Genomic DNA, 115343 nt, shown 5'->3' on the forward strand with positions numbered 1-115343 from the left:
GCCGACAACCCCGACGGCCACCTGGTCGAGATGTCCCGAACCCAGACCGCCATCGACAAGACCGCCGACGACGTCACCGTGACCGGCCTGACCATCGAGCACTTCGCCAGCCGCCCGCAGGCCGGCGCACTGCAGGTCGGGCCCGGCTGGAAGGTGACCGCGAACGAGGTCCGCTGGACCCACGCCGTCGGCATCATGGTCATCGAGGGCGACAACGCCGAGCTCAGCCGCAACACCGTCGCCGACAACGGCCAGCTCGGCATCGGCCAGTACAAGTCGGCCGGCGTGAAGATCACCGCGAACCTGGTCACCCGCAACAACACCGACGGCTTCTGGATCGCGGACTGGGAGTCCGGCGGGATCAAGTCCACCCGGTCGTCCGGCGAGGTCAGCGGGAACGACGTGGTCGCGAACCGCGGGATCGGCATCTGGAGCGACATCGCGGAGTACGACCGCCGGATCAGCGGCAACCGGATCCGGGACAACGCGGCGGACGGGATCCGGTACGAGATCAGCTACTCGGCCGTCATCGACCAGAACGTTGTCGAGCACAACGGGTTCGGTACCGGCCGCGGTTCCGGCGGCACGCTGTGGGACGGCGGTGGGATCAACGTCAACACGTCCGCCGACGTCCAGGTCCGCGGCAACCTGATCAAGGACAACCGCAACGCGCTGTCGATCCAGTCACGCACCCGCGGAGACGGCCCCCGCGGCACGTACGTCCTCCGCAACGTACTTGTCGAAGGCAACCTGGTCGTGATGACGGACGCAAGCGCGTCCCTCGGCGTCGTGGAGAACAAGCGCTCCCCCACTCAACCCGGCGCTATCACGTTCCGCCGCAACAGCTACCAAGGCGCCGATCACTTCGCCTACCACGGCAAGACGATGACCTGGTCCGAGTGGCAGCAGTCCGGCTTCGACCAGGACTCAGTGAGTAGCTAACGCCCGTCTTCGTTGTCGGAGGCGGTCGGCGTCGCAGATGGCGGCCGCCACCAGTAGGTGCACCGTCATCGACGACAGGTCGGACAGGCCGCTCTCGTTGAGCGAAGCAACGGTGACGTAGCCGAGCAGCAGGGCTCCACAGGCCCGGATGTACGGCGTGGGCGCGCGAAGGACCGAGATCCACGCGACGATCAGCGCGACCGCGACAATCGCGACGGCGAGCAGTCCGGTCTCCCAGTAGAGGCCGAGCCAACTGTTGTCGATCGCCATCACGTCGACATCGCCTTCGCCGCGGGTGAGCAGCACGCGCTTGTTGCCGAGTCCGTGGCCGATGATCGCGGTCTGGGTGGACACCTTCTCGTCGATGACCGCTTGCCAACTCGTCGTACGGCCACTCAGCGAGCTGATCTGCTTCGTGCCCTGGCCGCGCAGCAGCCAGGTGTGCAGCGACCCGATGGTCAGGAACGCCAGCCCGAGCAGCCCGGGAGCCGCGAGGCTCATGATCCGGCCGGCCCAGGTCTTCCGGGTGATGATCAACGCCAGCACCAGCCCGAACGCGACCGCCGCGGCCGAGGTCCGGGTCCGGCTCGCCGCGATCAGGACGCCACCCAGGCCGATCAACGCCACCGCAGGCAGCGCCGACAACTTCCGGCAGAGCAGCCCGATCAGCGCCAGGCCGAGCAGGATCGCCCCGACCTCACCGACCCGCGGCGGCAGCATCGGGATGATCACGCCCTGCAGCCGCGACCCGGTCCCAAGTGAGCTCAACGGCCGCCACGCCTGCGACGGCGCATAAGCAAGACTCAGTACGACGGTTGCCGCGAGCAACAGGTGGGCCCACAAATGCGCCCGTACCAACCGCTCCGGCACCTGCACCAACGGCCGCCAGAGCAGGAAGACGAACACCAGCCCGATCAGGAACCGGGCCAGCCGGGTCAACGGCCCCATCGGCTGCGCCAGCAGGAACGCGGTCGCGCAGGCGAACAGCACGTACATCACGTACAGCCAGCTGGCCGGATTCACCCGGGTCCGGAACCCCGGCTTGGTCGCGGCGAGCGCGATCAAGAAGACCGCGCCGAGCAGCACGCCCTTCGCGATGCTGTTGGTGGACCCGGTCGTGCCCTGCGGCGCCGCGACCCGCGACGACCACGGCTGGACGCCGAGCACGAACAGGCACCACAGCATCAGCCAGAACCAGGCCGGCCGTTCGATCTCGCCCTCGACCGTCCCCGGCACCGCCGGGGCCAGCCGTGTCCGATCACTGGTGAGCATCAGCGCATCGGCGGCGCAGCCGAGTCCAGCGACTTGTAGTTCAGCGGGATCCCGAGCGTCTCGTCCTGCGGTGAGGACCCGATCAGTACGACGCCCAGCACCGGCGCACCGGCGAAGTGCAGCGCACCCGTCAGCCGCGCGACGTCCATCTCCTTGTCGAGACCGACCTGGACCACCAGCACCGACGCGTCCACCGCGGCGGCCAGCGGGGTGATCCCGTGCCGCCCGACCGACGCCGGGCCGTGGATCACCACGGAGTACCCAGGCGGCAGGTCCGCGACGATGCCCGGCACGAGCGACGGGCCGACCGCCTCGGCCGTCTCCTCGTGGTTCAGCCCGGGCGGGAGCACGTACAGGTCCGCGACCGTCCCCGGACGGAACAGCTTCCGGGCCCGGATCGCCCGGGTCGCAGCCGGCTCATTGACCAGGTCGGTGAGCCCTTCGTGCCCGGTGAGATGCGGCAACACCGGCGTACCCTCGATGTCGGCCAGGACCAGCAGCGTCTCGCGGCCGTCACGGGCATTCGCCTCGGCCATGGCGAGCGCGATGCCGGCCGAGTTCGGCGTCGGCGAGGCCGACACCACCAGCAAGGCGCCCGGACTGCCGGCCGCGAACGCACGCGGGTTCAGCTCGCGGCGCGCCAGCGCACCACTCGCCTCGGCGCCCAGCGCGGTGATCTCGTACCGCGGAAGCTCCGGGGCACCCCGGCGCCAGAACCGCCGCCGATGCCCCTCGGAGGCCGCGATCACCGGCGAGCTCGCCGCTCGGGCGGCCTGGTCGCGAGTCAGGATGTACGGCGTCAGGTGGGACCGGAGGAGCGCGAGACCGAAGCCCAGCACCAGACCGAGGATCCCGCCGACCAGGATGTCCCGGGCAACGATCGGCGACGAGCTGGCGGTGTCGGTCGTTGCCGGTGTCACCAATTGGCTACCGGAGCCGACCGTGGAGAGCGCCTTCAGCATCGCGGCCGCGTCGTCCGCGGCCTGCCGGGCCTCGGTCGCCAGACCGACCCGCTGGTCTCGCAGCGCCGCCGCGGTCTGGTTGTCGCCGCGGCCGACCGCCTCGTCGATCTGGCTGACCAGGCTGCGGGACTGCGTGGTCGCCGTCTTCGAGCGGGCCTGCGCCTGCTCGGCCAGGTTGGTGAGCAGCGCCTTGGCCTCGTCGTTGCGCTGCTTCAGGTAGATCGTCGAGATCGCGTTGGCCCGGTCGACCGCCTTCTGCGCGGTCGGGCCGTCGGTGGTGACCAGGTAGGCGTTGTCGGTGACCGCCTTCACCCGGGTCACGGTGGCCAGATCCTGGATGGTCTTGTCGTCGGTCGGCATGCCGAGCTGCTTCACCACCGCGGCCAGCAGCGTCGGGCTGGCCATCACCCGGGCCTGCGTCTCGGCCGGCAGGTCCATGCCCAGCGGCCCGGTCTTGTCCGCGCCGTCCGACAGCTTCCCGACCAGGGCCGGCGGCACGGCCGGGCCGATCACCAGCTGGCTCGAGGCGGTCCAGCGAGTGGTCTGGGAGAGCGCGAACACCGAGGCGCCGGCCAATCCGAGCAGGATGCAGCCCAGGATCAGCCACTTCTGCCGCAGCAGTGACTGAGCGGTTTCCCGCCAGACCACGGTGCCCGGTTCCATCCGCTACCTCACTCCCTAGCTGCCAGCGCCTCAGGATATAGGCACCGGAATGTGATCACAGCATCTTGTCCGGTGCCCTACTCTCTTCTCGGGGGAATCTGGGGTTTTCGCTTTCATGTCCAAGGGGGGACATCTACGCATGACGAAGAGACGACTGTTCACGCGGCTGGGGATCGTGGGCACTCTGCTCGCGGGCGCTTTGGTCGTGACGCTCGCGCCGGCGGCGCAGGGTACCGAGGCCTCGCTCGCAGCGACCAACAGCTCTAGTTGGCAGACCAATGCCAGCGTCCAGGGCATCGCGGTCGCCGCCGGGAAGGCGTACGCCGGAGGCCGCTTCACCAGCGTCCGTCCGCCGGGCGCCGCGGCCGGGACCGGTGAGGTCGGCCAGGCGTATCTGGCCGCGTTCGACGCGAGCACCGGCGCGCTGGTCACCGCGTTCAACCCGGTGTTGAACGGCCAGGTCTACGCGGTGGCCGCCTCCGCGGATGGCTCGCGGATCTTCGTCGGCGGTGACTTCACCACCGTCAACGGCCAGACCCGGAACCGGATCGCCGCCTTCGACACCGCCACCGGTGCCCTGGTCGCGAACTGGAAGCCGTCCGTGTCCTTCCGGGTCAAGACGATCGCGGTCTCCGGGACGACGGTCTACTTCGGCGGCTCCTTCGGCCTGGTGAACAATCTCACCCGCAACCGGCTCGCCGCGGTGACCACCGACACCGGCACGCTGCTGCCGTGGGCTCCGTCCGTGAACGGCGACGTGTACGCCGTCGACGCGGCCGATGACGCCTCGAAGGTGTACGCCGGTGGCCAGTTCAGCACCGTCAACGGCACCAACCAGAACACCGCGACCAGCCTCGACCCGGTGACCGGCGCCGTACTGCCGTTCCCCGGAGCGTCCGCCGTACCGCCGCCGAACGGGTCCTGCACGACCCGGGTGAAGTCGATCGACGCCAGCGGCGGCACCGTGTACTTCGGGAACGGCGGTGACGGCGGCGGCTGCTTCGACGGCACCTGGGCGGTCGACATCGCGACCAACACGCTGAAGTGGAAGAACCAGTGCCTCGGCGCGACCGAGGCGGTCAAGGTCGTCAACGGCTGGCTGTACAAGGGCTCGCACGCCCACGACTGCGCCAACCAGGGCGCCGGCGGCTTCCCGCAGGGCTTCGACTACCGCTTCCTGCTGAGCGAGAAGCTGACCGACGGGTCGCTCGGCCCGTGGTTCCCGAACACCGACGCCGACCCGAACAGCGCGACGAACGTCGGCCCGCTGGCCTTCGCGACCGGCGGCAACGACCTGTGGGTCGGCGGCGACTTCCTGCACGTCAACGATGTCGCCCAGCAGGGCCTGACCCACTTCACCAACGCGGCCCCGGGGGCGGCTCCGGCCAAGCCGGCCAAGCTGCTGCCGTACAGCGTCCAGCCGGGCGTCGTGCAGATCCACTTCCCGACCGTGGTCGACAACGACGACAGCACGCTGACCTACCGGCTGCTGAAGGGCTTCACCAACACCACGATCGCGACCTGGACGGCCACGTCCAAGCCGTGGGACAAGCCGTGGCTCTCCTACACCGACACGTCCTCGCCCCCGGGTGAAGTCACCAACTACCGGGTCGAGGTCACCGACGGCAGTACGACGATCCGCGGCAACTACTCGGACCCGATCACGGTCGCCTCGACGGCATCGACGGCGTACGACCAGCTGATCAACGCCGACGGACCGCAGGCCTACTGGCGGCTGGGTGAAGCCGTCGGTACGACGACCTCGGTTGACTCCTCCGGGCAGAGCAACAACGGCACGTTCACCGGGGTGACGCTGGGCGGCGCTGGTGCGATCGCCGGCAACACGTCGATGACGACCAGTACGACCACCGGCCGGATGGTCGGCGAGAAGGCGTACAGCATGCCGCAGCAGTTCACGGTCGAGGCCTGGGTGAAGCAGAGCGGCGTCGGTCGCGGCGGCCGGATCATCGGCTTCGGCAACTCGAAGACCGGGAACAGCGGCAGCGGCGGCGACCGGATGCTGTACATGCGGACCAATGGCTCGATCGTCTTCGGTGTGAACGACGGCGCCCAGCAAACGCTGACCAGCCCGTCCGGCAAGAACGACGGCCTGTGGCACCACGTGGTCGGCACCTACGACAACGGGATGATGAAGGAGTACGTCGACGGCGTACTCACCGGGAGTGCTCTGGTCGGCGCAGCGTCGACGTACTACGGCTGGTGGCGGGTCGGCTATGACCTGACCAACTCGTGGCCCGGCGGCGGAGCGACCCAGACCGGAATGGGCATCGACGAGGCGGCCGTCTACCCGTACGCGCTCACCCCCTTGCAGGTCCAAAGTCACTACGCAGCAAAGTGAAAAGACTGGTTTCTGCAAGGTTTGGCACAAACTCATAACGCGGTTGGGAGGCCCGCTTCCGGTGGGCCTCCCACAGCGGTAATGTCCGCCGCTGGTGCGTGATGAGGCACGCGCTGTACGGCCCCCGCCTGTCGAAGGACATAAATGAAGAAGTTAGTGCTGGCCCTTGTCACCGCAGCGGCTGTTCTGGCCGCGGCGCTGATACCCTCCGGACCGCCGGTGCAGGCGGCGACTCCGGGTTTCGCCTCCGCGGTATCCGCGATCAAGCAGACCTCGTGGCAGACCAACAACAGCGTCAACGCGATCGCGATCGCCGGGAACACCGTGTTCGCCGGTGGTCTGTTCACCAGGCTCCGGCAGCCGGGGAAGTTGTCGGGCCAGGCGCCGGAGACGGTCCGTACGTACGTCGCGGCGTTCAACCGCAGCACCGGCGCACCGACCTCGTGGGCGCCGACCGTGAACGGTCCCGTCTACAGCATCGCGGTCAGCCCGGACGGCAAGTGGGTGGTGATCGGCGGTGACTTCACCGTGGTGAACGGATTGCGGCGCGCCAAGATCGCCATGTTCAGCGTGGCCACCGGCAAGATCGTGCAGGCCTGGGACCCGGTCTTCACCGCCCGCGTCAAGGCGCTGGCGATCTACGGCAACAGCGTGTTCATCGGCGGCGCGTTCCGCTCGATCGACGGCGTGACCCGCAACCGGCTCGGCGCGGTCCGGCTGCTCCAGGGCGACATCCTGCCGTGGAACCCGAACGCCAACAACGACGTGTACGCCGTGGACGTGGCCGACAACGGCACCCGGGTGTTCGTCGGTGGTCCGTTCAGCACGATCAACGGCAAGGACCACTACTCGCTGGCGATGCTGAACAACACCACGGGCGCGGCGTTCGCCTTCCCAGCCGCGGCAGCGATCCCGAAGCCGACAGCCACCTGCACCACCCGGGTGAAGGACATCGACACGCTCGGCGACAAGGTGTTCGTCTCCAACGGCGGTGACGGCGGCGGCTGCTACGACGGCGTACTGGCCGCGCAGGTATCGACCGGCAAGCTGCTGTGGCAGAACAAGTGCCTGGGCGCGACCGAGGCGATCAAGGCGATCGGCAACTGGGTCTACAAGGGTTCGCACGCGCACGACTGCACGTCGACGCCGAACGGCTTCGCCAACGGGAGCGGTACGCACTACCTGCTGGTCGAGAGCGCGATCGACGGCAACCTCGGGCCTTGGTACCCGAACACCGACGCGAACCTGAAGAGCACCACCAAGGTCGGTCCGCTGGCGATGGCCGGCACCGACACCGACCTGTGGGTCGGCGGCGACTTCCTGAACGTGAACGGCAAGCCGCAGGTCGGGATCACCCGCTTCACGAACGCGCCGGGCGGCGCGGCTCCCGGCGTACCGAAGGCACCGACGCTGTCCGCGACGACGTCCGGTCGGGTGTACGTGACCTACTCGGACACGTACGACCTGGACAACCTTTCGCTGACGTACAACGTGTTCCGGGGCTCGCTGAGCGTCGGCTCGACCAAGTACACGTCGTACTTCTGGCAGGCACGCAAGAGCTACCAGGTAGTCGACCGCGGCCTCAAGCGCGGCTCGACGTACTCGTACCACATCGAGGTCCACGACGGCCGAAACATCATGAAGGGCGCCACCGCAACGGTGAAGATCCCCTAGCTCGCAGGGCGCCGCAGGCTTTGCACGTTTCAGGGGTCAACCCCGCGGATGGTCGGTTGCGGAGGCAGAATTCAGCCGCGCAACCGACAATCTGCGGGGTTGACCCCTGAAACGTTCGTGGGTGGGGTGGGACGAGTTGTCCACAGGTCTCGGGTTCGGGGATGCGGCGGACGGCTTCGGTGGCCGATCCTTGCGGGATGAATCCGATGCTCGCCGTGGTCGCCGATAGCCAAGGTGGCGTGTTCAGCCGGGCGCAGGCGCTCACGTGCGGTTACACGCCGCGCGGGATCCGGGACCGGGTCCGAAGTGGACGCTGGCTGCGGATTCGTCACGGGCAGTACGCCGAAGCGGTCGACCTGAGCCGCCTGGCACCGTGGGAGCTCGAGTTGGCTCGGTATCGGCGCCTGGTGTACGCCGTGATGAACGCGATGCGACCAGGATCCGTTGCCGTCAGCCACCAGTCGTCGCTTCTCCTGCACGGACTGCCGTTGTGGGGCGTCGACCTGTCGGAAGTGCACCTCAGTCGCCTGGACGAGCGCAGGCACAGCGGACCCGTTGCGGATGTGCGCTACCACCGTGGTGTCCTGACGTCCGACGACCTCACCACCATCGGAGGTCTGGCGTCGACTGCTCTGCCCAGGACAATTGTCGAATCCGCCTGTACGACGTCGTTCGAGGCTGCCGTGATCTTCCTTGATGCAGCCCTGCGCGATGGGGTCGACGAAGATGACCTGCGCCGGCTGCTTCGCCTCACCGAGTTCTGGCCGGGGAGCGCGACCGCCCGCGCCGCGCTCGGCTTCGCCGACGGCCGCTCGGAATCCGTCGGAGAATCTCGGATGCGGGTGCTGATGCACAATCAGGGGTTGCCTGTTCCGGAACTCCAGGTCGTCTATCGCGATCGGGACGGGATCATCGCCCGAGTCGATTTCGACTTCTCCGACTACAACACGGTCGTCGAGTTCGACGGCAAGCTGAAGTACGCCGGCGCTTCGAGCGACGTACTCGTCCAGGAGAAGATCCGCGAGGACCGGCTGCGCGCCATCGGGCTCGAGGTCGTGCGCACGATGTGGCCGGATCTGGACCGCCCGGCCCACACCGCCGGCGGTATCCGGGCCGCGTTCGCCCGAGCCCGCCGTACGGCTTGACCCGGCTCGGCGCCGTACGGCCGACCACGCCGCCTTACCGCACTGCTGTGCCGCCCGTGACACACAGCGCCGCGCCCCCGCCTCTCCCCCGCCGCGCCCCGTCGCGCCTCGGTCGGCTGCCGCGCGAGTCGTCCGTTTCAGGGGTCAACCCCCGAGCTGGTCGGTTTGGCCACCTGAATGCAAGGTGTCAACCGACCCTTTTGGGGGTTGACCCCTGAAACGGACGCGGGACGGACGTGGCCGGGCGCGGTGGGTGGGTGGTTAGTGGGTGCGGCGGTGGGATTTTATGGCTTGGTTTGCTTCGTTCCACCAGAGGAGGAGGGTGGTGAACGAGGCGCCGGCCAGGCCCCACGCCGCGCCCTTGGGGCCCCAGAGGTAGGCGCCGCCTACGCCGCAGGTGGTCAGGATGACCGAGGAGATCAGGCGGACGCGGAGGCCGCGGGTGGCGGCGGTGAGGGCGCGCATGATCGCGAAGGCGCCCGCGTTCGAGGCGCCGAGTGCCTGCAGCAGGATGACCGGGATGAGTACGGCGTGAGCCTGGGTCCAGACGCCCGGGCCGAGGAGCTCGCGGCCGACGACCGCTGGTAGGAGCAGGAAGATGGCGCCCCAGGCCAGTGCGCCGGCTCCGACGCCGAACGAGATGGCCAGGCCGACGAGCCACAGCCGGCGGTACGAATGCCGCAAAGCGCGAGCGGCCTCCGGTACGGAGATCATCCGGATGCCCTGGTTCAGTACGTTCACCGGGCCGAGCAGGACCTGGGCGCCGCGGATACCTGCCGTGGCGACCAGACCGGCGGCCGCGGTGATGCCGAGCATGTAGACCTGGATAGTGCCGGAGACCGCGAGCATCTCGCCGACGTACTTGGGACTCAGGTCCCAGTTCCGCTTGACCCATTCACGAATCAGCTGCCGGCGCGGCGCCACCCCGGCCTGGAAGCGACCGGCGATCGCAGCGATCACCGCGCCCATTCCCCAGCCGAAGGTCAGCGTGAACGCGGACGTCGTACCCGTCAGGTAGAGGCCGCCGAAGATCGCGAGCATCGCCAGCAGCCAGATCAAGTCGTTGACGAACGCCCGATGCCCTTCGCCGACGACGAAGAACGCCCAGCGCCACGCGTCCTGCAGCAAAAGGCCAGGCATCGTCACCGCGAAGGCGATCAGCACACCCCGAGACGGGACTCCGGGAAACGCCGCGATCGCCAATCCCACAAGCAACGCCAGGAAGCCCGCGAACAACGCGGTCGCCGTACTCGCCCGGACCGCACGCTGCCACTCGGGCGTCCGTTCACCGGAGTACCGGACGGCTAGCGGCTCGGTCGAGATCGCGCGGGACACGTTCAGCGCGATCGTGTAGCCGCCGAACGCGAGCGCGTAGACGCCGAAGTCCGCCACAGTGCTCGACCGCGCGACGACGACACCGACCGCGAGGTTGCTGAGACTCGACAGCGCCTGATCGGCCAGACCCCAACTGGCGCGACCGGCCGGCCCGGCCAGCCGACGCAGCTTCGGCCGCCGGAACTTCACCGGCTCACTCTAGAGCGGACGTGGCGGATGACGGAGGACGCCCAGGAGGAAACGCGGGATGCCCAGCACATAACGCTTCCAGAGCCGGCGAGGCTCCTTGTACAGCCGGTAGCTCCACTCCAGCCCGGCGCGCTGCATCCACAGCGGTGCGCGGTCCAGCCGGCCGGTGTGGAAGTCGAACGCCGCCCCGACACCGATCAGGATCGACGCGTTGAGCCGGTCGCGATGGTCGGCCATCCAGCGCTCCTGCTTCGGCGCGCCGAGCCCGACCCAGATGATGTCCGGCCGCGCCTCGTTCATCCGCGCGACCACGGCCGCGTCCTCGGCGTCGGTCAGCGGCCGGTACGGCGGGCATTCGCTACCGACGACCTTCAAGGCCGGATGACGCTCCTGGAAAACGTCCCGCAGCTCCTCGGCGACCCCCTCGGCGCCGCCGTAGAAGTACTGCGTCCAGCCGCGCTCGGCCGCCTCTGCCATCACCCGCTCGAGCAGATCCGGCCCGGCGACCCGGTCCATCTGCTCGAACCCGGCCTTGTGGCCGGCCCAGACCAGCGGCATGCCGTCCGGCACCGTTAGACCGGCGGTGTTGTAGACCTCGGTGAGCCGCTCGTCGGCGCGCGCGTGCAGCAGGGCGTTCATGTCCGTGACGCAGACCAGCTCGCGGGCGTGGTGATCGATCCACCGCGCGAACGTCGCGACGGTGTGGTCCGGATTGGTGACGCTGACATGGATGCCCAGGACATCGACCCGGTCGGCCGTGGTGGTGCCAGTCGCCGCGGTCTGCATATCGGTCATCAGTCAGTCCTCCGGGGTCAGCGCGGCGAGATCCGCGTCGACCATGATCTGAACCAGCTCCGGCACGTGCACCTGGGCCTTCCAGCCCAGCTCGGTCATGGCTTTGGACGCATCCCCGATCAACGAGTCGACTTCGGTCGGGCGGACGTACCGCGCGTCGTAGTCGACATACTCCTCCCAGTCCAGCCCCACATGGTCGAAGGCGCGCGAAACGAAATCCTTGACCGAGTACGACGTACCGGTCGCGATCACGTAGTCCGCGGGGGTGTCGTGCTGCAGCATCCGCCACATGCCCTCGACGTACTCCGGGGCGTATCCCCAGTCCCGGCAGGCGTCCAGGTTGCCCAGATACAAGCGATCCTGGCGACCGAGCTTGATCGCGGCGACCGCCCGAGTGATCTTCCGGGTCACGAACGTCTCACCACGCCGCGGCGACTCGTGGTTGAACAGGATCCCGTTCACCGCGAACATGTCGTAGGCCTCGCGGTAGTTCCGGGTCATCCAGTAGCTGTAGAGCTTCGCAGCGCCGTACGGCGAACGTGGGTAGAACGGACTGACCTCGTTCTGCGGCGGCGGGGTCGCGCCGAACATCTCCGACGAGGACGCCTGGTAGAACCGGCAGTCCAGCCCGATCATCCGGATCGCCTCGAGCAACCGCGTCGTACCCATCCCGGTCGTGTCGCCGGTGTACTCCGGCTCGTCGAAACTGACCCGCACATGCGACTGCGCGGCCAGGTGGTACACCTCGGCCGGCTGGATCGACGCCAGCAGCGTGACCAGTCGCGACCCGTCGGTCAGATCCCCGTAGTGCAGGAACAGCCGCTTGTCCTTCGCGTGCGGATCCTCGTACAGGTGGTCGATCCGGCGCGTGTTGAACGTCGACGCCCGCCGGATCAGGCCGTGGACTTCGTAGCCCTTGGCAAGCAACAGCTCAGCCAGGTACGAACCGTCCTGCCCGGTGATTCCGGTGACGAAGGCCTTTTTCATGAGTGGTTCTCCACATACCAGCGGTAGGTGGCGGCCACACCGTCTTCGAGATCGATGGACGGCTTCCAGCCCAGCGCCAGCAGCTTGCTCACGTCGAGCAGCTTGCGCGGAGTGCCGTCCGGCTTGGACAAATCGTTGCTCAAGGCACCGGTGTACCCGACCACGCGGGCGACCAGCTCGGCCAGCTCCCGGATCGTCACGTCCGCACCGACACCGACGTTGATCGGCTCCGGCGCGTCGTAGTGATCGAGCAGATGCAGGCACGCGTCGGCCAGGTCGTCCACGTGCAGGAACTCCCGTCGCGGCGTACCGCTCCCCCACAACACAACCTCGGGTGCGCCAGCAGCCTCAGCCTCGTCAAAGCGGCGGATCAACGCCGGCAACACATGCGAGCTCAACGGATCGAAGTTGTCGTGCGGCCCGTAGAGGTTCGTCGGCATCGCCGAGATCCACCGCAGCCCGTACTGCCGCCGCACCGCCTGCACCTGCATGATGCCCGCGATCTTGGCGATCGCATAAGCATCGTTGGTCGGCTCCAGCTCCCCGGTCAGCAGGCTCGACTCACGGATCGGCTGGTCGGCGTACTTCGGATAGATGCACGACGACCCGAGGAACAACAACCGCGGCGTCCGTACGTCGAGCGCCGCATCCATCAGGTTCACCTGGATCCGCAGGTTGTCGCTGAGGAACTCGGTCGGGTGATCCCGGTTCGCCAGGATGCCCCCGACCCGAGCTGCCGCATCGATGACCACGGCCGGCCGGTGCTCGTGCAGAAACGCGAAGGTGGCGTCACGGTCCCGCAGGTCCAGCTCTGCGGACGACGCGCCGATCAGGTTCGTGTGGCCGGCAGCCTCGAGCCGTCGCCAGATCGCGGAACCGACGAGGCCGCGGTGGCCTGCTACATATACCGAATCCATGTCAGTACGCCCCTGCGCCGTAGATCACCGCGCGCACCGTTTTCCAGAGGATCAGCAGATCCAGGGTCATCGACCAGTTGTCGACGTACCGCAGGTCGAGCCGGACCGACTCGTCCCAGGACAGATCGCTGCGGCCGCTGACCTGCCACAGGCCGGTCATCCCGGGCTTGACCAGCATCCGCCGCGAGTCGTCGGCGGCGTACAGCGCGACCTCCTCGGCCAGCGGCGGCCGCGGGCCGACCAGCGACATGTCGCCGCGCAGCACGTTGAACACCTGCGGGAGCTCGTCGAGCGAGAACCGCCGGATCCATCGGCCGAGCGGCGTCATCCGCGGGTCGTCCCGCATCTTGAAGATCACGCCGTTGCCGTCGCTCAACGCGAACAGGTCGCCGAGCCGCTGCTCGGCGTCGGAGTACATGCTGCGGAACTTCAGCATGGTGAACTCGACGCCCGCGCGGCCGACCCGCTGCTGCCGGAACAGCACCGGTCCCGGGCTGGACACCTTCACCGCGAGCGCCAGACCGACCAGCAGCGGCGACAGTACGGCGATGAAGCCGAGCGCGACGACCCGGTCGAAGACCGCCTTCATCAGGTGCGGCCCGCCGCTGACGGACGGCCGCTCCAGGTGCAGCAGGGACAGACCGGCGACCGGACGGACCGAGATCCGCGGACCGGCCACCTCGATGATGCCGGGCGAGACGATCAACTCGATGCCGCGCTGCTCCAGGGCCCAGGACAACCGCCGCAGCAAGTGACCGGCCAGCTCCGGATCGGTCGCGATCGCGACCACGTCGACCGCGTGCCGATCGGCGGCGGCCAGGATGTCCGGCTCGGCCAGCTCGTCGACCTGCAGCGGCCCATTCCCGTGTCCTTCGACGCGCGGACGGCAGGTCGCGACCACGCGGAACCCATCGGTCGGACGGCTCTCCAAGTGCTCACAAAGAGTCGCGGCCGGACCGCTGCGCCCGACCACGAGAACCCTGTGCATGCAGCGACCTCTGACCCGGTGCCGGTGCAGGTCCTTCCGCAACGCGTACCGCAGCAGCAGAGCGGACACGACCATCACCGGAATCGCCAGCACCACGAAGCCGCGGGCGATCTCGGTCTTGGTCACGTACGACGTCATGGCGACCGCGGCCGTCAGTCCGACACCGGACCGGAGCAGCGACCGGAACTCGTCCGGCCCGGCACCGAAGTACCGCGGGTCGTAGCCCTTCGACAGCGCGACCACGCCGACCCACGCCAACGGCAGCAGGCTGCTGACCACGAGATAGCTGGAGCCGACGTGGTATCCGAACCGGGTCAGCAGGGCGATCGAGACGCCGAGCATCGCGGCCATCAGGTCACCGCCGACGGCGGCCCACCGGTACACACCCACCCAGCGCGGCTCGGTCGAGCGCGACGGCAGCGGGACGATCGCCGGGACCTCGTGCGGCACGACCCAGAGCGATCCGTGCCCGTCCAGTCGGCCGGGCGCCTCAGCTCCGCTCACACCAGTCCTTCGGTCTCACGTTGCGGCCACTCGGACACGCTCCGTGCCCAGGGCTTCCCGCAGCTGGCCGTCCCCAGAATTCACCCGCGCGTCGGCGACGAGTCACCGAAGATTACTACGCACCATCGGCCTCGGCGACCACCAGGCCGCCTTCCTTGTGGAGAACTTGCATTGTGAGCCAAGAACTGGTTGACAGGTCACGAAATGATCAAGAAAAACAGGTCGTCCGGCCGACGTCGCGATGACGCCGGCCGGACGACTTTACAACTGGTCAGACGGTTGCGTGACTCGGTGTGTCGTAGGTGGCGACGACCTCCGCCGGGATGTGCTCGAGGTCGCTGACCCGCAGGTAGTCGCCCATCGTCGTACCGGTGCACTCGGAGTCGACGTTCGGCGCGGACCGCCCGTCGACGGCGTCGCCCAGGTGCACGGTGCGCAGGTCGATGCTGAACCGGGTCCGGCCCGAGGTGTTCGGCACGCTGGAGTGCAGCTGCTCCCCGGAGAACAGGATGATCCCGCCAGGCTTGCAGATCGGACGGATCTGCGGCACCAGCTCGACCTCTTCCTCCGGCACCGGCTGGACCCGGGTGTCGGTGCCGATCTGGGTCGCGGCGATCTTCCGGCTGGTCGCGTTCCACTCCGCATAGTTGTAGACCCGGGAGCTGTTCTTCACCGGTGTCTGCCAGTACCGCGGGTGGAACGCCAGCCCGTTGTCGTCGCTGATCGGGAAGATCGGCAGCCACCAGTTGAGCTGGGTGAACGGCGCGGAGTACCAGGTGTCACGGTGCGGGTGGAACGCGAACGCGATCCCGGTGGTCAGGTAGTCGTCCGACGTCGAGCTGCGCATCCGCGGCACGTCGAAGTACACCTGCTCGGGGTCGCAGCCGAAGTCGACCAGCATCTCCTGGATCAGCCGCTTCGACTCCGGGTGGTGGATGAACCGCGGCTTCAGCTCGGCCAGCAGCGCCGCGTAGTCCTCGACGGCCATGTCGAACTGCGCCGTCTCCGGATCCAGCGGGTGGAAGGCCTCGCGGGCCATCTCAGCGGCGAACTCGATCAGCGCCAGCGTCGACGGGCGCGGTGAGTAGACGAACAGGTCGCCGTCGTACAACTTCTGCCTACGTTCGTCGTCGCTGAACTCGGCATCGACATAAATGGAATGCATCGGAGTCCCCCTCCTTGTCGTACTGCGAAATTCCCCCAGACCGGACTCAGCCGGCCTGTACTCCGGCCCCCACCGGACGTAGGGCACGTGACGCGTCGACCAGCGGCACCAGGTCGACGTTGGGCAGGACCAGATCGCCACGCATGAGTTCCAGGTAACGCTGCCGGAGCTGTGCCAGCAGCCCGGACTGTTCGTACTCGACACCGTCCAGCTCGGAGACCAGCGTCAGCTCCGAGATGGTGCCCGCCAGGCCGCACTCGTCGGCGGCGAGCAGCTCGGTGCGTTCGATCGGCCGCCGCTCGAACGGCATCCCGAGGTCCTTGGCGACTTCCTCGAGGATGTCGACGGTGATGCTGTCCAGGCAGGACTCGCTGGTCGGCGGCGTGACGATCCGTCCGCGCTGGGCGATCAGGACGCACGCGCCGGTCGCCTCCGCGACCCGGCCGAAGTCGTTGAGCATGATCGCGTCGTCGTACCCGAGCCGGCGTACCTCGATCCGGGCCATCCGGGCGCCGACGTAGTTCGCGCTGCTCTTCACCCGCGTGGGCAGGACCAGGTCGGAGGCCCGGCGCCAGCTCGTCACGCCGAGCCGCATCGGGTCCGGGTCGAGCTTGCGCTGGCTGAACGCCGTGACCACCAGGTCGGCCTCGGTCGCCTCACCCCAGTGCCCGTGGGTCACGAACATGGTCGGCCGGAACCACAGGTCCTTGTCCGGCACGAGCAGTTCACCGGCAAGCGTCGACAGCCCGGCGAGGAACTCGTCGTAGCTGAACCGGACCGGGATGTGGAACAGCGAGGCCGACCGGCACAGGCGGTCGTAGTGACGGCGCGGCGTCCGGAGCGAGAAGACCTCGCCGGCGGAGTCCCAGTAACCCTTCACGCCTTCGAAGACGCTCAGTGCCCGGGTCAGCGCCTCGGCGCCGATGTGGATCTTCACGTCGGTGTACGGCACGAGCTCGCCGTTGACGAGCGCCCACGGCGGCGTCGTGAGCTGCGATATGGATGCGGTGTGAGCCATGAGGCGCCTTCCCGGAGATGGTGGTGATCAGTGAGCGGTCGGAACGCCCGGCCGGATGTGGTCTGCGAGCGATACCGCCCGCTGGTCGCGGGCCGACATCAGCGTGACCGGTAGCGGCCACGGGATGGCGAGATCGGCGTCGTCGTAGGCGATCACCACGTCCTCGGACGGATCGTGCGGCCGGTCGATCCGGTACGCGATGTCCGCGGGTTCGGTGAGCGCCTGGAAGCCGTGCCCGCACCCGGCCGGGATGTACACCGAGGCCTGGGTGTCCCCCGACAGCGTGAAGTGCGCCTGCTGCAGGTACGTCGGCGAGTCCGGCCGGAGGTCGACGACGACGTCGAACACCTCGCCGGCCGAGCAGCGGACCAGCTTCGACTCACCGCCGCCGGAGCGCAGATGCATCCCGCGCAGCACGCCCTTGCGGGAGCGCGACAGGCTGTCCTGCGCGAACCCGTCCGGGTCGATCCCCACCGACCGGGCGACCTCGGCGTCGAAGGTCCGGCTGAAGAAGCCACGCTCGTCGACGTGCGGGGTCGGCTCGAACAGATAGACCCCGGCGACCTCAGGTACCTGCGTCACCTTCATGAGCGTCCCTCCAGGGTTTCGGCCGACTTCGGGAAGAGCTGCGACGTCAGGACCTCGTACTGCTCATCGATCAGGCGGCGGTTGACGGCGTTCCGTTCGTCCATGGCCTGCCCGACGACGTCGCGGCGCGACTCGAGCGCGGTGTACTGGCTCATCAGCCGATCCACGTCCAGAGTGCGGATGTACTGGCAGAACTCGGCGAGACCCATGTCGGCCATCAGTACGTCGTTCTTCGCGGCGTACCCGATCGAGACGGTCGGTTTGGAGAGCATCAGGGCGCAGACCACGTTGTGGTACCGGGTGGCCACGATCGTGTCGACCGCTGCCATCTGCTCCATCAGCTCGTCCAGCGACCGCGGCGGCTCGTCGACCACCCAGGAGGGATCGAGGTCGGGCCGGCCGGCCCGCACCGCGGCGAGGATCGTGGCCGAGGCCAGCTCGTCCTCGTGATCTCCGGTGAGCAGCCGCACCCGGTGCCCGTGCTCGACCAGCCAGTCGACGAAGCGGGTCATCTTCGCGAGGTAGTCCGCGAACACCTCTTCGCCCTGGTCCCGGTCGTCCTCGGTGCCGCGGTACGTCATCACGCCGACGCCGACCGTCGTGGGCTCCCCCGGCGGGGTGGCCGAACGGACCTCCGGGATCGGCAGCGAGAACGCGAGGTCGGGATAGACCGGGTCGTCCGCGATGCCCAGGCCGGTGGCGCGCATCGCGTCCTTCGACAGCTGGTCGCGGAACGAGCGGTAGTACGCCAGCCGGGCCGCCAAGGTGAAGACGCGGCGGGTCATCCGGCGTCCCGACGAGTTGGCGCCGACGCTGACCAGGGCGACCTTGGTACCGACCACGCGACCGGCGGCGGTCAGCAGCAACAGTGAGTACGGGAATCCCCACCAGCGCAGCGGCAGACCGCCTTCCAGCACACCCATTCCCGGCACGACCACCACGTCGTGGCGCCGGACCCAGGACGCCGTCCAGAAGAAGTCGACGATCTTTCCGATACCTTTGAGTGCGACCGAACGCAGGCTGCTGGCGGTGTTGTACTCGTCGCGGTTCCAGTTCATCCGGGTCGCGCGCAGGCCGTAGCGTGCCTCGACGACCTCGGGACCGGAGCAGAGGAAGTCGATCTCCGCGTCCGGGTACGACTTGGCCAGGAAGGCGAGGAACGCCTCCAGTGACCCGTCGTTGCCGAGGTTCCCGTGGCCGAGGAGGCCGAAGAGCCCGATCCGCGGACCGCGCGCGGCCGCCGTGGTGAAGCTGTCACTGCTCATGCGACTCGCCCGTTCTGGCCCGCGACCACCATGGATACCGACACGACCTCACTGACCTGCTCGACCGGGGTGTCCTGCTGCCGCATCGACGGCGGCACCACCCGGCTCGTCATCCACCGCACCAGTTGCCAGAGGCAACGCATTCGCTGACCACCGGTCAGCGGCGCGCGGAACAGCGCCCGGACGTAGCCCAGCGGGTACTCGACCAGCAGCCGCACCGTCGGGTGCTTCAACCGGTTCCGCCGCCGCGGGTCGAGGTTGCCGCACCACGAGCGGACCGTCCGGTTCGATCGCAGCGCACTGTCCGGGTGGTCGCGGCGGAAGAACAACGACGCCGGCACGTGGTGGAACCGGCCGTGCAGCGCGATCTCGGCCACGATCGTCCGGTCGGCGTGGTAGAAGCTCTCGTTCAAGGCGGTACGACGCAGTACGTCGGACCGGACGACGCCGTAGTCGTCGTCCCCGCCGACGTCGAACAGCAGGCTCCGGAACCGCTCGACCGGATCCGGCGAGTCGGTGGTCAACGGGTAGCCGACCTTGGCGACGATGTCGCCGGCCTCGTCGATGATCGCGCTCCACGAGTGGCACAGCACGGCGTCCGGGTGCTCGTCGAGGGCCTGGATGCACCGGTCCAGCAGGTCCCGGGCGTACAGGTCGTCGTACGACGCCCACTTGAACAGCTCGCCTCTGGACTCGGTGAAGACGATGTTGTGGTTCGGCGAGGCGCCGAGGTTCACCGGCTGACGGATGTAGCGGACACGCGGGTCGCGAGCCACGTACTCCCGGCAGATCCGCTCCGTGCCGTCGGTCGAGGCGTTGTCGGAGATGATCAGCTCGAAGTCGGCGTACGTCTGCCCGAGCAGCGCGTCGAGCGCCTCCGCGAGGTACTTCTCTCCGTTGTAGACCGGCAGTCCGATGCTCAGCCGCGGTACTGCGTTCATCTTCTCCTCATCTCTGCGAGCCCTGCTGCGGCACGGTGTCCTCGATCCGGGCGGTCGATCGGTGCACCGCGCGGTTGGCCAGCCAACGAGTCAGGTGGGCGTAGCACTCCCGCCGGTCGGCCGATGACAGCGGCGCACGGCGGATGCCGCCGACGAAACCTTTGACGTACTCCGCGACCAGCCGGACGGTCGGGTTGAGCAGACGGCTCGCCCGCCGCGGCTCCATGTTGGCCGACCGGGCCCGGATCGTCGGCGTGGCCCGCTCGGCCCGGTCCGCGTGATCGCGGCGGAAGAACAGCTGCTCTGGCACCTGGCCGAACCGTCCGTAGAGCGCGAGCTCGGCCATGATCGTCCGGTCGGAGTGGTGGTAGCTGCCGTTGAGCGGCGTACGGCGAAGGATGTCTGAGCGCATCACACCGTAGAAGTCGTCACCACCGACGTCGAAGAGCAGGCTGCGGAACCGGTCCGGTGCGTGCGGATTGGCTGTGTCCAGTGGGTACTCGACTTCCAGCACGATCTCGCCGGCGGCGTCGATGATCGCCTCATACGCGTGCGCGAGAACCAGGTACGGGTCGTCGTCGAGCGCTTCGATGCAGCGCTTCAACAGGTCCTTGCCGTACAGGTCGTCGTACGACGCCCACTTGAACAGCTCGCTGTGCGACTGCTCGAAGACGTAGTTGTGATTCGGCGTGGCGCCGATGTTGACCGGCTGCCGGAGGTAGCTCAGCCGCGAGTCCTTGGCCAGGTACTGCCGGCAGATCTCCTCCGTGCTGTCAGTCGAGGCGTTGTCGGAGATGATCAGGTCGAACTCGCCGTACGACTGGCCCAGCAGCGCATCGAGGGAGTCGGCGAGATACTTCTCGCCGTTGTAGACCGGCAGCCCGACAGTCAGCCGCGGTACGGCGTTCATGTGCTTCTCACCTCGGGCCGGACCGGCTCGGAATCCACCGCGGACTCGAGCTGCTTGCGCTCCCGGATGCCGACCCGCAGCGTAAGCCACCAGACGAACGTCGCCGAGAACGTCGCGCACGCGGCCCCCCAGGCCGAACCGCGCGCACCGTCGAGTGCGCCACCGACCACGCCGCCGACCAGGTAGAAGGCGGAGGCACAGAGCTGCGCCTTCAGGCTGCGGCGGGCGATACCGAGTGCGCGCAGGCCGGCCGCGGCCCCGGTGTTGAAGCCCGCGCTGGCCACCGACAAAGTTGCCGGCAGCACCAATACCGACGCCGGCAGCCAGACCTCGCCGAGGAGCGCGTGACCCCACGAGTCCGGCAGCGCGAAGATCAGGAGCAGACCCCAGGCCAACGCGGCCACCGCCTGCGCGCCGCCGAGCAGCAGGCAGAACACCGGCAGTGCCCGGACCGAACGACGCAGTACCCGAGCTGCCTCCGGCACCGCGACCAGGCCGATGCCGGAGAGCACGATGAAGAACGGTCCCAGCAGCATCTCCGCGCCGCGCACCGTACCCACGGCCGCGACGCCGGCAAACGCACCCAGGCCGTACATGCGGAGCTGGTACGCGCCGCTGAGCGTGACGTTCTCGGTCAGGTAGCGAAGGCTGAGATCCCGGTGCTCGGACAGCCAGCGGCGGGCCAGTGCCGGTCGCGGCAGGATGCCTGCCTGCAGCCCGCTCACGAGCGCCGCGAAGATCCCGGCCGCACCCCAGGCCAGCACGAACCTGGTCACAGTTGCGTGCTGCGAAGCCAGGTACAGCAGCGGGATCAGCCCGAGCGCCCAGGTGATGTCACTGAGGAAAGCCTTGCCGCCCTGTCCGGACGCGAAGAAGGCGAACCGCCAGCTGTCCTGCAGCATCAGGCCGGGCAACACGATGCCCAGGGCAATGAATGCCTGGCCGGCGTGCCCGCCGAGCAGCAGCCCGACCGTCGCGCAGACCGCGCCGAGGCCGAGACCGACCACGATCGCCATCCCGGACGACTTCGCGACCGCTGTCCGCCACACCGACCTGTCCAGGCCGCTGAACCGGACCGCCAACGGATCGGTGGCCAGGCCGCGAGAGATGTTCAGCACCACGCCGTACGTCACCCAGGCCAGGCTGAACGCGCCGAACTGCAGCGCGCCCAGCTGCCGGGCGACGACGATGCCCACCAGGAAGCTGACCAGGCTGGTGACAGCCTGGTCGGCGAGTCCCCAGGTGAGGCGGCGTAGAACAGCTGTCATGGTTGGCTCACAGACCGCTTCGCTGCACGGCCGGCAGGTCCTGGAGGCGCCAGAGTCCGAGCCGGTTCGGGTCGACCTCGCCGCCGTCGGGGAAGTGCTCGATCGGCTCGGGGAAGTTGAACGGCGGGAGCAGCATGTTCAGCTGCCGCCAGTTCCGGCCGGTGAACTGGTTGTGGTTGCGCTCGACGTTCGGGTAGTCGTTGATCACCAGCCACTCCGCGCCGGTGGCCCGGAAGTTCGCCAGGATGTCGGCGGCGTCCTGGAAGGAGACATGCACGAGGCAGTCCCGGCACAGGACCAGGTCGACGTTCGGCAGCTTGTCCTTGGTCAGGTCGCGGACGGCGAACTCGCGCTGCTCGTCGCCGTACTCCTGCCGGTTCTTCTCGATCACGCTCGCGACGATGTCGACACCGTGGTACTTCTGCACCGGAAGCTCGATGTGGCGCATCCAGTTCAGGTCACCGCACGGCGCGTCGAGCATCGACGTGACGCCGAGCCGGGTCAGGATCTCCGGCAGGCGTTCGCGGATGTCGACGGTTGCGCGCAGCTCCGACCCGGTGCCGGACCCGGACTCCTCGCTGTCCCACCCCGAGGTCTCGTAGACCTGGGTGAACAGCGCCTCTCGCGAGGTCACCTTCCACCGCAGGTTGTGGACCGCTTTCATCCGAGCGGCCGGCCCACGAAGTACGCGCTTGACCATATCCAGCCCTGAGTTGCGAAGGCTGCCTCCAGCAGATGTCATTCTGGTTCCTCTCCCCGCTTCAGCTGTCGTGTTGACGTCGAGTTCCTAGCTCGTGGGGCTCCGGCAGCGGGACCAGGTAGGTGGCGCCCCAGCCGCCGTCGGCTTCGAGTTGCGCGACGATCTCGTCGGCGATGTCCCAGGTGAGTACGAGGACGACGTCCGGCCGCGCGGCCTTCAGCTCCTCGATCGGCCGGATCGGCACCATGCCGGCACCGGGGATCCGGCGTCCGTGCTTACCGGGTGCGAGATCGACGGTGAACGGCAGCAGGTCCGTCGTCACGTCGCTCAGGTCCAGCAGCACCGGCGCCTTGGACGGAGCGCCGTACCCGATGACCGTGCGACCGGCGGCCTTGTGGCGGCTCAGCTCTTCGTGCAGCGCGCCGGCCGCATGCCGCGCGGCCTCCTGCAGGCTGCCGAGCTGAACCTCGTCCGCGATCCCGGCCGCTTCCTCGTCCTCCAGCACCACGTCGACCGACGCGTCCGGCTTGGCGTCCGCGGTGTGCCGCAGCATCACCATCAGGCTGCCGCCGAACATGTCGACCTGCTTCACCGACTCGACGGTCAGACCGTGCAGCGCGGCGACGTTCCGCAGCGCACGCAGCGAGACGTACGCCCAGTGGCCGTGCCGGATCGTGTCGAACTGGTTGCCGATGAACAACGGCAGCAGGTGGTGGAACTCCATCACCAGCAGGCCGCCCGGCGCGAGCCGTTCCGCCCGCAGCTCCAGCGAATCCCCGTACTGCGGCTCGTGCACGATGCCGTGTACGTCGACCACCAGGTCGGCCGTCTCGCCATCGCCGGCCAGCTTGCAGCCCGCGACGTACAGGTGGTCGAGCCAGGACCCGCCATGCGGACTGCCGAACTCGAACACCGTCCCGCTGCTCAGTTCCGGGTGATCGCTGAGGATCTCCTTGACTCCGGCCTCGGCATGCGCGCGGCTGGTCGCGGACTCGACGGCCAACGGCTCCTCGGCCATCTGCGCCTCGACCGGACCGAGCTGCACCAGCGTGCACTCCCGGCACAGCCAGAGCGCGAGCGGCCAGCGCGGATCGGGTCCGGGGCTGTCGGCCGGCGGGAAGTGGTCGGCACACGGCTGGTCGCCGAGGTCCACCACCGGTACGACGTTCTCCGCCGCGCATCCACGACACCTGAAGCTCACTGCATCCCCCTCGGTCACCATGTCAGCGTGGCCTTGCCTGTCGTGAAGGCTTCGGCGTACTTCGCCCGGCACTCCATCCCGCGGAGCCGGGCCAGCCCGGCGAAGACCTCTTCGTCGAACCAGTCGTGCGGAACCTGGGACGGATAGGCCTTGTGCAGCAGCGCGACCTTGTCCCGCATCTGCTCCTCGGACAGTTCGACGTACAGCCACGGCCGGCCGATGTCGCCGTCCCACTTGGGGATCTCGTAGTGCAGCACCAGGTGGCTGCGCCACACCGTCGGCGCCAGTTCGGCGATCAGCCGGTGGTCCTGGTGCGCGTCGTTCTTGCTCGGGGCAAGCACCAGGTCGGGGCGGCGGCTGCTCCGAGCCGTTGCCTCGAGCAACTCCTTGGTCTCGTTCCAGTACGACGGCAGCCGGCCGTCGGGCAGCTCGGCACAGGTGACCGTCACCTCGCACTCGGGCAGGAACAGTTCCGCCGCGCGGCGGGCCTCCTCGAGGCGGAGCGGCGTACCGGTCGCGATCACGAACTCGGCGGTCAGCTCCGGCACCGACTCGGCCAGCTTCAGCAGCGTGCCGCCGCAGCCGATCTCGATGTCGTCCGGATGGGCGCCGAGGGCAACCAGATGGACCGGCCCGTCGATCAGGCCGAGCTGGAACGGAAGCATCAGATCGCCACCACCACGGGCGCCTCGGCCAGCTGCTCGACCGACTTGTCCACGACCTGCGAATGGTGTTCGCGGGCCTCGTGCGACCACAGCGCCCACGGCTTCTTGCCGGACCGGTAGAGCTCCTCGAGCTGGCTGCGCTCCTTGAGGGTGTCCATCGGCGCCCAGAACCCGTGGTGCGGGATCGCCTCCAGCCGGCGCATCGCCGACAGCCGCGGGAACGCGTCGCCGACCAGGTCCTCGCCCTCGTGCAGGACGTCGAAGATCTCCTTCTTCAGGACGAAGTACCCGCCGTTGATCCAGACGTTCAGGTCGGTGGCCGACCGCAGCCCGGTGACCCGGGCGTCGGGGCCGAACTCGACCACGTGGAAGGACGCCTGCGGCGGCACCGCGAGCAGGCTGGCGGTGATGTCGCTGGTCAGCACGTGATCGACGATCTTGTCCATCGGCGCGTCGGTCAGCACGTCGCCGTAGTTGGCCAGGAACGCGTCGTCGTCCTCCAGGTACGGCCGGACCCGGCGCAGCCGCTCACCGATGCTGGTGTCCATGCCGGTGTCGACGAAGGTGATCTTCCACTCGCTGATGTCGGAGTCGAGCAGCTCGATCTGCTGCCCGCCCTTCGACATCACGAAGTCGTTCGAGACCGTCTCCTCGTAGCGCAGGAAGTACTCCTTGACCGCGGCTCCCCCGAACCCCAGGCAGAGGATGAACTCGGTGTGGCCGAAGTGCGCGTAGTACCGCATGATGTGCCACAGGACCGGCCGGTCGCCGATCGTCATCATCGGTTTCGGTAAGGAGTCCATGCCGCTGCGCATCCGCAGCCCGAGCCCCCCACAGAAGATCACGACCTTCATCTGACTTTCCTTCCCCCCACGCCTTTTTAGATCAAGCCTGTTCAGATCACTTCGAGTCGCGGGATGGGTACGACGAACTTCGCGCCCCACTCCCGTGCGTAGCCGAGCTGGTGGACGATCTCCGCACGCAGGTTCCACGGCAGGATCACGATGTAGTCGGGGCGCGTCTCGGCCAGGCGCTCCGGGGCGAAGATCGGGATGTGGGTTCCCGGCAGGAACATCCCGTGCTTGTGCGGGCTGCGGTCGACCGTGTACGGCAGCAGGTCCTCGCGGATGCCGCAGTGGTTGAGCAGCGTGTTGCCCTTACCGGGTGCGCCGTACCCCGCGACCGTCTTGCCGGCCCGGGCGGCCTGCACCAGGAAGGTGACCAGGTCGGCCTTGATCGCGAACACGTCCTTGGCGAAGCCTTCGTGGCCCTCGACCGTGTGCAGGCCGGCGTCTTCCTCGTCCTTCAGGACCTTCACGACCAGCTCGGTCGGCTCGCCCGCGGTCTCGATCGGCGTCGAGAACAGTCGCAGTGACCCGCCGTGGCTGGCCAGCTCCTCGACGTCGACGACCTTCAGGCCGGCCTTCTCCAGCGCCAGCGCGGCGGTCTTGAGGGTCAGGTACTGGTAGTGCTCGTGGTAGATCGTGTCGTACTGACGCCGCTCGATCAGCCGCAGCAGGTGCGGGAACTCCAGCGACACCAGGCCGTCGTCCTTCACCAGCGCCCGCAGGCCCTTGGCGAAGTCGACGATGTCCGGGACGTGCGCGAACACGTTGTTGCCGACGACAAGGTCAGCCTGGCCGTGCCGGGCCGCCGCGTCCTTGCCGGTCTCCTCGCCGAGGAAGTAGCTCTCGGTCCGGATGCCGTTCTCGTTCGCGATCTTGGCGATGTTCGCGGCCGGCTCGATGCCGAGCACCGGGATGCCGAGGGCGGTCGCGTGCTGCAGCAGGTAGCCGTCGTTGCTGGCGGCCTCGACGATCAGGCTGTCCGCGCCGAGGTCGAGGCGCTCCTGCATGTCGACGACGAACCGGCGAGCGTGCTCCACCCAGCTGGTCGAGTACGACGAGAAGTACAGGTAGTCGCTGAACACGTCGTCGGCGGCGACGTACGCCGGGAGCTGGACCAGCAGGCAGTTGTCGCAGATCCGGACGTGCAGCGGGTAGAACGTCTCACCGCTGTCGAGCTGGTCGGCCCGCAGGTAGCTCTCGCACGGCGGCGACATGCCGAGGTCGACAAACGTGCGCGTCAGCTCCGCGCCGCAGATCCGGCAGCTGTTCATCACTGCATCTCCTTCGGTCCTGGGAACTGCGCGTCGGTCTGCCGGCGCAGCTGGTCGTCGACCAGGCCCGCGCCGAGCAGTTGCTGGATCCGGCGCAGCCGGACGAACTGGGCCGAGTTGAAGTCGTCGAGGGTGAGTCCGTGCCGCTGGTAGGCGCCGTACAGCTCGTCGACGCCCTTGCGGACCGTCCACTGCAGCTGCAGGTCCGGGAACGTCTCGTTGAGCTTGCTGAAATCGACCTTGTAGTTGCGCAGGTCGGGGCCGGCGCCGTCGGCGATCGACAGGGTCGACCCCGGCACGGCCTCACGGACCATCTCGGCGATGTCGCGGACCTGGACCACGTCCTCGGACCGGCCGACGTTGAACGCCTCGTCGTGGATGATCTCGCGGGGCGACTCGAGCACCTTCAGGAACGCCCGGCTGATGTCCTCGATGTGGACCAGCGGGCGCCACGGCGTACCGTCGCTCTCCAGCCGGACCTGGCCCGACGTCAGCGCGATCGCGGTCAGGTTGTTGACGACGATGTCGAGCCGCAGCCGGGTCGAGGCGCCGTAGGCGGTCGCGTTCCGCAGGTACGTCGGGCTGAAGGTGTCGTCGGCGAGCTTGGAGAGCTCCTGCTCGGCGATCGCCTTCGTCTCGCCATACGGCGTGACCGGGAACATCTCGGCGTCCTCGGTGACCGCCTCCGACCCCGCGGCGCCGTACAGGCTGCAGGAGGACGCGAACAGGAACCGCTCGATGCCGGCGTCCTTGGCGGCGCGCGCAACGTTCAGCGTCCCGTCGAGGTTGACCGAATACGTGGCGTCACGGTTGAGATGCCCGAGCGGGTCGTTCGACAAGGCGGCCAGACAGACCACCGCGTCGTACCCCGCGAGCTCCCCCGCCGTGACGTCCCGCATGTCGCGCGGCACCCGGTCCCCGATCGGATCCGGCCCGCCCAGCAGGTCGCACCCCTCGTACAGCCCGGTGTCCAGCCCGTCCACCTGATGCCCGGCGGCACGCAGGAACGGCACCATCACGGCCCCGATGTACCCGCGATCCCCGGTGACCAGAACCCTCATCCGTTTCCCCTCACCCCAGCAGTCCCCTGTCGCCCAATAAAGAACCACCGGACAAGCGCCTGATACATCGTTCTCGAATTCACCGGAGTCTGGTGGTGCCCAGTTGCCGTATGTCGTCTGCGACATACTGGGCGGACCGTACGCACGCCCCTGCTACTGAAGGTGTTCCGGAAGACGCGAATGCGGGAAGAGGCAGAGGTCAAGCGGACCCGAGAGGAGAGATCGAGTAATGCGCCACAGCCGTTGGAAGTCCGTGCGTGAGCGGAAGCTCGGCACAGACGCGATCGAGCCTGAGGACGTCGTACAGGCGCGTCGTGAGATCCGCCTTTCGATGGCCCTGGCTCGAGCTGTGTACGAACGGCGTGTCGAGCTCGGCCTCACCCAGACCCAGCTTGCCGAGCGTGCCGGCCTGACGCAGGCGAAGGTCTCCCGGATCGAAGGTTCGGACACCGTCCCCACCCTGCCGTTGCTCTCGAAGCTCGCGCACGCCTTGGACGCTTCGCTGAACATCGCACTCGACGACGACGAGACTCACGTCTCCTTCACCCCACACAAAACCGACGCCGCCTGAGGAGTACGTCGGGGGCTCAGCGGCGTCAGCGCTTCTCCGGTCCGTCGTCCTTCGGCAGGAGGTTCGGGGCTTTCGGCCCACTGGCCGAAAGCAGGATGACGCCCTCGGGCCGGGGCTGGTCGCCGGCGAAGAACACCTGCTCGGTCGAACCGTTGCGATACCGCTCCAGTAGATCGCCCAGGAGCCGTCCCCCGGATCCGCCCGGTCAGCGTTCCTTCGATTGGGATGTCCCCGGGCCGGGTGGTCGGTTGGCGTTCGCCTGCGGCGCAGCGGCCGGCTTCGGCGCGGTCCCGGCCGGCGGGCTGTCGCGGAGGATCTGCGCCTGCCTCAGCAGGTCACCGGGCACCGGAATCCGATGCGGCGTCGTCTGCACGCCCTCCCGCTGCGGCCCGATATCCGGACGCCCTCCGCCGGTCACCCCTTGCAGTTCCTGCGACGGCATACCCACCGTGCGTCCCAACCGCTTCCCTGCGATGTCCGCCGGATCGTTCGACCGATGCGCGAAGGCGATCGGCTGCCGGTAGGCCTGAGCGTTCGGATCCTGTACGACCCGATCACCCTGGATCACCGGCAGCGGAGCGAACTCCCGGTAGACCAACCGGTGCGACGGCCCTCGCTCGAACCCACCTGGAGTGAACTCCCGATCCACGGGAACCTTCAGCTCCGCGCAGTCGCGCAGGTCGTACGACCGCGGCCCGTAGCCGAGCTGCTTGCCCTGGTACTCGCCCTCACGCTCCTCGCGCAACGCCTTCAACGCAGTCATCGCTGCCTGGAACTCACGGCCGGAAGGGCTGTTCCGGTCCTGCTTCCACGCCGCGTGCAGCCGGTCCATGTCCCGGCTGAAATCAGGATGATGGATCAGGTGGTAGTTCATGGCGTCCGGTCACCGTTGGCGCTACCACCGTCCTTCGGCCTCAACTCGTCACTGTCGGGGTCGAGGCCGTACCTGTCCATCATCTCTTCGTACGTCTCCCCCTGCGACGGATCGTGGTTGGCGATGCGCTGCCGGACCAGGTCCTCCCGGCGCCGGTCGTCCTCCGCGTCTTCCTTGAGAGTTTCGTACTCGGCCCACTGTTCGAACGAGATGACGACGCCTTCGGGGCGGGGCTGGTCGCCGAAGAAGACGGGTTCGGTGGCGCCGCCGCGGTACAGCTCGAGGATGCGGCCAAGGCTCTGTCCCACGGTCGTGGTGTCGATGACCCGGACCCGGTCGCCGTTCGGGAGGTCGTAGGAGGCTTCCATGGTTACTCCGATGGATGGGGGGTCGGACACGTTCCGTGACTCAGGATACTTTCCGCCAATTTCTGGCGCTGATGTATCAGCGCACCAGGCACGGTGCTCTCAATGGCGCTGCGGACGTGGGGATGCCGCGTCATGAGCCTGTGGGGGGCGTTATGAAGGTTGCCGTATTCGGCTTGGGATACGTGGGGTCGGTCACGGCTGCTTGTCTGGCTGCGGCTGGGCATGACGTCTGGGGGGTGGATGTCGACACTGCGAAGGTCGACCCGATCACCCAGGGACACAGTCCGGTGGTCGAGCCTGGTCTGGACGAGCTGGTCGCCGCGGGTGCGACGTCGGGGCGGTTGCACGCGACCACCGACCCGCGGGTCGCGCTGGAGCGTGCCGATGTCTCACTGATCTGTGTCGGTACGCCGTCCACTGCGGCCGGCAGTACCGATCTCACCTACATCAAGCGCGCTGTCCGCGACATCGCGGAGGCCGCGCAGACCGTCGTACGGCCGGCGTCGGGCTTCCACAGCATCGTCGTCCGCAGCACGGTCCCGCCGGGGACTGTGGACGAGGTGGTCGAGAAGGTGCTGGCCGACGTACCGCCGCCGGAGGGTCTGACCTTCGGTACGGCGATGTGCCCGGAGTTCCTGCGGGAGGGATCGGGGCTCGCGGACTTCTACGCGCCGCCGTTCGTCGTCGTCGGAACCCGCAACCCGAAGGTCGGTACCGCTCTGACCGATCTGTTCTCGTTCCTGGACAACACCGTCGAGATCGTCGACGTCCGGACGGCGGAGGCGCTCAAGTACGCCTGCAACGCGTTCCACGCCACCAAGGTCTCGTTCGCGAACGAGATGGGCCGGATCTTCCGGCACTTCGACGTGGACTCGCGCGAGGTGATGAAGATCTTCGTCCAGGACACCAGCCTGAACATCTCGCCGTACTACCTGAAGCCCGGCTTCGCCTTCGGCGGCTCCTGCCTCCCGAAGGACCTGCGCTCCGTCCTGCACCTGGCCCGGATGAACGACACCGAACTGCCGCTGCTGGCCGGCGCGCTGGCCACCAACGAGCGGAGTGTCCGCGACGTCGTCGACCGCGTCATCGCCGGTCCCGGCCGCGAGATCGCACTGCTCGGCCTGAGCTTCAAGCACGCCACCGACGATCTCCGCGAGAGCCCGAACGTCGAGCTCGCCGAGCGGCTGATCGGCAAGGGCTACAACCTGCGCATCTACGACGCGATCGTGAACCCGAGCCGCCTGGTCGGCGCGAACCTGCGACACGTCACCTCGAAGCTGCCGCACCTGCAGCGCGTACTCACCGACGACGCGAACGCGGCGCTCGACGGCGCCGACCTGGCCATCGTTTCGGCCACGGACAGCGCCGCGATCAGCGCGCTGCTGAAGACGCCGCCGGCGAGAACCATCGACCTCAGCGGTCGACTCGGCGCGGATGTCGAGGCGCTGGCCGGATACGAAGGAGTGGGCTGGTGAGCGGTCCGCGCGTCCTGATCATCATCCAGAACCTCTGGGTGCCGTTCGACCGCCGGGTCTGGCTGGAGTGCAAGGCCCTAGTGGCGTCCGGGTACGACGTCACCGTCGTCTGCCCGAAGGGTCCCGGCGATCCGGCGTACCAGGTGATCGACGGCGTGACCGTGCACCAGTACAAGGCGTACGCCCCGGGCGGCAGCAAGCTCGGGTTCGTCACCGAGTACGCGTACTCGTTCCTGCTGACGCTCCGCCTGGTCTTCCGGGCGCGGAAGGCCGGCAAGTTCGACGTACTGCAGGCCTGCAACCCGCCGGACATCTTCTGGCCGATCGCGATGCTGCTGCGCCGCCTGGACGGAACGAAGTTCGTCTTCGACCACCACGACCTGTGCCCGGAGCTGTTCCAGTCCCGCTTCGGCGGTACGACGAGTCTCCCGTACAAGGGACTCCGGTTCCTCGAGCGGATGACGCACCGCACGGCCGACCACGTGACCTCGACCAATGACTCGTACCGCCGGATCGCGATCACCCGCAGCGGCAAGGCGAACCACGACGTGACCGTGGTCCGCACCGGGCCGGACCCGGACAAGCTCCAGCGCGACCCGTCTGTCGTCGACGAGTCGCTCCGCCGCGGTCACCGCTACCTGGTCACCTACATCGGCGTGATGGGCCCGCAGGACGGCGTCGACATCGTCGTCCGCGCGGCCGACCACATCGTCAACAAGCTCGGCCGGACCGACATCGCGTTCACGCTGATGGGCGGCGGTGACTCGTTCGACGAGGTCGTCGCGCTGCGGCACGACCTCGGTCTCGACGAGTACATCGAGTTCACCGGCCGGGTGCCGGACGAGACGGTGCGCGCGGTGATGTCGACGGCGGACATCGGCCTGTCCCCCGACCCGAAGAATCCGCTGAACGACGTCTCCACGATGAACAAGACGATGGAGTACATGGCCTTCGAGCTCCCGGTCGTCGCCTTCGACCTGGTCGAGACCAAGGTCTCCGCCGCGGACGCCGCGGTGTACGTCGAGCCGAACGACGTGGCGCAGTACGGCGAGGCGATCGTCGAGCTGCTCGACGACGAGGTACGTCGTCGCCGGATGGGCAAACTCGGCCGGGAACGGGTCGAGCAGGTCCTCGCCTGGAAACACCAGCAGACCGCATACCTCGAGGTGTACGACCAGCTCACCGGGCACGTCAGCCACCTCGCCGACGTCAGCCACATCAAGAACGCGACGGGTTCCTGAAGTGTGCGGCATCGCCGGCTGCTACCAGCAGCACGACGGACGCGCCCTCGCGCAGACCATGAGCGACCGGATCGCCCACCGCGGTCCTGACGCCGACCGGATCTACAGCTACGAAGACGGTGACGTGCACGCGCACCTCGCGCACCGCCGGCTCTCGATCATCGATCTGTCGTCGGAGGCCGACCAGCCGCTGAGCAAGCGCGGTCTGACGATCTGCTACAACGGCGAGCTCTACAACTACAAGGAACTGCGCGCCGAGCTGTCCAAGGCCGGCGTCGGATTCCGGACCAACGGCGACACAGAGGTGGTGCTGGAGGCTTGGCGCCGCTGGGGTCCGGACGCACTCAAGCGGTTCCGCGGCATGTTCGCGTTCGCGATGCTGGACGAGGAAAGCGGCAGCATGTACCTCGCCCGCGACCCGCTCGGGATCAAGCCGCTGTACTTCCTCCGCCGTCAGGGCGGCGTGATCTTCGCGTCCGAGCTGAAGGCGCTCGTCTCGGCGGTCGGGTCCGAGCTGCGCACCGAGCCCGGTGCCTTGATCGCGTCGATGCTCTACTACTGGTTGCCAGAGCAGCGCTGCGCGATCGACGGGGTCGAGAAGCTTCCGCCGGGTTCGTGGGCGGAGTTCCGGCCCGACGGCGGCAGCCGGCACGAGATGTACTGGCGGGTGACCGACGTCGCGACCGAGGCCGCGGCCGGCCCACCCGCCGACCTGCGCCAGGTGATCGAGGAGTCGGTCGCGGCGCACATGGTCGCCGACGTACCGGTGTCCACCTTCCTCAGTGGTGGACTCGACTCGAGCCTGGTCACGGTGCTCGCGAAGCAGATGGATCCGAGCGTCGACTCGTACACGATCACCTTCCGGTCGCAGGACCAGAAGCTCGAGGCGATGCCGGACGACGCGATCTACGCCCGCAAGGTGGCGCAGCAGTTCGGCATCGACCTGCACGAGATCGAGATCGCTCCCGATGTGGTCGAGTTGCTTCCGCGGATCGTCGACATTCTGGACGAGCCGATCGGCGACCCGGCCGCGATCAACACACTGCTGATGTGCGACACCGCCCGCGACGCCGGCGTGAAGGTCCTGCTGTCCGGGATGGGCGCCGACGAGTTGTTCGGCGGTTACCGCAAACACCTCGCGTGCGTGATGGGAGCGCAGTACCAGAAGCTTCCCGGCGTACTACGGAACGGGCTGATCGGACCCACCGTCCGGCGCCTGCCGGTCACGGTGAACGGTCGCGGCCTGCGATACGCGCGCTGGGCGAAGCGATTCGAGACGTTCGCGAACTTGTCCGAGGAGACCGCGTTCCGGCGTAGCTACACGATGTACGACGGGGACCAGCTGGCCGGCCTGATCAACCCGGACCTGGACCCGTACGTCGGCAAGCTGCTCGCCGAGCACAGCGACATCTACCACGACACGACCCTCGACGACCACGTGAACCGGATGTGCCTGGCCGACTCGCGGATGTTCCTGCCCGGGCTGAACCTGGCCTACACCGACCGGTCCAGCATGGCCGCGTCGACCGAGGTACGGACGCCGTTCGTCGACCCGATCGTGGCGCGAGCCGCGTTCTCGATCCCGGGCAGCGACAAGATCCACCGCCGGGTCAGCAAGCTGGCGCTGAAGAAGGCGGCCGAGGCGTGGCTGCCGAAGGAGATCATCTACCGGCCGAAGGCGTCGTTCAGCGCACCGCTACGGGCGTGGATCCGGAACGACCTGCGCGAACTGGTGGACGACGTGCTGCTGCGCGGTGAGCTGGTCGGAAGCGGGTTCTTGCGGCAGGACGCCGTACAGAAGCTGGTTGACGACGAGCGGGCCGGGCGCGAGGACTACTCGAAGCAGATCTGGCAGCTCCTGACCTTGGAGACCTGGACCCGGAACATGCGGTCCCTGGGCGTGACCATCAGCTGACACCGAAGACTCTTCTCTCTGAAGGACTGGCATGAAACAGGTTGCACAGAACTACAAGTCCGGCGAGCTGGCGGTTCTCGACGTACCGGCGCCCGGCTGTGCGCCGGGTGGCGTCCTGGTCCGTTCGCTCTATTCGCTGATCTCCACCGGGACCGAGCTGATGAAGGTCGGCGAGGCCAAGCTGTCCCTGGTCGGCAAGGCCAAGGCCCGGCCGGACCAGGTGCGGAAGGTGCTGGACTCCGTTGCCCAGCAGGGCGCGCTCAACACCTACAAGAAGGTGATGAACAAGCTCGACTCGTACACGCCGCTCGGTTACTCGCTCTGTGGTGTGGTGGTCGAGGTCGGCGCGGGTGCTGAGGAGTTCAGTGTCGGGCAGCTGGTCGCTGCCGCGGGCAACGAGTTCGCGCTGCATGCGGAGTACAACTGGGTGCCGCTGAACCTGTGCGTGCCGGTACCGGATGGCGTGCCGGCTGAGCAGGCCGCGTTCTCCACCGTTGGTGCGATCGCGATGCAGGGCGTTCGGCAGGCCGAGGTGCAGCTGGGCGAGACGGCGGTCGTGATCGGGCTCGGCCTGGTCGGTCAGCTCGTGGTGCGGTTGCTGGTTGCGGCCGGGGTACGGGTCTTCGGGATCGACATGGTCGCGGACCGGTGCCGGATGGCGGAGAAGGCCGGCGCTCTGGCCTGCTCGTCCGCCGACGAGGCCGGGATCGCGTCGCTGGAGCGGTCGTTGCTGGAGGCATCGAATGGCCTCGGAGCCGACCGGATCCTGCTGGCCGCGGGCGGTCACTCGAACGGTCCGGTCGAGACCGCTGCCCGTCTGGCCCGCGACCGGGCCCGGGTGGTCGACATCGGCAAGACCAGGCTCGACCTGCCCTGGAACGCGTACTACGACAAGGAGCTCGACGTCCGCTTCTCGCGTTCGTACGGCCCTGGTCGGTACGACGACCGCTACGAGCTCGAGGGCATCGACTACCCGGCCGGGTACGTCCGCTGGACCGAGCGCCGCAACCTCGAGTGCTTCATCGACCTGATCGCCCGCGAGCAGATCGACGTGGGTTCCTTGATCGCCGGTCAGTTCCCGATCGCGGACGCGACCAACGTCTACCAGCAGCTCAGCAGTGGTGCGCTTCCGGGCGTTGGGTTCCTGTTCGAGTACCCGGATGTTCCTCGCGAGGAGAAGCCTGCTCCGAGGGTCGCAAGTCCGGCGACCGCCACCACTGGTTCGGTGCGTCTCGGGTTTGTTGGTGCGGGCAACTACGCGTCGAGCATGCTGCTGCCGCACTTGCAGAAGAACGAGAGCGTCGTACTGGCGCAGGTCGCGACGAACAAGTCGTTGTCGGCGGCAAACGCCCAGCGCAGGTTCGGTTTCGAGACGGTGTCGACGAACTCGCAGGACGTGCTCTCCGACCAGTCTCTTGACGCCCTGTTCGTGGTGACCCGGCACAGTTCGCACGCGGACCTTGCCTGCCGGGCGCTGGAGACCGGGAAGGCGGTCTTCGTCGAGAAGCCGCTGGCGTTGACCGACGAGGAGCTGGACCGGATCGTCGCCACGGCTGATGCCACCGGCAACGATCGCCTGATGGTCGGGTTCAACCGGCGGTTCGCACCGCTGCTCACCGATTTGAAGAGCCGTTTCGGCGACCCGGGCGGCGCCTCTTCGCTGCGCTACCTGGTGAACGCGGGCAAGCTCGACTCCACCAGCTGGTACCTCGACGCCGGCAAGGAAGGCAGCCGGTTCGCCGGTGAGGGCGGCCACTTCATCGACACCCTCGGCTGGTGGCTGAACAGCCTCCCCACCGAGGTGTACGCCGTACCTGGGCCTGACGCCGGCGATGTCGTCGTCACGCTGCGGTTCGCCAACGGCTCGGTCGGCACGATCAGCTATGTCGGTGGCGGCAACTCGCGCTTCCCGAAGGAGACGCTCGACATCACCGGCGGCGGCCGCAACGGCCGGCTGGACAACTTCCAGAGCGCGTCGGTGTGGAGCGGCCGCAAGCCGTCCACCCGCAAGACCCGCAGCACCGACAAGGGTCAGCGGATCGAACTCGAGGCCTTCGTCGCCGCGGTCAAGTCCGGCGGCCCGATGCCCATCCCGTTCGACTCACTGATCGCCACCACCCGCGCCACCATTGCCGTCGACCGCAGCCTGGCCAGCGGTAAGCCGGAGAAAGTGTGAGCCGCCAGCCCTTGGGCTGGTACGTCCGCCGCCTCCGCCGGATGTCCCCCACCGAACTCATCTGGCGGGCTCGCGATGCCGGACGCCGTTCTGCCTGGGCCTACCAACAGGTCAGGCCCGGGCAGGACGCAGATCTCGATCTCCCCCTGCGCAGCGAACCCAACTTCGCCACCACCCTGTCGCCGCACACCGCTTGCGCGGTGTCCAACGACGCCCGCAAGGCGGTCATCGAGACCGCCGACGCGATCATGGCCGGCAATCTCGAAGTACTCGGTATCGACCGGACCGACCTGGAGAAGCCGGACTGGTTCCGCGACCCGGTCACCGGCCGGCGTTCGGACCCGGCGCAGTACGTCTTCAAGCTGAACCACCGCAACGAAGAGGCGGTCGGCAACATCAAGCAGGTGTGGGAGCTGTCCCGCCACCACCACCTGACCCAGCTGGCCGCAGCCTGGTACCTGACCCACGACGACCGGTACGCCGAACGGGTTGCCGACCACCTCAACGACTGGTGGCGGACGAACCCGTTCCTGTCCGGGGTGCACTGGGCCAGCGGTATCGAGGTCGGCATCCGCCTGATCAGCTGGACCTGGATCCGCCGCCTGCTGAACGACTGGCCGGAGATCACCGACCTGTTCGAGCACAACGAGCTGGCCCTCCAGCAGATCTACTGGCACCAGCGCTACCTGGCCGCGTTCCAGAGCCACGGGTCGTCGGCGAACAACCACGTGATCGCCGAGGCCGCCGGGCAGCTCATCGGTGCCTGCGCGTTCCCCTGGTTCACGAAGAGCGCCCGCTGGCGCGAGGACGCAGCAGCCCTGCTGGAGAAGGAACTCGAGGCCAACACGTTCCCCTCCGGCGTGAACCGCGAGCTGGCCACCGACTACCACCGCTTCGTCTCCGAGCTCGGCCTGTACGCCGCTCTGGAAGCTGACAGCGCCGGTCATCCGCTCAACCCACGCACTTGGGCTCTGCTCACTCGCACCGTCGACGTCGCCGCAGCCATCGTCGATTCGACGCTCCGGCCACCGCGCCAGGGTGACGACGACGAAGGCATGGTGCTCGTCCTCGACCCACCGGACGCCAGCAACTGGGCCGCTTTCCTGTCCCTCGGCGCCGCCGTCGTCGGTCCGGCGCCCTGGTGGCCGGACAGCCCGCCCACTGCGACCTCACTCATCGTCGGCTCACTGGTCACCAGCAAGCAACCAGACCGCCCGACCGAACGACCGGACCATTTCGAGGACGCAGGGCTACTCATCCTGCGCGACCAAGAGATCTGGTGCCGCTCCGACGCCGGCCCGCACGGCTTCCTGTCGATCGCAGCCCACGCCCACTCCGACGCGCTCTCCCTCGAGGTCCGCGTCGACGGCGTCGACATCCTCGCCGACCCCGGCACGTACTGCTACCACGGTGAAGAGGAGTGGCGGGACTACTTCCGCTCCACGATCGCCCACAACACAGTCGAAGTCGCCCGCACCGAGCAGTCCACCTGGGGCGGTCCGTTCCTCTGGCTGCGCGGCGCGACGAGCAAGGTTCTCCACTACGCTCCCGACGCTTGGGAGGCCGAGCACGACGGGTACTCCCCTGTCACGCACCGGCGTACGGCGGCACTCGACTCCGGCGTACTGCGGGTTGAGGATCGGCTCGACGCAACGTCCGACGTACGCATCGCCTGGCATCTGGGGCCAGAGGTCTCTGTCGAGCTGGACGGGTCGACCGGACGGCTGGACTGGGCCACCGGCTCTGCCGTCGTCGAACTGCCGGCCGGACTGACCTGGACAACGCACCGCGGTGGCGACAATCCGTTGCTGGGCTGGTACTCACCGCGATTCGGCCACAAGGTCCCGTCGACCACTCTGATCGGTACCGGAACGCTCGCTCCGGACCAGTCTGCTGTGAGCACCTTCCGATTCCGGTCTTGACCGCCATTCGGCTGTATCAGCCTCCGCCCGCCGCCCTCTATTAACAAGACAATTCAGTGGCGTTCGACTGGAGGGGACTGTGAGCGCACAGCAGCTCGACGTCAAGAAGTCCTGGCGGGCAATCCGCAGACATCGATGGATCGTGGCGGCCGTGGCGGCGGTCGGGCTGATCGGCGGAGTCGCGGCCGGGTTCCTGGTGCCGCCCCTCCACACCGCCACCTCGCTGGTGGTGCTGCCGCCGGCGCCGACGACCGACGCGGAGAAGGCCGCCGGTACGCAGAGCACCGACACGCAGGTGTACATCGCGGAGAGCGAGCCGGTGCTGAAGAGCGCCGGGCAGAACCTGAACCCGCCGCTGTCGACCGACGTCGTCCGCAGCCGGGTCAAGGTCACCGCCGTCACCGACGACGTCATCAAGATCGACGCCAAGGGAACGACGGCCGGCCAGTCGATGGCACTGGCGAACGCTGTTGCCGGGGTTTATCTGGTCTTCGTCACCACGGACCAGAACCTGCCCGGCGATCTGGGGAAAAAAACGGGGGCACGGGTGCTGGAGCAGGCGACAACCGCACGTGGTGGAAACATGCCGATTCACCTCGGCATCTACGGACTGCTCGGCGCCCTGATCGGCGCGGTGGCCGGATCGATCGGCGTACTGGCCAAGGAACGTGGCGATCGGCGGCTTCGGCTGCGGGACGAGATCGCGGACGCGGTCGGACTTCCGGTGCTCGCGTCGGTCTCGTCGTACCAGGCGAACGACGTGTCGGACTGGGCTTATCTGCTGGAGCATTACTCGCCGACAGCTGTCGAGGCGTGGGGCCTGCGTAAAACCCTGCACCACCTCGGCCTGGACGTGAAAGGCCAGGGCCCGGTCTCGCTGGCTGTCATCTCGTTCGCCGGCGACGACAAGGCGCTGCCACTCGGTCCGCAGCTGGCCGCACTCGCGACCTCAATCGGCATCACGACCTCGATCGTGGTCGACTCGCACCAGGAACCCTCCGGTGACACCACGCTGAACATCCACCTGATCGTCGTCGACCGGGAAGAGCCGATCGTGGTCGGCTCCGAGTCGACCAGCAACACGATCGTGGCGCTGTCGGCCGGCACCGTGACGGCCGAGGAACTCGCCCGGCTCGCGGTCGCGGCCGCCGCCGACGACCGCACCATCGACGGCATCGTCGTCACCGATCCGGACCCGACGGATCGCACCATCGGGCGCGTCTCCCAGTCGATGCGCCGGTCCAGCTCGCGGCTGCCCACTCTCCTGAGCGGCACCGCGAGGAGGACCAAATGAGCAACCAGCCGTACACCGAGCCAGTGGTGAGCGAGCCGGCCTGGGCCGACGACGACGGGATGTTCGACGACCAGCCGACGAACGCGCACCCGCCGGAGGCACTGGTCACACTGCGCTTCCTCCGCGACGCCATCCGCCGGCACCTGCGGATCTGGGTCGTGGTCGCGCTGGTCGGCTTCCTCGGCGGGCTCGCGTCCACCTTCGTGATCGCGGCTCCGGACCTGTCGTCGACCCGGCTGCTGATCACCCACCGCGACGGTGAGGACCCGGCCAAGGCGATGGCCACGGACGCCACGCTGGCGACCACGCACACCGTGGCGCAGCGCGTGATCGACCTGCTCAAGCTGCAGATCAGCCAGGACGACCTGCTCAAGGAGTACACCGTCGTCCCCAAGACCGACCGGATCCTCGAGATCACCGCGGCGGGAAAGACCAGCGACGACGCGACCAAGCTGGCCACGGTCATCGCGCAGGTCTTCCTGATCTACCGCAAGGAGCAGATCGCCTTGCAGGACGCACCGCTGCAACGCGACCTGACCACGGCGCAGAACAACCTGGCCGTCGCCGAGCAAGCGGTCCGGGCCACTGGTGACGACCCGACGGCGAGCGAACTGAAGCACCCGAACAGCCCGGAGGGCGTCCGGCTCGGCGCCGCCCGGGACCAGGTCGTCTACGTCCGGCAGCAGCTGCTCGACTCGAGTGTCGAGGCGTTGCGGATGAACAGCAGCCGGATGCTCGACGTGGCCGCGCCGGTGCCGGTCTCGGCGAAGCGCACCCTGGCGATCAACGCCGGCACCGGCCTGATCGCAGGGCTGTTCATCGGCCTCGCGTTCGTCATCGTGCGGGCGCTGATCTCCGACCGGCTGTGGAAGCGCCAGGACATCGCTCTGGTGCTGGGTTCCCGGATCCGGCTGAGCAGCCCGCGTCCCTCGCGTTGGCAGATGCTGCCGCGTCCGCGCTACCTGCGCGCCTCGCAGCGGCGGCAGCCGGAGGTGCGGCTGATGACGCAGCACCTGGACCAGCGGATCTTCTGGGGTGAGCACCCGACGCCGGCGATGACGGTGGTCAGCGTCGACGACGTCAACACCTGTTCGCTCGTGGTGGCTTCACTGGCGATGGCACTGGCCGAGGACGGCAGGCACGTCCTGGTCGCCGACCTGACCGAGTCCGGCCGGCTCGCGACCATGCTCGGGGTCACGACTCCCGGCACGCACGAGTCCCGGTTCAGCCAGCCCGGCCAGCGCGTCGACGTGCACCGCCCCGACCAGACCGGCGGCCCGGGGCAGGGTTGCTACCTGCACCTGAGCGACAACAACCGGCCGGCCACCTCCGGCGACATCGCGCTCGACTCGGCCTGGGAGGTCGCCGACGTCGTACTCAGCCTCAGCACCTTGAAGCCGGAGCTCGGCGCCGATCACCTGGCCACCTGGGCGTCGCACGCCGCCGTCGTGGTCACCGCGGGGCAGTCGACCACCACCAAGATCCAGGCCACCGGCGAGATGCTGCGGCTGGCCGGACTGGACATCGACACCGCCGTGGTCCTCCGCCCGGACCGCACCGACGAAGGCATCGGCATCTCCGAGACCGAGGCTGGTCGGCCATTGACCGTGGACGTCGAGATGTTCCGCCGATGACGACGATCACCACCCGCCTCGGTAGCCAGCTGACCACCCGGCTCAGCCACCGCCCCACCCGGCGCGTCGTCGCGCCGGAGGTACGGCGACGTCGACGGGTGCAGATGGCCTGGGCGCTGCTGGTGCTGAACGTGATGACGTTCTTCCCGGGCGCGCCGCACATCCTGCCCATTCCGGGATCGCTCGGCAAGCTGATCGCGCAGGGGGCGCTGATCGGTGCGCTGGTGATGGCGTTGTCGGTGAACCGGCCGGTCCGGATCCGGCCGAGCGTCTTCGTCTTCCTGGTGATGCTGCTGGCCGCGGAAGGGCTGCTGGCCAGTGTCCGGGCGGAGTTCCTGTTTGGTGCGCTGTTCAGGGCCGGACGGCTGTGCGGATTCGCTCTGGTGCTGTGGTTGCTGACGCCGTGGTGGCCGCGGCGCGACCTGCTGCTGCTGCGGACGCACCTCATGGTTCTGTGGGCGATCGTCGCCTCGGTGGTCCTCGGTCTGCTCGTCGCGCCAGGCCTCGCGATGACCGAGAACCGGCTCGCCGGCGTCCTCTGGCCGATCCCGCCCACCCAGGTCGGGCACTACACCGCGGTGGCCGCCGGCCTGTCGGTCGTGCTCTGGATGTCCGGCCACCTCCGCCGCGGGATCGCCTTCACCAGCGTGGCCGTGTGCATCCCGGTCCTGCTGCTGACGCACACCCGCACCGCACTGCTCGCACTAGTGGTCGGCCTGCTGATCGCTGGGCTGAGCCTGTTCACCGGGCGGTCAAGGGTCCGCAAGGCGTTCGCCATCGGCATCGTCGTCTTCTCGGTCGGAGCACTCACCCTCAGCTCGGTGGTGACGACCTGGCTCGCCCGCGGCCAGGACGCCCAGGAGCTCGGCGCACTGACCGGGCGCAAGCTCGTCTGGGACGCGATCCTGGCCCAACCGCGGACCACCTTCGAGACCCTGTTCGGCTTCGGGCTGTCCAACAAATCCTTCAACGGCCTGCCGATCGACAGCAACTGGCTCGGCACGTACTACGACGTCGGGCTGGTCGGGATCGCGATCACGATCATGCTCGTGCTGTTCGTCCTGATCGCGGCCTGGTTCCGGCCGCAGGGTCCGCACCGGGCCATCGCCCTGTTCCTGGTGGCGTACTGCGTGGTCGCCTCGTTCACCGAGAGCGGGCTGAGCGAGGCGTCGTCGTACCTGCTCGACCTGACGCTGGCGGCGTCACTCGTCTACAACACGTCGACCCGTGAGGGACCGCGATGAAGATTCTGCTGGTACACAACAGATATCGGTCGACCGCACCCAGCGGTGAGAACCGGGTGGTCGATCAGGAGAGCGAGGCGCTGGCCGCGCTCGGCCACGACGTCCGGCACTTCGAGCGGCACAGCGACGACATCGAGAACTGGCCGACGTGGCAGAAGGCGACGCTGCCCGGCCGGGTCGTCTGGAACCCGTCGACCCGGCGCGACCTGGCGGCGACACTGGCCGCGGACCGGCCAGACGTCGTCCACATCCACAACACGTTCCCGCTGCTCAGCCCGTCCGTGCTGTACGCGTGCCGCGCGGCCGGCGTGCCGGCGGTGATCACGCTGCACAACTACAAGCTGCTGTGCGCCAGCGGCGACTTCTTCCGCGACGGGCAGGTCTGCCACGACTGCGCCGGGGGCAACCCGACAGCCGCAGTCGTCCACCGCTGCTACCGGGGATCCGCGCTGGCGACGTCGACGACGGTACTCAACGCACGGGCCCATCGACGGACTTGGCGCCGCCTGGTTTCGGCGTACATCTTCATCTCCGAGTCACAGCGCCGGCTGCTGGCCGCGATGGACTTCGATCCGGACCGGACGTTCGTGAAGCCCAACGTCGTTCCGTACGACGGTCCGGTCGCCGGGCCACGGGACCGGCAGGTGGCGTACGTCGGCCGCCTCGACGCGGCCAAGGGCGCTCCCCTGCTGATGAAGGGCTGGGACGCCTACCGCGCGGTCGCCGGCGACGACGCGCTCCGGCTGGTGATCGCCGGCGGCGGCCCAATGCTGGACGAGGTGACCGCCTGGGCGGCCACCCGCCCGTCCGTCGAGCTCCGCGGGCTGATGGACAAGCATCAGGTGTTCGAGCTGATCAGCCTGTCCCGCGGAGTCGTACTGCCCTCGGAGTGGGAAGAAACGTTCGGCCTGGTGGTGATCGAGGCGATGGCGGTCGGCGTGCCCCCGCTGGCCTCGGGCCACGGGTCGTTCCCGGAACTGATCACCGACGGCGTCGACGGCGCCCTGTTCGAGCCGGGTCGCCCGGACGCGCTCGCCAAGCTGCTGCTCGACGTGGATGCGTCCCCGGCCCGGTACGACGAGCTCGGCCGGCAGGCACGGACGACGTACGAGACGAAACACCAGCCGCGGCAGAGCATCGAACAGCTGCTCGAGATCTACCGGTACGCGATCGAACACCCCGTTACCGCCCATCGTTGAGTTCGAGGACGCCATGCCCCCCGAAGGACCCCCCGAAGGAAACGCCACCGAGCGCCGTACGCCGGCCGCCGGACGCACGTGGTACCGCCGTCCGCCCGTGCTCGCCGCCGGAGGTCTCGTCGTGGCCGCCGCCCTGGTCGCCGGCGGGATCTCCGTCTTCAAGGACGACAACGCGTCCGCCAACGCCCAGCCCACCGCGTCCGCGGCCCCGACCTCCACGGCCAGCGCCGCACCGAAGGCACCGACCGCACCTCCCGCGAAGATCTGCGGGGTCGAGAGCGCGCTGGCCGGCCCGGCCACGGCGCCGGCCGGCGCGGTCGTGGTCAGCACGAGCCAGAACCTGAACGACCTCACCACCCACAACCCAGCCGGCACCACCTTCTGGCTGTCGCCGGGCACGCACCGGCTCGGCACCGCGCAGTTCGCCCAGGTCATCCCGAAGGACGGCAACGTGTACGTCGGGGCGCCCGGAGCGATCCTCGACGGCGGGAAGCTGAACCGGTACGCCTTCACCGGCTACGCCACCGGGGTCACGGTGAAGAACCTGACCATCCAGAACTTCGGCCCGCCCCGGACCAACAACGACGAGGGCGTGGTGAACCACGACTCGGCCGCCCGCTGGACGGTGCAGGCGAACACGATCCAGCACAACGCCGGCGCCGGCGTGATGATCGGCGACCACAACGTTGTCCGTGGCAACTGTCTGCAGCAGAACGGGCAGTACGGCTTCAGCGCCTACAACCCGGGCAAGGTGTCCGGCATCACCGTCGATCACAACGAGATCGCGGGCAACAACACCGACGACTGGGAGAATCTCAAGGGCGGCTGCGGCTGCACCGGCGGTGGCAAGTTCTGGGAGGTCACCGGCGCGATCGTCCGCGGCAACTGGGTGCACGACAACCACAGCGCCGGACTGTGGGCGGACACCAACAACACCGGCTTCGTGATCGAGGGCAACTACATCTCCGGCAACCTGGCCGAGGGCCTGATCTACGAGACCAGCTACAACGCCGGGATCCGCGGCAACACGTTCGTCCGCAACGGCCTCGGCAAAGGCCCGCAGAACAAGGGCTTCCCGACGCCCGCGCTGTACATCTCCGAGTCCGGCAGCGACCAGCGGGCGCCGGGCGTGTTCAACCAGACCTTCGAGATCAGCGGGAACGTCTTCACCGACAACTGGGCGGGCGTGATCCTGTGGGAGAACGCCGACCGGTTCGCCGGGTCGGCGGCCAACACCAGCACCGGTTCGGGCACGCTGGTCAACCCGTCGGTCGTCACGGCCAAGACCTGCAACGCGACCACCATCAACACCCAGCCGTACATCAGCGACTGCCGATGGAAGACGCAGAACGTGCGGGTGCACGACAACGTCTTCTCCCTCGACCCGGACAACATCGGGAAGACCTGCGTGGCCGGCTCCGGCTGCGGGTTCAACGGCCTGTTCTCCAACTGGGGCACGTTCCCGAAGTGGTCGCCGTACAAGAACGCCGTCATCCAGGACGCGATCACGTTCCACCAGGGCAACCGGTTCTTCAACAACACCTACGCCGGTCCGTGGAACTTCATCGTGCACGAGCAGGGGAACCGGGCGAACTGGGCCTCCTGGCAGGGCGCGCCGTACGGGCAGGACTCCGACAGCGTGATCAAGGTGACGGAGCGCTGATGATCGGGCCTCCGGAACGTGCCGTCCACGAGCAGATCGCGCTGCTCCGTTCGGTCGGCTATGCCGCGTTCGGGCGGCACGAGCGCGACCTCGAGGTACTCGACCTGGTCTTCGACAGCATCGTCGACGCGCCTGGCACCGGTGACATCCGGCGGCTGCGGTTCTCGGGTCACGGCATCACGCTGGACGTCTCCGTGCACGGACAGACCGACCTGACCGTCGAGCTGCGGGTCTCGCCGTCCGGTCCGGTCGTGGTCGAGTCCCGTGGCGACAACACCGACGGGCCGGACGCGGCGCGGTTGGTGAGCTTCCTGCTCCGGTGGCCGGGCAGCGCACAACGCCCGGTCCGGACCGCCTGGATCATGCTCTGATCTCTCAGTGCTGATCCCAGCGGGCCCGAACCGGGCGGGCTGCTGCCTCAGGAGGCAAGCAGCAGTCTGAGCTTCTCCAGGCAACGGCCCCGGATCGGGCCGATGCTGCCGATCGGGATCCCGATCGTCGCGGAGATCTCGGCGTACGGCGCCGGCGGGTCGGCCATCAACATGCCGAGCAGCTGTTGCCAGCGGTCCGGCAGGCTCTCCAGCGCCTTGCGTACGTCGACGGCACGTTCGCCGGCCAGCAGATTGGCGTCCAGCTCGGGCTGGTCACCGGCCTGACCCTCGAACACGGTCGCCTCGTAGGTCAGCAGCACCCGCTTGCGGAACGCCAGTACCCGCAGGCATTCCCGGCGAGTGGTGACGACCAGCCAGGCGCCGACCCGCTCGGGGTCGACCCGGTTGATGTGCTCGAGCAACCGCAGCCAGACCATCTGAGAAACGTCAGCGGCGTCGCTGTCGCTCAGCCGGAAGCTGCGGGTAACGGCCCAGACGAGCCGTGCATAGTGGTCGACCAACCGGCTCCAGGCACCCTGGTCCCCGGCCGCGGCCTGGATCACCAGAGTCGCGGCCTCCGACCGGGCCACAGTTGATCCTTCCAGTACAGCAGTCACGAATTCCCCCCTCGGGAATGCACAGCTCTAGATACCCCGTTAACAGCACCGCTCAGTACGCGCCGGCGCTCCCCAGCACCGCGCGAGCGGTCTTCCACAAGATGAGCAGGTCCAGCGCGATCGACCAGTTGTCGGCGTACCGGAGGTCGAGCCGCATGGACTCCTCCCAGGTCAGGTCACTGCGCCCGCTGACCTGCCACAGGCCGGTCAGGCCTGGCTTCACGAGCATCCGCCGCGCGTCGTCGATCGCGTACTGCGCGACCTCGGCCGGTAGCGGCGGCCGCGGACCGACCAGTGACATGTCCCCCCGGAGCACGTTCACCAGTTGCGGCAGCTCGTCGATCGAGAATCGGCGCAGGTACTTGCCGACCCTGGTGATCCGCGGGTCGTTGCGGACCTTGAACAGGATCCCGTTGCCTTCGTTCAGCGCGTGCAGCTCGGCCTTGCGTGCTTCGGCGTCGGCCACCATCGTGCGGAACTTCAGCATCTGGAACTGTTCGCCGCCGCGACCCACCCGGGTCTGCCGGAACAGCACCGGCCCACGGCTGGTGAGCTTCACCAGGATCGCGGTGACCAGCAGGATCGGCGACACACCGAGCAGCATCAGGCAGCCGACCACCCGGTCGAAGATGCCCTTCAGCATGTGCGGTCCACCGCTCACCGACGGCCGCTCCAGGTGCAGCAGCGACAGGCCGGCGACCGGACGGATCGAGATCCGCGGACCGGCGACCTCGACGATGCCCGGCGAGACGATCAGCTCGACCCCGCGCTGCTCGAGCGCCCAGGACAGCTTGCGCAGCGAGTGCCCGGCGAGCTCCGGGTCGGCGGCGACCGCGACGATTTCCACGTCGTACTGGTCGACACCGGCCAGGATGTCCATGTCCGTGCGGCCCAGCCGCTCGAACCCGGGTTCCTCGAACACATCACCGCGTGGCAGGCAGCTCGCCACCACGACGTACCCGTCGGACGGCCGCTCCTCCAGGTGCTTCTTCAGCGTGGTCACCTGGTCGTTGCGTCCGACAACAAGTACCCGGCGCATGCACCGGCCGGCGAAACGCCGCCAGGAGATCTGCCGGTGCAGGATCCAGCGGCCGACCATCGCCGCCACACAGGTCATCGGGACCGCCAGTACGACGAAACCACGAGCAACCTCGCTCTTGGTCGCGTACGACGTGATCGCCACGACGGCGGTCAGCGCCACGGCGGCCCGGATGATCGAGCGGAACTCTTCCGGCCCGGTACCGAAGTACCGGGTCTCGTAGCCCCGCTGCAAAGAGACGCAAGCCACCCAGACGAACGGCAGCAGCACCCCCAGCACGAAGTATCCAAGGTTGATCTGGGCCCCGAACCGGGCCACCAGCGCCAGCGCGGCGCCGATCACCCCGGCGCCGAGGTCCGACGCCAGCGAAGCTCGCCGATATCTCGCTACCCAGCGCTTCTCGGTGTACCGGGCCGAGCGCGGCAACACTGCCGGCACCTCGTCCGGGACCACCCAGACCGGCCGGCGACGCTCCCCCGACGGCGCCGGCCGCAAATCAGCTGGATCGGCTAACCCCTCAGACATGACGAATTCAGTCACGCACAGCCACCCCCCACAGGTGTACAGCGAACCCCGTGACCAACCCACACCCCGTCACGGACCTCGTCCAACGCCGCCCCCACAACGGCGTGTCCCAGACAGTACTACGTGATTGACAACTGCAACAGCACTGATGGCGAGTGTTTACCCGCGTGCCATCGGACTCCCAGGAAAAGGCCTCCGGGACCCCGATTCGGGGCCCCGGAGGCCTTGTTTTACTACGGTTCGACTACTGGAAGTGATCAGCCGGCGATCAGGCCGTCGCCGCTGATCAGCTCGCGCATCTCGGCCAGCGAGCTGTCCGACGGCGGCAGGATCGCGTCGGAGTCGTGCAGCTCGTCGTCCGGCACCTTCTCACCGGACCGGACGAAGTCCAGCAACGCCACGAAGGCGGCCTGGTACGCCGTCTCGTCGGCGGACGACACGGCCTTCTCCAGGTCGCCGTCGACCGCGTTGAGCGCGTCCAGCTTGTCGTCGGCCAGTCGCCACTGACCTTCACCCATGATGCGAACGATCACCGAACATCTCCGTCCTGAGGTCGCGCCGGCTCGGCGGCCGGCTGCTGCACTGGCTGCTGGGCGGGTTGCTGGGCGGGCTGCTGGCCCTCACCGGCGAGCTCCTTCGGCGCACTGCTGCCGCCGGAGAGCTGAGCCTTCATCGCGGCCAGCTCGTTCTCCACGTCGGAGCCGGACGACATCCGGTCCAGCTCCAGGCTGATGTTGTCCTTCACCGTGCCGCTGGCGTCGTCGAGCGCGCCGGAGGCGAGCAGCTCGTCGATCGCGCCGGCCCGGGCCTGCATCTGCTGGGTCTTGTCCTCGGCCCGCTGGACCGCGAGACCGACGTCGCTCATCTCCTCGGAGATGCCGGAGAAGGCCTCGTTGATCCGGGTCTGCGCCTCGGCCGCGGTGTAGGTGGCCTTGATGGTCTCCTTGCGGGTCCGGAACGACTCGACCTTGGCCTGCAGCCGCTGGGAGGCGAGCGTGAGCTTCTCCTCCTCACCCTGCAGCTGGGCGTGCTGGGTGGTCAGGTCGTCGATCTGGCCCTGCAGCCCGGACTTGCGGGTCAGGGCCTCCCGGGCCAGGTCCTCGCGGCCCATCGAGAGCGCCTTCTGGGCCTGCTCCTGCAGCTTGGCCGACTGGGACTGCAGCTGGGAGGCCTGCAGCTCCACCCGCTTGCGACTGGTGGCCACGTCGGCCACGCCCCGCCGTACCTTCTGCAGCAGCTCGAGCTGCTTCTGATACGAGTAGTCAAGGGTTTCGCGAGGATCCTCGGCCTTGTCCAGGGCGGAGTTCGCCTTGGCCTTGAAGATCGTCGACATCCGCCTGAAGATGCTCATCGATATCCGTACCCCTTCTGTGCCGGACTGACGACCCGGCGTGCGTGTCATCCACCCTATGTCCCTGTGGGTCACCAGACCATCAGGACCGGCCCCGATACTGTCCCTATAAACTTGGAGTGGTGAGATCCGGGGACCACCCCGAGTCGCGACCTGCCCTGCGAATGAGGTTCTGACCCCGTGTTCCGACGTACCAAGTCTGAAACAGCTACCACCGTACCCGGCGAACCCCAGGCCAAGCCGGGCGGGAAGGGCCGTCCCACCCCGAGCCGCCGCGAAGCCGAGGCGGCCCGCAAGGCCACGTTCAAGAAGCCGCGCAACCGCAAAGAGGCGTCGGCGATCCGCCGGGAGAAGATGCGGACCGAGCGGGCCAAGATGCAGCAGGCCATGCAGACCGGCGACGACCGGTACCTGCCGGCGGCCGACAAGGGCCCGGTACGGCGGTTCGCCCGGGACTACGTCGACGCCCGGTACTCGGTGATGGAGTTCGCGCTGCCGATCCTCCTGGTGGTCTCGCTGGTCGGGGTGGTGTTCTCGCCGCAGTTCCCGTGGCTGGCCGGGATGGTCAACCTGCTGTTCCTGGCGATGATCCTGCTGATCGGGGCGGACTGGTTCCTGCTCACCGGCGGGCTGCGGAAGGCGGCCGCGCGGAAGTTCCCGAACGAGTCGACCAAGGGCCTCGGGTTCTACGCGGTCCGGCGGACCATGCAGATGCGCCGCTGGCGGCAGCCCAAGCCGATGGTCGCGCGCGGCGAGAAGCCGTCCTGACCCCAGCGGCTTCAAGTAGGGTCGGGGTATGGACTTCCGCTTTCTCGGCAACAGTGGTTTGAAGGTCAGCGAGATCTCGTACGGGAACTGGCTGACGCACGGTTCCCAGGTGGAGAACGACCAGGCCAGGGCCTGTGTGAAGGCGGCGCTGGACGCCGGCATCACCACGTTCGACACCGCCGACACCTACGCCAACACCGCGGCCGAATCGGTCCTCGGCGAGGCGCTGGCCGGGCAGCGACGCGAGTCGCTGGAGATCTTCACCAAGGTCTACTGGCCGACCGGCCCGAAGGGCCCGAACGACACCGGCCTGTCCCGCAAGCACATCCTCGAGTCGATCAACGGCTCGCTGCAGCGGCTCGGGACCGACTACGTCGACCTCTACCAGGCGCACCGGTACGACACCGAGACGCCGCTGGAGGAGACGATGGAGGCGTTCGCCGATGTCGTCCGGCAGGGCAAGGCGCTGTACATCGGCGTGTCGGAGTGGACCGCCGAGCAGCTCCAGGAGGGCCACCGGCTGGCCCGGGAGCTGCGGATCCCGTTCGTCTCAAACCAGCCGCAGTACAGCATGCTCTGGCGGGTGATCGAGGCCGAGGTGGTGCCTGCCTCGGAAGAACTCGGCATCGGCCAGGTGGTGTTCTCGCCAATCGCGCAAGGTGTGCTGACCGGCAAGTACCTGCCCGGTCAGCAGCCGCCGGAGGGCTCGCGGGCCACCGACGAGAAGGGCGGCGCGAACTTCATCAAGCGCTTCCTGACCGACGACGTACTGACCCGGGTCCAGGAGCTGAAGCCGATCGCGGACGAGGTCGGCCTCTCGCTGTCGCAACTGGCCGTCGCCTGGGTGCTGCAGAACCCGAACGTCTCCTCCGCGATCGTCGGCGCCTCCCGGCCCGAGCAGGTCACCGAGAACGTGAAGGCCTCCGGCGTGAAGCTGGACGACGGGCTGCTGAAGCGGATCGACGAGGTCCTCGGCGGCATCGTCGAGCGTGACCCGGCCAAGACCCTGCAGAACTCACCGCAGAGCCGGGTGGCGTGATGAGCTGGAGCTGGCGGTTCGAGACCGCTTCCGGTGCCCTGGTCGACCCGGGTGAGGTCGGCGGGGCCGAGTTCTCGGCCCAGGGTGACGCGGAGAGCTGGCTGGGCGAGGTCTGGCGCGACCTGGCCGACCGCGGCGTCAGCCAGGTGTACCTGCTGGAGGACAGCCGCGAGGTCTACGGCCCGATGAGTTTGTCCTCGGCAGAGTAGAGTTCGGTCGAACCACACGCCTGCGTCACAGGGAAGCCGGTCGAAGTCCGGCGCTGACCCGCAACCGTAGGCCACCCCGGCACTTTGGCTCGGGGTGGCGAGCCGGACCACTCTGACACAGGCAGACAGGCTCACCTACCCGCCGTGGTCCGCGGGTGGAGCCCCTACCCTGCCGGTGCAGGCGGGACCTCCTCCACCGGGCTGCGGCCCGAACGAGGACACTCGAATGACTGCACATCGGACCGTACGACTGGTCTTCAGCCTGCTGGCGGGTCTCCTGTTGGCTGGGACTGTCGCAACTACAGCCCAGGCCGAGGACGGCTACCGCTTCTGGGGCTACTACCAGTGGACCAACGGCTCCTGGGCCTTCTCGCAGAAGGGCGCCGACGCCTTCGTCCCGGCTGACGGCGGCGTCGAGGGCTGGCGGTTCGCCGTCGGCGGCGCGAAGCCGCGGGTACCGCGGGCTGCCGGCGACTTCGACGCGATCTGCGGCAAGACCCCGGCCGAGACCGGCAAGAAGCGGGTCGCCCTGGTCGTCGACTCGGGGACGCCGGAGGATGCGGTCAGCGGTGACACGCCCGCTCCGGCCACCGGCACCTGCGTGGTGACGGCCCCTAAGTCGAACGGCGCGCAGATTCTGGCCGCGGTCGCACCGGTCCGGATCGAGAAGGGTCTGACCTGCGGGATCGCCGGCTACCCGTCCAAGGGCTGCGGCGACCAGATCAAGAACATCAAGGTGCCCGCTACTGATACCGCCGTGACGCTCCAGGTCGGCCCGGCTGTGGGCTCCACCGCCGTACAGTCCCCGGCCGCCACCCCTGCTTCGTCAGATGATGGCGGGGCACCGTGGACCGGCATCATCATCGCCTTGGTGGTTGTCGTTCTCCTGGCCGGCGGTGGTCTCTTCCTCAACCGCCGTCGTACCGCGGCCAAGTAAGTGCGTGCCGTCAATCACCTGACGCTCCCCCGGGCACTCCACCCGGGGGCCTGGTGGTTGTGGGCGCTCTGCATGGCGGTGGCGGCCAGCCGGACCCGCAACCCGGTCCTACTGGTCCTCATCCTCGCTGTGACCGGATTCGTGGTGTCGGCGCGCCGGAGCGATGCACCGTGGGCGCACAGCTTCACCGCGTTCCTCAAGCTCGGTCTGCTCGTCATCGGCATCCGGGTGGTGCTGCAGGCGCTCCTGTCGACTCGTGCGCAGGGCAACACTGTGCTCTTCACGCTGCCGCAGATTCCCTTGCCTGACTGGGCTGCGGGCGTCAAGCTCGGCGGAGAGGTGACGGCCGAGGCTCTGGTGACTGCTCTGTACGACGGTGGTCAGCTAGCGGTCATGTTGTGTTGCGTAGGTGCGGCCAACGCACTGGCGAGTCCGCGGCGTCTGCTGAAGTCGTTGCCCGGGGCCCTCTACGAGATGGGCGTGGCCTGCGTGGTCGCGCTGACCTTCGCGCCACAGCTGGTGACGGACGGCCGCCGGATCCGAGCCGCCCGCCGCCTGCGCGGCCGCACTCGCGCCTCCTTCCGTACGACGGCCATGCCGGTGCTCGAAGGTGCACTGGACCGGTCGGTCGAGCTCGCCGCCGCAATGGACTCCCGCGGCTACGGACGTACGGCGCAAGCCCCGCGAGCTCAGCGTCGACTCACCGCGTTGTGCGTGCTGCTGGGACTGCTGGGGATCCTGCTCGGCGTCTACGCATTGCTGACCGACTCCATGGCCTTCCCACTCGCCGCTGGCGCGTTGGCGGTCGGCGTGTTGCTCGCGGTCGGTGCGATGGCAGTTGGGCGGCAGCGGGTCGCCCGGACTCGTTATCGACCCGACCCGTGGGCTCTGCCCGAGTGGCTGGTCGTAGCGGCCGGCGTGGTGGCCGCAGGTGCCATGGTGGCTGCCGCAGTACGTGGAGTGCATGGGCTGCTGCTGGATGGGCCGTTGGTGGTCCCACCGGTTCCGCCGCTGCCGGTTGTCGGCGTACTGATCGGATTGGTGCCTGCGCTGGCCGCACCGCCGTTGAAGAAGGCGGCCGCATGATCGAGTTCGACCGGGTGACGGTGACGTACGACGGCGCCAAGGAGCCGGCTCTGCGGGACGTGAGCTTCACCGTGCCCGAAGGCGAGCTGGCACTGGTGATCGGGCGAACCGGGTCCGGCAAGTCCACGTTGCTGCGGGCAATCAACGGACTGGTGCCGCATTTCACCGGCGGCACGCTGGCCGGCCGAGTGCTGGTCGGCGGGCGCGACACCCGCGAGTACCGGCCGCGGGACCTGGCGGACGTGGTCGGGATGGTCGGGCAGGACCCGATGGCGGGGTTCGTCACCGACACGGTCGAGGACGAGCTGGCGTACAGCATGGAGTCTCTCGGCGTAGCGCCGGACGTAATGCGACGGCGGGTCGAGGAGACCCTGGACCTGCTCGGGTTGGCCGACGTACGGGATCGTGCTTTGACTTCGCTCTCCGGCGGACAGCGGCAGCGGACTGCGATCGGCGCGGCTCTGACGTCGCATCCCGCCGTACTCGTGCTGGACGAGCCGACGTCCGCACTGGACCCACAGGCTGCGGAAGAGGTGCTGGCTGCGCTCCAGCGGCTCGTGCACGACCTGGGTGTCACTGTGGTGCTGGCCGAGCACCGGCTGGAGCGAGTAATCCAGTACGCCGACCGGGTGATCGAAGTACCGGGTGGTGCCGCTGCTGTCTCTACTGGGTTGCCGGCTGAGCGAATGGTGACTGCACCGGTCGCACCGCCGGTGGTGGAGTTGGGACGGCTGGCTGGATGGTCGCCACTCCCCCTGTCTGTACGGGACGCCCGACGTGCTGCCGTGTCGCTCAGGTCCCGCCTCGACTCCACCTTGCCCTCCCGCGTTGTCGCGCCTCTGGGTGAGGAGCTGGCGCAATGCAAGGACCTGGTGGTGAGCTACGGCAGCGTCACCGCCCTACGCGGCGTGTCGTTGAGTATCAGGGCCGGTGAGGTCGTCGCGCTCATGGGCCGCAACGGTGCCGGCAAATCCACCCTGCTCAACACCCTCGTCGGCATCCTGCCTGCCGGCTCCGGCACCGCGTTCGCGGCCGGAGTCGACCCGCGTCGAACGAAGCCATCCCGGTTGGTCAAGGCAGTCGGACTGGTCCCACAGGAGCCCGCTGACCTCCTGTACGCCGCGTCCGTTGCAGACGAGTGCGCCAGTGCGGACTCGGACTTCAACGTGCCCGCAGGTAGTTGCCGGGCTCTCCTCGAGCGGCTGGCACCAGATGTCGCTCTGGACCTGCATCCGCGGGACCTCTCGGAGGGACAACGGCTGTGTCTGGCGCTGGCCGTCGTACTGTGTGGTGCTCCGCCGTTGCTGTTGCTGGACGAGCCGACGCGCGGGCTGGACTACGGCGCCAAACGACGGCTGGTGGCGATTCTGCGCGAGTTGGCCGCGGCTGGACACGCTGTCGTGTTGTCGACCCATGACGTCGAAATGGTCGCTGAAGTCGCCACCCGGGTGATGGTGCTCGCCGAGGGCGAGTTGGTGAGTGACGGCGAGACGGCCGAGGTGATCGCCGGATCGCCGGCGTTCGCGCCGCAGGTGGCGAAGATCCTTGCTCCGTTGCCGTTCCTGACCGTCGGTGAGGTCGCTGACGCATTGGACCGGGCGTCGTGAGGCTGATCCGGTTCAGGCCGCGGAGCATGGCGACCTTGCTGGTCGCCTCGCTGGTCGGCGTACTCGCCTTTGCCTGGCCGTTGTTCTTCCAGACGTCGCAGGCGGGCGAGTCCGCGATCGGCCACACGACGGACGCGCCCTGGCTGTTCGTCCTGCTGCTGCCGTTGCTGGTGGCCGTCGTACTCGCGGAGCTGTCCGAATCAGGCATCGACGCGAAGGTGATCTCGCTCGTCGGCATGCTCGCGGCGGTCGGCGCGGCGTTGCGAGCATTGGGTCCGGGTACGGCGGGACTCGAGCCCGGGTTCTTCCTGCTGGTCCTGGCGGGGCGGGCGTTCGGGGCCGGGTTCGGGTTCGTGCTCGGGGCGGTGTCGTTGCTGGGTGGGGCGTTGATCAGCGGCGGGGTCGGGCCGTGGATGCCGTTCCAGATGTTCGCGTGTGCGTGGGTGGGGTGCCTGGCCGGGTTGCTGCCACGGGTTGGCGGACGGTTGGAGTTGCTGCTGCTGGCGGCGTACTCGCTGGTGTCGGGGGTGCTGTACGGCGTGATCATGAACCTGTGGTTCTGGCCGTACGCAACGTTCGGCAGCGACTTCTCCTTCATCCCAGGCGACTCCCTGACCGCAAACCTGCACCGCTACTTCCTGTTCGTCGTAGCGACATCGCTGGGCTGGGACATCCCACGCGGGATCCTGTCCGCGGTCCTCGTCCTGGTCCTCGGACGACCGATCCTCAACGCGTTCCGCCGCACCGCCCGCAAAGCCGCCTTCGAAGCACCAGTCATCTTCGCGACGCCAGCCGTTTCCGAGGCCCCAACCGTTTCCGAGGCGCCGGCCGTTTCTGAGCGGAGGACCGATGTCTGACACCACTCTCGTCCTCGGCGGAGCCCGTTCCGGCAAGTCCATCGCCGCCGAACGCCTGCTGTCACACGAACCTGACGTCCTGTACGTCGCAACCGGCGGCAGCGACTCCGGCAACGCCGAATGGGCCACCCGAGTCGCCAAACACCAAGCCCGCCGCCCGTCCTCCTGGGGCCTGGCCGAGACGATCGACCTGGTCCCACTCCTCGAGGACTCCGGCCCTCCGCTCCTGATCGACTGCCTCACACTGTGGCTGTCCCGCACGATGGACGCGGTCGATGTGTGGTCCGACCTGTCCACATCGGCCTCGGGACCAACCGCCGCGATGGCCGAACTCGACAACCGGATCGCCGCCCTCACCGCCGCCTGGTCGGCGACCTCTCGGCGAGTGGTTGCCGTCAGCAACGACGTAGGCTCCGGCATAGTCCCCGCGGACCCCGGCACCCGCCTCTTCCGAGACCTGATGGGCCGCCTCAACACCACCATCTCCCTAGCCTCCACCCAAGTCCTCTGGACCATCGCCGGCCGAACCCTCCCCCTAACATGACCACCCAACCCAACCCCGCCTCAGGTGGCTCGGCGCCTGGCGACGGTGGAAGCGGTGCGGCGTCCGCTGGCCGTTCGCGCGGTTGGGTGGATGCGGTGCGGCTCTCGGTTGGCACGTTGACGGTGGTTCCGGCGGGGATGCCTTCGCGGGTTGATCGGGAGGTGGGTGGACGGGCGATGGTGCTCGGTCCGGTCGTCGGGGCGTTGGTCGGCGGGATCGCGGCCGGGGTGGTCGCGTTGGCTCAGCTCGTACGGCCGGATGCCGATCTGCTCGCCGCCGTACTGGGAGTGCTGGTTGTGGCCGGGCTGTCCGGCGGATTGCACCTCGACGGGCTGGCGGACTTCGCCGACGCACTCGGGTCCCGGCGGGATCGCGAAACCATGTTGAAAATCATGAAGCAGAGCGACATCGGCCCGTTCGGAGTCGTCGCAATCGTCGGCGTACTACTCGTCGACGTCGCCGCCCTGACCGCGTGCCTTCAGGCCGGATTCGGCTGGCAAGCAGTCCTGATCGCCACCACCGCAAGCCGCCTAACCCTCCCCTGGTCCTGCCGAACCTCCGTCCCCGCCGCCCGCCCCGACGGCCTGGGCACAGTCGTAGCCGGCACAGTCCGCCCACTCATAGCAGCCCTGACCACAGCGGTCGTACTAGCCGCCGCCCTCCTACTGGCCTGGCCCGACCTCCTCCACCCCACCACCACAACCGCCGCACCCCCACTCGCCGGCACCGCAACCGACCCACTCCAGTTCGCCGGGATCGCAGCCGCCGTACTCCTAGCCGTCGCGACGAGCCTGATCACCACCCGCCGCGCCCGCAAAGCCCTCGGCGGCACCACCGGCGACGTACTCGGCGCAACCGTCGAGCTAGCCCTCCCCGTCACCCTCCTCACCCTCGCGCTGACCGCGTGACCCGTCCGCATCCAGCACATCCCTCGCAGCACCCAGCACACCCGCACCCCCGCACGCATGCCTCACCTCGACCAATTTCGCTGGCTGACCCACCAGTTCGGGGGTTTGTGACCCGCGTTCAGGGTGTAGAACCCACGACCTGGTGGGTCAGCCAGGCAAATGGCTGGGTTGGCAAGGCAAATTGCTGGGTCGGCCAGCCAAATTGGTGGGTCGGCCAGGCAAATCGGGGTGAGGTGGCGGGGTCTGTACGCAGGAGTGGTCTACTGTCGCGGGTGAACGTTTTAGTGGGGTAGTGACGGCGAGGTTGAGTGTGATGTCAGTCGTTGACGACGAGTCGGCGGCCGCGGACGACCCGCGATCCGTTATCTTTATGTAATGAACGCAATCCGCCCGGCGCCCGGCTCGCAGGCTTCGCTGCGCGAAGCCAACCGTGCGCGCGTTCTCGGGGTCGTCCGTCAGCACGGCCCGCTCACCCAGGTCGAGATCGCCGCCGCGTCCGGCCTGTCCGCGGCCACCGTGTCGAACATGGTCCGCGAACTGGACCAGGCCGGCATGGTCGGCCTCTCCCGCAGCATCCGCAACGGCCGCCGCGCCGTACTCGTGTCCCTCGCCTCCGGTGGCGGCCTGCTGGCCGGCGTCGCGTTCGGCGAGCGCGATGTCCGGGTTGCGATCGCCGACGAGGCCGGCGAGATCCTCGCCCATCAGTTGATGCCGCTGCAGGCCGACCACGTCGCCGACGACGGTATGGAGCGCGCCGCCCGGCTGCTCGCCGACCTGGCCGAGACGGTCAGCTCCGGTGTCGAGAACATCGCCGCGATCGGGTTCGGGCTGCCGATGCCGGTCGACGCGGTCAGCGGCGAGGCCGGCTCCGACGCCGTACTGCCCGGCTGGCGCGGGGTGAACGTGACCAAGGCGATGGCCGGCCACCTGCGCGCCCCGGTCGCGCTCGACAACACCGCAAACCTTGCTGCACTGGGCGAACTGCGGGCCGGCGCGCTGCGCGGCGTCCGGAACGGCTGCTACCTGAAATTCTCGTACGGCGTCGGCGCCGGGATCGTGATCAACGGCGACGTGTTCCGCGGCTCGGCCGGTACGGCGGGCGAGATCGGGCACGTCACGATCGACGAGAACGGGCCGATCTGCCGGTGCGGCAACCGCGGCTGCCTGGACACGTTCGTCGGCTCCCGGGCGCTGATCAACAGCCTGGCCGCGTCGCACGGACCGCTCCGGCTGAAGGACATCGTCACCCGCGCGCTCGGCGGCGACGTCGGCTGCCGCCGGGTGATCGAGGACGCCGGCCGACGGGTCGGCGTCGCGGTCGCCGGCGTGGTCAACCTGCTCAACCCGGAGATCATCGTCGTCGGCGGCCTGATGTCCGAAGCCGGCGAACTCATCATGGCTCCGCTCCGCGAAGCCCTGGACCGTTGCGCCATCCCGAGCGCCGCCGCGACCGTCGAACTCAGGGCGGCCGAGCTCGGCGACGAGGCCGACATCGTCGGCGCGATCCACCGGGCGTCGGTGCTCAGTCACACCAATATCTCCATTTCTTGAATTCAAGTCTTGACGCCAAGGCATAGGAGAGCTTGACTGCGGGCAGGCCAATCGGGCCGCGTCGTCAAGGAGCCGCCATATGTCCGTGTCAGCAACCCGTCTCGTCGGCCTCGGCCTCGCCGTCTCGGCCCTCGCCGTCTCCCTGGTGGCCTGTGGATCCGATGATTCCGGCAGCGGCTCAGGCGGCGGCGCGAAGAAGGTCGCGCTGCTGCTGCCGGAGTCGAAGACCACCCGGTACGAGGCGCTCGACCGGCCGCTGTTCACCGAGGCCCTGAAGGCGGCCTGCGGCGACTGCCAACTGATCTACAGCAACGCCGACCAGGACGCGTCGAAGCAGCAACAGCAGGCCGAGGCCGCGCTGACCCAGGGCGCGAACGTGCTGGTCCTCGACCCGGTCGACGGCAAGGCGGCCGCTGCGATCGCCGCCTCCGCGAAGGGCCAGAACGTCCCGGTGGTCGCGTACGACCGGTTCATCGAGAACGCCAACTACTACGTGTCGTTCGAGAACGAGGCGGTCGGCAAGCTCCAGGCGCAGACCCTGGTCGACGACCTCAAGGCGGCTGGTAAGACGTCCGGCAACATCGCGATGATCAACGGTGCGCCGACCGACCCGAACGCGGCCGACTTCAAGAAGGGCGCGCACAGCGTGCTCGACACCAGCGGCTTCAAGGTCGCCGCCGAGTTCGACACCCCGGACTGGAGCCCGGACAAGGCCCAGGCCTGGATGGAAGGCCAGCTGAGCGCGATCAAGAACGGCCTGGTCGGGGTGTACGCCGCCAATGACGGCACCGCCGGTGGCGCGATCGCAGCGCTCAAGGGTGGTGGCGTGAAGCCGCTGCCGCCGGTCACCGGTCAGGACTCGGAGCTGGCCGCGATCCAGCGGATCATCGCCGGCGACCAGGCGATGACGATCTACAAGGCGGTCAAGCCGCAGGCCGAGGCCGCCGCCAAGGGCGCCGTGGCGCTGGCTAACGGTGGCAAGCCGGAGTCGACCACCACGAAGAGCGGCGTACCATCGACGATCCTCGACCCGGTCGCAGTGACCAAGGCCAACATCAAGGACACCGTGATCAAGGACAACATCTACAAGGTCAGCGACATCTGCACCGCGTCCTTCGCCGCCGCCTGCGCCGCGGCCGGCCTCGCCGCCAACTGACCCGCCCCTCGGCGTAGCCCCCCGCAGTGAGGTGCGGGGGGCTGCGCCGGGCCTCTCCCCAACCGCGCCCCCGGCGAGGATCATGGCCTGAAATAAGCCCAGGAGGCTGATCAAGTGACTGTTACCCCGGCCCCCCTCGACGTCGGCGCCGGTACGGTGCTGAAGCTGCAGGGGATCTCCAAGCGGTTCGGCGCCGTACAGGCCCTGAAGAACATCGAGCTGGACGTCCGTGCCGGCGAGGTGATGGCACTGGTCGGCGACAACGGCGCGGGCAAGTCCACGCTGGTCAAGACCATCGCCGGCGTCTACACCGCCGACGACGGGACGATGGTGTTCGACGGCCGCGAGGTGCGGGTCGGCAGCCCGGCCGAGGCGCAGCAGCTCGGCATCGCGACCGTGTTCCAGGACCTGGCGCTGTGCGACAACCTCGACGTGGTCGCAAACCTCTATCTCGGCCGCGAGCTGACCGCCCCGTCGGCTCGCGGCCGACTGCTCGACGAGGTCGAGATGGAACGGCAGTCGTGGGAACTGCTCCGGCAGCTGTCCGCGAAGATCCCGTCGGTCCGGATCCCGGTCGCCAGCCTGTCCGGCGGCCAGCGGCAGACCGTCGCGATCGCCCGCAGCCTGCTCGGCAAACCCAAGGTCGTGATGCTGGACGAACCGACCGCGGCCCTCGGTGTGGCTCAGACCGCCGAGGTGCTCAACCTGGTCGAACGGCTCCGCGAACGCGGCCTGGCCGTGATCCTGATCAGCCACAACATGGCCGACGTGATGGCGGTCGCCGACCGGGTCGCGGTACTGCGGCTCGGCCGCAACAACGGCGTCTTCGTGGTCAGTGAGACCAGGACGCAGGACATCATCGCCGCCATCACCGGCGCAACCGACAACGCGGTCTCCGAGCGCGCCGCGCGCCGGAGCCGGGAGGAGGGCTCCGCATCATGAGCCTGCACGGATCGGGCACCCGTCCCCAGGACGCCAACCCCGACCAGAGCGACGGCGGCGAGCCGGCCAACGGTACGACGGACGCCGCGCAGCTGCCCGCGGATCTCCAGGACGAGCGGCTGATCGCCCGCCGCGGGGTCAGCGGCGCGATCGCCGCCTTCACCTCCCGGCTGCGGTCCGGCGACCTGGGCTCGGTCCCGGTGGTCGTCGGCCTGATCATCATCTGGGCGGTCTTCCAGGTCGCGAACGGCTCGTTCCTGTCCAGCCGCAACCTGGTCAACCTCACCCTGCAGACCACCTCGGTCGGAGTGATTGCCCTCGGCATCGTCCTGGTCCTGCTGCTGGGCGAGATCGACCTCTCGGTCGGCTCGGTCAGCGGTGTGGCCGGCGCTGTCCTCGCCATCACGTTCGTCAACAAGGGCTGGCCGCTCGCACTGTCCCTGGTGGCCAGTGTCGTGCTCGGTATCGTCATCGGCCTGTTCTACGGTCTGCTCTACACCCGCTTCGGCGTACCTAGCTTCGTCATCACGCTGGCCGGCCTGCTCGGCTTCCTCGGCCTGCAGTTGCTGGTGCTCGGCAAGGACGGCACCGTCAACCTGCCGTACGACTCGGCGCTGGTCGGCTTCGCGACACGGAGCTTCCTCTCCCCCGCCGTTGCGTACATCTTGATCGCAGTGGTCGTCGCGGCGTACGCCCTGACGCGGTTGCAGGGCCGGCGGGCCCGAGCCGCGGCCGGTCTGTCCTCCGCGCCGAACTCAGTCATTGCGATCAAGGCCGTCGCCCTCGCCCTGGTGCTGCTGATCCCGGTCCTGATCCTGAACGGTGACCGCGGCGTCTCGTCGATGTTCCTGCTGTTCCTCGCGCTCGTGGTGATCACGGACATCGCGGTACGACGGACGCGCTGGGGCCGCTCGGTCTTCGCGGTCGGCGGTAGCGTCGAAGCCGCGCGGCGCGCGGGTATCAACGTCCGGATGATCTACCTCTCGGTGTTCGCGGCCTGTTCCACCCTCGCCGCGGTCGGCGGCATCCTGGCAGCCGCCCGCCTGGTCGCGGTCAGCCAGGCAAGCGGCGGTACGGACACGAACCTGAATGCGATCGCCGCCGCGGTGATCGGCGGCACCAGCCTGTTCGGCGGCCGAGGCTCGGCGTACTCCGCCCTGCTCGGAGCCCTCGTGATCATGTCGATCTCCAACGGCCTCGCACTACTGTCCCTCGACTCGAGCATCCGCTACATCGTCACCGCCGGCGTACTCCTGATCGCCGTCACCATCGACTCCCTCAGCCGCCGCAGCCGCCAGGCCCACGGCCGCGCCTAAAAGCACGGCGGGCTCTCCCTTGACCCTGACCAGGTGGGAGCCCGCCGTTTCCACCGTTCCTGTTGGATGATGTGCGCCATGGTGGGAACGAGGCGGCCCATTCGGGCAGTAGAAACCAGCGCGGACCAGTCGGTCACGACGCTCGAGTTGTTCTTCGATCTGGTCTTCGTGTTCGCGCTGACCCAGATCACCGCGCTGATGGCGCACGACCTCAGCTGGCACGGCGTCGTCCGCGGCGCGTTCCTGCTCGGCCTGCTGTGGTGGAGCTGGGCCGCGTACTCGTGGGTGTGCAACATCGCGAAGGCTGACGAAGGTTCGGTCCGGACCGTCCTGTTGTGCGCGATGGCGGCGATGTTCGTCATCGCGCTGGCGATCCCGGAGGCGTTCGACGACTTGCCAGGCGGACTGCCCGGCCCGGTCGTGATAGCGCTTGCGTACTTCGTGTTGCGGGCGATGCATCTGGTCCTGCTCTGGCTGATCGCGGAAGGTGATCGGGTACTCCGTCGCACGATCGGCCTGTTCACCATCGGCAAGGTCGCCGCGACCGCGCTCCTGCTCGTCGCATCGCAGTACCACGGCACAACCCAGACCCTGCTCTGGGCCGGTGCACTGGCCTCCGACTACGTAGTCACCTACCTGGTCGACGCCCGCGGTTGGCGGTTCAACTCGCCGTCGCACTGGGCCGAGCGGCACGGTTTGATCATCATCATCGCGTTGGGCGAGTCGATCGTGGCAATCGGCGTCGGCGTGACCGATCTGCCGATTTCGTGGCCGATCCTGGTTGCTTCTCTGCTTGGTCTGGGCGTCTGCACCGCGCTCTGGTGGATCTACTTCGACGCGACTGTCCACTACGGCGAACGTGCGCTCGCCGAGGAGCCGCCTGAGACCAGGCCTTGGCTGGCTCGCGACGCGTACACGTTCCTGCATGTGCCGATGGTGGCCGGGATCGTGCTGCTCGCGCTCGGTCTGAAGAAGGTGCTGGAGTACGTCGGTGACGCCGAGCATCACCGCCTCAGCCAACCACTGCACGGTGTCGGGCTGTTCGCGCTCTTCTTCGGTGTGGTGCTCTACCTGCTCGGCCACGTCGGCTTCAAGCGACGCACGATCCATCGCTGGAGCGTGTCCCGGCTGACCGCGGCTGGGCTCCTGGTGGTCGCCGTACCGCTGGTTCACGGTCTGCCGGCGCTGGCCCAGCTCACCGCACTCGCCGTCGTCCTGGCCGGCCTGGTCGCCTTCGAATCCTTCCGGTTCGCCGGTGAGCGGGAAGACCTTCGGCACAGCGAAGACCCAGCTGAGACCGCATGAGAAAGGCCCCGTCGCCGTTGACGGGGCCTTTCTCTGTTCCGGTTACGCGGTGGCGGCGGTCAGGTCGACCTTCGGCTCCGCGAAGTGGCAGGCGGCCGTGTGACCGGGGCCGGACTGCGGCTTGATCTCCAGCAGCGGCTCCTGGGTGGCGCAGATGTCCTCCGCCTTCCAGCAGCGGGTCCGGAACCGGCAGCCGCTCGGCGGGTCGATCGGCGAGGGTACGTCGCCGACCAGCCGGATCCGCTCCTTCGGCGGCACGCCCCGGATGGTGCCCAGGTCAGGCGCGGCCGACAGCAGCGCCTGCGTGTACGGGTGCTGCGGGGCGTTGTAGATCTGGTCCCGGGTGCCCTGCTCGACGATCTTGCCGAGATACATCACCGCGACCTCGTCACAGAAGTGCCGGACCACGCCGAGGTCGTGCGCGATGAAGACGAAGGCGATGCCGAGGTCCTTGCGCAGGTCCTCCAGCAGGTTCATCACCTGGGCCTGGATCGACACGTCCAGCGCGGACACCGGCTCGTCGGCGATGATCACCTCGGGCTCGACCGCGAGCGCCCGGGCGATGCCGATCCGCTGGCGCTGACCGCCGGAGAACTCGTTCGGGTACCGGTTGTGGTGCTCGGGGTTCAGGCCGACCCGCTCCAGCAACTCCTGGACCCGCGCGACCTCCTTGCCCTTCTTGACCAGGTTGTGCACCCGCAGCGGCGTACTGATGATGTTGCTGACCGTCTGGCGCGGGTTCAGCGAGCTGTACGGGTCCTGGAACACGATCTGCAGCTGCCGGCGGAACGGGCGCAGTTCCCGCTCCTTCAGCTGCGCGATGTCGGTGCCCTTGAACACGATCTCGCCGGCCGTCGGGGTCAGCAGCCGGGTGATCATCCGGCCGGTGGTCGACTTACCGCAGCCGGACTCGCCGACCAGGCCAAGGCTCGCGCCGGCCTTCAGCTCGAAGTTGACGCCGTCGACGGCCTGGACGACCTTCTTGGTCCGGCCCAGACCCGCGGCTTCCTTGATCGGGAAATGCATCTTCAGGTCGCGGACCTGCAACAGAGTTTCGCTCATGTCTCCTCAGTCCCTGTCCATCGCAGCTGTCAGCCCAGTCTCGGCGCGACCTCGGCCGCGTAGATCGAGGCCTTGTCGTGCAGGTGACAACGGGACGTATGGGCACCGGCGCCGTCGACCGGCATCAGTTCGGGCAGTTCGATGCTGCAGAGCTCGCCCTTCACCCGGTCGACGTACGGGCAGCGCGGCCGGAACGAGCAACCGGCCGGCAGGTCCAGCAGGCTCGGCGGCAGGCCCTTGATCGGGCGCAGCCGCTCGTTCGCCGCCGACACGGTCGGGATCGACTCGAGCAGACCCCAGGTGTACGGCATCCGCGGGTTGGCCAGCACGTCCTCGGCAGTGCCGTACTCGACGCAGCGACCGGCGTACATCACCAGCACGTCGTCGGCCATCTCGGCCACTACACCCAGGTCGTGGGTGATCATCACGATCGCGGAGCCGAACTCCTTCTGCAGGTTGTTCAGCAAGTCCAGGATCTGCGCCTGCACGGTCACGTCGAGGGCGGTGGTCGGCTCGTCGGCGATCACCAGCTTCGGGTCGTTGACCAGGCTCATCGCGATCATCGCGCGCTGCCGCATACCGCCGGAGAACTCGTGCGGGTACTGACCGAACCGACGCTGCGGGTTCGGGATGCCGACCAGGTCGAGCATCTCCAGCGCCCGCTTCTTCGCGGCGTCCTTGGACACCTTGTGGTGCACCCGGTAGGCCTCGACGATCTGGTTGCCGATCGTGTACAGCGGGTGCAGCGAGGACTGCGGGTCCTGGAACACCATCGCCATCGCGTCGCCGCGGATCTTCATCAGGTCGTTCTCCGGCAGGCCGACGAGCTCGTCGCCGCCGAGCCGGATCGACCCGGTGATCCGGGTCCGCTTGCGGTCGTGCAGGCCCATCACGGCCATGCTGGACACCGACTTGCCCGAGCCGGACTCGCCCACGATGGCCAGCGTCCGGCCGAGCGGGACCGAGTAGCTCAGCCCGTTCACCGCGCTGACCAGGCCGTCCGCGGTCGGGAACTTGACCGCCAGGTCCTCGACCACCAGGTACGGCGTCTCGCCGCTGGGGTTGATCGAACTCTCGCGCCGCTCGCGGGTGGCGATCGAGGGGCCCCGCTTGGCGTCCGTGGTGGCGGCCGCCGGAGTGGCTGCACTCTCGGCCATGGTGTCCTTCCGGTCTTCGGGGGCCAGCCGGTCCTGGGGGGCCGGCCGGTCTTCAGGGGCTGGGGTGCTCACGACAGCCTCACCCGCGGGTCGATCAGGCTGTAGCCGATGTCCACCAGCAGGTTCATCACGACGATCAGCACCGAAGCGACCAGTACGGTGCCCATGATCACCGGCAGGTCGTAGTTGTTCAAGCTGTCCAGCACCAGCTGCCCGAGCCCGGGGAGGTCGAAGATCCGCTCGGTGAAGATCGCGCCGCCGAGGCTGCTGGCGACGTCCAGACCGAAGATCGTCACGACCGGGATCAACCCGGACCGGAGCGCGTGCTTGTAGGTAACCACCCGGTCGGACAGGCCCTTGGCCCGCGCGGTCCGGATGAAGTCTTCACTCAGCGTCTCGACCATGGAGCCGCGTGAGTACCGCGCGTACGCGGTGCAGTTGTAGATGCCGAGCACCAGCCAGGGTGTCAGCATGCCGGCTATCCATTTCCCTGGATTCTCAGAAGGTGGAGTCCACTCACCTCTGGGCAGGATCGGATAGAGCACGGTCAGATAGAGCGCGACCATCAGCGCCACGATGTAGTACGGCACCGAACTGATCACCAGCGTGCTGGTCATCAGCGCCCGGTCGCCCAGGGTCCCGCGTCTCTTGGCCGCCATCGATCCGACGAACACACCGATGGTGAGGACCAGGACGGCGTACCCGACCACCAGCGACAGTGTCACCGGGAACCGGGTCTTGATCATGTCCGTGACCGGACGGTCGTTCTTGAACGAGAAGCCGAGGCACGGCGCCGCACAGTGCTGCGTGACGCCGGCGGTGGTGAAGTCACGGCCGGTGAAGATCCCCGCGGTGTACTCCGCGAACTGCTGCACCTTCGGCTGGTCCAGGTGCAGGTTGGTCCTGATCTCCTGGTACCGCTGCTGGGTGCAGTTGCGTTCACCACAGATCGCACCGGCCGGATCGGTCGGCGCGACGAAGAACAACGCGAAGGTCGCGATCAACGTAGCGAGCACGACACTGAGCGCGCTGACCAGGCGGCGCGCCACGAAATAGAGCACGGGATTGTCTCCTCACCGATGATCGGCGTGGTGCCCGGACTTGTGGTCCGGGCACCACGCCACCGCTCAGTGGATCAGTACTGCTTCAGAACGGACCTGGATCAGGGCTGCTTCAGGTACAGCGAGGTGAACTCGGGCAGACCCTGTGTCGGGTCGTTGATCGCGTGCCCGATGTTCTTGCCGACCGGGAAGTTGCTCTGGCTGTAGTACAGCGGCAGGACGGGGAGGTACTTCTCCATGATGTCCTTGTCGACCTTCGTCCACTCCTTCAGCTGCTCGTCCGGTGCCTTCGCGGTGACCGCGTCGATCTCGGCGTCGAGAGCCTTGTCCTCGAGCTGGCCAACGCTGTTGCCCAGGCCGATCGCGTCGGACTTGAACAGCACCGGGAACCAGCTGGTGCCGCTCGGCCAGTCGGAGCACCAACCGGTCGGGCTCTTGCCGATGTTGACCGGAGCGTTCTGGTCACCGGTGAAGGTACGGATCTTGGCCTTCGGTACGCCGATGGCCCGGACCTTGAAGCCGGCCTTCTCGAACATCTGCTTGCGGAACTGCGTGGTCTGCGTCGAGATCTTGTCGTCGATCGAGTAGTACCAGCTGAGCTCGAAGTTCGACTTGCCGATCTTCGCCAGCTCGGACTTGACCTCGGCGGCGACGGCGTCGTCCTCGGCGCCCTTGCCGGTTCCGGTCAGACCCGGGAGCTCGTACTTGTCGAAGCCCGGGACGGCCGGCGGCAGGATCGTCGATGCCGGCGGGTCGTCGGTCGGGTTCAGGCCGGCCACCTTGCGCCAACCGTCGTACGGGTGCGCCTTGGCGATCAGCTTGCGGACGTCCAACGGAATCTTCCGCGTGTCCATCGTGTACATGATGGTGCACGGCGACGCGCCCTTGATCATCTGCGACTGGTCCTTGACCTCAGGCAGCAGCGAGACGTCCAGGTTGCTGTAGTTCAGCGCGTTCGCGTCCGGACCGGAGCTGGCCAGCACCTGCCGCTGGGCCTTGATCAGGTCCTGGCTGAACTTGAAGTCGAAGCCGTCGACGTACTGGTGCCGCACCGGGTCGGTGTTCGGGTCCCAGCTCGGGTTCTTCGTCAGCTTGAGCTCGGTACCCGGCTGGTACGACGAGACCTGGTACGGGCCGGTCGCCATCGGGTGCTGCTCGTAGTTCTTCTGCGTGTCCTTCGCCTTCGGGATCGGCGTGAACAGCGGGAACGCGGCGTAGTACGGCAGGTCGTCGAACTTCTTCGCCAGGTGGATGACCAGGGTGTGGTCGTCCGGCGTCTCGACGCCCTTGTAGTTGTCGCCGCCCTTGACGTACGGGCCCTTGTACTTGTCGCCGTCCAGGAAGAACTGCTGCTGGTACGTGGGTCCGGCGTCGTACAGCTCGTGCGCGAAGGAACGCTTGATCGCGTACGCGTAGTCCTCGGCCTTGACCGGCGTACCGTCCTGGTACTTGATGCCCTGCTTCAGCTTGAAGGTCCAGGTGAGGCCGTCGGCCGACTTGGTGCCGAGGTCCTCGGCCAGGTCCGGAACCAGGACCGGCTTGTGGTCGGCGCCGTCCAGGCGGTACTGCGTCAGCGAGCGGTAGAACAGCTTGCCGATCTGGTTGCCGTCGACGTAGTAGATGTTCGTCGGGTCGAAGGTGTCGGGCGTCACGTCCGAGAGGACTGTGATCGTGCCGCCCTTCTTCGCACCGTCGACGTCAGGCGCCGGGCCCTTCGCAGTGGGGTCCGTCGCCTTGACCTGGGCCCCTCCCAACGTGTTGCTGTCGCCCTTGCTGCCACTGTTCGAGGACGGGCTGCCACAGGCCACGGCGGCCAGCATGACCGTCGCCGCGACTGCGGTTATCCGTTTCCACTGCATGGTCGGGTTTCTCCTTTTCTGCCGCTGGGGCAATCGCCGAACTACCGGCGAGTCTTGGGGTCGAAGGCATCCCGGATCGCATCTCCGAGCAGGGCCAGGGCGAGCACCAGAGCGGTGATCCCGACCACTGGCAGCCAGAGGTAGAGCGGGTCGGCCTTGAACCAGTTCGTGGCGACGGCGATCGTCTGACCCCACGAGGGGATCGGCTCGACCAGTCCGACACCGAGGAAGGACAGACCGGCCTCCGCGGTCACGTACGCCGGCACCGCGAGCGAGGCCGAGATGACGATCGGCGCGACCAGGTTGGGCAGCAGTTCCTTGAACAGGACCTGCCGGGTCGGCACACCGATGGCCTTGGCCGCGAGCACGAACTCACGCTCGCGCAACGACAGCACCTCGCCGCGGATGATCCGGGCCAGGCCGGCCCAGCCGAAGAACGAGAGCACGAATATCAGTACGTAGAAGCGGATCGAGGCCTGCTCGTTCGGCGTCAGGTTGAACGAACCGCCGCGCATCGACTCGACGATCGGTACCAGCGCGATCGCGAACAGCAGGAACGGCAGGCTCAGCACGAAGTCGATCAGCCAGGAGATCACCCGGTCGGTCCAGCCGCCGAGGAAGCCCGCCAGCAGGCCCATCACGACGCCGATGATCGTGCCGACCACGGTGGCCAGGAACGCGATGATCAGCGACGGCCGGGCGCCGTACACCCAGCGGGCGAAGTTGTCCCGGCCGGTCTTCGGCTCGACGCCGAGCCAGTGTGAGCCGTTGACGCCGATCGTCGGGTAGCCGAACTCGTCCACCAGGTCGGTGTGGAAGGTGCTGTAGTCCTGACCCTCGAGCTTGGTCAGCAACGGCGCCAGGACCGCGAGCAGGATGAAGAACAGCACGATCGACGCGCAGGTCACGGCGACGCGGTCCTTACGCAACCGGTCGAAGGCGATCCGGCTCGGGGACTTCCCGTGCGGAGTGGCCGCGCCGCGAACCGGCTCCGCCGACGCCGGGTGTTCTTCGACCCCTACGGTCGAGTCTGGCGACCCAATACTCATTCGCACTCCGTCAGTTCAGTCGGCCGGATTTCGGTCCGCGGATCCGGCACTTATCGGTGGATAGCGTGCCGAGCCTTTGCTCTGTGGGGGCTCTCGTCAAATCCCCTTGACAGAGCCGATCCCCCACAACCGGGCGCTAGCCTGCCTGACACTGTGACACCAAACCAGCGGTGCCCGGCACCAGTGCACAAATCGTTACCGGAACGGGTACTGGAACGGAACATTTACGCCGATCCGTCACTGTTCGCAGTCAATCCTTCGCAAAACGCGTCGGCACAGTACCGACAGTGTCCAATTTGTGCCAGGTTATGACGGAGCGTGACGAACTTCTCGATTTGGTGGCAGAGCGCTGCTAGCGGACGTGAACGGTCACGAACGGCGGTTTGACCACATCAAAGGTCTCCTGGCGGCCACGGATATCGACGGCGACCTGATCGCCTTCCTTTACCGTCGCATCCAGCAACGCCAGCGCAATGCCCTTCTTGAGGGTCGGCGAGAACGTTCCCGAGGTCACTTCACCCAGTGCGGTTCCGGCCTGGTCAAGTACAGACATATGCGGCCGCGGAATACCCCGTCCGGCCGCACGCAGGCCGCGCAGTATCCGGGCCGGTCCGCGCTCCTTCTCTGCACGCAGTGCCTCGTCGCCCCAGAAGTGCTCCTTCTTCCAGCCCACAGCCCACCCGGAGCGCGCCTGGACCGGCGTGATGTCCGGAGAGATGTCCTGGCCGTGCAGCGGATAGCCCATCTCGGTCCGCAGCGTGTCCCGCGCCCCCAGCCCGGCCGGGACGATGCCGTGCGGCTTCCCCGCCTCCAGCAGCGCGTCGAACACCGCGACCGCGGCAGCATTCGGTACGACGAGCTCGTAGCCGCGCTCGCCCGTGTACCCGGTCCGGCAGACGACAACCGGCGTACCGCCGAAGTCAGCCGTCGCGAAGGCCATGTAGTCGTGGCCGGTCGGCAGGCCGATCGCGGCCACCACGTCGTCGCTGTCAGCTCCCTGCACCGCGAGGATCGCGTAGTCGTCGTGGACGTTGGTCACCTCGACGCCGTCGGGGGCGTCGGCCTGCAGGAGCCGGACCACCTCGGCGGTGTTGGCGGCGTTCGGGATCAGGAACACGTCGTCGTCGGCGTGCAGGTAGGCGATCAGGTCGTCGACCACTCCCCCGCGCTCGTTGCAGCACAGTGTGTACTGCGCCTGGCCGGGAGCGATCTTGCCGAGGTCGTTGGTCAGGCACGCGTTCACGTACGCCGCCGCGCCGGGACCCTTGACCGTCGCCTTGCCCAGATGGCTCACGTCGAACACGCCGACCGACGTACGGACCGCGGTGTGTTCGGCGACGACACCGGAGTACTCCAGGGGCATCTCCCAGCCGCCGAACTCGGCGAACTTGGCGCCGAGCGCGACGTGGCGCTCGTGCAACGGGGACTTCTTCAACTCGGACGACTCGGTCATGGAGGGGAAACTACCCGACGCGTAGCATGCGGAGGCAGCTTGTACGTACCGTCACGACCGGCCACCTGCCTGCCGGTCAAGGAGGACTGAGGATTTCGTGACCACCATCACCCTGAGCAAGTCCGATGCCGCCGGCGTCAAGACCGACGCCGTGGTCATCGGCGTGGTCAAGCTCGGCGGCGGCGTCGCTCTGCCGGCCGGCACCGAGTCGCTGAACGCCGCGTACGGCGGGAAGCTGGTGGAGGTGCTGTCCGGCCTCGGCGCCACCGGCAAGGCCGGGGAGGTGACGAAGGTGCCGGGGGCCAAGCCGGGCAAGTCGGCGACGCTGATCGCGGTCGGTCTCGGCGCCGCCCCGGACGGCTCGTTGAAGACCGAGGACCTCCGCACCGCCGCCGGCACCGGTGTGCGCGCGGCGAAGATCACCCAGTCGGTCGCGTTCGCGCTGCCGACGCCGGACGCGGATTGCGTCCGCGCGGTGGCCGAAGGGGCCTTGCTCGGCCGGTACGCGTTCACGGCGTACAAGTCCTCGGACACCTCGGATGCGCCCGGCGACCTGGTCGTGCTCACCGACCTGGCCCGCAACAAGGAGGCCAAGACCGCACTCGAGCGGGCCGAGGTGACCGCCGATTCGATCGCCCAGGTGCGCGACTGGGTGAACACCCCGCCGTCGGACCTGAACCCGGTCGAGTTCGCCGCCTCCGCGGTCAAACTCGGCAAGGAGTACGGCGTCAAGGTCGAGGTGCTCGACGAGAAGGCGCTGGCCAAGGGCGGGTACGGCGGCATCCTCGGTGTCGGCCAGGGCTCGGCGAACCCGCCCCGGCTGGTTCGGCTGACCTACACGCCGCGCAAGCCGGTGACCCACCTCGCCTTCGTCGGCAAGGGCATCACGTTCGACTCCGGCGGCCTGTCGCTGAAGACGTCGACCGGCATGGTCAGCATGAAGTCCGACATGGCCGGCGCCGCCGCGGTGATCGGCGCGACGTTCGCGATCGCCCGGCTCGGTCTGCCGGTCCAGGTGACGACGTACGCCGCGATGGCGGAGAACATGCCGTCCGGCTCGGCGGCCCGGCCGTCCGACGTACTGACGATGTACGGCGGCAAGACGGTCGAGGTGCTGAACACCGACGCCGAGGGCCGGCTGGTGCTCGGCGACGCGCTGGTCCGGGCGTCCGAGGACGAGCCCGACCTGATCATCGACGTGGCCACCCTGACCGGTGCCTGTGTCGTTGCCCTGGGCACCAAGGTGGCGGGCGCGTTCGCGAACACCGACACCGCCCGGGACCGGGTCGTGGACGCGGCGATCGCGGCCGGCGAGTCGATGTGGCCGCTGCCGATCCCGGCCGAGATGCTGGACAAGCTCAAGTCGCACTCCAAGGTGGCCGACCTGGCCAACATCACCGGCGAGCCCTGGGGCGGCGCGCTCGCGGCGGCCGCGTTCCTCGGCGACTTCGTTGCTGAGGGCATCGACTGGGTGCACCTGGACGTGGCCGGGCCGGCCTTCAACGACGGCGGCGCGTCCGGCTACATCCCGAACGGCGGCACCGGGTACTCGGTCCGCACCCTGATCGAGCTGGCCGCCTCAGCGAGCTGAGTAGCGGATCTCCAGCATGATGCAGCCGGTCTCTGTTCTGTACGGACCGTGCGGCATCCCCGGCGGCCGGCAGGCGTAGTCGCCGGGGTGGAACGTCTGCTCGAGGGTGAGATCGGTCAGCTCACCCTCGAGCAGGTAGACCTCTTCGACGTACTCGTGGCGAATGATCTCCTCGCCCGAGGTAGTGCCAGGCGCCCAGCGGGCCAGCCTGGTGAGCGTCCCGTCCGGATCGCGGCTCAGCACTCGCTCGGAGATCCCGTTGCCCGCGTCGGTCCAGGCGACAGTCCGAGCTGAGAAGAACTCTTTCTCTTCCTTCATTGTCAGTCCCAGGCCGGCGCTAGTTGCTCGACCGCATAGACGATCCGGCTGGTCAGGCCGCGCGGGTCGGTGATCTCCACCCGCCAAGCATCCGCGAACTGATCGACGCCGGCAATCATCTGGATCGTGCCGCTCAGCAGCACGGTGCCCGGAACGACCCGGTCGCCGAGCTCCTTCAGCCAGTACGACGGCGGTAGCAACTGCGCCAGCGTGCCGTCCTGGATCAGCTGCTCGCTGTCGCCATGCCGGACCCACGCCTTCAGCGTGAACTGGTCGAGCTCGTCCTCGATCTCCGCAAGCGGCCAGGCGACATCGCCGAGCAGGTCCGGTGCGGACTGCTTGCTCCAGGCAACGCCGTGCACCTCGAGCGCCCGATCGGTGTGATCACAGGCCGCGGTCAGCAGGACGTCGTTCTCGCCGACCACCAGCGCCCACTCCGCCTCACCCGAAGTCTTGGCGTGCGCCACCTGGACCACTTCCGGCCGCCCGACCAGTGACGCTGACAGTGGGTACAGCGTCGGGATCCGATGCGGAGCCGGTACGCCGAGGTCGGCCAGCTCGTCCACGTGGTGCTGGACCTGCTCGGTGTCCCGGCCGGCGTACCCGGCGTTGAGGGCGTACCGGACCGTGATCGTCCGCTCGCTGCCGTCCGGCAGCGTGAATCGCAGGGACATCTTCGAGGACCTCCCGATCTTCTTGAGTCAGCGCTTGCGTGAACACGTCGTATACAACGAGTATGGAGCATTCCCCCAAGGAGGTCCAGCCCGATGCCCAACCTCACTGCAGAACGCCGCGGTCTGTACACGTTCACCCTGGTCGGTCTCCGACTGGGACGGGCGGTGCAGGAGGAGTCCCTTGCGGTCAGCCCTGCATGAGGATCGAGCCGGTCGTGCCCAGGTGGCTGAGGATCGCCTTCTCGGCCGCGGCCGGATCTCCCGATGCCAGACCGTCGACGATGGCCTGGTGCTCCGCGAGTACGTCCTGCCGGCGAGTCGCGCTGCGCTGCAGAGCGACGACGCCGAGCAGCACATGCTTGGATCGCAGGTTGTCGTACAGCCGGCCGAACACCGAGTTGCCGCCCGCCTCCACCAGCAGCGCGTGGAACTGGCTGTCCAGCTCGATGAACGCCTTCGCGTCACCTTGCTCGACGATGGCCCGTTGCTGCTCGAGTACGCCGGACATCGCGTCGACCGGGGCGAGGCCGGCCGTGAGCGAGGTTGTCGCGGCCCAGCACTCGATGACGCCGCGGGCCTGCATCAGTTCGGCGATCTCGCGGCCCGGCAGCGGCGCGACGAACGCACCGCGGTGCGGCACGAGCTGGACCAGGTCCTCGGCGGCGAGCATCAGCAACGCCTCCCGGACCGGTGTCCGGGAGATGCCGACCTCGGTTGCGACGACCTGCTCGTTGATGAACGTCCCCGACACCGCCGGGTCGCTCAGTACAGTCCCGCGCAGATACTGGTAGGCGCGATCGCGGCCTGAGTCCCCACTCAATTGCATACTCAATGTATACAGCTTCGGAGGTCCTGATGACAGTCCTGCGCGTGGCCGCCGCCCAACTCACCACCGGGCCGGACCCGATCGCCAATCTAGCCACCGCGACCGCCGCGATCCGGGACGCGGTTGCCGGCGGCGCCGAGTTGGTCGTGCTCCCCGAGGGCACGCTGGCCTGCTTCGGCACCGACCTGCGGACCGTCGCGGAGCCGTTGGACGGGCCGTTCGCTACCGGTCTGCGCAAGGTCGCCGCGGATCTCGGGGTCGTGGTCGCCGCCGGTCTGTTCGAGCCGTCCGACGACGGGCGGGTGCACAACACCGTGCTCGTCACTGGCCCGGGCGTCGAGGCGTCGTACCGGAAGATCCATCTGTACGACGCCTTTGGATCGCGCGAGTCGGACACTGTTGCGCCTGGCAACGAGCTGGTGGCGTTCGAGTACCGCGGGATCACTGTTGGGCTGGCGACCTGCTACGACCTGCGGTTCGCCGAGCAGTTCACCGCGCTCGGGCGACTCGGTGCGGAGCTGATCGTCGTACCGGCGTCGTGGGGTGCGGGACCTGGTAAGGAAGAGCAGTGGGACCTGTTGACGCGGGCGCGAGCCGCCGACGCCCAGGCCTGGCTGCTGGCGTGCGATCAGGCCTATGTACCGCCGATCGGCACGGATCCGTTAGGCATCGGGCGCAGCAGCCTCACCACGCCGCTCGGCCAAACCCATACGCGATTGGGCGCCGTCCCGGACATCCTGCACGCCACTGTCGATACCTCGACTGTCGCGCCGGTGCGCGCCCGGGTACCGATTCTTTAGGCGAGACCGTTCTTCTTCATCCGGGCGTTGTACTCGCGCATCCGGGGCGGGTAGCCGACCACGGCCGCGTCGTACGACGGGATGCCCAGGTTGTTGGCGAACTTGTGCGCCCACTGCACCGACGGCACCCGGCGGCGGGTCCACTCACCGTCGATCGCGACCAGCAGCAGGGTGTACTCCGTCACCGCTGTCCGCGGCTCGACGAATCCCTCGACTCCCTGCCGGGTCTGGGCGAAATCTCGCAGGTGCGCCTGATCCGGAGTGTCCGCCCGGCGCATCGTTCCGGCTTTCCGCCGGCGACCGAACCACTTCATGAGGTAAGTGTCCCCTATGTGTGCAAGTCGAGGCCGAATTCCTGGATAACGGTTCCGGCCGGTCCCGAAGTACCGGGCACGCGTGGCCCGGGCGTGGATCCGGGCGGAATCGGTGACAAGATGTCGCCGGGCCGGAACCGCGATCCGGGACCGCCCGCCTTGGAATCGGACCCACGGCCCCAGACTCACGGAGGAACCTGTGACTGACAGCGGTACGACGTACGACCTGGTGATTCTCGGCGGCGGCAGCGGTGGTTATGCCGCCGGACTGCGCGCGGCGACGCTCGGCATGTCCGTGGCGCTGGTGGAGAAGGACAAGGTCGGCGGGACCTGTCTGCATCGCGGGTGCATCCCGACCAAGGCGCTGCTGCACGCCGCGGAGGTGGCCGACTCGGCCCGCGACGGCGAGCAGTTCGGCGTCCGGACGACGCTCGAGGGCGTCGACATGGGCGGCGTGAACAAGTACAAGGACGGCGTGGTCGACCGGCTGTTCAAGGGTCTGCAGGGTCAGCTGAAGGCGCGCGGGATCACGGTCATCGAGGGCGAGGGGCGGCTCACCTCCCCCACCACGGTGCAGGTCGGCGACACGACGTACACCGGCCGCAACGTCATCATTGCCTCCGGCTCCTACTCCAAGTCGCTGCCTGGCCTGGAGCTGGACGGGCACCGGGTGATCGCGAGTGAGCACGCGCTGACGATGGACCGGGTTCCGGAGTCGGCGGTGATCCTCGGCGGCGGCGTGATCGGCGTCGAGTTCGCGTCGGCATGGACGTCGTTCGGTACTCGCGTGACGATCGTCGAGGCGCTGCCGCGGCTGGTCCCGGCCGAGGACGCCGACTGCTCGAAGACGCTCGAGCGGGCGTTCCGGAAGCGGAAGATCGCCTTCAAGACCGGTACGCCGTTCGAGTCGGTGGAAGTTGTTGATAATGGTGTCCGCGTCACCGTCGCCGGCGGTGAGGTGATCGAGGCCGAAGTACTGCTCGTCGCCGTTGGCCGCGGACCGAACACCACGGGTCTCGGGTATGAAGAGGTCGGCGTCGCGCTCGATCGCGGGTTCGTGACCGTCGACTCGACGCTGCAGACGAGCGTGCCGGGCGTGTACGCCGTCGGCGACATCGTGCCGGGGTTGCAGCTCGCGCATCGTGGGTTCCAGCAGGGCATCTTCGTTGCCGAGCACATCGCCGGCCTCGCGCCGACGCCGATCGACGAGACCGGGATCCCGCGAGTGACGTACTCCGAGCCGGAGGTCGCGTCGGTCGGACTGACCGAGGAGCAGGCCCGGGCGAAGTACGGCGACGTGGAGATCCTGAACTACAACCTCGGTGGCAACGGCAAGTCGCAGATCCTGAAGACGGCCGGCTTCGTGAAGCTGGTCCGCGCCAAGGATGGAGCGGTCGTCGGGCTGCACATGGTCGGTTCGCGCGTCGGTGAGCTGATCGGCGAGGCCCAGTTGATCTACAACTGGGAGGCGTACCCGGCCGATGTGGCGCCGCTCATCCATGCCCACCCGACCCAGAACGAAGCTCTCGGCGAGGCACACCTGGCGCTGGCCGGGAAACCTTTGCACTTCCATGACTGAGCTTTCTGGACCGGCCCAGTAGTTTTGAGCCGTGGGAGCGTGTGGGACGCCCGTGACCCGGATCCCGCCCGCTCCGGCGGCACCGTAGGCTGACCTCGACCGATCAGACGAAGGAGCAACGACCGTCATGCCGACCTCTGTATCCCTGCCGGCCCTCGGGGAGAGCGTCACCGAAGGAACCGTCACCCGCTGGCTCAAGCAGGTCGGCGACACGGTTGCCGTCGACGAGCCCCTGCTGGAGGTCTCGACCGACAAGGTCGACACCGAGATCCCGTCGCCGGTGGCCGGCACCCTGCTCGAGATCAAGGCCGCCGAGGACGAGACCGTCGAGGTCGGCGCCGAACTGGCCGTCATCGGAGACGCAGGCGAAGCCACCTCCGCCCCCGCCGAGGCCGCCCCGGCGGAAGCCCCTGCTGAGGCAGCACCGGCCGAGCCCGAACCAGCCCCGGCAGCAGCGCCCCAGGCAGCTCCGGCCCCACAGGCCGAGGCTCCCGCCGCTTCGGCGCCCGCCGCTGAGGCAGCGCCTGCCGAGTCTGCTCCGGCTGCTCCCGCGGCCGAGGCTCCTGCTCCTTCTTCTCCGGCAGGCGGCTCCGGTACTTCCGTGACCCTGCCCGCCCTCGGCGAGAGCGTCACCGAAGGTACGGTCACCCGCTGGCTCAAGCAGGTCGGCGACGACGTAGCCGTGGACGAGCCCCTGCTCGAGGTCTCCACCGACAAGGTCGACACCGAGATCCCCTCGCCGATCGCCGGCAAGCTCCTGGAGATCAAGGTCGCCGAGGACGAGACAGTAGAGGTCGGCGCGGAACTAGCAATCGTCGGCACAGCAGCTGCATCATCGGCCCCCGCTCCGGCCGCGGCTCCCCCGGCATCAGCTCCGGCTCCGCAGGCCGCTCCGGCTCCGGCCGCCGCCGCGCCCGCTCCGACCCAGGCTCCCGCCCCGCAGGCCGCTCCCGCTCAGGCACCTGCGCCGCAGGCTGCTCCGGCCGCTTCCGCTCCGGCCCCGGCCGCTGCTCAGGCCCCGGCTGCTGCCCCGGCTGCTGCTCCTGCCCCGCAGGCTGCGCCGCCCGCCCAGGCTCCGGCGGCAGCTGCTGCTTCCCCGAACGGCGCCGCCGCGGACGCCCCGAACTACGTCACCCCGCTCGTCCGCAAGTTGGCGACCGAGCACCAGGTGGACCTCAACGCCGTACAGGGCACGGGCGTTGGCGGCCGCATCCGCAAGCAGGACGTGATCGCCGCAGCCGAGGCCCAGAAGGCAGCCGCCGCTGCCGCTGCAGCCCCGGCCGCCGCCCCGGCACAGTCGCCGGCCGCCGCCCCTGCGAAGGCCGCGACGATCAGCCCGCTGCGCGGTACCACCGAGAAGATGAGCCGGATCCGCAAGGCGATCGCGGCCCACATGGTCAACTCGCTGAAGGTCTCGGCCCAGCTGACCACGGTGGTCGAGGTCGACGTCACCGAGATCTCCAAGCTCCGCAACGCGAAGAAGGCCGAGTTCGAGGCCCGCGAGGGCGTCAAGCTGTCCTTCCTCCCGTTCTTCGCCCTCGCCGCGGTCGACGCGCTGAAGCAGTACCCGAAGCTGAACGCGTCGATCGACGAGGAGAAGGGCGAGATCACCTACCACGCCGCCGAGCACCTCGGCATCGCGGTGGATGTGGAGCGCGGCCTGATGGTCCCCGTCGTACACAACGCCGGTGACCTGAACATCGCCGGCCTGGCGAAGCGGATCGCCGACCTCGCCGACCGTACCCGGACCAATAAGGTCCTGCCGGACGAGATGGCGGGCGGCACGTTCACCATCACCAACACCGGCAGCCGCGGCGCGCTGTTCGACACCCCGATCCTGAACCAGCCGCAGGTCGGCATGCTCGGGACCGGTGCCGTGGTGAAGCGCCCGGTCGTCATCACCCACCCGGAACTCGGCGAGACGATCGCCATCCGGCAGATGGTCTACCTCGCGCTGACCTACGACCACCGCCTGGTCGACGGCGCGGACGCGGCCCGCTACCTGACCGCGGTCAAGCAGCGCCTCGAAGAGGCCCAGTTCGACGTCTGAGTCGAACAAACACAGGCGCCGGCGCTTTGTCTCCCCGGAGACGGGCACCGGCGCCTTTGCGTTCCGCAGTACCGCGTCGTCGTAGTACCCATCGTCGTCAGGCAACCCGACAAGGAGCAGAGCGGGATGAAGTACGTGCTGGCCGGGGCTTCCGGCTTCCTCGGCAAGGCCCTCGCCCGCGACCTGGTTGCTGACGGCCACCAAGTCCTCCGGCTGGTACGCCGCCCGCCCTCGACGCCGGACGAGATCCGCTGGGACCCGGCCCGCGGCGTCCTCGACCCGGCCGCCCTCGGCACTCCCGATGTCCTGGTCAACCTGGCCGGCGCGAACATCGGCCGCCCGTGGACCCCGACGTACCGCAACAAGATCCGCGAGAGCCGCGTCAATACCACCGCGACCCTGGCCGCGGTTGCCGCGCGACTCGACCGCCGGCCGGTCCTGATCACCCAGAGCGGAATCGGCGGCTACGGGATGGATCTCGGCGACCGCATCCTGACCGAGGATTCCGAACTCGGCGAAGGCTTCCTCTCCGACGTAGTCCGCCTATGGGAAGGCGCCCTCGAACCCGCCCGCGCGGCCGGCAGCCGAGTGGCCGCACTCCGCACGGGCGTCGTCCTGGATCGCAAGGCTCCGGCGTTCCAGCTGCTCTCCCTCCCCTTCCGCCTCGGCCTCGGCGGCCGCTTCGGCTCAGGCACGCAGTACTTCCCGGTGGTGTCCCTCACCGACTGGCTGCGAGCGGTCCGATTCGTCGCCGAACACGACACCATCCACGGCCCGGTGAACGTCGCCCTTCCAACCCCAGCGACAAACCTGGAACTCACCGAGGCTCTGGCAACCGCCCTACACCGACCATCGTTCGTCCCCGTTCCCGCCTTCCTGATGAAGGCCGCCCTAGGAGAGTTCGCCTGGGAACTCCTCGGCAGCAAACGAGCCCTCCCAACCCGCCTCCAATCCAACAACTTCACCTTCCACCACCCAACCGCCCCCACAGCCCTCTCCGCCGCCCTCGCCTAACCCACCCCTCCATCACCACTACCGCCCCGTCACACGCTCGGCCCCAACCCACCAGCCCAGGCTGGTCCGCACCGCCGCCTTACGCCCGGGTGATGGTGGCGATACGCCAGGTTTGGGTCGGTGGCGTCGTGGTCAAGGTGATCAGCCTGGTCATAGGTGCTCCGGGCGGGAGCGGGGTCTTCGTTCCAGCACTGTCGATCGCCTGGCCGGCGGTGAGGCGATCGGTTGTTCTGAGTGTGATCGTCGTCGGCGTACGATGGGTCACTGTTGTGCTGTCGATCTGAATCCGCAGACCCTGCACTCGCACTTGCCGATCGCGGTACGTCGACAAGAGCGCCCGATCGGCCCGCCAAGGCGAGCTACCGGGAACGTAGATCTGGTCAAGCGCTGCCAAGTCAAGCGTCCAGAACGCCTGCGCACGTTGGACGTCAAGCGCCTGAAGAGTACGCATCCAGGCAACCGGATCGGTGCCACCCGCGGTCGCCTCGGCCTGTGGAGTCGACGCCGTGGTCCGACCCTCCGACGGCGACCCCGACGACTGCCCAGGAACCGTCGGCCGCGCAGGACCCGTAGGTCGCGCGGACGTCGTCGGCCGCCCCGAAGTCGTTGACTGCGTAGGACTCGTTGACTGCGCCGAAGTCGTCGACTCCACAGGAGTGGTCGGCTGCACAGGAGTGGTCGGCTGCACAGGAGTCGTCGGCTGCGCGCGGGTGGGCTGCGTCTCGCTGGAGGGCTCCGTCGACTGCGACCCAGCGGAGCGCGCCCCAGTGGAATTCGTCTGCACGGGTTGCGCGGACGAACGCTCCGCTTGAACGATGGCCGGCCTGTCAAGAATCCGAATCGTGACTGCGCCGATAGCAAGCACGACAACCACGCCCAGCGCGGCCGCAGCAACAGCGCCGAACGTCGGACGCGGGAGCTGGAGAACGAAGCGACGCAGTACGCGCCCGCGCCGAGCCTGCCTCCGACGCCACGGACGACTGCGCTTCGAACCCGCAGTACCGATTGAAGGCAGCTGAGCTCGACCAGGTTGCGCAGGTGGTTCTGTAGGCGGCTTCACCGGCGGCGGAGCCAACGGCACACGCGAAAGCGCGAGCGGTTCGTCACCATCCGGACTCTCATCCGACGAGCCCGGCCGCGGTCCACCAGGAAAACTAGGAACACCAGACGAGCCCGCATCGCCAGACCCACCAGACGACGCCGGGCCGCCGGGAAAGAGCGGAGGCGTCGCAGCAGGATCCGGAGAAGGCACAACAGGCACCCCAGTCAGCCCATCGCGAGCCGGTTCCGGCATCCCAGCCAGCTCACCGCGAGGCAGTTCTGGCATCCCAGTCAGCTCACTGCGAGGCGGTTCCGGCATCCCAGTCAGCTCACCGTGAGGCACCTCAGGTAGCCCGGTCGGCCCAACTGGAGGCGCACCAGACACCCCCGTTCGGTCAATGTGAGAGGCGCTGGACGTCCCAGTCCGGTCAACGGATGACGCACTCGGCACCCCGGTTGCGGCAGTGGAACGGACGACAGCAGTCGCGGTCGGATCCACGGCAGAGACAACAGACGACACATTCCGCCCAGCAGGAGAGGCACCCGGCAACCCGCTCCGATCAACAGGAGACCAGCCAGACAGCCCGATTGAGGCGTCCGGCCCGGCGCCCGCCGTCGCGGCGGGATCCATCGCGGAAACGCCGGGCGCCACAGTCGGCCCGACGGGAGAGCCACCAGACATCCCAATCCGGTCAGTGGGAGACTCATCAGAGGTCGTCCCCGTTGAGGCGCCTGGTCGGGCGACAGCGGTCGTCGCCGGATCCACGGCCGAGACGACAGGCGACACAGTCGGTCCAGCTGGAGATGCACCCGGCAAGCCGCTCCGATCGACAGGAGACCATCCAGGCAACCAGGTTGAGTCGCCCGGTCCGCCGACAGCCGTCGCGGTCGGATCCACCGCGGAAACGGCTGGCGACACAGTCGGCCCAGCAGGAGAGGCACCCGGCAACCCAGTCCGATCAACGGGAGACCAACCAGGCAACCAAGTTGAGTCGCCCGGTCCGCCCACAGCCGTCGCGGTCGGATCCACCGCGGAAACGGCTGGCGACACAGTCGGCCCAGCAGGAGATGCACCTGGCAACCCGGTCCGATCAACGGGAGACCATCCAGGCAACCAGGTTGAGTCGCTCGGTCCTGCGACGGGAGTCGTGGTCGGTTCCACCGCAGAGACTTCTGGCGACGCGGGTGGGCCGACGGGAGCGGCAGCGGGCGTGGCGGTCCAGTCAGCGGGAGAAGTACTCGGCATCCCGGTTGTGGAGGTGGGTGGGCCAAGGGAGGTTGCAGTTGGGATCGGGGGGACGGCTAGGTCTATGGGGGTGGGGGCGCCTAGGGAGAGGAGGCGGCGGGGTAGGGCGTGGAGTGGGGTTGTGGTGAAGAACTCTGGGGTGAAGATCTTGGGGTCTGCGCCTGCTTGGTGGGACAGGGTGGCGAGCGCGTGCAGGTCAGCGGTCGACGGGCCGGCGTGCAGGGTGGCGTCGGTCAGAATCGGGCGGCCGATGGCGTCGAACAGGATGTTATGGGGAGTGATATTGCCGTGTGTTAGCCCGGAGCGGTGGAGGTAGTTCACGGCCTCGGCCATTGGGGTTAGGACGGTGATCAACTCGCCGTGGGACAGGCGGCCGCGGCGGTCGAGGAGTGTGGCGAGGCTACCGGCGGTGAGGAACTGACTGATGAGGATCCAGTCGGTCTCGGTCTCGCGTACTTCCATCAACCGGGCGATGTGTGGGTGGCGGATGCGGGCCAGCACGCTCAGGTCTTCGCGGAGTCTTCGCTGGTCAGGAAGCGTGTTGATCGGTAGGTATTTGAGCGTCGCGTTGCGGCCCGAAACACGGTCACGTACCTGCCAGATAGTGCCGGCCGATCCGGACCCGAGCTTCCGGCGCAGGCTGTAACCGGCGATGTCTGCAAGGTCCATGCCCAAGAGGATGCACTGATCGCGCCACCGCCCGTCGAAGTTATCCACAAGGGGTGCTCGTTGCTCGACTGACTCGACGTCGCGCATCACAGCACCGGAATCGGCCTGAGTCAGCTGGGCTTCAGGTCAGCTCGGCCTGGTACCTCGCAGTACCCACGGCGCCGCCGCCGGAACCAGTCCTGAGGTGTGATCGGCCACTCGCGAAAGGTCCAACTCGAGCCCGCCTACGCACAGGCGACGCCTTGGTGCTGGCCTCCCGGGCCGAGTGCATTGCGGGAGGTCGAGGCGGGCAGGGCACTGTTTGACGTCGGCCGGCTTCAGATGTGTTTGCTCGCTGCGCGTCAGAACGGGGCCGGATCCGCGGCAGAGGGTCGGTGGCTTGCGAGCTCGGAGTCGCTTGCGACGTGGGCAGCAGGATTCCGACTTGGTGTTGGGTGGATTGGGGGTTGTTTGGCGGGAGGTTGCGGGCGGGTTGGGGGCTGTTGGTTGGCGGTGGGGTTGTTGGTGATTGGGCCTCGTGCTGGGGGGACGGTTGTGTAGCGGTGGCCGGTGGGAGCAATGAGAGTGACTGAGCCGTCGGGGTGGTTGGTGGTGGACCAGCCCCACTGTGGGGTGTCTTTGATTACGTGGTGGAACTCGCAGTAGGGGGCGAGTCCGGACAAGCTGGTGCGGCCTGATTGTGCGAACGGTGTGCCGTGGTCGCGGTCGCATTCGCGGGACGTTCGGTTGCAGCCCGGCCAGGCGCAGGTTGGGTGGCGTGCGAGGAGAGTTTCGCTGACCACTGCTCCGGGGTCATGGCGGGTGGTGGAGGCCTCGAGTACGGCTCCGTTGATCGGGTCGGTCAGGAGTCTTCGCCAGGTCCCGTCGGCGGCGATGCGGCGGGCCATCTCGGCTGGGATGGGGCCGTATCCGGTGAGCTCGCAGGGGTCGTCGTCCAGGCCGAGCAGGGTGGTGGCGGGGATGAGTACTTCGATGTGTGGGCGGCGTCGGTGCTGGTCCGGGAGTCTGCGGCCGAGCCAGTCGATGCCGTTGCGTAGCAGTTGCTCGAACAGGTCTGACGTGACGTCGGCGCGTCGTTGTTCGGCGGTCCGCTCATCACGCGACCGACCGCGATCCCCGGTCCCGGCGCCGACCGCGGGATCGGCGCTCGCCTCTGGATCTGGCTCGAGTCTCGCGGCCGATCCAGTTGCCGATGTGGTCAACGGTGTGGTCGAGCCGGTGGTCGGCGTGGTCGTGCTGTCCGACGTGGTCGGAGTACCTGCGTTGGTCGGCGTACCAGCGTTGGTTGGGGCGGTCGTGTTTGGGGTGGGGCGTTTGGCTAGGTTGGCTAGGGCTTGGATTACTACCCACATTTGCTGGATTTTGTCGGCGGTGTGGACGACCCAGAGGCCAGCCATGCCGTCGGGTAGCGGGACGATTTTGCAGGTGCGTTCTGTGACGGCTTCGCGGTGGCGGTCGGCTTCGGTGGCGGCGGCGTACTTGGCGACTTGGGTGCGTAGGGATCGGCGGAGGTTCGCGTGGGTTTGGGTGGCGGCTCGGCGGAGTACGTGGGATTCGACTGCCTGGGCGTCGGCGTCTGAGAGGGAGCGGGTGGCTTCGGAGATCGACAGTGCCTTGGACCAGGTCAGAGCGCCGGTCTTCAGGGCGGCGTGGGTCGCGGTCAACGGGCCGGTTAGTTGGAGGGCGGTGTCGATGTGGCGGGCGGCCGTGTCTGTTGAGAGGTGTAGCGCGGCACCGATTTCGGCGGCCCAAGAACGCTCGGGGTCGATCGGACGGCCTGAACCATCGAGCCGAGGTGGGCATGGCCGGCCGGTCCGCTGGTCGGCGTGTTGGGCTCGGCGCTGGCGGTAGAACGAGGCGGTTGCGCTGGCCTTGATCGATTCTGCCCAGCTGATCATTCGGGCGGCGGCTTTGACGAGTTCGATTAGGGCGATTGGCGACTCGTACTGGGGGCGGACCGGTTCGAGTGCGGCGGCGAGGGCGGCGCCCGGCGGTAGGAATACCCACGTGGGTGCGTTGCGGCGCAGCATGGCCCGCTCTACTTCGTCCTGTTCGACTCCGGCCCACAGCTCCCACTCCAGGGCATCGACTGCGGACATCGGTGGGAAGTCGTCGTACAGGTCTTCCTCGGAGAACAGCCTTGGGCCGTTGGGGTCGTCCGGGTCGCACAGGTCGTCGGGTGGGGCGAGCGCACCAGCCGCCTCCATCGCCGCCAGGTCGGCTGCCAGCTCGGCCTCGAAGCGCTCGGCCAGCACGGCGTTGAAACGTGCGGGCTGCTCGATGTCGGCGTACCCAGGCGATTCTGCCGATGATGTGATCGACGGCTGCAGTGGTGAGGCGATGCCAGGTGCGGCGGAGGTAGACGGGGTCAGACCGGGTGGGGCGACGGGCATGTCGGTGCTTCCGGGGAAGCGCTGGTCTCCGGGGGTTGGGGGTGACACCGACGTCATCGTCATGTGACTATATTAGAACATGTGTTCGACTCGAACAAATCGAGTGCGGAGGTGATGGAGGGCACCTGCTGGCGTGGTTGTGGGGCGCTTACACTCGGAGGTGTGAGGGCTATCAAGTATGTGGAAGCCGGATTCGGGGCCGACGCGGTGGACTACGAGACCGCGTGGGCGGAGCAGCGGCGTCTGCACGCGGAAGTTGCCGAGGGCACCGGTTCGGACACGGTGATCCTGCTGGAGCACCCGCCGGTGTATACGGCAGGCAAGCGCACTGAGCCGCAGGAGCGGCCGGTTGACGGTACGCCGGTTGTGGACGTGGATCGCGGCGGGAAGATCACTTGGCACGGTCCGGGTCAGCTGGTTGGGTACCCGATCGTGAAGCTTGCCTCACATGTGTACGTCGTGGACTACGTTCGGCGGCTCGAGGAGGCGTTGATCGGGGTTTGTGCGGAGCTTGGCGTGAAGACCGGGCGGGTCAAGGGCCGCAGTGGGGTCTGGGTTGCGGCCGATGATCGCGGCCGGGAGCGGAAGGTCGCGGCGATCGGGATTCGCGTTGCGCAAGGTGTGACGATGCACGGCTTCTCGCTGAACTGCAGCAACGACCTCACCTGGTACGACCGGATCGTGCCGTGCGGCATCTCGGATGCGGACGTGACGACGCTGTCGAAGGAGCTTGGCCGCGAGGTGGCGGTGACTGAGGTGCTGGATTCGGTACGGCGGCACCTGGACGAGTTGCTCGCGTGGGACGAGTACGAGCGCAGCCCGGACATCGAGCACGCTGACGAGGAGCCAACCGCGATCACGTACGGCCTGACGGTCTGAGGCGACGCGCCGTCGCGTGCGGCGCCCGCCAGAGCAGGTGTGCGCGAGCGTCCGGTCAGAGCGCAGCTCGAAACACGCAGTCCGAGTGGGAGCGCGACAACGCACCCCGTCAGTGCAGCGCTGCGAGACGCCCACCAGAGTGACGTCGTTGGTCACCAGCGTGAGGCGTCGTGTGTGTTGGGTGGGGTTAGGGGGTTGGGAGTGGGGGGAGGCCTACTTTGGTGCGCCAGGTGGTGTGTTGGGTTTGGAGGTGGGTGGCGATGGCGGAGTGGGTGGTGTAGTGGTTGGTTTGTTCGGTGATGTCTTCGGCTAGGTTTGCTAGGAACCAGCCCTCGCCCATGGGGGCGTGTTCGTAGGACTTCAGGTGTTGGGTGTTGGCGTCGTTGGCGACCCAGCTGAGTTTCCAGGGGCCTGATCGGACGGCCCATTGGAATTCGCAGTCCCAGTGGAGGGTCTCGTGTTGGAGGTCGGACTCGCCGGCGAGGGTCGGGAGGATGTTGAGGCCGTCGAAGGCCTCCCCCGCGGCTTCCGCGGCGCCCTCGACTCCCGCGGCTCCGGCGACTCCCACGGCCCCCGTGGCGCCTGCGGCTGCGGTCAGGGTGGGGACTAGGTCGAGGGTGCTGACCAGGGCGTCGGTGCGGCGGCCGGCTGGTAGGTGGCCTGGCCAGCGCCAGATCATCGGGATGCGGATGCCGCCGTCCCACAGCGTGTACTTCGTTCCGCGGAGCGGGGTGTTGTCGCCGAAGTTGCAGGTCGAGCCGCCGTTGTCGGTGATGTAGACGACGATGGTGTCGTCGCCGGCGGCGTCGAGGAGCCGGCCGATCTCGGCGTCCATCAGTTCCAGTTGGGCGAGGTAGTACTCGCGGCCGTGCGGCAGGTTCGGCACGATCACGTCGTCGTACCACTCGACGAACGAGCCGTCGGTGTCGGGCGACCAGTCGTGGAAGGCCGGTAGACCGCGTGCTTCGAGCTCGGAGTCGGGCAGCTGCCAGCAGAAGTTGTGGACGGCGTTGAAGGCCACCATGCAGAAGTACGGTCGCTCGTCCTCAGCGGTCATGAACTCCCCCGCGCGTCGGCCGAACTCGGCCGTCAGGAAGCCCTCGTGCTCGACCGGTGTGTCGCCGGACAGCAGTGGTTGCACGGCCATGTGGTGCGCTGCGGGCTGGCCGTACGACGTCATTGCGTCGTCCGAGTGGTGCAGGTAGTTCAGGCGGCCGAAGGACTGCCCAGCCAGTCCGTAGAGCGTCTCCTCGAAACCGTGGTGCGGCGGACAACCCCTGTCCCCCACGTTCTCTTGGCCGTAGTGCACCTTGCCGAAGTACCCGGTCCGGTAGCCCTGGTCACGCAGGAGTTCTGCAAGCGTCGGTACGTCGTTCGGCGGGAACGCGGCCGACTCGAACCACTGACCGCCCCACCGCTGCTGGTAGCGCCCGGAGATGATCGCGGCCCGGGACGGACTGCAGATCGGTGCGGTCACATAAGCGTCCGTGCAGGTGACGCCCTCCGCAGCGAGGCGGTCCAGAGCCGGCGTGTGTACGTCGGGGTGCAGGCCGAGCCCGCCGCGATCGGCGTACCCGTGGTCGTCGGAAACGATCAGCAGAATGTTGGGCGCGGTCATGGAGCTCAGCCTCTCGAAGCAGTCGAGGCCGCCATCCGGGCAGCCTGGTCGGATTTGGCCCGGGCGTCGGTCGCATCGGGGTCCAGCAGCAATCTCAGCTCGGCATCCAGGCGCCGCACCAGAGGTGGATCACCGGACAGGTCGTGGAGCTCGAGTGGGTCGTCGGCGAGGTTGAAGACCTGGGGTGGGTGCTCGGCGCCGTAGTAGCAGTACTTCCACGGTCCGGACTTGAGCATGAAGCCTCCGTCGACCATTCCTTGGGCGTGGTACTCCGAGAGCACCGGGCGGTCCACGGGGTCGAGCAAGGTGTGACCGGGAAGAGCTGGGTCCGCAGAGAGGCCGGCTATGTCGCGGAGTGTCGGCAGCAGGTCGACCAGGCTGACCTGCGCATCGGTCCGGCCTGCAGACAGGGACGGGTGACGCAGGAGGAGCGGAATGCGTACTGCGGGCTCGTAGAAGCACTGCTTCTGCCAGATGCCCTGGTGGCCGGCCATTTCACCGTGATCGCTGGTGTAGATGACCACTGTGTCGTCCGGTACTGCGGCCAGCAGCCGGCCGATCTGGTGGTCGAGGTGACTGATCAGCGCCCAATAGCAGACCGTCGCCTCCCGGAACTGCTCCTCTGTCAGCGACTCGTCGTTGCGGAAGCCATGTCGGAGCAACGAGATCACTGGGTGCTGGTCGTCAGCAGCAGCTGGCAGTTCGACATCGGCGGCGTCGTACAGCGCACGGAACTCCGGTGGGGCGACCAACGGAAAGTGCGGATGCATGTAGCCGACGTACAGCAGGAATGGGTCCTCACCAGGTGCACGCAGGAAGTCCACAGCGGCGTCGGTAGCAGCGATGTCGTGCTGCGTGTGCACGTGGTCGCCGGTGCCCTGTTCGGTGACGTGTGAGTTGGTGGGCCGCCGCCAGTCCGGCGTACGACGGGGTGGACGGCCGCTGTGGTCGAGCCAGAAGGCCAGGTCGTCGGTGAGGCGTCTGTCGAAGCCCAGCAAGCGGTCTGGTCCGTTGAAATGCGTTCGACCCGCGATCACCGAGGTGTAGCCGGCCTCGCGCAGATGGTGACCCCAGGTGCGGTACGACGGCCCTGGGATCACGCCGTTGTCCCAGGCCCCGATCTGGTGCACGTACCGACCAGACAGCAGCGACAGCCGAGACGGGACGCACATCGGGCTGTTTGTGTACGCGCGGTCGAACGAAAGGCCCTGTGCGGCCAGGCGATCCAGATGCGGTGTCTGGACGTGCGAGTGGCCGGCCCACCCGGCTGCGGCGGCGGTGTGCTCGTCAGACAGGACTACGAGGATGTTCGGAGGACGGTCCACGGGTACAGCCTAGGCAAACGGTTGCCGGTGCGCTTGGGGCGGATGTGTCTGGTGTGGCGTTCCGGAAGGCGCCGAAGTGTCTGCGGGGTGTGACGGCAGATCGTCGCTACCTTGGGGTTGTGTCCAAATTTCTTGGGTTCTTGCTCGGCGTAGTCGTTGCTCTGGCCGGTCCGGCCGTGTTCGGGGTGCTCGCCGCGCCGGGTGGTATCGAGCTGAACACGAAGGAGATGGCGCTTGCCTTCGGCATCGGCGCGCTGATCTTCTGGGCCGTGGTGTCGTACTTCTCGGGCGCCGGCGCGCTCGGGGCGTTCCTTGCCTTCGGCGCCCTGATCTACTGCTGGCTCTGGATCCCGAACCGGACCACGAACTTCCTGAACGACGTCCCCGGCGTCACCAACGGGATGATCGACGGGTCGAAGCAGTACACGCTGAACGGCGTCGTGCCGATCCTCGCGGTGATCTCGCTGGTGTACTCGATCCAGCTGATCACCCGCGGCGTGCAGCGTCGTCGGCGCGAGCGGGCCGACGACGAGCGGCTGCAGCGCGAGCAGGAGGCGGCGCAGGCGCAGCAGGAGGCGGACGTCGCGGCCGTGTACCCGGTTGCCGGGAGCACCTATCAGGCGCCGCCGCCGTACGAGAGCCACTCCCGCTTCGACGACCTGTTCGACGAGCCGGAGCCCGAGCCGATGGTTGAGCAGCCGGTCCGGCCGCGGAATCAGGCGGACGAGCAGACTGCTCAGTTCCCGGTGCGCGAGGAGGGTACGGCGGGGAGCGAGCAGACTGCGCTGTTCCCGCAAGCCGATGCCCAGAGCAACGAGACGGGCGACGAGCAAGGTTATGAAGGCGGCGACGAGACTGTGATCGCGCCGGCGGCTGAGGTGCAGGAGCCTGAAGCACCCGCCGCCCAGGAGGCTCCGGCAGCCGAAGAAACGCAGCCGGTCGAAGCAACCCGGCCAATGCAGGAAACGCAGGCGGCCGACGAGACCAAGCCCGTCGAAGAGACGCCGCCGGTCGAGGAGACCAAGGCAGTCGAGGAAACCAAGCCGGTCCAGGAAACGCAGACGGCCGAGGCAACCCAGCCCGCCTCAGCGACCCAGCCAGTCCAGGAGACCGCGCCGGTCCAGAAGACCCAACCGGTCGAGGAAACCAGGCCGATGCAGGAAACGCAGGCCGTCGAAGCGACCCAGCCGGTCCAGGAAACCAAACCGGTCCAGGAAACCAAACCGGTCCACGAGACCCAGCCGGTCCAGGAAACCAAGGCAGTCGAGGTCACGAAGCCGGTCGAAGAGGCGAAACCTGTGGAGGAGACCAAGGCTTTTCCGGTGGTGGAGCCTAGGAAGGTGACTCCGAAGGAGGAGATGGGGTCTCAGTATCGGGAGCGGATGGAGGACCCGGAGGACACCGGGGAATTCCACATGGCGTTCGAGAACCCGGTCGTCAAGCCCGCGTAACCCTCAAGCGACGTGCATGCGCTGCTGATGTTGCCCGCGCCGCGCATGCTCAGTTATCGCCTCGTCGTACGCCGCACTAGCCATATCGAGCACGTCCCCCGCCATCTGTGCCCGAGGTGACTCGATGCTCCAAGCGAGCACCAGTTTCCGGTGAATCGGATCCCCGACCAGCGTCCGAGTCGTGACGTCCGACGAAATCATCCGGTACGACGTAGGCGAGATCAGCGCGACCCCTTGCCCACTAGTCACGAACCCCATCAGCACCGACGTATCAACCGAATGATGCTCGACCTTCGGCTGGAACCCAGCCGCCTCGCAAGCCGCCCGGAACAGCACGTGGAACCCGCTATCGTCCGGCGGCTCCCCGATCCACTCCTCGTCCGACAGCAGCGCCAGGTCGACCTCGCCACGCGCCCGGGACGACTCCGCGACCGGGTGATCCGCGGACAAAGCGACGTACGCCGACTCTGACTCAACGACCGTGGTCGACTCGACCCCGGTCGGCAGCCGCAGCTCGAACCCGGGGAACTCACGCAGTAGCGCGAAGTCCAGCCGCCCGCTCTCCAGCTGCTGCAACAGCACGCTGGTAGACCACTCGACCTCGATGCTCACCTGCTCGATCTCGCCATGTGAGCGCAGCCGGGACGCGATCCCGGACATCGGCGCGGTCGGGAACCCACCGAGCCGGACGGCAGACGATTCCACCGCGGTCATCGCGGACACGGTCGCCGCGAGGTGATCGACGTCGACCAGGATGGCTCGTGCGCGATCGACGGCGTACCGGCCGAGCGGGGTCGGCGTGACGCCGGTGCGGGAGCGCTCGAACAGCTCCCCGCCGAACGCCGCCTCGATTCGCTTCAGCTGCGCGGTCAGGCTCGGCTGGCTGACCTTGAGCCAGCGGGCAGCCCGTCCGACGGACCCCGCTTCAGCCACCAGGACCACCACCCGCAGGTGGCGCAGCTCGACGTTCATGCGTTGAGACCGTAGTCCAGGTGTAGGCACAGCACACAGGTACCCAACATTGCGGTTTCATCACAGCCCGGCCCGGAGCTGTAACGCCGGACCGGGCTGTGACGATGTGCTACGAATTTTCGAGGGCCAAGGCTTCCCTGTAACCGAGCCGGCGGCCCGTCTGCAGCAACGTTCGCTCGTACAGCCGCGCTCCCAGGCGGACGATGAGCACGGTCGCCGCGAGCAGGATCGCGATCGCGACCAGCGGCTGCCAGACCGGCACGTCCTCGGTCAGCATCCGGCCCGGCATCGACATCGACGACGCGATCGGGACGAACGACGCCACCGTCTTCGCCGACGACCCCGCGAACACCGAGAAGAAGAATGGAATCATCAGGATCATCTGGCCCGGCAGCGTGGTCGACCCGAGGTCCTCCTGCCGGGTGGCCAGCGAACCCGCGACCGCCCACAGCCCGGCCAGCGCCACGAACCCGAGTACGAAGAACACCACGAACCAGCCTGCAACCGGCGCCACCACCTCGAGTACGTCGGCCTGGTCAGTGGCCAGCAACCCGATCAGCGACGCGGCCGCGATCACCACGATCTGGGACAGCGCCAGCACCGTGTTCCCGAGAACCTTGCCCCACAGCAGCGACCGGATCGGCACCGCGGCGGCCAGGATCTCGACGACCCGGCTCTCCTTCTCCTGTACGACGCTCTGCGCGATCATCATCCCGAAGCCGAGCGCGGTCATGTAGAAGACCAGCGCCAGCCCGATGTTCACGAACTGCGAGACGAGCTCCGGCAACGGGCCGGGGTCCAGCAGCTGCAACTCGACCTTCGTACCGGAGTGCAACTGGGAAGGAGTCAGCCCCGCCTTCGAGGCGTTCGTCTCCATCCCGACGGTCGCGGCCGCCTCGCGCAGCCCGCTCTCGATCCCCGTGTCGACATGGTCCTTGCCGACTACGACGTACCCGTCATCGCCGGGCAGCAGCGCCGCTTTGACGTCGCCGTCCGTGACGAGCTTCTCGGCGGCCGGGCGGTCGGCGGCTCGGGTGATCTCATAGCCGTCGCCGCCAACCGTCGTCGATGCTTGCTGGACGACTTTGGAACCCCCGTCATCGATGACCGCGATCTTGTCCGCGCCGCCCTTGCCGGCGAGGATCGCGGGCAGGATCACCGCGACCATCACGATGAACAGCATCACCAGGGTCGAGCCGATGAAGGTCTTGTCCCGCAGCTTCGTGCTGATCTCGCGCTCGGCGATCAGCGCCCACGGCCTGTCCAGTGCGTTCATCGGGTCGCCTCCCGGAAGACGTCGCTGAGCGCCACTCGCTCCGGCCCGAACTCCAGCACCGGCCCGCGAGTGATCGCCTCCTGCAGGATCTTCTGCTCCAACGCGCCCTCCTCCACGTCGAACAGCGCCGTACCGCCCGCGACGTCACGGACCCGGATCCCGCGGACGTCACGCAGCCAGCCCGCGTCTCCGTCCACCACCAAGCGGTACGTCGTTGTCGGCCCGGCAGCCAGCTGCGCAACGGGGCCTGCGGCAACGACCTTGCCCCTGGACAGCACGACGAGGTCGTCGCACAACCGCTCGACCAGGTCGAGCTGGTGGCTGGAGAACAGCACCGGCACCTCCGGCGTGACCTCCTCGCGGAGCAGGTCCACCATCGCGTCGACGGCCAGCGGGTCGAGGCCGCTGAACGGCTCGTCCAGCACCAGCGCGATCGGCTCGTGCACCAGCGCGGCCGCGATCTGCACCCGTTGCTGGTTCCCCAGCGACAGAGCCTCGAGTACGTCGGTCGCCCGCTCGGCGAGCCCGAGCCGCTCGAGCAGCTTGTCGGTGCGTTCCGCGGCGCGGTCCGGGTCGAGCCCGTGCAGCCGGCCGAAGAACACCAGCTGGTCGCGGATCTTCATCTTCGGGTACAGCCCGCGTTCCTCGGGCATGTAGCCGAAGTCCCGGCGTACCTCCGGTGTCAGCTGTTCGCCTTGCCACTGCACCTGGCCCGAGTTCGCCGCCAGGACGCCGAGAATGATCCGCATCGTGGTCGTCTTCCCGGCCCCGTTGGCCCCGACGAATCCGGTCATCCGGCCCGGTACGACGTCGAACGTCACGTCGTCCAGTGCCAGCTGATCACCGAACCGCCGGGTGAGCCCAGCCACCCTGAGCATGTGTCACCGATCCCATCAGGTCTGCCCCCGTCGGGTTGGTCTACCCGACACTGACCAAGCTAGTCAGCGCACACCTGCCCGCACGTCGCCCGCAGGGGTGATCACTGGGGTCATTCGCCAGGCGGACAGATCAGGACGATGCGTCATCACCGGGCGTGACTAGACCACATTCATAAGCGAAGACGACCGCCTGGACACGGTCGCGAAGGCCCAACTTCAAAAGCACCCGGGAGACGTGGGTCTTCACAGTTGCCTCGCCGACGAAGAGCTGGTTCGCGATCTCGGTGTTGGTCAGGCCACGCGCGATCAGGCCGAGGACCTCCCGCTCGCGCTCGGTCAGGTCCTCCAGCAGGTCCGGCCGGTACACGCGCTCGCCGCCACCGGCGAACCGCTTGATCACCCGCCGAGTCACCTCCGGCGCAAGCAGCGCATGCCCGGAGTGCACGATCTGGATCGCCTCGACCAGGTCCTCCGGCGCGGTGTTCTTCAGCAGGAACCCGCTCGCCCCGGCGCCGAGCGACTCGAACAGATAGTCGTCCCGGTCGAATGTGGTCAGGATCACGACCTTGCCCGCGTCCTCCGCGACGATCCGCTGGGTCGCGGAGATCCCGTCCATCCCGGGCATCTGGACGTCCATCAGTACGACGTCCGGCCGCAACGCCAGCGCCAGCTCGATCGCCTTCTCGCCGTCGGACGCCTCACCGACGACCTCGATGTCCGGCTCGACCGACAGGATCATCCGGAAGCCGGCCCGGACCAGGTCCTGGTCGTCTACCAGCAGCACCCGCATCGGGTCAGCCATCGGTCCCTCCAGACATCGGGTGATCCAGGGGAATCCGGACCCGGACCCGGAATCCTCCCACGGGCCGCGGGCCGATCTCGCTCTCGCCGCCGAGCAGGCCGACCCGTTCGCGGATCCCGACATGGCCGAGCCGGCTGCCCACTGGCGCGTGCTTCGGCCGGCCGTCGTCGAGCACCTCGAGCTCGATCGCCTCGCCGAGATAACGCAACGTGAGGTGCGCACTGCGGGCCGTCGAGTGCTTCCGGACGTTCGCGAGCGCCTCCTGGGCGATCCGGTACACCGACACGGAGACGGTCTTCGGCAGCTCGGCCGGCGGGCCGATCTGGTGAAAGCCGACCTCCAGGCCCTGGCCGTTCACCTCCGCGATGAGCGCCGGCAGCCGGTCGGCACCCGCCTGCGGCGCCTTCGGATCCGGCCCACTGACGTCGAGATCGGGGTCCGCCGCCCGGAGCATGCCGAGCAGCTGTCGCATCTCGTTCACGGCGCTCCGGCTGGAGTCCTCGATCACGTTCAGCGCGTTCTTGGCGGCCTCCGGATCGGTGTCCATCACCCGCCGAGCGCCACCCGCCTGGACGCCGATGCTGCTGATGTGGTGGGCAACGACGTCGTGCAACTCCCGCGAGATCCGCAGCCGCTCGTCGATCACCGCGCGGCGGGCGTTGGCCTCCTGCTGGGCGGCGAGCTCGGTGGCCTGTTGCTCCAGCTCGTGCCGCTGCCGCGCGATCCCCCACGCTGTCCGGCCCCAGAAATAGGCGCCGAAGAAGTAGAGGGCATTCAGCGCCACGGTCAGGACGACGCTGGAGACGTACGGCGAGAACAGCGCGTGGTTCGGCCCCTCGATCGAGTTGGCGCGCAGCGCCCTGACGAAGTTGATCGTCAGCCAGCCGAACATGGCCACGAAGACGAGAGCCACCGAAGCCTTCATCAGCCGCCGGTCCCGCGCCCAGGCAACCGCCGCGTAGATGGCCATGAACATGGTCATCTGGGTGACCAGGTTGCCGGCGAAGGCGAACGTGACCCGCTCGCCGTTGACCACGAACAGCACCGCGACCGCGAGCAGGACCGGGATCGGGTACCGGCGGCGGAAGGCCAGCGGCAGGGCGACCGCCGCACTCAGCACATAGGCCTCGACCCCGCCGATCCCGAGGTGCACCGGCATCGTCGCGGAGCCGCGGGCCAGCTCGGTCCCGAGCACCGCGGCAACCGCCATCCCGAGCCCCAGCAACACGTCGGTACGTCGCTCCCGCGCAGTCGGACCGGGTCGCACCCAGCCGCGGACCGTGGTCCCGGTGGCAGGCGGTGTCCCCGGTTCAGCGCCCGAAGACGTCGTACCGAGCTCAAGCGTGGACATAGCTCATCAGCCTAGGGCCTGATCACCCCTGTCAGTCGCCGCGTACTCTTAGGGGCGTGACGATCGCCCCAGAAGGACGGAAACTACTCAGGCTCGAGGTGCGCAACGCGGAGACCCCGATCGAGCGCAAACCCGAGTGGATCAAGACCCGCGCCAAGATGGGCCCGGAGTACCAGGCACTGCAGAAGCTGGTGAAGTCCGAAGGACTGCACACGGTGTGCCAGGAAGCCGGCTGCCCGAACATCTTCGAGTGCTGGGAGGATCGCGAGGCCACCTTCCTCATCGGTGGCGACCAATGCACCCGGCGCTGCGATTTCTGCCAGATCGACACCGGCAAGCCGGAGGCGCTGGACCGCGACGAGCCCCGCCGCGTGGCCGAGTCGGTCCGCACCATGGGCCTGCGGTACGCGACCGTGACCGGCGTCGCCCGCGACGACCTGGACGACGGTGGCGCCTGGCTGTACGCCGAGACCATCCGGCAGATCCACGAGCTCAACCCGGGCACCGGGGTGGAGATGCTCGCGCCGGACTTCAATGCCGTACCCGAGCAGCTGGCCGAGGTGTTCTCGTCCCGGCCGGAGGTGTTCGCTCACAACGTCGAGACCGTGCCGCGGATCTTCCGCCGGATCCGGCCCGGCTTCCGGTACGAGCGTTCGCTGGACGTCATCACCCAGGCCCGCGACTACGGTCTGGTCACCAAGTCGAACCTGATCCTCGGCATGGGCGAGACCCGCGACGAGGTCAGCCAGGCGCTGAAGGACCTGCACGCCGCGGGCTGCGAGATCATCACGATCACGCAGTACCTGCGCCCCTCGGTGCGGCACCACCCGGTCGAGCGCTGGGTCAAGCCCGAGGAGTTCGTCGAGATGGACGCCGAGGCGACCGAGATCGGTTTCGCCGGAGTGATGTCGGGTCCGCTGGTACGGTCCTCGTACCGAGCCGGGCGTCTGTACCGTCAGGCCGTTGAGTCACGTATGAACGCCACCAAGTAACAGACAGGGTAGAGATGGCCAAGAACGACGAACCCGAAGAGAAGACCAGCCGGCTCAAGCAGATCGTGTCGGCCTACCAGCTGACCAGGAAGTCCGACCCGACGGTCGGTCTGGTGCTCGCCGGGATCTTCCTCGGCATCGTCGCCGTGTTCGTCGCGCTCGGGTTCTTCGTCGGGCCGAAGCTGATCTGGATCCCGCTCGGGGTCGCGCTCGGATTCCTGGCCGCGACGCTGGTGTTCGGCCGGAAGGTCGAGAAGGCGGCGTACAGCCAGATCGAGGGCCAGGCCGGTGCGGCCGCGTCCGCGCTGCAGACGCTCCGCCGGGGCTGGAACGTGACGCCCGCGGTCGCGGTCACCAAGAACGCCGACATCGTCCACCGCGTGGTCGGCCGGCCCGGGATCATCCTGGTCGGCGAGGGTCAGGCGAGCCGGGTGAAGAACCTGCTGACGGCCGAGGCCAAGAAGCACAATCGGGTGGCCGGTGGCGCGCCGGTGACGCAGATCATCGCCGGTCAGGGCGAGGACGAGATCGACATCCGCAAGCTGACCAAGTACGTGATGAAGCTGCCGGCCGTGATGCAGCCCTCGGAGATCACCGACCTGCTGCAGCGGCTGAAGGCGCTCGACGCCGTCCGGCCGCAGGTGCCGATGCCGAAGGGCCCGGTCCCGAGCAGCATGAAGGGCGCTCGACAGGCCATGAAAGGCCGCTGAGCGGACTCTGGGTGAGATGCCGGTAACCCGGCGCCTGCCCAGCCAGTTGGTCTGTTCATGACGTGTGTCGCGCTGTGGGGAGGCTGGTTCGCCGTAAGGTGCGACCAGGACGGATCGATACAGGGGTGTAGATGACGGATCTGATGCCGCCAGTGCAGGATCCGGTGCACCAGCCGGTGACCGAGACCTGGCCGACGCTGGCCCGGCCGCGCTCGAATCCGGTCCGCCGGTACGGCGCGGCCACGGCGATCCGGCTGATCGCCAAGGACCTGCCGGCCACGATCCACTTGGACAGCAACCGCTCGTACGGCCTGGGCGGACCGGCGATGCGCGTGCACCGTACGGCGGCGTTCCTCGACCGGCTCGGGCACGACGCCGGGTCAGGGTTCGGCGAGGCCTATCTGGCCGGCGACTGGGATCCGGAGCCGGGCACCGATCTGGCCGATCTGCTCGTCCCGTTCGCCGAACGGTTCAGCAACGAGGAGACCCGGCACCTGCTGCCGAAGTGGGCGCAGTCGCTGCGCTGGCTGGTCACCCGTTCGCAGCCCGGCGAGCAGGAGAACGACCGGGCCGGCGCCCGGGAGAACGTCAGCCGGCACTACGACCTGAGCAACGCGATGTTCTCGGAGTTCCTCGATCCGAGTCTGACGTACTCGGCGGCGTACTTCGGCGGCGATCCGACGGCCGATCTTGCCACTGCGTCGTACGACGAACTGACGGATGCCCAGATGCGCAAGCTCGACGCGATCCTCGACGCGGCCGGGGTCCGGTCCGGGTCGCGGGTGCTCGACATCGGCTGCGGTTGGGCCAGCCTCGCGATCCGCGCGGCCCAGCGGGGCGCGTGGGTGACCGCGATCACGATCGCCTCGCAGCAGGCGTTGCTGGCGCAGCGCAGGATCGCGGACGCCGGCGTCGGTGATCGGGTGCAGGTCGCGCTACGCGACTACCGCGATCAGATCGGCGAGTTCGACGCCGTACTGAGTGTGGAGATGATCGAGGCGGTCGGCGAGAAGTACTGGCCGGTGTACTTCGAGGCGATCGAGCGGCGGCTCGCGCCTGGTGGGGTCGGCGTGGTGCAGGCGATCGTGATGCCGCACGAGCGGATGCTGGCGACCCGGAACACCTTCACCTGGGTGCAGAAGTACATCTTCCCGGGCGGCCTGATCCCGTCGGTCAAGGTGATCGACGACGTCACCGCGCAGCACACCGGCCTGCGAGCCGAGGTCGTCCGGCATCTCGGCGGAGACTACGCGCGGACGCTGCGGGTCTGGCGGAACCGCTTCATCGAACGCTGGCCGGCCATCGCCGGGCTCGGCTTCGACGACACGTTCCGGCGGATGTGGGAGTTCTACCTGGCGTACTCCGAGGCCGGCTTCCGGACCGGGTACCTGGACGACGTACAGCTGCGGCTGACTCGGCGGTATTAGCGCCGAACGACGACTGTCTTGACGGCGAGGTCGTGGAGGCCGCGGCGGTCGCGGTCGAAGACGACGGCCGGGATGAGCAGGCAGATCAGCAGCGACCGCAGCAGTCCCCCGAGCAACCCGACCTGCTTCGCGTCCTTGCTCTTCAGGTTCATCACCCGCAGACCGCAGATCCGGTGGCCGATCGTCCCGCCTGCCAGACCAGTCAGGATCGCGGTCATCACGAAGAAGATCGCCAGGTGCGACGAGTTGTAGTCGTTGCCTCCCGCCCACATCGGCTTGCCGACCACGACGGACGCGATCAGGCCGGCGATCAGCCAGTCCAGCAGCAGCGCGAGCAGGCGGCGACCCCAGCCCGCCACCGAACCCGGGCCGTCCTCGGGCAGACCCAGCCGGTTACCCGGATAACGGAATTCTTCGGTGGGTCCTGTGCCCGGCTGCGCCGACGATGCCATGATGGCTAGCCTACGGACGTGCCCCGAGCCGGCTCCACGCGGACTCGGATATCTCAGGGCGTAGCCGCCGTACACCAGTGGGTCAGCGCGGACACGCTGGGCGTAACATCCGCGAAACATCAGGGTCACGACGGAGAAACCGGCGGGCCCTACGTTCGGATGCAATCTCTGAGCCACCCTAGGAGTACGTATGTTTTCCAGCGCTGAGGAGCTGCTCGCCTACGTCAAGGACGAGGGCATCGAGATCATCGATGTCCGGTTCTCCGACCTGCCGGGCATCATGCAGCACTTCACCGTCCCGGTGTCGTCGTTCGGGCCCGAGGTCTTCGAAGAGGGCCTGATGTTCGACGGTTCGTCGGTGCGCGGGTTCCAGCAGATCCACGAGTCCGACATGAAGCTGCTGCCCGACCCGACCACCGCCTTCCTCGACACGTTCCGCGGGACGAAGACGCTGGCGATCAACTTCTTCGTGCACGACCCGCTCACCGGCGAGGCGTACTCGCGTGACCCGCGCAACATCGCCCGCAAGGCGCAGGAGTACCTGAAGTCGACCGGCATCGCGGACACCGCGTTCTTCGCGCCCGAGGCCGAGTTCTACGTCTTCGACGACGTCCGGTTCGAGACCAAGGCCAACACCGGGTACTACGCGATCGACTCGGTCGCCGGCGCCTGGAACACCGGCCGGGTCGAGGACGGCGGCAACCGGGGCTACAAGGTCCGCTACAAGGGCGGCTACTTCCCGGTCGCGCCGACCGACCACTTCGGCGAGCTGCGTGACGACATCACGCTGGCCCTGGAGAAGGCCGGCCTGGTCGTCGAGCGCGCGCACCACGAGGTCGGTACGGCGGGTCAGGCGGAGATCAACTTCCGCTTCGACGAGCTGCTGAAGACCGCGGACAACCTGATGAAGTTCAAGTACATCGTCAAGAACACCGCCTGGGCGGCCGGCAAGACGGCGACCTTCATGCCGAAGCCGATCTTCGGTGACAACGGTTCCGGTATGCACGTCCACCAGTCGCTGTTCTCCAACGGCGACGCGCTGTTCTACGACGAGTCCGGGTACGGCGGCCTGTCGGACATCGCCCGCTGGTACATCGGCGGCCTGCTCAAGCACGCCCCGTCGCTGCTGGCCTTCACCAACCCGACGGTGAACTCCTACCACCGCCTGGTGCCGGGCTTCGAGGCGCCGGTCAACCTGGTCTACTCGCAGCGCAACCGCTCGGCCTGCATCCGGATCCCGATCACCGGGTCGAACCCGAAGGCGAAGCGGATCGAGTTCCGCTGCCCCGACCCGTCGGCGAACCCGTACCTGGCCTTCTCGGCCCAGCTGCTGGCCGGCCTGGACGGCATCCGGAACAAGATCGAGCCGGCCGACCCGGTCGACAAGGACCTCTACGAGCTGCCGCCGGAGGAGCACAAGGGCATCGCCCAGGTCCCCACCTCGCTGCCGGCCGTGATCGACTCGCTCGAGGCCGACCACGCGTTCCTGCTCGAGGGCGACGTCTTCACCTCCGACCTGATCGAGACCTGGATCGACCTCAAGCGCGAGCAGGAAATCGCCCCGATCCAGCTCCGCCCGCACCCGCACGAGTTCGAGCTGTACTACGACGTCTGAGTTAACTGAGACGTAGCTGAGAAGCCCTGTCCGGCCGGTCCGGACAGGGCTTTCGCTATGCCCTGGACCCACCTCTGGGTGAGGCGCAGAATGCGCTTGTCATCCCTCGGGGGGAAGTGTGAAGGGGGAACACAGTGAGGCCGTCAAACATGCGCCGGTCCGCCATTCTCGGCGTGATCGGGCTGGTCGGATCGCTTGCCCTGGTCGCCATGCCTGCTACCGCGGCGCCGAGCGCCGCAGCCGTTGCCGTCCACAACCCGCTGCTCAAGGAAGCGCTCGCCGAGGAAGAGGAATCGGACTCGGACGACCCGGCCCAGTCCGCGCTCTGCCAGTCCTACCTCGGCCATCCGAACCCGTACGGAAACCCGGCGCCGAACGTCGATCAGATCGTCGGTGACACCGTGGTCCCGGTGGGTTCGCAGGCCGGGTGCAGCGCGGCCCAGAACGAGACCACGATCGCGGTCAACCCGCGGAATCCGCGCAACATCGTCGCCGGTGCGAACGACTACCGACTGTTCAACGCCCGGGAGAACCGCAACGACAGCGCCAGCTTCGCGTACACGTCGTTCGACGGCGGACACAGCTGGAGGAACGTCGCGATCCCCGGCCTGACCATCACCGCGGGCGGGACCGGCGCGTTCAGCTGGTTCGACGGGTCCGGTGACCCCGTCGTCGCGTTCGGACCTGGCAACACGGTGTACTTCGCCAGCCTGGTCTTCAGCCGCTCCGCACCGCTCGGTGGCCAGGACGCGACCGGGATCGTCGTCAACGTGTCCCACGACGGCGGCTTGCACTGGGGCGGTCCGCACGTCGTCGCGATGAATGGCGTCAACGCGGACGGCACGCCGGCGGTGACCCACATCTTCAATGACAAGCCGTGGTTCGCCGCGGATCCGTCCAACGGCCGGGTGTACGTGACCTGGACCAAGTTCACCTACGACAACGACGACAACTATCTCGAGTCGCCGATCATGGAGTCGGCCAGCGTCGACTTCGGCTCGCACTTCGCGACACCGGTCCGGATCCCGCCCTCGCTGACCGGGTTCGCCGGCGGCATCACGCCGTACGACCAGGGCTCGAATCCGCAGGTCGGCAACGACGGCAAGCTGTACGTCGCCTACGAGGCGTCGGTCTGCGCGACTGCCGCATGTGACGCCGCGGGCGATCGGGACGCCACGGTGGTGGCGACCTCGACCGACCATGGCCGGACGTTCCGGCACGCGATCGTCGACACCAACTACGACTTCCCAGACACGCTGACCGCAGAGAACTTCCGGCTGAACAGCTTCCCGCAACTGGCCTACGACCGCGGCAACGGGAAGCTGACCGTGGTTTGGTCAGACGACCGCAACGGTCTGTACGACGCGACCACCGGCGCGTCCGTTCGGACCAACGGCGACAACGTGGTGTCCGCGTCGGGCAACGGCAAGAGCTGGTCCCGCCCGCTGGTCATCGGCACTCCACAGGACGAGTTCTTCAGCGCGGTCGCGGCGCGCGACGGCAAGGTCGCGATCGCGTCGTACACAAGGCACTACGACCGCAATGGGATCAACCTCGACTTCGCCTACTGGGCCGGTTCCGGTACCCAGTCGCTCAGCCGAGCCGCGACCCAGCGGATCACCACGGTCTCGGAGAATCCGCAGGTCCAGTTCCTCGCCGTCAACCCGGACGGGAGTGAGGTCCAGGGCGTGTTCATCGGCGACTACGCAGCAGTGGCCGTCGGCAACGACCTCCGCATCCACCCGTGCTGGACCGACTTCCGCGGCCGGCCCGGCGTGAACACCCCGAACCAGGACATCTACACCCAGAGCATCCAGCTCAAGCACTGACCAGGGCGTCGAGCTCGGCGAGGGCTTCCTCGTCGAGCTCGACGTCCGCGGTGCGGACGTTGTCCTCGAGGTGGGGGATGCTGCGGGTGCCGGGGATCAGGGCGGTGTGGTTGTCGTGGGCAAGGATCCAGGCCAGGCAGACGGCGGCCGGGGTTACGCCGAGCCGGGTGGCGAGGTTTTGTACGACGGGGTGCTCGGTTGGGGATGGGATTTGGTCGAAGGCTGAGCCGAGAGGGAAGTACGGGATCCAGGCGATGTTGTTGGTCGCGCAGAGCTGGAGCTGTTCTTCGGAGGAGCGGTCGAGGAGGCTGTAGGCGTTCTGGACGCAGACGATGCCGGCCGGGAGGGCTTGCTTCAGCTGCTCGGTGCTGATGTTGCTGAGGCCGATCGCGCCGATCAGCCCTTCGTTGCGCAGGGCAATCAGTTCGGCCAACTGGTCGTCGAGCGGGACGAGCTGGTCGCCTTCGGCGATCAGACCGGGGCCGTGGTCCGCGCGGCGCAGGTTGACCACCGGCACCTGGTCGAGGCCGAGTGACGTGAGGTCGAGATGGACCTGCTCTCGCAGTTGCTCCGGGTGCTGGGCCAGGGCGAGGGGCACCGGTGCGTCGACCCGGATCGCGCCGACCTTGCTGACGATGACGAGGTCGTCGGCGTACGGGTGCAGGGCGGCGCGGATGTGTTGGTTGACGGTGGTGTGGCCGTAGAACGAGGCGGTGTCGAGGTGGTTGACGCCGAGCTCGACGGCTCGGTGCAGGACCGCGCCGGCCGCCGCGGTGTCGACGTGTTCGAGTTGCATCGCGCCGTACCCGATCCGGGCGATCTCGTACGGTCCGAGCTTGACGGTGCCGCCGGGGCGTTGGGAGGTCATCAGCTGTGTCCTCAGGTAGAGTCGATGGAAGTGGAGGTTTCTCCACTTCCATAAACGACGATAGCACTAACTGGAGGTTTCTCCACTTATGCGGGCAGATGCTGCGCGCAAGCGCGAGCAGGTGGTGGCGGCGGCCGGTGACGAGCTCGCCGATCTCGCCATTGCCGCGCGCAAGGGTGAGCCGGTGCACCTGTCCCTCGACCGGGTCGCGGTCCGGGCTCGGGTCGGCATCGCGACGCTCTACCGGCATTTCCCGACCCGGGAGGCGCTGCTCGACGCGGTCTACCGGCAGGAACTCACCCGGCTGTGCGACGCCGCGCCCGGGATGGCGGCCGGCGCACCCGCCGACGAGGCGCTGCTCAGCTGGATGTATCGCTATCTCGACTTCGTCGACTCCAAGCGGGCGATGGGCGCCGATCTGCGCCTGTTGATTGCTTCAGGCGCCGTCACGCAGGCGGAGACCCGAGCACGACTCGCCGCGGCCGTCGCGCAGTTCCTGGGTACGGGCGTCTTGCGGTCCGACGTACCCCCGGACGACGTCGTCGCGGCGATGGCCGGGGCGGTGATCGCTGCTGCCCCGGACCAGCAGCGCGAGCAGACGGAGCGCCTGCTCGCCCTCCTCATTGACGGACTTCGCGCCCGCTGAAGACGTCCGGGAAGCCGAAAAGCGTTACCAGGTTGGGTTCGTGGTGGAAGGCGACGACCCGGGTCACGCCGGCCGCCGTGGCTGTGAGTACGACGACTCCGCTGGCCCGGAGGATGCCGTCCGGGTCTCGTTGGTAGATCACGGCTGCAGGTTGACCGTTGGCTGTGGTTGGGATCATGCGCCAGTCCCCCGGCGTACCGAGTACGTAGGTGTCGAGCATGTGCATGCACATCGCCCGACCTGCTTGCCATTCGCGGAACGGCGTTGCTTCCAGGGTCGCGTCCGTTCGCAGTACCTGTTCCAGCAGGCTCGCATCGGAGCGCTCGAACGCGGCGATGTACCCGTCCAGCAACGCCCGGGCTCGCCCATCGGCTGGTTCGAGCAGTTCCGCGGGCTCCAGGTCGAGCTCGTCCATCCGAGCGCGGGCACGTTGGAGGCCGCTCTTCACCGCTGCTGTGGTGGTGTCGAGGATTTGGGCGGTCTCGGCCGCGGAGAACGCCAGGACCTCGCGCAGGATCAGGATCGCGCGCTGACGGGCGGGCAGGTGCTGCAAGCTCGCGACCAGCGCCAGCCGGACCGATTCGCGGGCGACCACGACCGCTGCGGGATCACCGCTGGACGCGGCGATCCATGCATCGGGCAACGGTTCCAACCACGAGACTGTCGCATCCGGACGCGGCTCGCGATCGGACGGGCCGCCCAGTCCTGACGGCAGGACCCGGATCCGGCGCGGCTCGAGCGCCGTGAGGCAGACGTTGGTGGCGATCTTGTAGAGCCAGGACCTGATCGACGCGCGGCCTTCGAATCCGCCGTACGAACGCCAGGCCCGGAGATAGGTCTCCTGCACCAGGTCCTCGGCGTCGTGTGCCGAACCAACCATCCGGTAGCAGTGCGCCAGCAACTCCCGCCGAAACTGCTCGGCCTCGGCTGCGAACCGATCCTGCGTCATAGACCGTCTTCCTCAGGGCAGCAGGGCGAGTTTGCCGATGGTGGCTCGGGCTTCGAGTTCCGCGAGTACTTTCGGGCCGTCGGCCAGATCGTAGGCGGTGGGTCGACCAGGTGGGAGTACGCCGGCCGCGATGAGTGCGAACAGTTCGGTCATGAGTTCACCGAAGAGTTGCGCCTGGATCAAGGCGCCGAGGTTGAGGCCGATCAGGTGGAGCTGGTGCTTGTAGACCAGGTCCCAGTTGGTGATCGACGCTTCGCCACCGGCCAGTCCGTAGACGATGACGCGCCCGGTGACCCGCTTGGCGACGGCCAGGCTGGCCTCGAAGGTGGCGCCACCGGCCGATTCCAGTACTACGTCCACGCCGCCGGTCAGTCGCAGTACCTCGGCAGCTAAATCGCTCCGGTGGGAATCGAGGACGTGGTCGGCGCCCAGCGCCAGCACGGTCTCGTGCTTGCCCGCAGACGCGGTCGCGATGACCGTTGCGCCGTAGTGCTTGGCGATCCTCACCGCAGCCTGGCCGGTGCCGCCCGCGGCCGCATGGATCAGCACGGTCTGCCCGGCGACGACACCACCCAGGAGCTTGACTGCGGCCAACGCGGTCGGCCAGCTCAAGACCAAGCCGAGGGCCTGCTGCTCGGTCCAACCCCCGGGCAAAGGCATCGCTGCGGCCGCCGGCAACACCATGTATTCGGCGAAAGCGCCCTCTCCGACGCCGATCACCCGGGACCCGAGCTCCAGGCCAGTCACGTCCTTGCCGACGGCGACGATCTCACCCGCAGCCTCGAAACCGGCCAAGTACGGCGGCTGGGGTCCGCCTAGAAACGTGCCGTAGGACCGCGAGATGTCGACGAAGTTGATCCCGGCAGCAGCCACCCGGATCAGTACCTCACCTCGGCCAGGAACCGGCACCGGTACGTCGGTGACGAGGCGCAGGTCAGGTGGACCATCGAGCGAGGTCTGCTGCAAAGCACGCATCGGATTCAACTCTTCCTTCTCGGCGGTTTTACCAGGTAGACCGGCGTCGAGAAGCAAAGGAATCGGTCAGCTGAAAGCCTGGGTCCCGATCACGCGGAGAAGGTCGAGCTTTTCCCGGGCGTCGGTGCCCTCGAGCGGAAAGAACGCCCGGACCCGAAGGTCGGCCGCCGGGGTGAGCAGCGTCTCGCAGGTCAGGTCGAGGTCCCCGACCTCGGCGTTCAGGAAGCGCTTGCGCGGAAGCCGGCGTACGGCGACCTCGTGGAGCTCCCACAACGCCCGGAACTCCTCGCTGCGGGCGGTCAGCCCGTCGACCAGCTCGGTGATGTCGCGGTCGCCCATCCGCCGGGAGTACGTCGCACGCAGATCGGCGACGTGGGAGGCGGAGTGGACGTCCCAGTCCTCCTCGGGGAAGATCTTCCGGACCTCCGGATCGGTGAACCAGAGCCAGGTCAGGTTGCGACCGGCGCCGCCGCCGATGACGACATCGGCGAGTTCGTTCTGCCAGAGGATCTCGTCGAGATCTGTGCCGATGATGACCGGGATGTCGGTCAGACGGCTGACCAGCGCGAGCAGGCCGGGGCTGATGTGACGACCGGCCCAGCGCAGCGGCGGCGCGATGCCGGCCAGGTTGTAGAGATGGTCGCGCTCGTCCAGGTCGCAGCGGAGGGCTCGGGCCAGGCTGGCGACAATCGGCTCGGACGGGTTCGCACCGCGGGACTGCTCGAGCCGCGAGTAGTAGTCGGTCGACATGCCGGCGAGCTGGGCGACCTCCTCGCGACGCAGGCCAGGTGTACGACGGCGAGCACCGTCGGGCAGACCCACGTCGGCCGGGTGCAGCAACTCCCGTCGCCTGCGGAGGAAGTCGGCCAGGCCGTCACGATCGATCACACGTTCCATCATCCGCCACCGGCTCAAGGCTATCCAGGGACAACCTGTCCGTGGATGAAGTGGGCCTTCTCCCCGCCCGTCAACGCCGCCAAGGTGGAGACAACCCCAAGGAGGAAGAACATGCACTACCGCACTCTCGGCCGGACCGGTATCAAGGTCAGCCCCTATGCCCTCGGCGCAATGATGTTCGGTGCCGTCGGCAACGACGACCAGGCCGAGTCGATCCGGATCATCCACAAGGCACTCGACGCCGGTATCAACTTCGTCGACACCGCGGACATCTACTCGCACGGCGAGTCCGAGGTGATCGTCGGAGAGGCGCTCAAGGGCCGCCGCGAACACGTGGTCCTCGCCACCAAGTCGCATCTGCCGATGGGCGACGACCCGAACCAGCGCGGCAACTCCCGGCGCTGGATCATCACCGCGGTCGAGGATTCGCTGCGCCGGCTGCAGACCGACTACATCGACGTCTTCCAGATGCACCGTCCCGACCCGGACACCGACATCGAGGAGACCCTGTCGGCGCTGACCGATCTGATCCGCAGCGGGAAGGTCCGGGCGATCGGCTCGTCGACCACCCCGGCCAGCGAGATCGTCGAAGCCCAGTGGGTGGCCGAACGGCGCGGTTTCGAGCGGTTCCGCACCGAGCAACCGCCGTACTCGATCCTGAACCGTGGGATCGAGCGGGAGGTGCTCCCGGTCGTGCAGAAGTACGGGCTGGGTGCGCTGGTCTGGAGCCCACTCGCGCAGGGGCAGCTGACCGGGCGGGCGCCATCGGAGTTGCGGCGTACGGCGAGGTACAGCCATATGACCGATGAGCGGCGGCTCGAGGTGGTCGAGCAGCTGATCCCGGTGGCCGACGCGGCCGGTCTCAAGCTGACTCACCTGGCGATGGCGTTCGCGATCGCACACCCGGCCGTGACCTCGGCGATCATCGGGCCGCGGACGATGGAGCACCTCGACGACGCGCTGGCCGGTGCGGGCGTCGTACTGGACGACGACGTCCTCGACCAGATCGACAAGATCGTCCCGCCGGGCACCGACGTCGGCCGCCTGGACATGGATTACGACACTCCGGCCGTCCTGACCGCGACGCTCCGTCGCCGACCGGCTGCGGACCGCTCCGCCGCCTGAGGTGTCGCCCAACCCCGGGTTACCCGCGGTTTAACTTTCGGCGACGAGACCATTGGTGTTTGAGGCATCCCGCCGAGTGGGCTTAATGTCGTCCTCGTGCCGCCGACCGTGCGTTCGCGCCTCGCTGGTGCGCTTCCTTCCTGCGCACTCGCCTGTGCGCTCGTCCTCTCCGGGTGTGCGGGTCATGACTCGCAGTCCGAGGCGCTGACGGTCACCGTCTCGCGGGGCAACTGCGGCACCGGCTGGAGGACTCCGCACAGCGGCGCGCAGACCATCCAGGTCAGCAACGTCGGTACGGTGACCACCGAGGTCGACCTGATCGACCCGGCTACCGGCGGTGTGTACGCCGAGGTCGAGGCGCTCGCCCCGAACACCACCCGGCCGATGCAGCTGACGCTCGGCCGGGCCAGCTACGCGTTCCGGTGCCTGGCCGAGGACACCGACGCGGTGACCGGGCCGACGATCCAGATCAACGACGGTCCTCCCCCACCGGCGGCGGCCGTCCTACCCATCACCAACCAGGACCTCACCGGCGCGGTGGCGCAGTACCACGGCTATGTCGCCACCGGGCTCGGGACTCTGGCCACCAACGTCGCCGCGCTCGTGCAGACGCTGCGCGGCGGCGATCAAGCCGCGTCCCGGTCCGCGTGGCTGACGGCGCACCTGGCGTACGAGCGACTGGGCGCGGCGTACGACACCTTCGGCGACTTCGCCGACAAGATCGACGGGATGCCGGACGGGCTACCCGGTGGAGTACGGGACGCCGACTTCACCGGGCTACGGCGGATCGAGTACGGCCTGTGGCACGGTCAGTCGCCCGCCTCGCTGGTGCCGGTCGGCAGCCAGCTCGCCACCGACGTCGCCGGCCTGCGCGCGGACTTCCCGAAGGAGCGGACCGATCCGAACGATCTGCCGCTGCGCGCCCACGAAATCATGGAGAACGCCCTGCAGTTCGAGCTGACCGGCCAGGCCGACCAAGGCAGCGGCACCGGACTCGCCACCGTCGGCGCGAACCTCGACGGCACCCAGGCGGTCCTGAAGGCCCTCACACCACTGATGAGCAAGCGGTACGTCGGTTGGCCGCAGGTAGGCACGTGGATCACGCGTACTCGCGCCGTCGTGGCCACCGCGCATCGACCGGACGGGACCTGGATCGCGCCCAGCGCGCTCGATCCGCAGACCCGCAAGCGTCTCGACGCGTCGGTCGGCCAATTGGTCGAGGTACTCGCGCCGATCGCGGCGATCGGCGACGTACGGAGGACCTCGTGAGCGAGCCCGAAGAGACCGGCGGCACCGCACGGCGCGCGTTCCTGCGCGGCGCGTTGGGTGCTGGAGTGGCTGGGGTCGCGGCGACCGGCATTGCCCTGCACGGGCGAGGAACCGCGGCCGCAGCACCTGCGGACCAGCCGGCTGTGCCGTTCCACGGCGTACATCAGGCTGGGATCACGACGCCGGCGCCTCCGCACGCGGTGCATGTCTCGTTCGACGTGCTCGCCGCGAACCGCGCTGAACTGAGCGACCTGTTCCACACGCTGACCGAGCGAGCCCGGTTCCTGACGGCCGGCGGGACCCCGCCTGATCCGGGCATCTCGGCGCCGCCGACCGATTCCGGCGTACTCGGGCCAACGGTTCCCGCCGACCGGCTGACCGTGACCGTCGGGGTCGGGGCGTCGCTGTTCGACGACCGGTACGGGCTGAAGGCCCGCAAGCCGGCCGGGCTGACCAGCATGGTGACGTTCGCCAACGACCACCTCGATCCGGCCGAGTCGCACGGCGACCTGAGCCTGCAGCTGTGCGCGGACAACCGGGACACGGTGCTGCACGCGCTGCGCGACCTCGCCCGGCACACTCGCGGCGCGATGCAGGTGCGGTGGCGGTACGAGGGCTTCAGCTCGCCACCCCGGCCGGCCGGTACGCCGCGCAACCTGATGGGCTTCAAGGACGGTACGTCGAACCTGGACGTCAACGACTCGGCCCTGATGGACAAGATGGTGTGGCTGCAGGACAAGACCGACCAGCCCTGGACGGCCGGCGGCAGCTACCAGGTCGTCCGCCGGATCCGGATGCTGGTGGAGTTCTGGGACCGCGTCTCCATCAACGAGCAGGAGAACATGTTCGGTCGCCGACGCGACACCGGCGCTCCGCTCGACGGCAACCAGGAGACCGACGTACCGAACTTCGCCGCCGACCCGATCGGCTCGGCGATCCCGCTGACCAGCCACATCCGCCGGGCCAACCCGCGGACTCCGCAGAGCGACGCGAGTCGTATTCTGCGCCGCCCGTACAACTACGACCGCGGCGTCGACGACGTCGGCAACCTCGACATGGGCCTGATCTTCGTCTGCTACCAGCAGGATCTGCTGCGACAGTTCGAGACGGTGCAGCGGCGGTTGGCCGACGAGCCTCTGGTCGACTACATCCAGCCGGTGGGCGGCGGCTACTTCCTGATTCTGCCCGGCGTACAAGACGCCGGCGACTACCTCGGCCGCGGGCTGCTGGCATGAAACCAGTGGCCTGGCGGGTGTTCATCAACTGTGTGTCTGATGCGCAAGGAGACAACTGTGGTCCTCAAGCCACGTACCTGGAGTAAACGAACCCGCGCCGCGGCGGTTGCCGGCGTCGCGGGGGTCGGCGCGCTCGCGCTGATCGCCGCCGCCGGGCCGGCCATGGCTGCCGATGCCGGATGGTGGCACCCCGGCGGCGGGAACCCCGGCGGGGATCACCACCCCAAGCCGGTGACCACGGCCACACCGATCAAGCACCTGGTGGTCATCTTCGACGAGAACATCTCGTTCGACCACTACTTCGGCACCTACCCGAAGGCCGCCAACACCGACGGCACGAAGTTCACCGCCGCGCACAACACGCCGCGGGTCAACGGCCTGACGAAGTCGCTGCTGACGAACAACCCGAACCAGTACGACCCGAGCCGGCTGACCCACGAGCAGGCGATGACCTGCGACCAGAACCACGGGTACGGCGCGGAGCAGAAGGCGTACAACGGCGGCAAGGCCGACAAGTTCGTCGAGTTCACCGAGACTGACAAGTGCACCGGCCAGCCGATCCTGTACGGCGCGCCCGGCCTGGTGATGGACTACTACGACGGCAACACCGTGACCGGGCTGTGGAACTACGCCCAGCACTACGCGATGAACGACAACTCGTACAGCAGCAACTTCGGCCCGTCGACTCCCGGTGCCCTCAACCTGGTCTCCGGCCAGACTCACGGCGTGTACGCCGTCGACTCGGTGACCGGCCAGAAGGTCACCGACGCGTACACGGTCGCGTCGCCGGACGCCAACGGCGTCGGCACGGTCATCAACGACCCGGACCCGGCCTTCGACGACTGCGCCGACAACAACCACACGTCGAAGAACGCGCTCGGCGTGATGACCGGTAAGAACGTCGGCGACCTGCTGAACAAGCAGGGCACCACCTGGGGCTGGTTCCAGGGCGGCTTCAAGCCGACCGGTTCTGCCAACGGGTACTCCGTCTGTGGCGCGACGCACCAGAACGTCGGTGGCGCCGCGGTGGTCGACTACAGCCCGCACCACAACCCGTTCGAGTACTACAAGTCGACCAGCAACCCCAAGCACCTGCCGCCGACGTCGGTCGCCAAGATCGGCCACACCGACCAGGCCAACCACCAGTACGACCTGACCGACTTCGACGCCACCGTGAAGGCGGGCAACCTGCCGTCGGTGAGCTTCCTGAAGGCCGGCGAGTACCAGGACGGCCACGCCGGCTACTCCGACCCGCTCGACGAGCAGCAGTTCCTGGTCAAGACGATCAACGAGCTGCAGAAGTCCAAGGACTGGGCCTCCACCGCTGTTGTCGTCGCGTACGACGACTCCGACGGCTGGTACGACCACGTGACACCGCCGCTGCGTAACGGCTCCACGGACGCCGCCAACGACCAGGCCGCCCTGTGCGGCGGCAAGCCGGCCTCCGGCGGGTACGCCGACCGGTGCGGCTACGGCCCGCGCCAGCCGATGCTGGTGATCAGCCCGTTCAGCAAGACCAACTACGTCGACCACAAGCAGACCGACCAGACCTCGATCCTGAAGTTCATCGAGGACAACTGGAAGACCGGCGGTATCGGCGACGCGTCGTACGACAGCAAGGCAGGTTCGCTGACCGGGATGTTCAACTTCTGGCAGCGCCCGAACACCCGACCGGTGCTGCTCGACCCCAAGACCGGGGCCGTCACCAGGCACTGATCACCTAGCTACACAACAGGGCCCGGACGATACTGTCCGGGCCCGGTTGTGTTTCTCAGTTGTACGTCGCGGTCACGTGGTAGACGCGCCCGCCCCAGCCGTCGTCGGGGAACGAGTCCGACACCCGGACGTACCCGGTCTTGTCGGCGCCGAGGTACGGCGTGAGGTCGAACGTCCGCGCGGCCTTGTTCTCACCGTCGTGGTACGGGTTGGTCTCCGTCGCCACCGTGGTCCACTGCTGCCCGTCACCACTGACCTGTACGGCGAACTCGTTGTCGATGGTCAGCGTTGCGGACGCCGACGTTGCGTCGGACGGGAACGGGAAGCGGTAGACGAAGTACGAGTGCCCGTCGGCGAACCTGTTCTGTACGCCGTTGCTCTGCGAACCGTCCGCGTCGTACAGCCACGGGGTCTCGGCCGCCGTACCGGTGTCGAAGTCGGCGGTGTGCGCGACCAGGATGTCGGAGCGCGTACTGAACGACAGCTGCGATCCGGACGTCGCCGTCGCAGTCACCGAGTAGCGACCATCCGGCGTACCGGCCGGAATCGTCACGTCGAGCTGGGCCGAGGTGTGCACGGGTACGGCGTTACCGTGCGGGCGAAGCGTGACATTGGTTCGCGCCGGAGTCACGGTCCAGCCCGCAGGGGCCGTCGCTCGTACGGCGACCTGGAGGGGCTCATGACCCGTCGCCTGCAGCTGGACGGTCACCTTGACATGAGTCGCACCGGCGGCTGCTGGCATCACGACTGGCAGGGCCGGATCGGTTGTCGCGGACAACGACCGTGTCGGCTGCGAGGTCGGTACGGCGGCGATCAGGGCGCTGAGGGCACTGGCCTGAGTACGCCAGTCGAAGACGTTCGGGTCGGCGCCGGCCCACCGCTCCCCCAGCCGGTCGGCCGCGTCCCGGGCGTTGTTCCAGACCGTGGCCGCCTGGGACGCGACGAAGTCCGTGTAGCGGTGGTCGTGCGTGGTGTCGGCGAGGTCCATCCAGTAGCGCATGAAGATGCCCTTGAACTGCTTGCCGTTGTCATCACACGTGCTGCCGGGCGCGTCGCAGTGCTCGGTCAGGACGCCGTCGGTGACCAGTCCGCCCGGAGCGATCGCCGCGTCGGCCAATCGCCGTACCGTGGTCAAAAGCTTCGGGTTGTGGGTTGCCCTGTAGAGCTCGAGACCTGCACCGATCGCCAGGCCCTGGTTGTAGCTCCAGACCGTGTCGCCGTTGCTCGTGCAGTCGTCCTTCAGGCCGTCGTTGACCAGGCCGGCGGAGTTGATCATGCCGCTGCCGGTGAACCAGTTCCAGCCTTCCTGGGCGCGGCCGAGCCAGCGCTTGTCGTGCGGCATCCGGTTGTGCAGCTCGGCGGTCAGACGGATCCAGAGCCCGTTGGTGACCGCGTTCTTGTACGTACGCTCGGCGTTCCACCAGACACCGCCGCCACACGTGCTCGGGTCCCAGTAACCCTCGACGTACTCCGCGATCTTGACCGCCATGTCGAGGTACTTGCGGTTCTTGGTCAGGTCGTACGCCTGGATCCAGGTCAGGCCCCACCACTCGGAGTCATCGATGGCGCGGCTGGTGAAGTTGCCGAGCAGCGGATCGCCGGACAGGTAGCCGGGCGGGAACACGCCCTTGTCCTTCTCGAAAGTGTTGTCCAGCTGGGGCAGGTAGCGGCGGTCGCCGGTGCGCTGCATGTAGTCGCCGATGGTCTGCAACGCGACCGCGGAGTTCCACCAGCTGGAGGGGAACCACGCTTTGGTCGGCTCGTACGAACTCATCAGCTCGTCGGCGGCGACGCGGGCTCGGGCGGTGGCGGTAGGTCCGTCCACCGGCGCCGGGCCGGCGCCGGCCGTCGAGGGAGAGGCCAGCGCAACGGTCACCAGGACCGCGCTGGCGAGCAGGACATGCAAACTTCGGGCGGGTCGATTCACGACGATGCATCTCCAAAGTTGGAAACGTTTCACCAGGCTTTTGGAGATGTATCGTCGTCGCACCCGACAACGATGTCAATGCCGCAACAGCGGCAAGATTCAGGCGAGGATCGCGGCGATCTCGTCCAGTTGCGCCGGCGTCAGCGGACCGTGCTGGAGAGCGCCCGCGTTCTCCTCGACCTGAGCGACCGTCTTGAAGCCGGGGATCGGGATGAACGCCTCGCTACGGGCCCAGAGCCAGCCGAGCGCGCCCTGCGCGAGCGTCCGGTCGCCGGAGGTGAGCACGTCGCGGATCGCGTCGAGACGGCGGAGCGACTCGGCCTGATCGCCGGTGGAGAAGTTCCAGCCGTGGCGTACGTCGTCAGCCGGCAGCGTGCTGTCCTGGGTGAATTTGCCGGTCAGCAGACCCATCCCGAGCGGACCTCGGACGATGCTCGCGAGGCCCTTGTCTTCGCAGAGTGCGAGGACGTCGGCGTTGCCTCCGAACACGTTGAAGTGTTGCTGGATCGCCTTGCAATTCGGGCTTTTCGCGAACAGAGCGGCCCGCTCCGGGTCGTCCGTGCTCCAGCCGATCGCCCGGACCTTGCCGGCGGCAACCAGTTCCTCGAAGACCGCGAGTACGTCGTCCGCCTTGGCCAGGTCGTAGCCGCCGAGGTGGAACTGGTA

The 115343-nt window shown here is 68.0% G+C and carries 99 protein-coding genes and 1 pseudogene (2 of these 100 cut by a window edge); 48 read left to right on the forward strand and 52 right to left on the reverse strand.

Annotated elements, in window-relative coordinates:
• On the forward strand, positions 1 to 942 hold the 3' portion of the coding sequence (locus EV650_RS11530; RefSeq protein WP_134118106.1) for a right-handed parallel beta-helix repeat-containing protein. The gene continues 573 nt to the left of window position 1, outside the view; only the last 942 of its 1515 coding nucleotides appear in the window; its start codon lies off the left edge, out of view; the stop codon is at positions 940 to 942.
• Here EV650_RS11530 and EV650_RS11535 read toward each other — a convergent pair.
• Both EV650_RS11535 and EV650_RS11540 read right to left on the reverse strand, forming a co-directional pair.
• Positions 928 to 2214, reverse strand: coding sequence for an O-antigen ligase family protein (locus EV650_RS11535; protein ID WP_134118107.1), 1287 nt, complete (start codon positions 2212 to 2214; stop codon positions 928 to 930). The two genes, EV650_RS11530 and EV650_RS11535, sit on opposite strands and share 15 nt — an antisense overlap.
• Entirely contained in the window at positions 2214 to 3839 is a 1626-nt protein-coding gene (locus EV650_RS11540; protein ID WP_134118109.1) for a Wzz/FepE/Etk N-terminal domain-containing protein, read from the reverse strand. The genes EV650_RS11535 and EV650_RS11540 overlap by 1 nt, the downstream gene beginning before the upstream one ends.
• Positions 3840 to 3978: 139 nt before the next feature.
• Here EV650_RS11540 and EV650_RS11545 point away from each other — a divergent pair, with 139 nt between their 5' ends.
• The 3 genes from EV650_RS11545 (at position 3979) to EV650_RS11555 (ending at position 9017) form a co-directional block, all read left to right on the forward strand.
• A complete protein-coding gene (locus EV650_RS11545) occupies positions 3979 to 6198 on the forward strand; it encodes a LamG domain-containing protein (protein WP_134118111.1) in 2220 nt (739 codons plus the stop codon).
• A 144-nt stretch (positions 6199 to 6342) separates the two neighbouring features.
• Positions 6343 to 7872: a WD40 repeat domain-containing protein gene (locus EV650_RS11550; protein WP_134118113.1), complete on the forward strand. Its 1530-nt coding sequence runs from the start codon at positions 6343 to 6345 to the stop codon at positions 7870 to 7872.
• Positions 7873 to 8069: 197 nt separating this feature from the next.
• The gene (locus EV650_RS11555; protein WP_166678085.1) at positions 8070 to 9017 is read left to right on the forward strand and encodes a type IV toxin-antitoxin system AbiEi family antitoxin domain-containing protein; all 948 of its coding nucleotides are present in this window, start codon (positions 8070 to 8072) and stop codon (positions 9015 to 9017) included.
• A gap of 261 nt (positions 9018 to 9278) precedes the next feature.
• On the opposite strand, the gene EV650_RS11560 is transcribed toward EV650_RS11555, so the two are convergent.
• The 18 genes from EV650_RS11560 to EV650_RS11645 all read right to left on the reverse strand — a co-directional run bounded on the left by EV650_RS11560 (position 9279) and on the right by EV650_RS11645 (position 27633).
• Positions 9279 to 10541, reverse strand: coding sequence for an MATE family efflux transporter (locus EV650_RS11560; RefSeq protein ID WP_238174157.1), 1263 nt, complete (start codon positions 10539 to 10541; stop codon positions 9279 to 9281).
• Positions 10542 to 10550: 9 nt separating this feature from the next.
• Positions 10551 to 11336, reverse strand: coding sequence for a WecB/TagA/CpsF family glycosyltransferase (locus EV650_RS11565; protein ID WP_238174158.1), 786 nt, complete (start codon positions 11334 to 11336; stop codon positions 10551 to 10553).
• Positions 11337 to 11339: 3 nt separating this feature from the next.
• Positions 11340 to 12323, reverse strand: coding sequence for a GDP-mannose 4,6-dehydratase (gmd, locus tag EV650_RS11570; RefSeq protein ID WP_134118117.1), 984 nt, complete (start codon positions 12321 to 12323; stop codon positions 11340 to 11342).
• Positions 12320 to 13240, reverse strand: a complete 921-nt coding sequence (locus EV650_RS11575; RefSeq protein WP_134118119.1) for a GDP-L-fucose synthase family protein — start codon at positions 13238 to 13240, stop codon at positions 12320 to 12322. Before EV650_RS11575 ends, gmd begins: the two co-directional genes overlap by 4 nt.
• A 1-nt stretch (position 13241) precedes the next feature.
• Positions 13242 to 14732: a sugar transferase gene (locus tag EV650_RS11580; protein WP_134118121.1), complete on the reverse strand. Its 1491-nt coding sequence runs from the start codon at positions 14730 to 14732 to the stop codon at positions 13242 to 13244.
• A 271-nt stretch (positions 14733 to 15003) separates the two neighbouring features.
• Entirely contained in the window at positions 15004 to 15897 is an 894-nt protein-coding gene (locus tag EV650_RS11585; RefSeq protein WP_134118123.1) for a phytanoyl-CoA dioxygenase family protein, read from the reverse strand.
• 46 nt (positions 15898 to 15943) lie between these two features.
• Complete coding sequence (locus tag EV650_RS11590) at positions 15944 to 16915, reverse strand: aminotransferase class IV (protein ID WP_134118125.1); 972 nt, start codon at positions 16913 to 16915, stop codon at positions 15944 to 15946.
• A 27-nt stretch (positions 16916 to 16942) separates the two neighbouring features.
• Positions 16943 to 17503 carry a dTDP-4-dehydrorhamnose 3,5-epimerase family protein gene (locus EV650_RS11595; RefSeq protein WP_134118127.1) on the reverse strand — a complete coding sequence of 187 codons (561 nt, stop codon included), beginning with the start codon at positions 17501 to 17503 and terminating at the stop codon, positions 16943 to 16945.
• Positions 17500 to 18768 (reverse strand): polysaccharide pyruvyl transferase family protein, encoded by a 1269-nt coding sequence (locus EV650_RS11600; RefSeq protein ID WP_134118129.1) that lies wholly within the window; start codon positions 18766 to 18768, stop codon positions 17500 to 17502. The genes EV650_RS11595 and EV650_RS11600 overlap by 4 nt, the downstream gene beginning before the upstream one ends.
• Positions 18765 to 19709, reverse strand: a complete 945-nt coding sequence (locus EV650_RS11605; RefSeq protein WP_134118131.1) for a glycosyltransferase family 2 protein — start codon at positions 19707 to 19709, stop codon at positions 18765 to 18767. Before EV650_RS11605 ends, EV650_RS11600 begins: the two co-directional genes overlap by 4 nt.
• A gap of 7 nt (positions 19710 to 19716) precedes the next feature.
• Positions 19717 to 20619, reverse strand: coding sequence for a glycosyltransferase family 2 protein (locus EV650_RS11610; RefSeq protein ID WP_134118134.1), 903 nt, complete (start codon positions 20617 to 20619; stop codon positions 19717 to 19719).
• On the reverse strand, positions 20616 to 21887 hold the full coding sequence (locus tag EV650_RS11615) for an MATE family efflux transporter (protein ID WP_134118136.1): 1272 nt from the start codon (positions 21885 to 21887) through the stop codon (positions 20616 to 20618). Before EV650_RS11615 ends, EV650_RS11610 begins: the two co-directional genes overlap by 4 nt.
• A gap of 7 nt (positions 21888 to 21894) precedes the next feature.
• Positions 21895 to 22629 carry a class I SAM-dependent methyltransferase gene (locus tag EV650_RS11620; protein WP_134118138.1) on the reverse strand — a complete coding sequence of 245 codons (735 nt, stop codon included), beginning with the start codon at positions 22627 to 22629 and terminating at the stop codon, positions 21895 to 21897.
• 19 nt (positions 22630 to 22648) lie between these two features.
• Entirely contained in the window at positions 22649 to 23788 is a 1140-nt protein-coding gene (locus tag EV650_RS11625) for a class I SAM-dependent methyltransferase (RefSeq protein WP_166678086.1), read from the reverse strand.
• Between the two features lie 14 nt (positions 23789 to 23802).
• A complete protein-coding gene (locus tag EV650_RS11630) occupies positions 23803 to 24453 on the reverse strand; it encodes a PIG-L deacetylase family protein (protein ID WP_134118142.1) in 651 nt (216 codons plus the stop codon).
• On the reverse strand, positions 24453 to 25307 hold the full coding sequence (locus tag EV650_RS11635) for a sugar phosphate nucleotidyltransferase (protein ID WP_202874465.1): 855 nt from the start codon (positions 25305 to 25307) through the stop codon (positions 24453 to 24455). The genes EV650_RS11630 and EV650_RS11635 overlap by 1 nt, the downstream gene beginning before the upstream one ends.
• A 41-nt stretch (positions 25308 to 25348) precedes the next feature.
• Positions 25349 to 26572: a class I SAM-dependent methyltransferase gene (locus tag EV650_RS11640; RefSeq protein WP_134120029.1), complete on the reverse strand. Its 1224-nt coding sequence runs from the start codon at positions 26570 to 26572 to the stop codon at positions 25349 to 25351.
• A complete protein-coding gene (locus EV650_RS11645; protein WP_134118145.1) occupies positions 26572 to 27633 on the reverse strand; it encodes an NAD-dependent epimerase/dehydratase family protein in 1062 nt (353 codons plus the stop codon). The genes EV650_RS11640 and EV650_RS11645 overlap by 1 nt, the downstream gene beginning before the upstream one ends.
• Before the next feature lie 229 nt (positions 27634 to 27862).
• Between EV650_RS11645 and EV650_RS11650 the strand changes: the two genes are divergently transcribed.
• A complete protein-coding gene (locus EV650_RS11650; RefSeq protein ID WP_134118147.1) occupies positions 27863 to 28204 on the forward strand; it encodes a helix-turn-helix domain-containing protein in 342 nt (113 codons plus the stop codon).
• A gap of 205 nt (positions 28205 to 28409) precedes the next feature.
• On the opposite strand, the gene EV650_RS11655 is transcribed toward EV650_RS11650, so the two are convergent.
• Positions 28410 to 29078, reverse strand: a complete 669-nt coding sequence (locus EV650_RS11655; protein WP_134118149.1) for a hypothetical protein — start codon at positions 29076 to 29078, stop codon at positions 28410 to 28412.
• Entirely contained in the window at positions 29075 to 29446 is a 372-nt protein-coding gene (locus EV650_RS11660; RefSeq protein WP_134118151.1) for a hypothetical protein, read from the reverse strand. The genes EV650_RS11655 and EV650_RS11660 overlap by 4 nt, the downstream gene beginning before the upstream one ends.
• A 152-nt stretch (positions 29447 to 29598) precedes the next feature.
• Here EV650_RS11660 and EV650_RS11665 point away from each other — a divergent pair, with 152 nt between their 5' ends.
• The 11 genes from EV650_RS11665 to EV650_RS11715 all read left to right on the forward strand — a co-directional run bounded on the left by EV650_RS11665 (position 29599) and on the right by EV650_RS11715 (position 45580).
• On the forward strand, positions 29599 to 30921 hold the full coding sequence (locus EV650_RS11665) for a UDP-glucose dehydrogenase family protein (RefSeq protein WP_166678087.1): 1323 nt from the start codon (positions 29599 to 29601) through the stop codon (positions 30919 to 30921).
• Positions 30918 to 32162 (forward strand): glycosyltransferase family 4 protein, encoded by a 1245-nt coding sequence (locus tag EV650_RS11670; RefSeq protein WP_202874467.1) that lies wholly within the window; start codon positions 30918 to 30920, stop codon positions 32160 to 32162. Before EV650_RS11665 ends, EV650_RS11670 begins: the two co-directional genes overlap by 4 nt.
• A gap of 1 nt (position 32163) precedes the next feature.
• A complete protein-coding gene (gene asnB / locus EV650_RS11675; protein ID WP_134118155.1) occupies positions 32164 to 34077 on the forward strand; it encodes an asparagine synthase (glutamine-hydrolyzing) in 1914 nt (637 codons plus the stop codon).
• A 31-nt stretch (positions 34078 to 34108) separates the two neighbouring features.
• Positions 34109 to 36253 carry a bi-domain-containing oxidoreductase gene (locus EV650_RS11680; RefSeq protein ID WP_134118158.1) on the forward strand — a complete coding sequence of 715 codons (2145 nt, stop codon included), beginning with the start codon at positions 34109 to 34111 and terminating at the stop codon, positions 36251 to 36253.
• Positions 36250 to 38175, forward strand: a complete 1926-nt coding sequence (locus tag EV650_RS11685; RefSeq protein WP_202874469.1) for a heparinase II/III family protein — start codon at positions 36250 to 36252, stop codon at positions 38173 to 38175. Before EV650_RS11680 ends, EV650_RS11685 begins: the two co-directional genes overlap by 4 nt.
• Before the next feature lie 79 nt (positions 38176 to 38254).
• Positions 38255 to 39469 (forward strand): Wzz/FepE/Etk N-terminal domain-containing protein, encoded by a 1215-nt coding sequence (locus tag EV650_RS11690; RefSeq protein ID WP_134118160.1) that lies wholly within the window; start codon positions 38255 to 38257, stop codon positions 39467 to 39469.
• Entirely contained in the window at positions 39466 to 41103 is a 1638-nt protein-coding gene (locus EV650_RS11695; RefSeq protein WP_134118162.1) for a YveK family protein, read from the forward strand. Before EV650_RS11690 ends, EV650_RS11695 begins: the two co-directional genes overlap by 4 nt.
• Positions 41100 to 42347 (forward strand): O-antigen ligase family protein, encoded by a 1248-nt coding sequence (locus EV650_RS11700; RefSeq protein ID WP_134118164.1) that lies wholly within the window; start codon positions 41100 to 41102, stop codon positions 42345 to 42347. The genes EV650_RS11695 and EV650_RS11700 overlap by 4 nt, the downstream gene beginning before the upstream one ends.
• Positions 42344 to 43546 carry a glycosyltransferase gene (locus EV650_RS11705; protein WP_134118166.1) on the forward strand — a complete coding sequence of 401 codons (1203 nt, stop codon included), beginning with the start codon at positions 42344 to 42346 and terminating at the stop codon, positions 43544 to 43546. Before EV650_RS11700 ends, EV650_RS11705 begins: the two co-directional genes overlap by 4 nt.
• 13 nt (positions 43547 to 43559) lie before the next feature.
• On the forward strand, positions 43560 to 45209 hold the full coding sequence (locus tag EV650_RS11710; protein WP_166678088.1) for a right-handed parallel beta-helix repeat-containing protein: 1650 nt from the start codon (positions 43560 to 43562) through the stop codon (positions 45207 to 45209).
• Positions 45209 to 45580 carry a hypothetical protein gene (locus EV650_RS11715; protein ID WP_134118170.1) on the forward strand — a complete coding sequence of 124 codons (372 nt, stop codon included), beginning with the start codon at positions 45209 to 45211 and terminating at the stop codon, positions 45578 to 45580. The genes EV650_RS11710 and EV650_RS11715 overlap by 1 nt, the downstream gene beginning before the upstream one ends.
• A gap of 47 nt (positions 45581 to 45627) precedes the next feature.
• On the opposite strand, the gene EV650_RS11720 is transcribed toward EV650_RS11715, so the two are convergent.
• From EV650_RS11720 to EV650_RS11735, 4 genes are all read right to left on the reverse strand, one after another.
• Entirely contained in the window at positions 45628 to 46170 is a 543-nt protein-coding gene (locus EV650_RS11720) for an RNA polymerase sigma factor (RefSeq protein WP_166678089.1), read from the reverse strand.
• 79 nt (positions 46171 to 46249) lie between these two features.
• A complete protein-coding gene (locus EV650_RS11725) occupies positions 46250 to 47776 on the reverse strand; it encodes a sugar transferase (protein ID WP_238174159.1) in 1527 nt (508 codons plus the stop codon).
• Positions 47777 to 48018: 242 nt separating this feature from the next.
• The gene (gene pspAA / locus EV650_RS11730; protein WP_134118174.1) at positions 48019 to 48294 is read right to left on the reverse strand and encodes a PspA-associated protein PspAA; all 276 of its coding nucleotides are present in this window, start codon (positions 48292 to 48294) and stop codon (positions 48019 to 48021) included.
• A complete protein-coding gene (locus EV650_RS11735) occupies positions 48291 to 49112 on the reverse strand; it encodes a PspA/IM30 family protein (protein WP_134118176.1) in 822 nt (273 codons plus the stop codon). The genes pspAA and EV650_RS11735 overlap by 4 nt, the downstream gene beginning before the upstream one ends.
• A 180-nt stretch (positions 49113 to 49292) precedes the next feature.
• On the opposite strand from EV650_RS11735, the gene EV650_RS11740 reads away from it, so the two are divergent.
• The 14 genes from EV650_RS11740 (at position 49293) to EV650_RS11805 (ending at position 63337) form a co-directional block, all read left to right on the forward strand.
• Positions 49293 to 49880 (forward strand): DUF3043 domain-containing protein, encoded by a 588-nt coding sequence (locus tag EV650_RS11740; protein WP_134118179.1) that lies wholly within the window; start codon positions 49293 to 49295, stop codon positions 49878 to 49880.
• A 28-nt stretch (positions 49881 to 49908) separates the two neighbouring features.
• Positions 49909 to 50919 (forward strand): aldo/keto reductase family protein, encoded by a 1011-nt coding sequence (locus EV650_RS11745; RefSeq protein WP_134118181.1) that lies wholly within the window; start codon positions 49909 to 49911, stop codon positions 50917 to 50919.
• Positions 50919 to 51128 (forward strand): hypothetical protein, encoded by a 210-nt coding sequence (locus EV650_RS11750; protein WP_166678090.1) that lies wholly within the window; start codon positions 50919 to 50921, stop codon positions 51126 to 51128. Before EV650_RS11745 ends, EV650_RS11750 begins: the two co-directional genes overlap by 1 nt.
• A 226-nt stretch (positions 51129 to 51354) precedes the next feature.
• Complete coding sequence (locus tag EV650_RS11755; protein WP_134118183.1) at positions 51355 to 52065, forward strand: SCO2322 family protein; 711 nt, start codon at positions 51355 to 51357, stop codon at positions 52063 to 52065.
• Positions 52066 to 53151 (forward strand): CbiQ family ECF transporter T component, encoded by a 1086-nt coding sequence (locus EV650_RS11760; protein ID WP_134118185.1) that lies wholly within the window; start codon positions 52066 to 52068, stop codon positions 53149 to 53151. It abuts the gene before it with no gap.
• A complete protein-coding gene (locus EV650_RS11765) occupies positions 53148 to 54758 on the forward strand; it encodes an ABC transporter ATP-binding protein (protein ID WP_134118187.1) in 1611 nt (536 codons plus the stop codon). The genes EV650_RS11760 and EV650_RS11765 overlap by 4 nt, the downstream gene beginning before the upstream one ends.
• Before the next feature lie 26 nt (positions 54759 to 54784).
• A complete protein-coding gene (locus EV650_RS11770; protein WP_134118189.1) occupies positions 54785 to 55615 on the forward strand; it encodes an ECF transporter S component family protein in 831 nt (276 codons plus the stop codon).
• On the forward strand, positions 55608 to 56159 hold the full coding sequence (locus tag EV650_RS11775) for a bifunctional adenosylcobinamide kinase/adenosylcobinamide-phosphate guanylyltransferase (RefSeq protein WP_134118191.1): 552 nt from the start codon (positions 55608 to 55610) through the stop codon (positions 56157 to 56159). The genes EV650_RS11770 and EV650_RS11775 overlap by 8 nt, the downstream gene beginning before the upstream one ends.
• A 95-nt stretch (positions 56160 to 56254) precedes the next feature.
• Positions 56255 to 57067 (forward strand): adenosylcobinamide-GDP ribazoletransferase, encoded by an 813-nt coding sequence (locus tag EV650_RS11780; protein ID WP_238174161.1) that lies wholly within the window; start codon positions 56255 to 56257, stop codon positions 57065 to 57067.
• Between the two features lie 375 nt (positions 57068 to 57442).
• Positions 57443 to 58618, forward strand: a complete 1176-nt coding sequence (locus tag EV650_RS11785) for an ROK family transcriptional regulator (protein ID WP_134118195.1) — start codon at positions 57443 to 57445, stop codon at positions 58616 to 58618.
• Between the two features lie 79 nt (positions 58619 to 58697).
• The gene (locus tag EV650_RS11790; RefSeq protein ID WP_134118197.1) at positions 58698 to 59774 is read left to right on the forward strand and encodes an ABC transporter substrate-binding protein; all 1077 of its coding nucleotides are present in this window, start codon (positions 58698 to 58700) and stop codon (positions 59772 to 59774) included.
• Positions 59775 to 59888: 114 nt separating this feature from the next.
• Positions 59889 to 60716, forward strand: coding sequence for an ATP-binding cassette domain-containing protein (locus EV650_RS11795; protein WP_134118199.1), 828 nt, complete (start codon positions 59889 to 59891; stop codon positions 60714 to 60716).
• A complete protein-coding gene (locus tag EV650_RS11800) occupies positions 60713 to 62032 on the forward strand; it encodes a sugar ABC transporter permease (protein ID WP_134118201.1) in 1320 nt (439 codons plus the stop codon). Before EV650_RS11795 ends, EV650_RS11800 begins: the two co-directional genes overlap by 4 nt.
• 78 nt (positions 62033 to 62110) lie before the next feature.
• Positions 62111 to 63337: a low temperature requirement protein A gene (locus EV650_RS11805; protein WP_134118203.1), complete on the forward strand. Its 1227-nt coding sequence runs from the start codon at positions 62111 to 62113 to the stop codon at positions 63335 to 63337.
• Between the two features lie 42 nt (positions 63338 to 63379).
• Here the strand turns inward: EV650_RS11805 and EV650_RS11810 are convergent, their stop codons facing one another.
• The 6 genes from EV650_RS11810 to gcvT all read right to left on the reverse strand — a co-directional run bounded on the left by EV650_RS11810 (position 63380) and on the right by gcvT (position 70978).
• Complete coding sequence (locus EV650_RS11810) at positions 63380 to 64399, reverse strand: ABC transporter ATP-binding protein (RefSeq protein ID WP_134118205.1); 1020 nt, start codon at positions 64397 to 64399, stop codon at positions 63380 to 63382.
• A gap of 29 nt (positions 64400 to 64428) precedes the next feature.
• Positions 64429 to 65628 carry an ABC transporter ATP-binding protein gene (locus tag EV650_RS11815; protein WP_238174162.1) on the reverse strand — a complete coding sequence of 400 codons (1200 nt, stop codon included), beginning with the start codon at positions 65626 to 65628 and terminating at the stop codon, positions 64429 to 64431.
• Positions 65625 to 66617 carry an ABC transporter permease gene (locus EV650_RS11820; protein ID WP_134118209.1) on the reverse strand — a complete coding sequence of 331 codons (993 nt, stop codon included), beginning with the start codon at positions 66615 to 66617 and terminating at the stop codon, positions 65625 to 65627. Before EV650_RS11820 ends, EV650_RS11815 begins: the two co-directional genes overlap by 4 nt.
• 101 nt (positions 66618 to 66718) lie before the next feature.
• A complete protein-coding gene (locus tag EV650_RS11825; protein ID WP_134118211.1) occupies positions 66719 to 68476 on the reverse strand; it encodes an ABC transporter substrate-binding protein in 1758 nt (585 codons plus the stop codon).
• Positions 68477 to 68517: 41 nt separating this feature from the next.
• Positions 68518 to 69525 (reverse strand): ABC transporter permease, encoded by a 1008-nt coding sequence (locus EV650_RS11830; RefSeq protein WP_134118213.1) that lies wholly within the window; start codon positions 69523 to 69525, stop codon positions 68518 to 68520.
• A gap of 352 nt (positions 69526 to 69877) precedes the next feature.
• Positions 69878 to 70978 (reverse strand): glycine cleavage system aminomethyltransferase GcvT, encoded by a 1101-nt coding sequence (gcvT, locus tag EV650_RS11835; RefSeq protein WP_134118215.1) that lies wholly within the window; start codon positions 70976 to 70978, stop codon positions 69878 to 69880.
• 97 nt (positions 70979 to 71075) lie between these two features.
• Between gcvT and EV650_RS11840 the strand changes: the two genes are divergently transcribed.
• Positions 71076 to 72569 carry a leucyl aminopeptidase gene (locus tag EV650_RS11840; RefSeq protein ID WP_134118217.1) on the forward strand — a complete coding sequence of 498 codons (1494 nt, stop codon included), beginning with the start codon at positions 71076 to 71078 and terminating at the stop codon, positions 72567 to 72569.
• On the opposite strand, the gene EV650_RS11845 is transcribed toward EV650_RS11840, so the two are convergent.
• The 3 genes from EV650_RS11845 to EV650_RS11855 all read right to left on the reverse strand — a co-directional run bounded on the left by EV650_RS11845 (position 72558) and on the right by EV650_RS11855 (position 74387).
• A complete protein-coding gene (locus EV650_RS11845) occupies positions 72558 to 72887 on the reverse strand; it encodes a cupin domain-containing protein (RefSeq protein ID WP_134118219.1) in 330 nt (109 codons plus the stop codon). The two genes, EV650_RS11840 and EV650_RS11845, sit on opposite strands and share 12 nt — an antisense overlap.
• Before the next feature lie 2 nt (positions 72888 to 72889).
• The gene (locus tag EV650_RS11850) at positions 72890 to 73561 is read right to left on the reverse strand and encodes a DUF2848 family protein (protein WP_134118221.1); all 672 of its coding nucleotides are present in this window, start codon (positions 73559 to 73561) and stop codon (positions 72890 to 72892) included.
• Positions 73562 to 73748: 187 nt separating this feature from the next.
• A complete protein-coding gene (locus EV650_RS11855; protein ID WP_134118223.1) occupies positions 73749 to 74387 on the reverse strand; it encodes a GntR family transcriptional regulator in 639 nt (212 codons plus the stop codon).
• Positions 74388 to 74416: 29 nt separating this feature from the next.
• On the opposite strand from EV650_RS11855, the gene EV650_RS11860 reads away from it, so the two are divergent.
• Complete coding sequence (locus tag EV650_RS11860; RefSeq protein ID WP_134118225.1) at positions 74417 to 75187, forward strand: carbon-nitrogen hydrolase family protein; 771 nt, start codon at positions 74417 to 74419, stop codon at positions 75185 to 75187.
• Here EV650_RS11860 and EV650_RS11865 read toward each other — a convergent pair.
• A complete protein-coding gene (locus EV650_RS11865; protein WP_134118227.1) occupies positions 75184 to 75501 on the reverse strand; it encodes a hypothetical protein in 318 nt (105 codons plus the stop codon). The genes EV650_RS11860 and EV650_RS11865 overlap by 4 nt on opposite strands.
• Before the next feature lie 199 nt (positions 75502 to 75700).
• On the opposite strand from EV650_RS11865, the gene lpdA reads away from it, so the two are divergent.
• The 4 genes from lpdA to EV650_RS40965 all read left to right on the forward strand — a co-directional run bounded on the left by lpdA (position 75701) and on the right by EV650_RS40965 (position 80428).
• Complete coding sequence (gene lpdA / locus EV650_RS11870; protein WP_134118229.1) at positions 75701 to 77080, forward strand: dihydrolipoyl dehydrogenase; 1380 nt, start codon at positions 75701 to 75703, stop codon at positions 77078 to 77080.
• A 127-nt stretch (positions 77081 to 77207) separates the two neighbouring features.
• A complete protein-coding gene (gene sucB, locus EV650_RS11875; RefSeq protein ID WP_134118231.1) occupies positions 77208 to 79130 on the forward strand; it encodes a 2-oxoglutarate dehydrogenase, E2 component, dihydrolipoamide succinyltransferase in 1923 nt (640 codons plus the stop codon).
• A gap of 126 nt (positions 79131 to 79256) precedes the next feature.
• Positions 79257 to 80144 carry a TIGR01777 family oxidoreductase gene (locus EV650_RS11880; RefSeq protein ID WP_134118233.1) on the forward strand — a complete coding sequence of 296 codons (888 nt, stop codon included), beginning with the start codon at positions 79257 to 79259 and terminating at the stop codon, positions 80142 to 80144.
• Positions 80145 to 80236: 92 nt separating this feature from the next.
• Positions 80237 to 80428, forward strand: a complete 192-nt coding sequence (locus EV650_RS40965) for a hypothetical protein (RefSeq protein ID WP_238174163.1) — start codon at positions 80237 to 80239, stop codon at positions 80426 to 80428.
• Positions 80429 to 82662: 2234 nt separating this feature from the next.
• Here EV650_RS40965 and EV650_RS41460 read toward each other — a convergent pair.
• Together EV650_RS41460 and EV650_RS11890 are read right to left on the reverse strand one after the other, a co-directional pair.
• Positions 82663 to 83187: pseudogene (locus EV650_RS41460) on the reverse strand (protein kinase domain-containing protein); the annotation flags it as partial.
• 254 nt (positions 83188 to 83441) lie between these two features.
• On the reverse strand, positions 83442 to 85556 hold the full coding sequence (locus EV650_RS11890) for an HNH endonuclease signature motif containing protein (RefSeq protein WP_134118237.1): 2115 nt from the start codon (positions 85554 to 85556) through the stop codon (positions 83442 to 83444).
• 99 nt (positions 85557 to 85655) lie between these two features.
• Between EV650_RS11890 and lipB the strand changes: the two genes are divergently transcribed.
• The gene (lipB, locus tag EV650_RS11895) at positions 85656 to 86372 is read left to right on the forward strand and encodes a lipoyl(octanoyl) transferase LipB (protein ID WP_166678092.1); all 717 of its coding nucleotides are present in this window, start codon (positions 85656 to 85658) and stop codon (positions 86370 to 86372) included.
• A 187-nt stretch (positions 86373 to 86559) separates the two neighbouring features.
• Here lipB and EV650_RS11900 read toward each other — a convergent pair whose 3' ends face one another.
• Positions 86560 to 87990: a sulfatase family protein gene (locus tag EV650_RS11900; RefSeq protein ID WP_134118239.1), complete on the reverse strand. Its 1431-nt coding sequence runs from the start codon at positions 87988 to 87990 to the stop codon at positions 86560 to 86562.
• 5 nt (positions 87991 to 87995) lie between these two features.
• Positions 87996 to 89315 (reverse strand): sulfatase family protein, encoded by a 1320-nt coding sequence (locus tag EV650_RS11905; RefSeq protein ID WP_134118241.1) that lies wholly within the window; start codon positions 89313 to 89315, stop codon positions 87996 to 87998.
• 119 nt (positions 89316 to 89434) lie between these two features.
• Here EV650_RS11905 and EV650_RS11910 point away from each other — a divergent pair, with 119 nt between their 5' ends.
• Positions 89435 to 90766, forward strand: a complete 1332-nt coding sequence (locus EV650_RS11910) for an MFS transporter (protein ID WP_134118243.1) — start codon at positions 89435 to 89437, stop codon at positions 90764 to 90766.
• Between the two features lie 3 nt (positions 90767 to 90769).
• Here the strand turns inward: EV650_RS11910 and EV650_RS11915 are convergent, their stop codons facing one another.
• The 5 genes from EV650_RS11915 to EV650_RS11935 all read right to left on the reverse strand — a co-directional run bounded on the left by EV650_RS11915 (position 90770) and on the right by EV650_RS11935 (position 96045).
• The gene (locus tag EV650_RS11915) at positions 90770 to 91738 is read right to left on the reverse strand and encodes a LysR family transcriptional regulator (protein WP_134118246.1); all 969 of its coding nucleotides are present in this window, start codon (positions 91736 to 91738) and stop codon (positions 90770 to 90772) included.
• A 109-nt stretch (positions 91739 to 91847) separates the two neighbouring features.
• On the reverse strand, positions 91848 to 93014 hold the full coding sequence (locus EV650_RS11920) for an ABC transporter permease (RefSeq protein ID WP_134118248.1): 1167 nt from the start codon (positions 93012 to 93014) through the stop codon (positions 91848 to 91850).
• Positions 93011 to 93892 (reverse strand): ABC transporter ATP-binding protein, encoded by an 882-nt coding sequence (locus EV650_RS11925; RefSeq protein ID WP_134118250.1) that lies wholly within the window; start codon positions 93890 to 93892, stop codon positions 93011 to 93013. The genes EV650_RS11920 and EV650_RS11925 overlap by 4 nt, the downstream gene beginning before the upstream one ends.
• A 130-nt stretch (positions 93893 to 94022) precedes the next feature.
• On the reverse strand, positions 94023 to 94694 hold the full coding sequence (locus EV650_RS11930) for a response regulator (protein ID WP_134118252.1): 672 nt from the start codon (positions 94692 to 94694) through the stop codon (positions 94023 to 94025).
• A complete protein-coding gene (locus tag EV650_RS11935) occupies positions 94687 to 96045 on the reverse strand; it encodes a sensor histidine kinase (RefSeq protein ID WP_134118254.1) in 1359 nt (452 codons plus the stop codon). Before EV650_RS11935 ends, EV650_RS11930 begins: the two co-directional genes overlap by 8 nt.
• 56 nt (positions 96046 to 96101) lie before the next feature.
• Between EV650_RS11935 and lipA the strand changes: the two genes are divergently transcribed.
• The 3 genes from lipA to EV650_RS11950 all read left to right on the forward strand — a co-directional run bounded on the left by lipA (position 96102) and on the right by EV650_RS11950 (position 99174).
• Entirely contained in the window at positions 96102 to 97037 is a 936-nt protein-coding gene (lipA, locus tag EV650_RS11940; RefSeq protein ID WP_134118257.1) for a lipoyl synthase, read from the forward strand.
• 14 nt (positions 97038 to 97051) lie between these two features.
• On the forward strand, positions 97052 to 97747 hold the full coding sequence (locus EV650_RS11945; protein WP_134118259.1) for a DUF4191 domain-containing protein: 696 nt from the start codon (positions 97052 to 97054) through the stop codon (positions 97745 to 97747).
• A gap of 131 nt (positions 97748 to 97878) precedes the next feature.
• Positions 97879 to 99174: an SAM-dependent methyltransferase gene (locus tag EV650_RS11950; protein WP_134118261.1), complete on the forward strand. Its 1296-nt coding sequence runs from the start codon at positions 97879 to 97881 to the stop codon at positions 99172 to 99174.
• Here the strand turns inward: EV650_RS11950 and EV650_RS11955 are convergent.
• A complete protein-coding gene (locus EV650_RS11955; RefSeq protein WP_134118263.1) occupies positions 99171 to 99626 on the reverse strand; it encodes an RDD family protein in 456 nt (151 codons plus the stop codon). The genes EV650_RS11950 and EV650_RS11955 overlap by 4 nt on opposite strands.
• A gap of 190 nt (positions 99627 to 99816) precedes the next feature.
• On the opposite strand from EV650_RS11955, the gene glnA reads away from it, so the two are divergent.
• Both glnA and EV650_RS11965 read left to right on the forward strand, forming a co-directional pair.
• Complete coding sequence (gene glnA, locus EV650_RS11960) at positions 99817 to 101241, forward strand: type I glutamate--ammonia ligase (protein ID WP_134118265.1); 1425 nt, start codon at positions 99817 to 99819, stop codon at positions 101239 to 101241.
• A 149-nt stretch (positions 101242 to 101390) separates the two neighbouring features.
• Positions 101391 to 103070, forward strand: a complete 1680-nt coding sequence (locus EV650_RS11965) for a sialidase family protein (RefSeq protein WP_134118267.1) — start codon at positions 101391 to 101393, stop codon at positions 103068 to 103070.
• On the opposite strand, the gene EV650_RS11970 is transcribed toward EV650_RS11965, so the two are convergent.
• Positions 103060 to 103938 (reverse strand): aldo/keto reductase, encoded by an 879-nt coding sequence (locus EV650_RS11970; protein ID WP_134118269.1) that lies wholly within the window; start codon positions 103936 to 103938, stop codon positions 103060 to 103062. The genes EV650_RS11965 and EV650_RS11970 overlap by 11 nt on opposite strands.
• Before the next feature lie 88 nt (positions 103939 to 104026).
• On the opposite strand from EV650_RS11970, the gene EV650_RS11975 reads away from it, so the two are divergent.
• Complete coding sequence (locus EV650_RS11975; protein WP_134118271.1) at positions 104027 to 104584, forward strand: TetR/AcrR family transcriptional regulator; 558 nt, start codon at positions 104027 to 104029, stop codon at positions 104582 to 104584.
• On the opposite strand, the gene EV650_RS11980 is transcribed toward EV650_RS11975, so the two are convergent.
• The 3 genes from EV650_RS11980 to EV650_RS11990 form a co-directional block, all read right to left on the reverse strand.
• Complete coding sequence (locus EV650_RS11980; RefSeq protein WP_134118274.1) at positions 104559 to 105533, reverse strand: RNA polymerase subunit sigma-70; 975 nt, start codon at positions 105531 to 105533, stop codon at positions 104559 to 104561. The genes EV650_RS11975 and EV650_RS11980 overlap by 26 nt on opposite strands.
• A 12-nt stretch (positions 105534 to 105545) precedes the next feature.
• Positions 105546 to 106508 carry a zinc-binding dehydrogenase gene (locus tag EV650_RS11985; RefSeq protein ID WP_134118277.1) on the reverse strand — a complete coding sequence of 321 codons (963 nt, stop codon included), beginning with the start codon at positions 106506 to 106508 and terminating at the stop codon, positions 105546 to 105548.
• 66 nt (positions 106509 to 106574) lie between these two features.
• The gene (locus tag EV650_RS11990) at positions 106575 to 107396 is read right to left on the reverse strand and encodes a helix-turn-helix transcriptional regulator (RefSeq protein WP_134118279.1); all 822 of its coding nucleotides are present in this window, start codon (positions 107394 to 107396) and stop codon (positions 106575 to 106577) included.
• Positions 107397 to 107516: 120 nt separating this feature from the next.
• Here EV650_RS11990 and EV650_RS11995 point away from each other — a divergent pair, with 120 nt between their 5' ends.
• The 4 genes from EV650_RS11995 to EV650_RS12010 all read left to right on the forward strand — a co-directional run bounded on the left by EV650_RS11995 (position 107517) and on the right by EV650_RS12010 (position 112750).
• Positions 107517 to 108530, forward strand: a complete 1014-nt coding sequence (locus EV650_RS11995; RefSeq protein ID WP_134118282.1) for an aldo/keto reductase — start codon at positions 107517 to 107519, stop codon at positions 108528 to 108530.
• Positions 108531 to 108626: 96 nt separating this feature from the next.
• On the forward strand, positions 108627 to 109799 hold the full coding sequence (locus EV650_RS12000) for an EfeM/EfeO family lipoprotein (protein ID WP_202874471.1): 1173 nt from the start codon (positions 108627 to 108629) through the stop codon (positions 109797 to 109799).
• Entirely contained in the window at positions 109796 to 111034 is a 1239-nt protein-coding gene (efeB, locus tag EV650_RS12005; RefSeq protein ID WP_134118284.1) for an iron uptake transporter deferrochelatase/peroxidase subunit, read from the forward strand. The genes EV650_RS12000 and efeB overlap by 4 nt, the downstream gene beginning before the upstream one ends.
• A gap of 39 nt (positions 111035 to 111073) precedes the next feature.
• Positions 111074 to 112750, forward strand: a complete 1677-nt coding sequence (locus tag EV650_RS12010) for a phospholipase C (protein WP_134118286.1) — start codon at positions 111074 to 111076, stop codon at positions 112748 to 112750.
• A 55-nt stretch (positions 112751 to 112805) separates the two neighbouring features.
• On the opposite strand, the gene EV650_RS12015 is transcribed toward EV650_RS12010, so the two are convergent.
• Together EV650_RS12015 and EV650_RS12020 are read right to left on the reverse strand one after the other, a co-directional pair.
• A complete protein-coding gene (locus tag EV650_RS12015; RefSeq protein WP_238174164.1) occupies positions 112806 to 114677 on the reverse strand; it encodes a glycoside hydrolase family 76 protein in 1872 nt (623 codons plus the stop codon).
• 99 nt (positions 114678 to 114776) lie between these two features.
• Positions 114777 to 115343, reverse strand: partial view of an aldo/keto reductase gene (locus tag EV650_RS12020; RefSeq protein ID WP_134118288.1) — the 3' portion only. It continues 390 nt past the right edge of the window; the window shows 567 of its 957 coding nt (coding positions 391-957); its start codon lies beyond the right edge, outside the window; the stop codon is at positions 114777 to 114779.

This window comes from Kribbella kalugense, assembly GCF_004365875.1.
In the GTDB taxonomy this organism is placed as follows: Bacteria; Actinomycetota; Actinomycetes; order Propionibacteriales; family Kribbellaceae; genus Kribbella; species Kribbella kalugense.

What these genes read in the sequence shown, in the direction of transcription:
- EV650_RS11535 (WP_134118107.1), bottom strand. Translation starts at nt 2,214, where the DNA reads ATGCTCACCAGTGATCGGACACGGCTGGCCCCGGCGGTGCCGGGGACG.
- EV650_RS11540 (WP_134118109.1), bottom strand. Translation starts at nt 3,839, where the DNA reads ATGGAACCGGGCACCGTGGTCTGGCGGGAAACCGCTCAGTCACTGCTG.
- EV650_RS11545 (WP_134118111.1), top strand. Translation starts at nt 3,979, where the DNA reads ATGACGAAGAGACGACTGTTCACGCGGCTGGGGATCGTGGGCACTCTG.
- EV650_RS11550 (WP_134118113.1), top strand. Translation starts at nt 6,343, where the DNA reads ATGAAGAAGTTAGTGCTGGCCCTTGTCACCGCAGCGGCTGTTCTGGCC.
- EV650_RS11555 (WP_166678085.1), top strand. Translation starts at nt 8,070, where the DNA reads ATGAATCCGATGCTCGCCGTGGTCGCCGATAGCCAAGGTGGCGTGTTC.
- EV650_RS11565 (WP_238174158.1), bottom strand. Translation starts at nt 11,336, where the DNA reads ATGACCGATATGCAGACCGCGGCGACTGGCACCACCACGGCCGACCGG.
- gmd (WP_134118117.1), bottom strand. Translation starts at nt 12,323, where the DNA reads ATGAAAAAGGCCTTCGTCACCGGAATCACCGGGCAGGACGGTTCGTAC.
- EV650_RS11575 (WP_134118119.1), bottom strand. Translation starts at nt 13,240, where the DNA reads ATGGATTCGGTATATGTAGCAGGCCACCGCGGCCTCGTCGGTTCCGCG.
- EV650_RS11585 (WP_134118123.1), bottom strand. Translation starts at nt 15,897, where the DNA reads ATGCATTCCATTTATGTCGATGCCGAGTTCAGCGACGACGAACGTAGG.
- EV650_RS11590 (WP_134118125.1), bottom strand. Translation starts at nt 16,915, where the DNA reads ATGGCTCACACCGCATCCATATCGCAGCTCACGACGCCGCCGTGGGCG.
- EV650_RS11595 (WP_134118127.1), bottom strand. Translation starts at nt 17,503, where the DNA reads ATGAAGGTGACGCAGGTACCTGAGGTCGCCGGGGTCTATCTGTTCGAG.
- EV650_RS11600 (WP_134118129.1), bottom strand. Translation starts at nt 18,768, where the DNA reads ATGAGCAGTGACAGCTTCACCACGGCGGCCGCGCGCGGTCCGCGGATC.
- EV650_RS11605 (WP_134118131.1), bottom strand. Translation starts at nt 19,709, where the DNA reads ATGAACGCAGTACCGCGGCTGAGCATCGGACTGCCGGTCTACAACGGA.
- EV650_RS11610 (WP_134118134.1), bottom strand. Translation starts at nt 20,619, where the DNA reads ATGAACGCCGTACCGCGGCTGACTGTCGGGCTGCCGGTCTACAACGGC.
- EV650_RS11615 (WP_134118136.1), bottom strand. Translation starts at nt 21,887, where the DNA reads ATGACAGCTGTTCTACGCCGCCTCACCTGGGGACTCGCCGACCAGGCT.
- EV650_RS11620 (WP_134118138.1), bottom strand. Translation starts at nt 22,629, where the DNA reads ATGACATCTGCTGGAGGCAGCCTTCGCAACTCAGGGCTGGATATGGTC.
- EV650_RS11630 (WP_134118142.1), bottom strand. Translation starts at nt 24,453, where the DNA reads ATGCTTCCGTTCCAGCTCGGCCTGATCGACGGGCCGGTCCATCTGGTT.
- EV650_RS11635 (WP_202874465.1), bottom strand. Translation starts at nt 25,307, where the DNA reads ATGAAGGTCGTGATCTTCTGTGGGGGGCTCGGGCTGCGGATGCGCAGC.
- EV650_RS11640 (WP_134120029.1), bottom strand. Translation starts at nt 26,572, where the DNA reads ATGAACAGCTGCCGGATCTGCGGCGCGGAGCTGACGCGCACGTTTGTC.
- EV650_RS11645 (WP_134118145.1), bottom strand. Translation starts at nt 27,633, where the DNA reads ATGAGGGTTCTGGTCACCGGGGATCGCGGGTACATCGGGGCCGTGATG.
- EV650_RS11650 (WP_134118147.1), top strand. Translation starts at nt 27,863, where the DNA reads ATGCGCCACAGCCGTTGGAAGTCCGTGCGTGAGCGGAAGCTCGGCACA.
- EV650_RS11655 (WP_134118149.1), bottom strand. Translation starts at nt 29,078, where the DNA reads ATGAACTACCACCTGATCCATCATCCTGATTTCAGCCGGGACATGGAC.
- EV650_RS11660 (WP_134118151.1), bottom strand. Translation starts at nt 29,446, where the DNA reads ATGGAAGCCTCCTACGACCTCCCGAACGGCGACCGGGTCCGGGTCATC.
- EV650_RS11665 (WP_166678087.1), top strand. Translation starts at nt 29,599, where the DNA reads ATGAAGGTTGCCGTATTCGGCTTGGGATACGTGGGGTCGGTCACGGCT.
- EV650_RS11680 (WP_134118158.1), top strand. Translation starts at nt 34,109, where the DNA reads ATGAAACAGGTTGCACAGAACTACAAGTCCGGCGAGCTGGCGGTTCTC.
- EV650_RS11695 (WP_134118162.1), top strand. Translation starts at nt 39,466, where the DNA reads ATGAGCAACCAGCCGTACACCGAGCCAGTGGTGAGCGAGCCGGCCTGG.
- EV650_RS11700 (WP_134118164.1), top strand. Translation starts at nt 41,100, where the DNA reads ATGACGACGATCACCACCCGCCTCGGTAGCCAGCTGACCACCCGGCTC.
- EV650_RS11705 (WP_134118166.1), top strand. Translation starts at nt 42,344, where the DNA reads ATGAAGATTCTGCTGGTACACAACAGATATCGGTCGACCGCACCCAGC.
- EV650_RS11710 (WP_166678088.1), top strand. Translation starts at nt 43,560, where the DNA reads ATGCCCCCCGAAGGACCCCCCGAAGGAAACGCCACCGAGCGCCGTACG.
- EV650_RS11715 (WP_134118170.1), top strand. Translation starts at nt 45,209, where the DNA reads ATGATCGGGCCTCCGGAACGTGCCGTCCACGAGCAGATCGCGCTGCTC.
- EV650_RS11735 (WP_134118176.1), bottom strand. Translation starts at nt 49,112, where the DNA reads ATGAGCATCTTCAGGCGGATGTCGACGATCTTCAAGGCCAAGGCGAAC.
- EV650_RS11745 (WP_134118181.1), top strand. Translation starts at nt 49,909, where the DNA reads ATGGACTTCCGCTTTCTCGGCAACAGTGGTTTGAAGGTCAGCGAGATC.
- EV650_RS11750 (WP_166678090.1), top strand. Translation starts at nt 50,919, where the DNA reads ATGAGCTGGAGCTGGCGGTTCGAGACCGCTTCCGGTGCCCTGGTCGAC.
- EV650_RS11755 (WP_134118183.1), top strand. Translation starts at nt 51,355, where the DNA reads ATGACTGCACATCGGACCGTACGACTGGTCTTCAGCCTGCTGGCGGGT.
- EV650_RS11765 (WP_134118187.1), top strand. Translation starts at nt 53,148, where the DNA reads ATGATCGAGTTCGACCGGGTGACGGTGACGTACGACGGCGCCAAGGAG.
- EV650_RS11770 (WP_134118189.1), top strand. Translation starts at nt 54,785, where the DNA reads ATGGCGACCTTGCTGGTCGCCTCGCTGGTCGGCGTACTCGCCTTTGCC.
- EV650_RS11775 (WP_134118191.1), top strand. Translation starts at nt 55,608, where the DNA reads ATGTCTGACACCACTCTCGTCCTCGGCGGAGCCCGTTCCGGCAAGTCC.
- EV650_RS11785 (WP_134118195.1), top strand. Translation starts at nt 57,443, where the DNA reads ATGAACGCAATCCGCCCGGCGCCCGGCTCGCAGGCTTCGCTGCGCGAA.
- EV650_RS11790 (WP_134118197.1), top strand. Translation starts at nt 58,698, where the DNA reads ATGTCCGTGTCAGCAACCCGTCTCGTCGGCCTCGGCCTCGCCGTCTCG.
- EV650_RS11800 (WP_134118201.1), top strand. Translation starts at nt 60,713, where the DNA reads ATGAGCCTGCACGGATCGGGCACCCGTCCCCAGGACGCCAACCCCGAC.
- EV650_RS11805 (WP_134118203.1), top strand. Translation starts at nt 62,111, where the DNA reads ATGGTGGGAACGAGGCGGCCCATTCGGGCAGTAGAAACCAGCGCGGAC.
- EV650_RS11810 (WP_134118205.1), bottom strand. Translation starts at nt 64,399, where the DNA reads ATGAGCGAAACTCTGTTGCAGGTCCGCGACCTGAAGATGCATTTCCCG.
- EV650_RS11825 (WP_134118211.1), bottom strand. Translation starts at nt 68,476, where the DNA reads ATGCAGTGGAAACGGATAACCGCAGTCGCGGCGACGGTCATGCTGGCC.
- EV650_RS11830 (WP_134118213.1), bottom strand. Translation starts at nt 69,525, where the DNA reads ATGAGTATTGGGTCGCCAGACTCGACCGTAGGGGTCGAAGAACACCCG.
- gcvT (WP_134118215.1), bottom strand. Translation starts at nt 70,978, where the DNA reads ATGACCGAGTCGTCCGAGTTGAAGAAGTCCCCGTTGCACGAGCGCCAC.
- EV650_RS11845 (WP_134118219.1), bottom strand. Translation starts at nt 72,887, where the DNA reads ATGAAGGAAGAGAAAGAGTTCTTCTCAGCTCGGACTGTCGCCTGGACC.
- EV650_RS11850 (WP_134118221.1), bottom strand. Translation starts at nt 73,561, where the DNA reads ATGTCCCTGCGATTCACGCTGCCGGACGGCAGCGAGCGGACGATCACG.
- EV650_RS11855 (WP_134118223.1), bottom strand. Translation starts at nt 74,387, where the DNA reads ATGCAATTGAGTGGGGACTCAGGCCGCGATCGCGCCTACCAGTATCTG.
- EV650_RS11860 (WP_134118225.1), top strand. Translation starts at nt 74,417, where the DNA reads ATGACAGTCCTGCGCGTGGCCGCCGCCCAACTCACCACCGGGCCGGAC.
- EV650_RS11865 (WP_134118227.1), bottom strand. Translation starts at nt 75,501, where the DNA reads ATGAAGTGGTTCGGTCGCCGGCGGAAAGCCGGAACGATGCGCCGGGCG.
- sucB (WP_134118231.1), top strand. Translation starts at nt 77,208, where the DNA reads ATGCCGACCTCTGTATCCCTGCCGGCCCTCGGGGAGAGCGTCACCGAA.
- EV650_RS11880 (WP_134118233.1), top strand. Translation starts at nt 79,257, where the DNA reads ATGAAGTACGTGCTGGCCGGGGCTTCCGGCTTCCTCGGCAAGGCCCTC.
- EV650_RS40965 (WP_238174163.1), top strand. Translation starts at nt 80,237, where the DNA reads ATGGTGGCGATACGCCAGGTTTGGGTCGGTGGCGTCGTGGTCAAGGTG.
- EV650_RS11890 (WP_134118237.1), bottom strand. Translation starts at nt 85,556, where the DNA reads ATGACGATGACGTCGGTGTCACCCCCAACCCCCGGAGACCAGCGCTTC.
- EV650_RS11900 (WP_134118239.1), bottom strand. Translation starts at nt 87,990, where the DNA reads ATGACCGCGCCCAACATTCTGCTGATCGTTTCCGACGACCACGGGTAC.
- EV650_RS11915 (WP_134118246.1), bottom strand. Translation starts at nt 91,738, where the DNA reads ATGAACGTCGAGCTGCGCCACCTGCGGGTGGTGGTCCTGGTGGCTGAA.
- EV650_RS11920 (WP_134118248.1), bottom strand. Translation starts at nt 93,014, where the DNA reads ATGAACGCACTGGACAGGCCGTGGGCGCTGATCGCCGAGCGCGAGATC.
- EV650_RS11925 (WP_134118250.1), bottom strand. Translation starts at nt 93,892, where the DNA reads ATGCTCAGGGTGGCTGGGCTCACCCGGCGGTTCGGTGATCAGCTGGCA.
- EV650_RS11930 (WP_134118252.1), bottom strand. Translation starts at nt 94,694, where the DNA reads ATGGCTGACCCGATGCGGGTGCTGCTGGTAGACGACCAGGACCTGGTC.
- EV650_RS11935 (WP_134118254.1), bottom strand. Translation starts at nt 96,045, where the DNA reads ATGTCCACGCTTGAGCTCGGTACGACGTCTTCGGGCGCTGAACCGGGG.
- EV650_RS11945 (WP_134118259.1), top strand. Translation starts at nt 97,052, where the DNA reads ATGGCCAAGAACGACGAACCCGAAGAGAAGACCAGCCGGCTCAAGCAG.
- EV650_RS11950 (WP_134118261.1), top strand. Translation starts at nt 97,879, where the DNA reads ATGACGGATCTGATGCCGCCAGTGCAGGATCCGGTGCACCAGCCGGTG.
- EV650_RS11955 (WP_134118263.1), bottom strand. Translation starts at nt 99,626, where the DNA reads ATGGCATCGTCGGCGCAGCCGGGCACAGGACCCACCGAAGAATTCCGT.
- glnA (WP_134118265.1), top strand. Translation starts at nt 99,817, where the DNA reads ATGTTTTCCAGCGCTGAGGAGCTGCTCGCCTACGTCAAGGACGAGGGC.
- EV650_RS11965 (WP_134118267.1), top strand. Translation starts at nt 101,391, where the DNA reads ATGCGCCGGTCCGCCATTCTCGGCGTGATCGGGCTGGTCGGATCGCTT.
- EV650_RS11970 (WP_134118269.1), bottom strand. Translation starts at nt 103,938, where the DNA reads ATGACCTCCCAACGCCCCGGCGGCACCGTCAAGCTCGGACCGTACGAG.
- EV650_RS11975 (WP_134118271.1), top strand. Translation starts at nt 104,027, where the DNA reads ATGCGGGCAGATGCTGCGCGCAAGCGCGAGCAGGTGGTGGCGGCGGCC.
- EV650_RS11980 (WP_134118274.1), bottom strand. Translation starts at nt 105,533, where the DNA reads ATGACGCAGGATCGGTTCGCAGCCGAGGCCGAGCAGTTTCGGCGGGAG.
- EV650_RS11985 (WP_134118277.1), bottom strand. Translation starts at nt 106,508, where the DNA reads ATGCGTGCTTTGCAGCAGACCTCGCTCGATGGTCCACCTGACCTGCGC.
- EV650_RS11995 (WP_134118282.1), top strand. Translation starts at nt 107,517, where the DNA reads ATGCACTACCGCACTCTCGGCCGGACCGGTATCAAGGTCAGCCCCTAT.
- EV650_RS12010 (WP_134118286.1), top strand. Translation starts at nt 111,074, where the DNA reads ATGCGCAAGGAGACAACTGTGGTCCTCAAGCCACGTACCTGGAGTAAA.